Genomic DNA, 115,343 nt, shown 5'->3' with positions numbered 1-115,343 from the left:
TGAGCTGACCCACGACGTGATCGGTGGCGCGGCCATCGACAAGCACGGTGTGCCGCTGGCCGACGAGACCCTGGAGCGTGCTCGTGCCGCTGATGCCGTATTGCTGGGCGCTGTGGGTGGCCCGAAGTGGGACACCCTTGAACGCGACATTCGCCCTGAGCGCGGCCTGCTGAAGATTCGTGCGCAACTGGGCCTGTTTGGCAATCTGCGTCCGGCGATCCTGTACCCGCAACTGGCTGCAGCGTCGAGCCTCAAACCGGAAATCGTGTCGGGCCTGGACATTCTGATCGTTCGTGAATTGACCGGCGGTATCTATTTCGGCTCGCCACGCGGCACCCGTGAGCTGGAAAACGGCGAGCGCCAGGCATTCGACACGCTGCCTTACAGTGAGAGCGAAATCCGTCGCATTGCCCGTGTCGGTTTCGACATGGCCCGTGTACGTGGCAAAAAACTGTGCTCGGTCGACAAAGCCAACGTATTGGCCTCCAGCCAGCTGTGGCGCGAAGTGGTTGAGCAAGTGGCCAAGGACTACCCTGACGTTGAACTGAGCCACATGTATGTTGACAACGCGGCCATGCAACTGGTGCGCGCACCCAAGCAGTTCGACGTGATCGTGACCGACAACATGTTCGGCGACATCCTGTCCGACCAGGCCTCGATGCTCACCGGTTCCATCGGCATGCTGCCGTCGGCGTCCCTGGACACCCACAACAAAGGCATGTACGAGCCGTGCCACGGTTCGGCGCCGGACATCGCAGGGCAGGGCATTGCCAACCCGCTGGCAACCATTTTGTCGGTCTCGATGATGCTGCGTTACAGCTTCAATCAGCAGGCTGGCGCTGACGCCATCGAGAAGGCCGTCAGCCTGGTTTTGGACCAGGGACTGCGCACCGGCGATATCTGGTCGACGGGTTGCACCAAGGTTGGCACACAGGAAATGGGTGACGCAGTAGTCGCGGCGCTACAGAATCTGTAATCTCTCGGGCCCGTTACTTCCTGTTGGTGGAAGTAACGACCCCACTTTTTGTTAAAGGTGTAGTTGCGATGAAACGTGTAGGTCTGGTCGGTTGGCGCGGTATGGTTGGTTCCGTGCTCATGCAGCGGATGCTGGAAGAGCAGGATTTCGATCTTATTGAGCCGGTGTTTTTCACTACCTCCAATGTCGGTGGGCAAGGTCCGTCCGTGGGCAAAGATATTGCCCCGCTCAAGGATGCTTACAACATTGAAGAGTTAAAGACCCTCGATGTGATCCTGACTTGCCAAGGCGGCGACTACACCACCGAGGTGTTCCCGAAGCTGCGTGAGGCGGGCTGGCAAGGTTACTGGATTGATGCAGCGTCGAGCCTGCGCATGCAGGATGACTCGGTCATTATTCTGGATCCGGTCAACCGCAAGGTGATCGACCAGCAGTTGGACGCGGGCACCAAGAATTATATCGGTGGTAACTGCACTGTCAGCCTGATGCTGATGGGCCTGGGTGGCTTGTTTGAGGCCGGCCTGGTGGAGTGGATGAGCGCCATGACGTATCAGGCGGCCTCGGGCGCCGGTGCGCAGAACATGCGTGAACTGATCAAGCAAATGGGCGCGACCCACGCCGCGGTTGCCGATCAACTGGCCGATCCGGCCAGTGCGATCCTCGACATCGACCGGCGTGTGGCCGACGCCATGCGCAGCGACGCTTACCCGACTGAAAACTTTGGCGTGCCATTGGCCGGCAGCTTGATCCCGTGGATCGACAAAGAGCTGCCAAACGGTCAAAGCCGCGAAGAATGGAAAGCACAAGCCGAAACCAACAAGATTCTGGGTCGCTTCAAGAACCCGGTTCCGGTGGACGGTATCTGCGTGCGTATCGGTGCGATGCGTTGCCACAGTCAGGCGCTGACCATCAAGCTGAACAAAGATGTGCCGATCGCTGACATCGAAGGCCTGATCAGCCAGCACAACCCTTGGGTCAAGCTGGTGCCAAACCATCGAGACATCAGCATGCAAGAGTTGAGTCCGACCAAAGTGACGGGCACCTTGAACGTGCCGGTTGGCCGTCTACGCAAGTTGAACATGGGTTCGCAGTTCCTCGGTGCCTTTACCGTGGGCGACCAGTTGTTGTGGGGCGCTGCTGAACCGTTGCGCCGCATGCTGCGGATTCTGCTGGAGCGTTGATTCGCTCAAGCAATACAAAAACCGTGTTTTCTGCAAAGAAACACGGTTTTTTTATGCGTGCCGCTGCATCGCTACACATGCGTTCTCATCCTTGCCATGACTGATATATCCATCTAACACCTTACCTTGCAGTGTCCGAGCGTAAATGCGTGATCGACCACACGATTACCATTTAACGAGGACTATTTATGTCAACTCCCACTTCCCCTCTGCAATTCGCTGTAACGGTAAATGCTGTCAGGGCACAGTTTGCCGGTCGCCCGACCTTGGAGAGTGTCACTCGGCAGATGCTTGCTGCGGCTTTATCCCAAAAATACCCCACCCTAAAGATTGACTTGGCGCGCACTCGACTGGCCGTGCCACGGGCTGGCGGTGGCTGGGAATTGCAGCCATTCGTGGCTCGGGTCATGGATTATCTGGCCAACGGCAATGCATTGAACGTTGAGATGATCAATGGTCAGTCCTACTATTTAAGCGATGACGCGCCCAATTGGCTGGAGCCTGATCTGCTGGATATGAAGGTCATTGATACCCTGGTAAGGAACTTGGCCTGGACGGTGCCCATCGGTTTTCAAAATGCGCTGGTTGAATATTGGTCCGGCCAGGCAGATACGGGTGTCAGCCGCTGGCGCTGGTTCAGTGACGTGCTCAAGGACACACTGAGCATGGGTTTGATCCGCCAAGAGGATCTGAGTGACTTGGCTCGTGAAACCGTGAGCCAAGTGATCCTATGCCCTGATCAAGAAACGCGAAAAATACAATACGGTGAAAACTGCGCACAGGTTTATTGCCTGGAATCCACACTCATTGGTGCGCAAGTCAGAAGTACACGACTGAGTTCATCCATCGTGCTGGTGCGCGCCAACCTGATTCTTTTGTGTCGGCCCAATGGCACTATCAAGTCTTTTCCTACCGTCGATGCGGTCATCGATTACGGCGTGCAGCGCATGGGCGCAGCCTATTTGACTGATGAAATCCGTATCAAGCGTTACGAAATCGAGGGCAATGTTTTCGATATTCAAGCCGCGCTCATACTGGGTAGGCAACTGGAGAGCCTAGGTGCACTGAAATTGCCTGCGCGCGTAGGCGTTGAGGCACTGCAAACTGTGTGCCTTACCCTCAGTGACCCCGCGCAGTACATGCTGACAGCGTCTGCGACAGAGGGGCCTGTCGTCAGTACTCTTAGAGCTCATTTGCCGGAGTGGCTGAGGCAGGCTTCTGTCGCTGAACAGTCGCAGTACCGACAATGCAGCTTGGCCCTGGCTCGCGCCAAGAAAAGCAGCCAAGGGCGTACCTTTCTGAGTGATATTGCAGATATTCGCTCATTCGCTGTCGATGTCTTGACGCAGCAAATGCAGCTTGACCAGAAGCGTCTGGAACCTGATTCGACCCGTCATGTCTCTGTCGAAGCGTTTAACCCTGACCATGTAGAGTTGACATTTTTTTCCGCAGCTGGCTACCCCAATACGATCCCCGTCACCGAAGAGGTGACCATGAGCCTGACCGATCTGGCACTGAAAAATCTGGTGGGGCGGCCCCAGGGAGTGTTGAGCCTCAAGCATTTACACGGGTTGGCATTGCCGGTTTGGCTGACGCCCGAGTACCTCATCAGCAGCAATGGTCTGATTGAACGGGTGGACATCGGCAAGGTATATCCAGAGAGACTCCAGAGCTTACTGCTGGGCGGTACGAGTGATGCGCACAAGCGTGAACAACTGTTCGCAGACCAAATCAGAGCGTATTTGCCCTTGCAGGCGCTGGAACTCAGTCTCAAGAAAGAGAACGGCCTTACCTCACGCGGTGCTCGCTACGTTGCGGCCTTGTTGCAGAGCAATGCTGACGACCGCCAGGTCGATGGTGCGCCGGTGGTCATTCGGCATCTGGCAATGGTCCGAAAGGCTGGCGCAGCCCCGGATGTGGTCAACAATATGTTCATCATTGAACACGCTGATGTGAGTGTCGGCCCCCACCTGCTATACCGACCGTTCTACCATGAATCGCTGCTTGAGTTTCCTACTCGTGCCGCACTCCTGGAGGCTATTGCCCGGCCGGGAGAACTGCAAACCAGTGTGCTGGTCTGGTTGCACAATGTCGCCCGCCCGATATACGACAATGGCGGTTTTCAGGAACCCCATTACGTGCGTTTTGGACTGGGCAGCGAGTTCGCGCCTATCGAAGTGCCGCTACCTGCCACGCTGTCCGTCGATAGCGCCAGCGACGAGTTGTTGCAATATTTGCATAACGGCAAGTTATTGCAGTTTCTCTATCTCAGCAATGCAAGTGCGCTGGTGAGTCAGGCCGAAAGAGACTCCGTATCCAACACCGAGAGTCGATGGGGTGTGTTACTGGAACGAACCAACCTGATATTCAACCTCGTACTGCTGCCTTTTTTGAGTGCTCCCACCCTGATCACTGTAGGGCTATCAATCATGTTGCTGGCGGCCCTCAAGGACATTCCGGCACTCAACAGTGAAGACCCGATCACTCGCGAGCTCGGATTGGTCGACCTATTGCTTAATCTGGCCATTGTGCTGTTCCCACCCCCTGCGTCGGTTCCAGCGCGTCTGCCGTTGGCCGATGGTATCAGGGAGCAGGTTGTGAAACCTCGTGCACCTGAGCGCACTGTTGGGCGGTGGCCAGAGCTACCCTCGCCGCAGGTGAGCGCGGGAGCTGTTGCCTTATCAGGTGAGTTGCCCGATATACAGAGCACGCCTCTGGACTTCAGTTTTGCCAGTTCCCAAAATCGGTTGTCGCCCAGTCAAAGAAAGTTGCTGTCCCATTTTGAGGTAAAGAAGCCCGGCTCAATGCCGCCGCCTATCTTGCACAATCCAGGTGCTGACAGGCCTCGCAAGGGGCTTTATATGATTAACAATAAATGGCATGCCTTGCTTGAGGACACGCTGTATCAGGTCAGTGTGGAGCCCGAAGGCGTCGTGATTGTTGACCCCTCTGACAGCAAGCATTTTGGTCCCTATTTGAAGTCCAGCGGGGACGGTCGATGGTCATTGGATCTGCGTCTGCGTTTATTGGGCGGCATGCCTAATGCTCGAGTAGAGGCTTTGCGCAAGAATAAAGAGGCGCGAAGAGACGAGATGCGAGACCAGTGGGTAAATCTCAATGCGCAAACACCTAAGATGAATGCAGCTTTTCAAGTGTCGATATCCGTGATGGAGCGCGCCGAAAAAGACCCGCGTTTTTCCGAAGAACAACGTAGCGTGTATCGCCGTAAAGCTGAGAGCGCCACTCAGGAGTTGATCGATTCATACCTCCTTCTGCTGAAGAATCTCGACGAATTTAAAAGTTTGTTCCCGGATGTGAAGAAATACGACATTGATGGCCGGATATTAGCCTTGGCCACTGAGTGCAACCATCTCTTGGCTATTTATGACCATGACTTAAAGGGTGTGCCTTTCAGAGCGTTTGAAGTGGGCGCTGACGATAGTCATCTACGGTTCGATCTGGTCATGAAGGCTTACATAGACATTTATGAAAAGATGATTGCTACGCTTGAACTCAGGACACGCTATCTGGATCTTCTGGACCAGACGGGTATGTTGAGGTATGAGGGTTCCCTCGAAAAAGTCAGCCTTGAGAAGGTTAACGTAAACTTTTTTGATGTCCCCATTAAAAACTCGTACTTAAGTTGGCTGATAAAGCCCAGCGTAAAGGACTGGCACAGTAATCCCAAACTGGTGGACATTGTGGCGTCTCGCGTCGAACCGGTGAGAAAACTGATTAGTACCCATGCAGAACTCAATACCTTTGATTTCAGTAGCGGTGAAAGCCTGGAGGTATTGACCAGTCTGGTGGATTCTTATGCCCAATCGCTGGATGCCTTGCGAGGCTTGGGTATTGTTAACGCAGATGAGTTGGACAGCGTCTCTTTCAACAAAATCATCAGCCTGTTGGATGGGCTTTACCAAGATGTCATTAAGAAAATGGCTGCCGAGATAAAGCCAGGTGCAAAGGGCTTTGAGTTACCGCCCACGCCCCGCCGTGCGCCAGCATCGCATGCACGAAAACGAGTTATTAAAACCCGCAATAGCGGCCGGTTGATTGGCAAGGTAATACCTGCAGGGGGGGAGTGGCCGATTGAAGTGGTTGAAGTGCGGTCTGAGGAGAACGATCAGCTACTCGGTACTTATTCAAATCACGATGAAGTATGGGACGAGATAAAAGTCGTTACCCCCAAAGCACCTGTTACTACACGGCCGTTCAGTACTATCAAGGGTGATGCTCGCAAACGCTACGCCGATCTTGGTAAGCATCTGCGCAAGGCAGAAGAATATAAAAAGATTTCCAGATACCCGCAGGAAGTTGAAGAGGTGCTTCAACACGAGGCGCAGCGCCTGACTCAGTTGGCAGTAGAGTTCAGCAAGGCCATGGACGCACAGCCTCTGGATGCGGTTGTGCAAGCGGATCTGATTCTGGCAGACAACCTGCGCAGTGGCGCAACGCGGCTAACCGAAAAAGGCAAAGAGTTGCGTATCCAGTTAAGTCTTGAGTTGCCGCCGACTCACGGCAATCTCCACTATCTGCTCGACCAAGACCTTGTGCAGATAGCCAGCCTTGGTGACCGTATAAAACTTACGGGCGTGCGTGGGGATTTCATTCAGGAGTACGTGATCAATAGCAAGGATGGTCGCCCGCTTTGGTACGCTCACTTTCACTACGCTGCGGTCAATACGGCAAAGGAAAACTATGGCATGGCTCACTTGAAGCTCCCATCCCAGCGCAGAGAAAGCTATTACTCGTTGCTCAACAAAGCGAAAAGTCCTGATGCTGCTGTCAACGTTCACCATGGCGTGATCGGAAAAGATCTGGCACAGCGCTGGTTCCTGCCCCTTGATCGGCATTAATACACCGCAACCTATGACAGCTAAGCCGTTGTAAGGCTGATAGCGTCACCCTACACAGTGCTTTAATTGCCTGGTTCACCCCGGGCAGTTAAAGTGCGCCTCCCCACGTTTCGCCTGAGGCAGACACATGAACCAGTCCTTTGATATCGCCGTCGTCGGCGCCACCGGCACTGTCGGCGAAACTATTGTGCAAATCCTTGAAGAGCGCGACTTCCCGGTTGCCAACCTGCATTTGCTGGCCAGCATTGAGTCGGCCGGCAGTTCAGTGCCATTTCGAGGTAAAAACGTCAGAGTGCGTGAGGTCGACGAGTTCGACTTCAGCAAGGTCAAATTAGTCTTTTTTGCGGCGGGACCTGCAGTGTCCTTGAGCTTTGCGGCCAAAGCCAATGCCGCTGGCTGCATGGTGATCGACTTATCGGGCGCCCTGCCTTCGGTGCAGGCGCCACAGGTGGTGCCTGAGTCCAACCCGCAGATTTTGCACGGTTTGCAAAAGCCGATACAAATCAGCAGTCCAAGCCCTTCTGCTACCGCCCTGGCCGTGGTGTTGGCGCCCTTGCGCGGCCTGGTCGATATGCAGCGGGTTACGGTAACGGCGTGTCTGGCGGTCTCGGCTCAGGGGCGCGAGGCAGTGTCCGAATTGGCCCGTCAAACCACCGCACTGTTGAATCTGCACCCGCTGGAGACCCGTTTCTTTGATCGCCAGATGGCCTTTAACGTGCTGGCACAGGTTGGCAAGCCGGATACGCAAGGTCATGTGCCGTTGGAAAAACGCTTGGTCACAGAGCTGCGCGAAGTATTGGGCATGCCTGGCTTGAAGGTATCGGTGACCTGCGTTCAAGCTCCGGTGTTTTTTGGCGATAGCTATAGTGTATCGGTGCAACTGGCTGCGCCCGTCGACCTGAATGCAGTGAATGCGGCGCTTGAAGCAGGCGACGGAATCGAACTGGTTGAGGCGGGCGACTATCCTACTGCGGTAGGGGATGCAGTCGGTCAGGACGTGGTGTATGTCGGCCGAGTGCGTCACGGTGTGGATGACACCCGAGAACTTAATCTGTGGCTGACGTCAGATAATGTGCGCAAAGGTGCCGCGCTGAATGCCGTGCAACTGGCTGAGTTGTTGATAAAAGACCCGCTGTAAAAGATACTTGGCGTCAATTTTTAGCAGGATTCCAGAGCCGGCGTCGCAGTCAAGCTGCTGTCAGGGCTTACAGATTTAATGAGGCAGCGTGTCGGGGGGGTAAAAAACCCCGGACCTGTCATCAGGCAGCAGCTCTACAGATCTCGTAGGACGAGGTCTGTACCCATAAGGAAGAGGCTATGGTTCAGGTTCGCAAATTAGTGTTAGCAATAGCCGCCGCTTCGGCGCTGTCATCCGGTATGGCGCAGGCGCTTGGGCTCGGAGAGCTGACCCTGAAGTCGACTCAGAACCAGCCACTGCTGGCTGAAATCGAATTGCTGGATGTCAAGGATCTGAGTGCCGCTGAAGTGGTGCCGAGCCTGGCCCCGGCGGACGAATTCAACAAGGCCGGGGTGCCGCGTCCGGCCTACCTCAATGATTTGCGATTTACCCCGGTGATCAATGCCAATGGCAAGAGCGTGCTGCGCGTGACCTCCAGCCAGCCGCTGACTGAGCCTTTCGTAAAGTTTCTGGTGCAAGTGATGTGGCCCAATGGCCGCTTGATGCGCGACTACAGCGTACTGCTGGACCCGGCCAAGTTTTCGCCACAAACCGCAGCGGCGGCTTCGGCGCCCACTGCAACCGCTGCTGCGACGACGGGTGCCAGTGCTGCGGCGCAACACACCACCACGTCCCGTGACACCTTGTGGGAAATCGCCGCGAAGGCGCGTAACGGCGGTTCGGTCCAACAGACCATGCTGGCGATTCAAGCCCTTAACCCTGATGCCTTTATCGATGGCAACATCAACCGTCTGAAAACCGGCAAAGTGCTGCGCTTGCCCGACGCTGCCCAGAGTGTCGAGTTGTCTCAGGCCAAGGCTGTGTCTGAGGTTGCAGCGCAGAATGCTGACTGGCGCAGTGGCCGTCGCACCACACCGCGGGCTCAACAGCTGGATGCCAGTAACCGTAAGCCGGCCACCGTGACCCAGGCAAAACCTGTGGCCGCGGATGGTCTGAGCCTGGTGGCAGGGACGGCGGGTATAGGGGCTGGTGGGGATGCGAAGAACCTCAATGACAAGTTGGCCATGACCCAGGAAAGCCTGGACACCAGCCGTCGTGAAAGTGCCGAGCTGCAAAGCCGTGTACAAGACCTGCAAAGCCAGGTCGACAAGTTGCAACGCCTGATTGAATTGAAAAACAACCAGTTGGCCAAGTTGCAGGGCGATGTTTCGGTGCCGGGTGAACCGGCCGCCGTGCTGCCAGCGCAATTGGCGAGTGAGGCCGCTGATTCGCCGGAAGCCGATATTGCCCCGGCAGTCGAAGGGGCGCCGGCCACAGCCGTTGCGCCGACACCTGAAGGCGGCGCAACGCCAAGTGACGAGCGCAAAATTCAGGACTTGCTGGGTACTCCGCTTATGGCCGCGTTGGTGGGCGGTGCTGCGGTCTTGTTACTGTTGCTTCTGTTGCTGCTGCTTCGTCGGCGCAAGGCGCAGCAAGCGGCTGAGCGACACGCGCGCATGGCGCGAGCGCTTGAAGAAGAGCCAGAGTTTTCGGTTGACCTGGACATGCCGGACAGCAGCTTTGAGGGCCTTGAAGTCCCGCCGCCGAGTGTCAAGCTCGACACCGCTCCAACTCCGGCGCCGTTGGTTGCCCCGCCAGCCCCTGTCTCGGTGGCCAGGTCTGGCGCAGAAGTGCTGGTTGAAGCCGAACAACTGATCGAGCAGCAGCAATGGCATGAAGCGGCCGGATTGCTTGAGGGGGCGGTCAGGCAATCGCCGCAGCGCAGTGACCTGCGTCTCAAGTTGATGCAGGTGTATGGCGAACTGGGTGAGCGCGATGCCTTTATCGCTCAAGAGCGCCAACTGGTCGCCAATGGCAAAAACCACGCCGAGGTGGCGCAACTCAAGCTTCGTTATCCGGGCATGGTGGCGGTTGCAGCCGGGATCGTGACCGCCGCGGTGGCTTCTCAATTGCAGGCTGATTTCGTCAAGGAAATGATGCGTGACGATCGTGTGGTCACGCCGCAGCCCGAAGCGAAGCCGGACCCGGTGGTTACGCCTGTGGTTGAAGAGTTGGATCACGATTTTGATCTGAGCCTTGATGATCTCGAAGCGGCGTCACCGTCCGTGGTGTCGCCTGAGCAGAGCGTCGACAAGCTGGCACGCGACAATGAACAAAGCTTTGAAGCGGTGCTTGAACAGCAAGCTCAAACGCAGGCTGCGCTTGAAGAGGCGTCTGATTTTGACCTGGGCTTGCCAGCCGACTTTGACTTGTCGCTGGCGCAAGAGGCCTCTGTCCCTGAGGCTTCCGACAGTTTTTCGGCAGAGCTGGACAAGGTCAATGCCGAGTTGCAGCGCTTGTCGCAAAGCCTTGAAGAGCCTGCCATGGCCGAACCTTTTGCGGGCGCAGACGAAGAGCCTGAGTTCGACTTCCTGTCAGGGGCTGACGAAGCCGCGACCAAGCTCGACCTGGCCCAGGCCTACATCGACATGGGCGACGACGAAGGTGCTCGCGATATCCTGACCGAGGTCATGGGGGAGGGCAGTCCGGAGCAGCAGGCTGAAGCCCTGGAAATGATAACGCGCCTGGCGTGACACAAACCTGCGACACCCAACGGCAGCCTTACAGGCTGCCGTTGTTGTTTCATGCCTTGTGTTTGCAGGAGCGGGCTCGCTCGCGATCATTTAAAGAGCAAATAATCGCGAGCAAGTTCGCGCCTGCAATTTGATTCGTGGCGTCTTGGCCGGTGCGCCTTATAATGGGCGCCTTTGCGTTTATCAGCAGGCTGTAACTCCTTGGCAAATATAGATAACCCCGCAGCCGAAATGGCCGCAGAAGGCTTTTTCCGAATCGCGCTGGGCGTGGAATACAAAGGTTCTCGCTACAGCGGCTGGCAACGTCAGGCCAATGGCGTGCTGACTGTTCAGGAAACGCTGGAGAACGCACTTTCAAAAGTGGCTGATTCGCCGGTTTCATTGATGTGCGCCGGGCGTACTGACGCCGGCGTGCACGCCTGCGGACAAGTGGTGCACTTTGATACGCAGGCCGAGCGCTCGCTCAAAGCCTGGGTCATGGGCGCTAATATTAATTTGCCCCACGACGTCAGTGTGACGTGGGCCAAGGTCATGCCTGCGGATTTTCATGCGCGCTTCAAAGCCATCGCCCGACGTTATCGCTATGTGATCTATAACGATCCGATTCGACCGGCTCACCTCAATCAGGAAATTACCTGGAACCATCGCCCGCTCGACGTCGAACGCATGGCTGAGGCCGCCCAGTATTTGCTGGGTATACATGACTTCAGCGCGTTCCGGGCCGGGCAATGCCAGGCCAAATCTCCGATCAAGGAAATGCACCACCTGCGCGTCACACGCCATGGTCAGATGATCGTGCTGGATATTCGCGCCAGTGCGTTTTTGCATCACATGGTGCGCAACATCGCCGGGGTGCTGATGACCATCGGCTCCGGCGAGCGTCCAGTTGAATGGATCAAGGAAGTGCTGGAAAGCCGTGAGCGCCGCTCTGGGGGCGTGACCGCGCATCCCTATGGCTTGTATCTGGTGCAGGTGGAGTACCGCGACGAGTTTGCGTTGCCGCAACGCTATATCGGGCCACATTTCTTGACAGGTTTTAGCGAACTCGACGGCTGACGCCCGGATAAGCATTTGTTACCATCCGGGACTTTCACGCTTAAGCCTTGGGGTGTAGTTGACATGTCTGCCGTTCGCAGCAAGATCTGCGGTATTACCTGCATAAATGATGCACTGGCAGCTGTAGCCGCCGGAGCGGATGCGATTGGCTTTGTGTTTTATGCAAAGAGCCCGCGCGCAGTGACAGCCCAGCAGGCACGCGCAATCATTGCGGCCTTACCGCCGTTTGTGACCACTGTTGGCCTGTTTGTGAATGCCAGTGCCTGCGAACTCAATGAAACGCTGGACGCGGTACCGCTCGACTTGTTGCAGTTTCACGGCGATGAAACCCCGGAGCAATGCGAGGGTTATCACCGGCCCTACATCAAGGCGCTGCGGGTAAAGGCGGGGGATGACATTGCAGCAGCCTGTGACGCCTATGCCAGTGCGAGCGGAATCTTGCTCGATACCTACGTTGAAGGCGTACCCGGCGGAACTGGCCAGGCATTTGACTGGTCATTGATACCTCGGGGCCTTAGCAAGCCCATTATTTTGGCCGGCGGCTTGGGCGTGCAGAACGTGGCGCAAGCCATTGCTCAGGTGCGGCCTTATGCCGTGGATGTGAGTGGCGGCGTGGAAAAGAGCAAAGGCATCAAGGATCACGATAAGATCCAGGCCTTTTTGGAGGCAGTACGCGCAACAAGCTGATGCTGGATGTGACGGTTGGCAGCCTGCCGCCGTCCATCATTACCGCTGTGTGAAGCAGGCGGGCCCGGTGGTTTGACGGGCAGAAATTAAAGCGGCAATCGCTTTGCAGCGTGTTGTCAGGAAGGCTGAGGGTTTCGGGAATTACGCTGGTTTGCCCTGTGCTGACCGCTATTTCCCCCAATCATCGCCGCACACCTAATGAATTTAGCTCAAGGGCATACACGGGGCCTGAACGTCAGTGTTCAGGTCACCGGTACTGGAGAAAGAAAGCATGAGCAACTGGTTGGTAGACAAACTGATTCCTTCGATCATGCGTTCCGAGGTCAAAAAGAGTTCGGTACCTGAAGGCCTGTGGCACAAATGCCCGTCTTGCGACGCTGTGCTTTATCGTCCAGAGCTGGAAAAGACCCTGGACGTTTGCCCCAAGTGCAATCACCACATGCGCATTGGCGCACGTGCCCGCATCAATATCTTTCTGGATGTTGACGGCCGCAACGAGTTGGGCGCTGATCTGGAGCCTGTTGACCGTCTTAAATTCCGCGACAGCAAAAAGTACAAGGACCGACTGGTCGGCGCGCAAAAGCAAACCGGCGAGAAAGACGCGCTGGTTTCCATGAGCGGCACCCTGTTGGGTATGCCGGTTGTGGTCTCGGCGTTCGAGTTCTCCTTCATGGGTGGATCGATGGGGGCCATCGTGGGAGAGCGTTTTGTACGTGCCGCCAACTACGCCCTCGAAAACCGCTGCCCGATGGTCTGCTTTGCCGCTTCTGGCGGTGCCCGCATGCAAGAAGCGCTGATCTCGCTGATGCAAATGGCCAAGACCTCTGCCGTGTTGGCGCGTCTGCGTGAAGAAGGCATTCCATTTATCTCGGTGTTGACCGATCCGGTATACGGCGGCGTTTCGGCCAGTCTGGCAATGCTGGGCGATGTGATCGTGGCTGAGCCAAAGGCGCTGATCGGCTTCGCCGGTCCGCGTGTTATCGAGCAGACCGTTCGTGAAAAACTGCCGGAAGGCTTCCAGCGCAGCGAGTTCCTGCTGGAACATGGCGCCATCGACCTGATCATCTCCCGTCAGGAGCTGCGTCCCCGTTTGGGTAACCTGCTTGCACAAATGATGGGCTTGCCGACACCTGTATTTGTCGCAGCGCCTGTTGAAGCTATTGTTGTTCCACCGGCCCCTGTGAACCTATGACCCAGCGCACCCTTGGCGAGTGGCTCGCCTATCTTGAGCAGTTGCATCCATCCGCCATCGACATGGGGCTGGACCGCGCACGAGAGGTAACGAACCGCATGGGCTTGCAAAAGCCCGCGCCTCGGGTGGTGACGGTCACTGGCACCAACGGCAAGGGCTCGACCTGCGCGTTTGTAGCATCAATGCTGCGGGCGCAGGGTCTCAAGGTCGGGGTTTACAGCTCGCCGCACTTGCTGCGCTACAACGAGCGTGTGCAGATCGACGGTGCCCAGGTGTCGGACGAGCTGCTCTGCGAGGCTTTCACGGCCCTGGATGCCGGACGTGGCGATACCTCCCTGACTTACTTTGAAATGGGCACGCTGGCGGCCTTTTGGCTGTTTGAGCGTGCCCAGCTCGATGCTGTAGTGCTGGAAGTCGGCTTGGGTGGGCGACTGGACGCGGTCAATCTGGTCGACGCCGATCTGGCGCTGATCACCAGCATTGGCGTGGATCATGTGGAATACCTGGGCAATACCCGTGAGTCCGTGGCCTATGAAAAGGCCGGAATTTTTCGCGCAGGCAAACCTGCGCTGTGTGGTGATCTTGATCCGCCCCAGCCTTTGCTCGACAAGGCTCAAGAGCTGGGTTGCCCGCTTTTTGTACGCGGACGCGATTTCGATCTGAGCGTGGTTGGTTCGGTTTGGCATTGGCAGGGTCGGGACGCGAAAGGGCAGGCGCTTGAATTGCGTGATCTGCCGTTACTGGGTTTGCCGATGGAAAACGCAGCGCTGGCCCTGCAGGCTTATGCGCTGACCGAGTTGCCATGGCAACCTGAGCGGATTGTCGAGGCGCTGCTGGCGACCAATATTACCGGTCGCCTGGATCGTCGCCAGGTCAACTGGCACGGCAAAACTGTGAACTTGCTGCTTGATGTGGGTCATAACCCTCATGCAGCCGAATATTTGCTTAAGCGTCTGCAGCAGCGTCCAGTGGCGGGCAAGCGCCTGGCAGTGTTTGGTCTGCTGGCAGATAAGGATCTGGACGGTGTGGTGTCGCCGTTGGCCGGCGTTGTTGATCACTGGGCTGTGGCGCCGCTGAACACCGGGCGCACGCGGCCGGTGGCTGAGTTGCAGGCCGCGTTGCAGGGGCTGGATGCTTCTGTTGCCCCTTACGACAGCATTGACGCAGCGCTTGAGGCTCAGTGCGAGCGCGCTACGGCGCAAGATGAAATACTGTTGTTTGGATCGTTTTTTTGTGTCGCCCAAGCGCTAGAGTGGCTGGAGCGGCGTGCCACGGAGGAGTCTGCAAATGGCATTGCTGGATAAGGTATTCAAGCAGCGGATGGTCGGTGCCCTGGTGTTGATCGCCTTGGCGGTGATCTTTCTGCCCATGCTGTTTTCGCGCCAGGATGAAGAGCGTCAGATTCAGGTCGACGCGCCAACAGCTCCACAGATGCCGGTGATGCCCGAAGTCAAGGTCGAGCCTGTTCCTGTGCCTGAGCCGCAGCCGATTGCTGAAGAACCGGCGCCACCGGTTGAGCCCGAAGTGGTTGCACCACACAAGCCGGCCGCAGCGCCTGTTGCCCCTGTGGTGAGCAAGCCTGCAGTCGCGGCTGCCAAGCCATCGGCTGTGACTCCGGCACAAGCTGTGGCTCAGGCACCGGCCAAACTCGATACCACGCAGAAGCGGGTAGACCCCAACGGTTTGCCCATCAGCTGGTCGATTCAGTTGGTGAGTCTGTCCAATCGCGCCAGCGCTGATAGCTTGCAAAAAACCCTTCGTAATCAAGGCTATAACGCTTACGTCAGGTCTTCGGGTGGCATGAATCGAGTTTTTGTCGGCCCCTTGCTTGAGCGTGCCGAGGCCGATCGTCTGCGTGATGTGCTCGATAAACAGCAGAATCTGAAAGGTTTTGTGGTGCGCTTTCAGCCTGAGCGCGGTTAACCGCATAAAAAGGTGAGATCTGATCGCCAAAGCGCTGATAAATCGCCTGACTTGAGAGGTGGCGCTCTGCTAAAATGCGCCGCCTTATCCGTCTGTAGGCTGAACTGTGCCATTTACCTGGGTTGACTGGGCGATCGTTGCAATTATCGCCATTTCCGCTTTGATCAGCTTAAAGCGCGGCTTCGTAAAAGAAGCGCTGTCGCTGTGCACCTGGATCATTGCCGGAGTCGTCGCCTGGATGTTCGGCGGTTCACTGTCTCAATACCTCGCCGGATACATCGAAACGCCTTCCGCCCGTGTTATCGCCGGGTGCACCATCATGTTTGTCGCCACCTTGCTGGTCGGCGCAATGATCAACTTCCTTATCGGCGAACTGATTCGTGTCACCGGCCTGTCCGGGACCGATCGATTTCTTGGCATGGTCTTCGGCGCTGCGCGTGGCGCGCTGCTGGTGGTCGTGGCTGTCGGGCTCTTGAGCCTCGGGCCGGTACAGCAAGACTCGTGGTGGCAGGAGTCGAGGCTCATGCCACAATTTCTATTGGTTGCCGATTGGTCGAAAAACCTCATTTTGGGGTGGAGTAGTCAATGGTTGGCCAGCGGTATCAGCGTACCCGCTGATATTCCGTTCAAGGAGCATCTCTTGCCGGCTACCCAGCCCAAGTGAGCGGTGTTCAGTTCAGATCCATTAAGTAGGGGTTGCGTCGCATGTGTGGCATCGTCGGTATCGTCGGTAAGTCGAACGTCAATCAGGCGCTGTATGACGCGCTAACCGTCCTCCAGCACCGCGGCCAGGATGCTGCCGGTATTGTAACCAGCCATAACGGCCGGTTATTTCTGCGCAAGGACAACGGGTTGGTGCGTGATGTGTTTCATCAGCGTCACATGCAGCGTCTGGTCGGACACGTGGGCATTGGCCACGTGCGCTACCCGACTGCTGGTAGCTCGACTTCAGCTGAGGCTCAGCCGTTTTACGTCAACTCGCCGTATGGCATTACCCTGGCGCACAACGGCAACCTGACCAACGTTGAACAATTGGCCAAGGAGATTTACGAATCTGACTTGCGTCACGTCAACACCAACTCTGACTCGGAAGTGCTGCTGAACGTCTTCGCCCATGAATTGGCGCAGCGTGGCAAATTGCAGCCGACCGAGGAAGATGTATTTGCCGCGGTCACTGACGTGCACAACCGCTGCCGTGGTGGTTATGCCGTGGTAGCGATGATCACCGGTTACGGCATCGTCGGTTTCCGCGATCCGAACGGCATCCGTCCTATCGTGTTCGGTCAGCGTCACACCGACGAGGGCGTTGAGTACATGATCGCTTCCGAAAGCGTTTCGCTCGACGTACTGGGCTTTACCCTGATTCGCGACCTGGCCCCGGGCGAAGCGGTTTACATCACCGAAGACGGCAAGCTGCACACCCGTCAGTGCGCGGTAAACCCGCAACTGACCCCGTGTATCTTCGAACACGTGTACCTGGCGCGCCCGGACTCGATCATCGACGGCGTTTCGGTCTACAAGGCACGTCTGCGCATGGGCGAGAAACTCGCCGACAAGATCCTGCGCGAGCGTCCGGATCACGACATCGACGTGGTCATCCCGATTCCGGACACCAGTCGTACCGCGGCGCTGGAGCTGGCGAACCACTTGGGCGTCAAGTTCCGCGAAGGCTTTGTTAAAAACCGTTACATCGGCCGTACCTTCATCATGCCGGGCCAGGCTGCACGTAAAAAGTCTGTGCGTCAGAAGCTCAACGCCATCGAGCTGGAGTTCCGGGGCAAGAACGTGATGCTGGTCGATGACTCGATCGTACGTGGCACCACCTGCAAGCAGATTATTCAAATGGCCCGCGAAGCCGGCGCCAAGAATGTTTACTTCTGCTCGGCAGCCCCGGCTGTGCGTTACCCGAACGTGTACGGCATCGACATGCCAAGCGCTCACGAACTGATCGCCCACAACCGTTCGACCCAGGACGTGGCTGACCTGATCGGTGCTGACTGGCTGATCTACCAGGACCTGCCAGACCTGATCGATGCGGTCGGTGGCGGCAAGATCAAGATCGAGAAGTTCGATTGCGCAGTGTTCGACGGCAAGTACGTGACGGGCGACATCGATGAGAACTACCTGGATCGCATTGAGCGTGCGCGCAATGATGCCTCCAAGGTAATTGCTCAAGGTGTCGGGGCAACGATAGGTCTGTACAACAACTAAGCGTTCAACAAACCGGCCCTGATGGGCCGGTTTGCATTGTTCTTATCGAAAGCAAGCTGATACAACGTCATCAATACAAGGCAAGGAGTGGGCAGCATGAGTCAGGATTGGGATGCCGGTCGGCTGGATAGCGACCTTGAGGGCGTAGCGTTCGACACCTTGGCTGTGCGTGCTGGCCAGCACCGTACGCCAGAGGGCGAACACGGTGATGCAATGTTCCTGACCTCAAGCTACGTGTTCCGCACGGCTGGCGATGCAGCAGCGCGGTTCTCGGGCGAGGTGGCAGGCAACGTTTATTCGCGTTACACCAACCCTACCGTGCGCGCGTTCGAAGAGCGCATCGCGGCACTGGAAGGGGCAGAGCAGGCCGTTGCCACGGCAACAGGCATGGCCGCCATTTTGGCGGTGGTGATGAGCCTGTGCAGCGCCGGTGACCACATTCTGGTCTCGCGCAGCGTCTTTGGTTCGACCATCAGTCTGTTTGAAAAGTACTTCAAGCGTTTCGGTGTCGAGGTCGACTACGTCCCCCTGGCCGAACTGGCGGGCTGGGATGCGGCGATCAAGCCCAACACCAAGTTGCTGTTTGTCGAGTCTCCGTCCAACCCGTTGGCTGAGCTGGTAGACATCAGTGCGCTGGCAGAAATTGCCCACGCCAAAGGTGCGCTACTGGTCGTCGACAACTGCTTCTGCACCCCCGCTTTGCAGCAGCCGGTCAAGTTGGGTGCCGACATCGTTGTGCACTCGGCCACCAAGTTCATCGACGGCCAGGGTCGCTGCATGGGCGGCGTGGTTGCCGGTCGCAGTGAACAGATGAAAGAAGTCGTCGGCTTCCTGCGTACGGCCGGGCCGACCCTGAGCCCGTTCAATGCGTGGATCTTTCTCAAGGGGTTGGAAACCTTGAACCTGCGCATGCGTGCTCACTGCGCCAGCGCGCAAGCGCTGGCTGAGTGGCTGGAGCAGCAGGAAGGCGTCGAAAAAGTCCATTACGCAGGCCTCAAGAGCCATCCTCAGCATGCCTTGGCCCAACGCCAGCAGAGAGGGTTCGGTGCAGTGGTCAGTTTTGAAGTCAAAGGCGGCAAAGAGGGCGCCTGGCGCTTTATCGATGCCACGCGCCTGATCTCGATCACGGCCAACCTGGGTGACAGCAAAACCACCATCACCCACCCGGCGACCACTTCCCATGGTCGTCTGGCGCCGCAAGAGCGTGAAGCAGCGGGTATTCGTGACAGCCTGATCCGCATTGCGGTCGGTCTGGAAGATGTAGCTGACCTGCAGGCAGACCTGGCACGAGGCTTGGCCGCACTGTGACCGAATGGGCTCCTCAAGCACCGATTGAAGGCAATGGCCGTGTGGCGCTGGTAACCGGCGCCGCGCGGGGCATTGGTCTGGGAATTGCGGCATGGCTGATCAGCGAAGGCTGGCAAGTGGTGCTGACCGACATTGATCGCGCGCGAGGTTCTAAAGTGGCCAAGGCGCTGGGTGAAAGCGCCTGGTTTGTGGCCATGGATGTGTCGGTCGAGACAGACGTGATCCAGTGCGTGGCACAAGTGCTGGGGCAATTCGGTCGACTGGACGCCCTGGTGTGCAATGCCGCGATTGCCGACCCGCACAACAAGACCCTCGAAAGCCTCGATCTGGCTCACTGGAACCGCGTGCTGGCGGTCAACCTGACCGGGCCGATGCTATTGGCCAAGCACTGTGCGCCTTACTTGCGTGCCCATTGCGGTTCGATCGTCAATCTGGCCTCTACTCGTGCCCACCAATCAGAGCCCGATACCGAGGCTTATGTGGCGAGCAAGGGAGGTTTGCTGGCGCTGACCCACGCACTGGCAATCAGCCTTGGGCCGGAGATTCGGGTCAATGCCGTGAGTCCGGGCTGGATTGATGCCCGTGACCCTTCTGTCAGGCGTGCAGAGCCGTTAACCGATGCTGATCATGCACAGCATCCGGCAGGCCGGGTCGGCACCGTGGAAGACGTTGCCTCCATGGTTGCTTGGCTACTGTCACGAAATGCCGGATTTGTGACGGGGCAGGAGTTTGTGGTCGACGGTGGCATGAGCAAGAAAATGATTTATGGAGAATAGAGCCACTGCAAGGTTTTAGCTGTCAGCGGCAAGTAAGATCAGGCCATTGTTTGCTTTCGTTCTTGCTTGTTGCTTGAAGCGGGTCGCTGTTTTTCTTTGTTTTTGAAAAAACTCAATAATCCCCTTGACTTAGCTTCGATAGGTGCGTAAATTTCGCGGCCTCAACGAAGCAAAGGGTGATTAGCTCAGCTGGGAGAGCATCTGCCTTACAAGCAGAGGGTCGGCGGTTCGATCCCGTCATCACCCACCACTTCTTGAGTTTCTCGAAAGAGAAGGTCGCTTTTAACAAAGCAACCAACCGACGCGCAGCGGTAGTTCAGTCGGTTAGAATACCGGCCTGTCACGCCGGGGGTCGCGGGTTCGAGTCCCGTCCGCTGCGCCATATTTGTACAAGTCAGGCTCGCCTGACTTGCGATTGAAAGGCACCGAAGCTCTTCAGTCACAGGTTTAAAAGATTCAAACGGGCGCAAGTCCGAGCGATACGCAGCGGTAGTTCAGTCGGTTAGAATACCGGCCTGTCACGCCGGGGGTCGCGGGTTCGAGTCCCGTCCGCTGCGCCATATTTGCCTCAGAGCCCTTGAACTCTCTGAAGCTACAAAGAAAGCGGCCCTAGGGTCGCTTTTTTTGTGCCTCGAATTTGTAAGCCCTACACCCCCCTAAAGATGAAAACATTCCCGCCGTCTCGAATGTTGCCAGCGATGGCATCCCTGAAATATGCAGCGTATCGATCGTGCAGAGAATTTTGAGCCGGATGCGCGAATAAATCACGAACTGATGCACAATACGCCCCGTTCAGTTCTCTTCAGGATTTTCAATGCCCATGTCATTCCCCTTGCGTACCGTGATAGTGGCCCTTTTACTGGCCGGACTCGCAGGTTGTTCATCGAAGAAGACAGCGATTTACGAACATGAGAACTTCGACGATTCAGGCACGTTCTCGCGTAACTACCCGGTTACCGATAAGGCTTCTTGCGAAGCCGCGCGCCGGGCATTGCTCAGTCAGGGCTATATCATCACCAGTAATGATCCCAAGCTGATTAGCGGCCACAAGAGCTTCCAGCAAACCGGCGAGAGCCATCTGGAGATCAGCTTTAACGTGGTGTGTGCCGATGACGGCGGATCCGCGCACCACGCGACCATGTTTGCCAACGCACTACAGGACCGTTACGCACTGAAGAAGGTCAATAACTCGGCAAGCCTGGGGGTCGGTGTGCTGGGGTCGGTATCGATGCCAATTGGCTCCTCTGACGATTCAATGGTCAAGGTGGCCAGCGAAACAGTGTCGTCCCCCGAGTTCTACGACCGCTTCTTTTCTCTGGTCGAAGTGTTCTTGCCCAAAGAAGTTAAAAAAGACGCCCATATCGAAGACAAGCCCAAGGCTGACCTGGGCGTGCCAGAGCCGGCCGCCGCCAAGCCTCACGCAGCGCCTGCGGTAATCCCGGTAACACCAGCGGCTGCCGCGCCTGTCGTTGAGCCGGCCGCCATTGAGCCTGAAGCTTCCAAGTCGGTCGTGCCGCCAGCACAAGCGCCAGCTCTGGTGCCGGTTGACGTTCAGTCGGCCCCGGCGCCCGTTGTGCCGCCCGTTGCGCCTGCGGTGCCAGCTGTCACCACGCCTGCCAGCACACCTTCTGTGGCACTGCCTGGCGCCTCGCCCGCCGCCGAGAAAAAACCGGAGGCCGCCACGCCTGAGACAGAGCCGGCCACACCACCGGCGACTGACTCGGCAACTACCCCTGTACCGGCCGTTGTAGAGCCTGTGTCGCCAAAATAAAGGGTTGCGCTAAATTTCTGCGGTCTGCTACGTTTAAAGTCAGTGCTGGACGTGTCCTTGACGGTGTCATTGAACCTTCATGCGGACACCTTAAGCTCATACCCAGCGCCAATCAGGCAAGACGTGAACGAACCAGACCTAAAGAGGATGCAGCCATGGATGACTATCAAGAAGAACTGCTCGAGTATCAGGCCTCGGAGTTAGACCCTCTAGAGCCTGCTGACGACGCGACTGAGCTTTGATTCAGGCCAATTGACGCTGGCGACGACGGAACTCTCCTGGAGTCTCATCGTTCCAGCGCTTAAAGGCTCTTTGAAACGCCTCGGCTGAGGCAAACCCCAACAAATAGGCAATCTCGCCAAAGGCCAGCTCCGTGTCACGGATATAGGTCATGGCCAGGTCTCGCCGCGTGTCATTGAGAATCGCGCGAAACTGCGTGCCTTCTTCTGCCAGCTTGCGACGCAAGGTCCAGGTCGGCAACTTCAAACGTGCCGCCACTTCTTCCAGATCGGGCTCTCGACCGCCATTGAGCAAAGGTCCCAGCAATTGCGTAATGCGTTCGCGCAGGCTGCGGGTGCGGGTCAGTTGTTCCAGTTCGCGTTCACACACTTGCAGCAGGCAAGCCCAGGTGCTGGGGCAATGCACAGGGTTGCGCAGATCCAGCGTCGCGTGGTTCAGACGCAACTGGTTGGTCTCTGCGCGGAAATTGATGGGGGTGTGGCTCAGCGGGTTGTAGCGCGGGCCATACTCAGGCTCGCTGAACTCGATGTCGATCTGTTCGCAACGCAAGGGTTGGGCGGCGACTGACGACAACTGTTGCAGCCAGCCAGCAAGGATGGAATCCACCACAAAGCGGTTGTAGGCGTTGTACGGGCTGATGGAGTAAAAGCGCAGCCAGGCACCCTGAGCGTCTTCGTGCAGGCTCGATTGGCCGCGATAGTTTGAACCATACAGCGGCTCAAAACGGATTAACGTGCGCGCCGCTTCGCGCACGGTCGGCGCCTGGGCGGCGGTGACACCTGCCAGCCCCGCCTGCGGCAAGCGACTGAGCTGGCCCATGCGCAAACCGAGTGCTGAATCACCCGTCAGCGCGATTGCCGCATGCCCCAGGCGCATATAACGCGGGATCGATAGTCGAGCCCAAGGCTGGGCGAGTCGGGCCGGGTCCAGACCGTATTGAGCAAGCAAGGGCAGGGGATCTTGCCCATAACTGCGCACGGCGTCCGCCAGGCATTCAACAAATCCGACAGAAAGGTCGCCCAGACGCATCGGCAGTGGCTTCACGGCGTTACAGCCACACGTTCAGCAGTTGTGCGCCGGTGCCGCTGGTGTCGGCACTGGTTTGGCCGTTGCGGCTGATAAACCCCCGCCCCGCACTGCGCTTGTCCCAGAACTTGCCGCGCAAGAATACGGTCATACCCGCTTGGGCAGTGCTGCTGGGCGCGCTGCTGATCAGTGTCAGGCGGTGCCAGGCTTCTCCTTCGGTGACTTCACCGGGTTTGAGACTGATTTCGCTGGGCGTTGAAACGCTTTTGTAGCCACCCCAAGGTTGCTCCCATGTGTTCTTGCCCATGATGAAGGCAGGCACAGCAATCAACTGCGCGCCTTTTTCATTCAGGATTTTATAGTTCTCGGGGTACCAACTGTCGCTGCCGATCAAAATCCCCAGCCGTCCGGCCGGGGTATCGACCACATTCAACTGGTGGTCCGGGCTGGGCTGGATATAGCTTTGTTCTTCGTAGGTGGGTAGCAACTGGCGCTGAGGGGCGCCAAGCAGTGCGCCGTCGTGGCCAAACACTAGGCTGCTGTTGTACAGCGGCCCGTTGCCCGGCAACAACTGGCCGTTTTCAATGCGCGGGTCGGGGAGGGCGATACTGCCTGCCACCAGCGTCACCCCGAACTCTTTGGCCAGCCCGCCAAACAGGCTTTGATAATCACTCGCCATGTGCCGGGCTTTCATGCGCAGGTGAGCATCGTTAGTCCGGTTATCACCGTCTGCCCGCAACCAGGCATTGGCGAAGGCCAGTGGGTTGCTCAGTGCCAGCATGCGCATGGCTTCATTCAAGTTGGCGGCTTGGTACAACTCGTTTTTTTCGCCGCGAAACATCAGCCAGGTGCCGATGTGCTCAGGCAGGATCACGATGGTTTTATCGTTGAGCAGCCCATCATTGCGGGCGCTGTTCAGGTAGGCCGACAGCTTTAGATGCACCAGCGCCAGGCTTTGGAAGTCGCGGGGAGACAGGTCGGGTTCGATGCCCAGCAAATTGCCACGGCCCTGATCAGCGCCATCGTTGACAGCCAGTTTGATACGCAGATCAGACAGGTAGTGACCGACCTCGCGCTGTTCAGCCCAGTACCCGTAGCCAGCGGCAGAAGCGACAAGAGCGATCAGTAAGGTGCAGCCAAATAATTTACGCATGAGAAATAAAGCGGTAACCGTGGGCAGAATTCGAGGACTAGGGTAGGTCGCTGGGCAAGGCTTGCCAAGAGGGGGTGCTCATTTAGGTTATTAATTTGTAAGTTTGAGTCATTGAGTGCGTCAGATTGTGTCTTTACTGTGCCAGACATAAACGCCGGGGAGCCAAAGAGTACCTCGCGTTCCGTGATTTAGCCTGTTCCGGAGCATCCTGATGACCGCCACTCACTACCCGCATTTAATGGCCCCGCTGGATTTGGGTTTTACCACCTTGCGCAACCGCTGCCTCATGGGTTCTATGCACACTGGGCTTGAAGAACAGCCTGGAGGCTTTGAGCGCATGGCGGCCTATTTTGCCGAACGGGCGAAAGGCGGTGTCGGGCTGATGGTGACAGGTGGCATTGCGCCCAACGATGAAGGCGGCGTGTACAGCGGGGCCGCCAAACTGAGCACGGCTGAAGAAGCGGAAAAACACCAAGTGGTGACCCGTGCCGTGCACGATGCAGGCGGCAAGATCTGCCTGCAGATCCTTCACGCCGGGCGCTATGCCTACAGCCCACGGCAAGTGGCACCTAGCGCGATTCAGGCGCCGATCAACCCCTTTACCCCCAAAGAGCTGGACGAAGCTGGCATCGAGAAGCAAATCAGCGACTTCGTGACATGCGCCAAACTGTCTCAAAGCGCCGGTTATGACGGCGTCGAGATCATGGGCTCCGAAGGTTATTTCATTAACCAGTTCCTGGCCGTGCAGACCAACCATCGCACCGACCGTTGGGGTGGCAGCTACGAAAACCGTATGCGCCTGCCGATTGAAATCGTGCGCCGGGTGCGTGAAGCGGTGGGCCCGAACTTCATTATTATTTATCGCCTGTCGATGCTCGATCTGGTGGCGGGTGGGAGCGTCTGGGAAGAGATCGTGCAGTTGGCCAAGGCCGTGGAGCAGGCCGGTGCGACCCTGATTAACACTGGCATTGGCTGGCACGAAGCGCGCATTCCGACCATCGCCACTAAAGTGCCACGCGGTGCATTCAGCAAAGTCACCGCCAAGCTGCGCGGTTCGGTCAACGTACCGTTGATCACCACCAACCGCATCAACACCCCGGAAATCGCCGAACAGATTCTGGCCGAGGGCGACGCCGACATGGTGTCCATGGCACGGCCGTTCCTGGCTGATCCGGAATTCGTCAACAAAGCGGCGGCCGGGCGCAGCGATGAAATCAATACTTGCATCGGCTGCAACCAAGCGTGCCTTGACCACACCTTTGGCGGCAAACTGACCAGTTGCCTGGTTAACCCGCGAGCCTGCCATGAAACCGTGCTCAATTACCTGCCGACCATCGCAGTGAAGAAAATCGCCGTGGTCGGTGCCGGGCCTGCCGGATTGTCAGCGGCGACGGTCGCGGCTGAACGTGGGCATCAGGTCACGCTGTTTGATTCAGCCAGTGAAATTGGTGGCCAGTTCAACGTGGCCAAGCGCGTGCCGGGCAAGGAAGAGTTCTTCGAAACCCTGCGCTACTTCAAGCGCAAGCTGCAAACCACTGGCGTGGAGCTGCGACTCAATACGCGTGTGGACGTGCAGCAACTGGTGGCGGGCGAGTTTGACGAAATCATCCTGGCCACCGGTATTGCCCCGCGAACCCCGGCGATTCCGGGCATCGACAACCCTAAAGTGCTGAGCTATCTGGACGTGATCCTTGAGCGCAAGCCGGTAGGGAACAGCGTCGCAGTCATCGGTGCGGGGGGCATCGGTTTTGACGTCTCCGAGTTCCTGGTGCAACAGGGCGTGGCCACCAGCCAGGACCGCGAAGCCTTCTGGCGCGAGTGGGGCATCGATACCCACCTCGAAGCCCGTGGCGGTGTGGCCGGAATCAAACCGCAGGTGCATGCGCCAGCACGGCAGGTATTTTTGTTGCAGCGTAAAAAGACCAAGGTCGGAGACGGTCTGGGCAAAACCACCGGCTGGATCCATCGCACCGGCTTGAAAAACAAGCACGTGCAAATGCTCAACAGCGTGGAGTACCTGAGCATCGACAATGATGGATTGCACGTGCGCATTGGCGAAGGCGAGCCGCAGTTGCTGCCCGTCGACAACATCGTTATTTGCGCCGGTCAAGACCCGCTGCGCGAACTGCAAGACGGATTGCTGGCTGCCGGGCAAAAGGTGCACTTGATTGGCGGCGCCGACGTCGCGGCCGAACTGGACGCCAAACGCGCCATCAACCAGGGCTCGCGACTGGCTGCCGAGCTGTAAACCTTGGCACCCCTCGCGATTGTTTGACCTTCTGGATCAAAAGATCGCGAGGCAAGCTCGCTCCTACACAGTGCGGGGCGGGCTGAGGGTCATGTGCTCGGCCACAAAATCCACAAACACCCGCAATTTAGGCAGCAGATGGCGGCTGCTGGGCCACAGCACCGAAAATCGGCCATGGGCTGTGATGTGCTCGCCCAATACCGCCACTAACTGATTGCTCTGTAATAACTGACGCACCGCAAAGTCCGGCACATAAGCGATACCAAAACCGCCCACAGCTGCGCTGATCAGCGCTTCCAGGTTGTTGAACACCAGCGGGCTCGAGCGTTTCCAAAGGCTGTCGTCAGCACCGCCTGTGAAGGCCCATTCCTGCAACTGGCCGTTGCTGGGGAATCGATAGCGCAAGCACACATGCTGCTTCAAGTCCTGAGGCTCGCAAGGTTTGCCCTGCCGAGCGAAGTAATCGGGTGCACCGACCAGCACAAAGTGGAAGGCGCCCAACGGTTTGCTCTTGAGCCGCGAGTCGGCAAAGTCACCGCTGCGGATTACCGCATCCATCCCTTCACCAATCACATCGACCATGCGGTCGCTGAAATCCATGTCCAGTTCGATCTCCGGGTAGAGACGGGTGAAGTCGCCCAGAATCGGTAGCAACATTCGATAACCAATCGCCGGCAGGCTTACGCGCAAACGGCCACGCGGCGCCTCGCGTGACGAAGTCAACTCGGCTTCTGCCTCCTCCAGGTCATCGATGATTCGGCTGCAACGCTCAAAAAACAGCGTCCCCTCTTCGGTCAGGCTCAGGCGACGGGTGCTGCGATTGAACAGCCGCACCCCCAGTCCGTCCTCCAGGCGGGCCACGCTCTTGCCCACCGCCGAGGCGCCAATACCCAAGCGTTCGGCTGCCGCCACATAACTGCCCAGTTTGGCGGCGATCACGAAGGCATTCAGTCCACTCAAGCTTTCCATGGGGGACTCCTCTATTCAGGAATTTTTGTCGTGTGAGTGCGGATTTATAACCTGTTTTTCTTCGAATAAATCGCTTTTATCCTCTATCAATCCTCTTTCACGGCACACCGCACAGTCACCGATTGCCCCTGGAGCCTTATTGATGAGTGTTCATTCCACACCGAGCAGTTACGCAGGCTGGACATTGCTGGCGGTCTGCACCGCTGCGTTGATCCTGCCCCTGAGTTTTTCAGCAGGCGCGCTGGCGACGCCCGCCATTGGCCTCGATCTGGGCAGCGGGCCACTGGGAATGACCTGGATCACCAACGCCTTTATGTTGAGCTTTGGCAGCTTGCTAATGGCCGCAGGCACACTGGCAGATCGTTATGGGCGTAAACGCATGTTCAGGCTTGGTGTCGGTGGCTTTGTGCTGGCTTCTCTGGCCTTAGGGCTGGCCCCGACGATTGTTTGGCTCGATGGGCTTCGGGCACTACAGGGCATGGCCGCAGCGGCTGCGTTAGCGGGCGGGAGTGCGACGCTGGCCAACACCTTTGAAGGGCGCAGCCGGACCCGGGCCTTTAGCCTGTTGGGCACCAGTTTTGGGGTCGGCCTGGCGCTGGGGCCGATTCTGGCCGGGGTATTGATTGAGCACCTTGGCTGGCGCGCGGTGTTTGTCTCGGGGGCGCTCATCGGTGGACTGGCGTTGCTGATGTCCATGGCGATGATGCAAGAATCCAAAGACCCGCAGGCCAGTGAGCTGGACTGGAAGGGCACGCTGAGCTTCACGGCCTCACTGGTGCTCTTCACTTGGGCCATTCTGCTGGTCCCCGGCAGTGGCTGGAGCAGTACGCCAGTGCTCGCCATGCTGCTCGCCGCGCTGGTGTGTGTGGCCGTATTTGTGCGGATTGAACGGCAGGCAGCGCGTCCGATGCTCGACCTGTCCCTGTTCCGTTACCCGCGTTTTGTTGGCGTGCAACTGCTGCCGATTGCGACCTGCTTTTGTTTTGTCGTGCTGCTGGTATTGCTGCCGGTGCGCTTGATTGGCATTGAGGGTCGCAGCGAAACCCATACCGGGCTGATCATGATTGCCTTATCGGCGCCAATGCTGGTCGTGCCCTATCTGGCAGGTGTATTGACGCACTGGCTCTCGGCCAGGGTGTTGTCGGCTATCGGTTTGCTGATCGCCGCAGCGGGCCTGCTGATGCTGAGCCGAGTGGGCATTGGCCAGCCGACGATTGACCTGATCGTGCCATTACTGGTGATTGGCATCGGCACGGGGCTGCCGTGGGGGCTGATGGACGGGCTGTCGATCAGCGTTGTGCCCAAGGAGCGAGCGGGCATGGCGACCGGTATTTTCGGCACTACCCGCGTCGCCGGTGAAGGCATCTCACTGGCCCTCGTCAGTGCGTTGCTGGCGTTACTGATTCAAGGCCATTTGCCATCAACCAGTGCGCGCGCCGCGCAATACCTGGGCGCCGGGGACATCACCCAGGCGTCACACTGGATGCAAGGCATTGACCTGGGCGTGTTGAGCGGTGCCTACCTGCAAGCGTTTCAAGTATTGCTCTGCGGGTTGGCCGCTTTGACCGTGATGGTTGCCGTGCTGGTGCTGTGGTTTCTGCGCGGGACAAGCGTTGAAGATCCACAGTTGGCAGTCACCAGCCAATAATCCGCGCAGGCTGCGATCTTTAATAGAAAAAGATCGCAGCCTGCGACAGCTCCCACGATTCACTCAATGCACGATCTGCGCTAGAAACGCTTTGGCGCGTGGGCTGTTCGGGGCGTTGAAGAAATCTTCGGGCGGCGAGTCTTCGATGATCATGCCGCCGTCCAGAAACAACACCCGCTCCGCCACCTGGCGAGCAAAGCCCATTTCGTGGGTGACGCAGAGCATGGTCATGCCGCTGCCGGCCAGTTTGACCATCACGTCCAGCACTTCGCTGACCATTTCCGGGTCCAGCGCCGAGGTCGGCTCATCGAACAACATGATTTTGGGTTCCATGCACAACGCTCGGGCGATGGCCACGCGCTGCTGCTGGCCGCCTGACAGTTGGCTCGGGTATTTGTCCGCCTGGCTGGCAATGCCGACCTTTTCCAAAAAGTGTTGCGCCAGTTCCACCGCCTTTTTGCGGGCCAGCCCACGCACCGACATGGGGGCGAGGATGCAATTGTCGAGCACGCTCATGTGCGGGAACAGGTTGAAATGCTGGAACACCATGCCGATTTCGCTGCGTACTTTGGCTGCTTCACGGGTGGCTTGCGACAGGTCGGTGTTGTTGACCAGAATCCTGCCTTTCTCGGCGATTTCCAGGCGGTTAATGCAGCGAATCAAGGTCGACTTACCCGAGCCAGACGGGCCGCACAGCACGATACGCTCGCCTTCACGTACTTTTAGGTCGATGCCTTTAAGCACATGAAACGCGCTGTAGTACTTGTTCAGACCAGCGATGTCCACCACCACCTTGCGCGTATCTGTCACGGGCGACACAGGGTTATGAACGTAAGCAGGTTGAGCGTGCATAGTGTGTCTCCACAGATCAGTAAAAGCGCTCGGCGCTGTAGGGCGTAGGGTCGGTGAACGGGAGTTCGCCCGTCATCATTTCTGCTAACAGGCGTCCGCTGACCGGGCCCAGGGTCAGGCCGTGATGCGCGTGGCCAAAGTTGAACCATAAACCTCTGTGGCGACTGGCCGGGCCAATCACCGGGCACATATCGGGCAGGCATGGGCGGCGGCCCAGCCAGGGTTCGGCATCGACGCGCGGACCCAGCGGGTACAGATGCTGGGCACGTTCTTCGCAGCGGCGCAGCTGGATTTCGTTGATCGGGTCATCACTGTCAGCGAATTCGATTCCGGTGGTCAGGCGAATACCGCCAACCATCGGCGCCAACACATAACCGCCGATCGAGTCGAGAATGGGATGCTGCATGGTGTGACCGTCTTTGGCGGCGTAGTGCATGTGGTAGCCGCGTTTGATCGCCAGCGGAATCCGATACCCCAGCGGTTCGAAAATTTCCCGTGCTTGCGGGCCGAGTGCTACCACCGCTTCATTGGCGATGATTAAACCTTTTTGGCTCTCAACCTGCCATTGCCCGGCGGTCGCCCGCAGGCCAGTGGCATCGCCCATCACAAAGGTACCGCCGCGCTTGATAAACAGCGCGGCGTAACCGCGGGTCAGGCCGCCTGGATCGCTGACGGTCTTTGGGTCGAGCCAATGAATGCCCCCCAGTACATCGCCATGCAGGCCCGGTTCCAGCGCGTGCACTTGCTGTTGGTCGAGCACCCGGTAGTTGAGCTTGAACTCGCTCAAAGCTGCCGCATCGCGCTGAGCTTTGTCGAAATCAGCCTGAGTGCGATACACCTCAATCCAGCCGCTGTCCTGAATCAATCCGGTCATGCCGGCCGGCTCTGCCAGCAGATCGTGTTCGCTGACGCATTTTTCAATCAGCGGCAGCATGGCCCGGGTGGCTTTGGTCAAGCCCTTGCTGCCGGATTGCTGCCAGTACTTCATCAGCCACGGCCCGGCTTTAGGCAGGTGCTTGAGGCTGTAGCGCACATCGGATTGCTGATTAAGCCCGTAGCGCAGCAATCGCGAGAGTTCACGCGGGAACGCGTATGGGATAACGCTGGCGCGCTCGATCAACCCGGCGTTGCCATGGCTGGTGCCGCTGCCGGGCTGGTCGCGGTCGAGTAACACAACGTTGCGTCCGCGGGCCTGAAGTTGCAACGCGGTGCTGACGCCGACAATGCCGGCTCCCAGAACGAGAGTGTCGCAATGCATAAATAAATCCTTAAACCGAGGGCCGTTTCGCAGCCCGAAAAAGTGGGCTTACTGCAAATGGCGGCTGAGGCGGCCTTCGATAAACTTCAGGCTGCGGCGCACAATCTCGACGATCAGCAGATAGAGCACGGCGGCCCACAGGTACACCTGGAAGTCGAAGCTGCGGGCGAACACCATCTTGGTCACGCCCATCAGATCGTAAATAGTCACCAGAGAGGCGATGGCGCTGGCCTTGATCATCAGGATCAGCTCGTTGCCCAGTGGGCCGATAGCCACCAGCAGCGATTGCGGCAGAATGACTTTGCGAAAGGCAGTCCAGCGCGACAGGTTCAGGGCCTTGCACGCTTCACGCTGGCCTTGAGCCACAGACATGATGCTGCCGCGCAGAATTTCAGCCTGATACGCCGCCGTGTTCAGGGTGAAGGCCAGCAGGGTGCAGAGCCAGGCATCGCGGAAAAACCACCACAAACCGATGTCTTGCCAAAAGCTTTTGAACGAGCCAAGGCCGTAATACAGCAAGAACAGTTGAGCCAGCAGCGGCGAGCCCCGGAAAAAATACACGTACGCGCCAGTCACATTGCGCAAGAAGCGGTTGCTGGACAAACGCCCCAGGGCAATCAGCAGGCCGAGCAGTGCGCCGAGGGTGAACGAAATCGCTACCAGCTTGGCCGTTACCAGCAGCCCGTCGATAAAGCGCGGGCCGTAGCGTTCCAGCAGTTCGGGGCTGAGAATCATGTTTTGCAGATCCGCCAGGCTCATGGCTGCACGCTCCGTATATGGCGGTTGAAGTAGCGTTCCAGAAAGGCGAACAAGCGCCCGGAAATCGCAGAGAAAAACAGGTAGATAAAGCAGGCCACGGTGTAGAACAGCATCGGGTCCTTGGTCACGCTGACGGCCAGGTTGGTTTGGCGCATCAGGTCGACCAGGGCGATGGTCGATACCAGAGACGTGTCTTTAAGCAGCGACAGCCAGTTGTTCGACAGGCCGGGCAACGCGATGCGCGCCAGTTGTGGCAGCACCACTTTGCGAAAGGTGGTGAAGGGGGACAGGCCCAACGCCGAGGCGGCCTCAAACTGCCCCTTGGGAATGGTCTTAAAGGCGCCCAGCCAGATCTCGCTGGAAAAGGCCGCAAACACCAGACTGAAAGCGATCATCGCGGCAACAAAGGTGTTGATCGTGAACTGCACGTCATACCCCATGAGAGCCAAGATCTTTTGCGCCGCGATCTGGCAGCCGTAATAAATGATCAGCAGCGTCAACAGTTCCGGCAGGCCACGAAAGACCGTTGAAAACGTCGTGGCCCATGCCCGCATCCAGCGGTTTTTGGAGCGTGCCGCAACGGCCACAGCTAACCCCAGTGGCAAGCCGATCGGCAGGCAGCTCAAGGCCAGGGCAATGGTCACCAGTGACCCGGCAAGCAGCGCCGAGCCCCAGCCGCCACTGGCGAAAGAAAGAAGTGAGAGTTGGTCGAGCATGCTCGAGTCCCCGGTCAAAAAAAGGCAAAATTCAGCCGCTGCGCACACAACGTGCGCAGGGCAGGGTCATTGGCAGGGAAGCCCTCAATAGAGGGCGAGCGCCTCAGGTTCTGTACGAAATGTATCTGCGCTCGGTGATGCTGCGTTGAAAACAGGCTCGGAATGCTCATTTACAACCCGTAAACTCAGCTTCCTCGCCTGTTTTCGCCTTGCCTGACCTTCGCTCGAAAACATTTCTAGTAAATATCGAAGTCGAAGTACTTGCTGGAGATCTTTTTATAGGTGCCGTCGGCCACGATTTCGTCCAGCGCCTTGTTGAAACGCTCGCGTAATGCGTTGTCGTTCTGGCGAACGGCAATGGCCGCGTCCGCCATGGTGCCGTCGACATCGCCAATGATTTTGCAGCAGTCCTTACCGGTTTTATTGACCCATTCCAGCAGCGGGAATTTGTCGGCGATCACTACGTCAACCCGTTCATTGGCCAATTCGCTGTTGGCTTCGTCCAGGGTCGGGTAGAGCTTGAGATCTGCATCCTTGTAATGTGCTTCGGCATACAGACTTTGGGTCGCTGCGCTTTGCGCGCCCACGGTTTTGCCTTTGAAGTCGGACTGCGCATCGGTAATCGCAGAGTCCTTGGCCACGGCAATCGACAGTGGAGTGCGGTAGTAATGATTAGTGAACGCGATTTTCTTTTTGCGCTCTTCGTTCACGATCATCGAGGCCACAATGGCGTCATATTTCTTGGCCATCAGGCCCGCGATGATCCCGTCCCAGTCCTGAGCCACGAGGGTGCATTCTGCCCCCATGCGCTTGCACAGCTCTTCGGTGATGTCGACGTCAAAGCCGTGCAACTTATTGTCCGAATCAACGTAGTTAAACGGAGGGTAGGCGCCTTCCGTGGCGATTGTCAGTTTGTCGGCCTGAGCGTAGGACGCGACAGCGAAAACCATTGCACATGCACTGGCAAAGCGAAGGACGTTGTTCATCTAGCACCTCGTTTTATTGTTTTGATCCGGGTGAGGATGTGTAACCCACGAACTCATTGTGTAAGGTCGCGGTTGCCTCAAGACGCTTCTCTACGTCAGGCCCCAGTTGTTTGCACACTTCGTTGATCAGCAGGTGCACCAGCGACAGCATGGCTGCGGTGGATTCCCAGAACAGATTGAATTCGGTCGGTACGCGAAACACTTCATCGGCATACGAATCGGCCCAGTCGCAGAAGGTATCGGTCACCAGCGTGACCGGGATGCCTGCTTCACGAGCCTTGCGGCACAGTTGTTGGGCGTGGCGCGAATAACGGCGGGCTTCGAACACCACCAGTGCGCAATCTTGCGCGGGGCATAGCAGCACGTCGGCGTAATGCCCGGCGGCGCCATCGACCAATTGCACGCCATCGCGCAGGTATTGCAGCAAATGCACCATGGAGGCGGCGATCCCGCGCTCGGTCTGGAAACCCGCCACACATACTTTGCGCCGAGTGGCCAGGCGCTGACTGACGGTTTGCCATTCGGGCGTCAGGCTGTATTCGTACACCTTGACCAGGGCGGCGACTTCCAGCTCAAAACTGCGCGGCAAGGCCTGCGGGCTTTGGCTCGATTGCTGACGAAATTCTTGCAGGCGATCACCGACCAGCCACGGGCCATCGCCGAGGTCGTCTTTGAGATCGTTTTTGAGTTCTTTGAAGTGGCTGTAACCGAGCGAGCGGCAGAAGCGCCCAACACTGGACTCGCTTACACCCAGCTTGCCGGCAATATCGGCGGCGGTCTGAAACGGCAGTTCGTAGAGGTTCGCCAGCATGTAAGTAGCAATCGCCCGACCCGAAGGCGCGGCGGTTGACAGACTGCTTTCAAGGCGTTGTTTAATCGACGGACTCACGGCTGCTTCCTGTTCTTGTTTCAGCACAGTGCAGAAAGTGAATGTTTTCTGTCATTAAGTCAAGATTTGACAGATAACTGTCATCGCAGGATAGTTGGCCTCGCCGTTGCACATCGACAATAACAACTAAATTGGAGCGCATAATGTCCCAGCCCGTTACCTCCACACCGGCCACAGAGTCGCTGTCCCTCAGTGAACTGAGCGCTTTGTTGCAACAGATTTTCGAGCGTCATGGCACCTCCCATGCTGTGGCACAGGTACTGGCCGACAACTGCGCCCGGGCTCAGCGTGATGGTTCCTACAGCCATGGGGTGTTCCGTATTCCGGGGTATCTGGCGTCGTTGGCGAGCAACTGGGTGGATGGTCAGGCCATCCCGCAGGTTGAAGACGTCGCGTCGGGTTTTATCCGCGTAGATGCTGCCAATGGTTTTGCCCAACCGGCACTGGCCGCAGCGCGTGAACTGTTGGTTCATAAAGCCCGCAGTGCCGGGATCGCGGTGCTGGCTATTCGTAACTCGCACCACTTTGCAGCGTTGTGGCCCGATGTTGAACCGTTTGCTGAAGAAGGCCTGGTGGCCTTGAGCGTCGTCAACAGCATGACGTGCGTGGTGCCGCATGGCGCGCAGAAACCGTTGTTCGGTACCAACCCGATTGCTTTTGCTGCGCCGCGTGCTGACGGCAATCCGATTGTGTTCGACCTGGCCACCAGCGCCATTGCCCACGGCGACGTGCAAATCGCCGCCCGCAAAGGCCATTCATTGCCCGCCGGAATGGGCGTCGACAAACATGGCGAGCCTACCGAAAACCCGAAAGAAATCCTCGACGGTGGCGCCTTGCTGCCGTTTGGTGGCCACAAAGGTTCGGCCTTGTCGATGATGGTCGAACTGCTGGCGGCGGCGCTGACAGGCGGCAATTTCTCGTTCGAATTCGACTGGAAGAAACACCCTGGTGCGCAAACGCCATGGACGGGCCAACTGTTGATCGTCATCGACCCGAGCAAATCTGGCGGCAACAGCTTCGCCCAGCGCAGTGGCGAACTGGTGCGCCAGATGCACGCGGTGGGCCTCGAACGCATGCCGGGTGATCGGCGCTTTATCGAACGCGCCAAATCCTTGGAAGCAGGTATCCCGTTGGGTGTTGAAGAATTGGCCAGACTGCGGGCGCTGGCTTAATTTCTGTGGGAGCTGGCCCTCAAGAATTGCCGGATCAGGTTCGGCGTGCATCCGGTCCAGCGTTTAAGCGCACGGCGGAAATTGGCCGGGTCGTTGAAGTTTAAATACTCTGCCACCGCGTCGTTGCTCAAGCCCTTGATCTGGTACAGATACAGCGCCACATGCTTGCGGGCCTGGTCCTGCTGGGCCTGGAAGTGGGTGCCGTGCTTACTCAGTTTGCGCTTGAGGGTGGCCTGGCTCATCGAAAAATGCTGCGCCACTTCTTCAAGGCCCGGCGCGCGTTGTGCGTGATCGCGCAGGTGCACATAGAGCCGGTCAAGCAGGCTGGCGCTAAATCCAAGGTCGTGCAGTTGGCTTTGCGCCTGCTGGTGTGCCACTTGCCGGGCAATCGCGGAGGTATTGGGCCAGGCCTGCGTCAGGTATTCGCGGGGTAAACGCATCAGGTCAAGTTGGCAACCGAACTGGGTGTTTTCGCCCAGGTGAACCCAGTACTGCTCCACATAGCGCGGTTCGGGGTAACTCAAGCAACATTCCCAGGGCAGGCGTTCACCGCTTAGCCGCTGACTCATGGCCTTGACGGCGGTCATGCTGGCCTCTTGCACAAAACGTAATTGCTCTTGCGCACCGCAACTGTCGAGCCAGTACACGTAGGCGTATTTGTCATCCAGCAGCAGGCGCGGGGTCAGCAAGGGGCTGAGCAAAGCCCGGTGGTGAATGACAGTTTCCAGCGCTTGATGCAGGTTCTGCGCCTGTTGCAGCGCATGGCTGGCAGGGCCGTAGTGGCCCGGCAGCAAGCGCTGGCCAAACAGAAAGCTGCTGTCATCGGCGTCGAGCAAGCGCTGGGCATTGGCGATCAGGCCGAAGAACTGCTGTGCACTCAGGCGTGTGCCGCCGGCCACGATGTCGTCGTAAAACAGCCCCGTGCCACGCAGCAGTCGATGGCTGTCGATGTCTCGTGACAACGCCAGATCAATCAACGTGGCGGGTTGGTAATGCCCCGGTATAAAACGCGTGTCCGCCTCGTACCCACTGCTGCAGCGTGTCATGCCCGTTTACTCCGGGGTGGCTTGGCGCGGGCCAAGGCCAGATTCAGGCGTTTGAGCAGTTCATCCGGCGCTTGATCGAATGCCATCACCACCGCCGTGCTGGCGGATAAACACACACGTTCACCCTGTTGCCGGGTTTTGTGGGCAAGGCTTTGCACCGCGTGTTGCAGCTCTACAGCCAGCAATCGGGCCTGGCTTTCGCCGGTGTTGGGCAGCAGTACCACAAAGCGGTCGCCGGCCAGTCGGCAGAGCAGGTCATGGCGACGCAGGTTGAGCAGCAGCAACTGGCTCAAAGCCTGCAACAGGGCGTCGCCTTCCGCGTAGCCGTAGTGTTGATTGATAAGCGAAAAGTCGTCGATATCCAGCGCCAGCAACGTCAGCGGTTGTTCCTGCTCGCGGCTTTGCGCCATGCAGTCACTGACTTGGCGCTTGAGATAGTCGGCACCGCCCAGTGGGGTCAATTTGTCGAACAGGCGATGCTCACGAAAAATCTTTTCGCGTTTTTCCATTTGCTGATTGATGGCCTGCTGCTCGCGATGCCAGTGGTACAGACCGATGGTCAGCACAATCATGCCGATTGGCATCGGACCCGACTCCAGCCAGTGATTCCAGCTCAGGTGCTTGGGCAGGCGGATAAATTCGTCGAGGGCGTCCATCCACCACGAAAAGAAGATGCAGCCCAGACCGATCGACAGGTAGTTGGTGACCCGGCCCGTGGGGCGGCTTTTAAGCACCAGAAATAGCCACAGCAACACAAAGAGTGCGGTGCCGCCTTCGCCGAGGATGTCCAGCCATTGCCACTCGTGAAAGGCTTTGGGCGTGCCGAATGCCAGGTTCAGCAGCAAGCCACTATTGGCTGCCAGTAACAGCAAGCCGAGTTTCCAGCGGTGGTGTTTGAGGATGTTTAGCCAAGTCATGACGGGTCCGCCCAAGCGTAATGCTGGTCAGCAGAACAGAGCGTTGTGACAGCAATGTTACGGGGTGTGAGGGTCGAATCAGCTCAGGTGTCTTAAACATAAATAGCTAAACACACGTTCTGTGGGAGCGGGCTTGTTCGCGAGAGCGCTGACGAGTTGCCTGCATCGCGAACAAGCCCGCTCCCACACAGGATGATGCAGGTCAAATCAGCTCATTCAGGTCTCGTTTACCCCGCAAAAGCCTCTATTTGCCAGGGGTTCGCCGCACGTTGTAACAGCACTGTCATTGAGCAACCCTAGCGTTCGCTTCCAAGTTGTCGGGCCATTTGCCTGACCTGTTGTGGGAACTTGGGGGGGAGATCAAGCATGTACACGTGTCGGAGCAAGTCGCAGTGGGTGGGCTTCACGTTCAGTGCATTGGCCATGGCGATTGCCAGCGAGCGCCTGAGCGCTGCTGAGCCGGTCGCAGAGCACGTTGAGGTGGTGGGGCAGGCCGTCAGCCTGGACAAGGCGCTCAAGCAACAACGCAAGTCGGACAACATTGAAAGCGTGGTGCACGCCGATGGCGTGGCTCAGTTACCGGACGCCAACGTTGCCGAGGCTGTACAGCGCTTACCCGGCATCAGCATTGAGCGCGATCAGGGCGAAGGCCGTTTCGTCAGCGTGCGGGGCCTGGGCCCTGACCTTAACAGCGTGACCATCAACGGCACGCTGGTGCCGTCCCCCGAAAGCAAACGCCGTGCCGTGGCGTTGGATGTGTTGCCGGCCGAGCTGGTGCAGTCACTGTCGGTGATCAAAACCCTGACCCCGGACATGGACGCCAACTCGCTGGGCGGCACGGTTGATGTGCAAAGCCTCTCGGCCTTCGACCATGAAGGCCTGTTCTACACCGGTAGCACCCAGGCCGGTTATAACAAGAACACCCATCAGACCAGCCCTAAGGTCTCGGGCGCGATCAGTGATCGTTTCAGTCTGGGTGACGGCATCGACAACTTCGGTGTCGCGGCTGCCCTGAGCTGGAACAAGCGTGATTTCGGTTCCGACAACGTCGAAACCGCCGGTGACTGGGACTTTACCGACGGCGCTAAACTCAACAGCTTTGAACAGCGTGTGTATGACATCAGCCGTGAACGCACGGGCGGCGGTCTGAACGTTGATTACAAGCCAGACGATGACACCAGGCTTTACCTGCGCTCGCTGTACAGCCGTTTCAAGGACAGCGAAATCCGCAACGCCGACGCCGTTGAGTTTTCCAACCCGCAAGCCGCAGGTGAATTGGGCAAGGCCAAGGGCAAGCGTAAACTCAAGCAGCGCGAAGAAACCCAGGACATCCAGTCGTACGTGTTCGGTGGCGAGCGCACCATGGGCCTTTGGACCTTGAGCGGGCAGGCCGGTTACAGCGAGTCCAGCGAAGACAGCCCGGCGGGGATTGCCGGAGCCACCTTCAAAAGTCGTTCGAGCTTCCCGAACAGCGGTTTTTATGACTCGGAAAAACCGCGCCCGATCATCGGCGAAGGCTTCTATGACCCGGCCAATTACACGCTCGACAAAGTGGACGTCAAGCAAGACCACACCCAAGACACAGAGAAGAACATTCGCCTCGACCTGGCGCGTGACTACGATGTGCAAGGGTATGCCTCGCAAGTCAAATTTGGCGGCAAGGTCAGCCGTCGCAACAAAGACAACGACACCGAGGCGTGGAGTTACAAGAACTTCTCGATGTTGGGGTTCAGCGATGCGCAGCTTAATCTGACCCAGTTCGACAAGGGCAATCTGGATTACTCCCTCGGCCGCTACGGTCCGGGAATCAGTGCCGGTGCCATCAAGGACCTGATTGGCGGCTTGAACCGCGATCAGTTCTATAACGAGCAAGATTCACGGGTCAATGACTTCACCATGAGTGAAGACATCAACTCGGCTTACATGATGAACACCGTTGACATCGACGATTGGCGCTTTATCGCCGGTTTGCGTTACGAGGGCACGGAGTTCGAAGCCAAAGGCACAGGCGTGCGCAACGGCGCGTACGAGTCGCAAGACACCAAACGCGATTATCACCACTGGCTGCCGGGGCTGCATGCGCGCTATCAATTGGCGAAAAACACCCAAGTGCGTGCCGCCTGGACCAACGCTGTGGTGCGCCCGACATTCGGCCAACTGGCCCCCGGTTTTGTGATCGAAGATGATGTGGCCGAGTTCGGCAACCCGAATCTCAAACCGCTGGAATCGAGCAACTTCGACCTGGGCATTGAGCACTTCATGGGGCAGGCCGGTACGGTGTCGGCGTTCCTCTTCTATAAAGACATCAAAAACTTCGTCTACAACAATGACCTGGCCGGTACGGGGGTCTGGAGCAACTTCACCGAGGCGCACTCCTACGCCAACGGCGACAGCGCCAAGCTGTACGGCCTGGAACTGGCCTATTCACAAAAATTCGATTGGCTGCCAGCGCCCTGGAATGGCGTGATTCTAGGCGCGAACACCACGTTCAGTCGCTCCAACGCCAGCATCAAAGGCTACGACGCTGCCAGCGGAACCACGATCAAGCGTGACATCGACTTGCCGAGCCAATCCGACATGGTCGGCAATCTGATGCTCGGCTGGGAAGACGACAAACTCAGCCTACGCCTGTCAGCCAACTACAAGTCGGACTACCTCTACGAGCTCTCAGGGATCAACGACAAGGCTCACGACACGCACGTCGGCTCTCAGACGTTTCTTGACTTCAGTGCCCGTTACTCGCTGACCAAAAACCTGCAAGTCACCTTTGATGCGCAGAACCTGACCGATCAGCCCTACTTCGTTTACAGCGGTAACAGCCGCTACAACAACCAGTACGAAGAGTACGGCCCTACCTACTCCGTAGGGCTGACCTTCACCCACTTTTGACCCCACGACAAATCCTGGTAGCCGTTGACGCAGGCTGCGATACGGGCCGCACGACCTTGGTTTTCTAGTCGACAAACAAAGGGCTGCCATGCCAGCCATCGCAGCCTTCGGCAGCGGCTACAGGTGCTGACTTTAAATGGACTGTTTACCCATGACCTTTATGTTTAAACGCAAACCCCGGCTGTTGCCTTTGCTCGTGTGTCTGGCTGCAGGCGGCGCGAAGGCAGGCGCTGACATCAATGCTCCAGCCCTGCAACCCTGGGGCGCGACCAAGGCGCAGGCGCTGAGCTACTTGCCAACTGGGGCAGGCGACGATCGTCTGGCCGTCAGCAAGCGTGACGGGCTGCTGTTGCTCGACCCGCAAGGCAAAACCCTGAGCCAGGTGGCGGGCTCGTTCTCTGGCCTTGACAGCCGCGCCCTGGGTGACAAGGTACTGGTCGCCAGCCACGACAAGAACAAGCAGCAAGTTGCACTGTTCAGCCTTGACCCGAAAACCCGTGAATGGCAGGCACCGATGTACCTGCCAACGCGTGACTATGCGGTGAACGGCGTGTGCCTGTACCGTGACCAAGCGAGCAATGTGTACCTGTTTACGGTGGGTGAAGAAGGCAAGGGCGAGCAATGGCTGGTCGCCGCTGACAGCAAACGTCTGGCGACACCGCAAAGAGTGCGTAGCCTGCCGTTGCCGCCCGAGGCGACGTTTTGCCAGGTGGATGATGCTGCGCAGCAACTGTTCGTCAACGAACAGAATGTTGGCTGGTGGGCGTACCCGGCACATGCCGAAGCGGATGCCTCGCGTTTGCCGGTGGCCATCGTTGAGCCGTTCGGTAACGTGAAGAAAGCCGCCGCAGCCATGGCCCTGGTTCCGGGCGGGATGCTTGGGCTTGATCCCAAGGCTGGGCAATTGAACCTCTATCAACAACAAGGCAAGCGATGGTCGCCGGTTGCCAGTTTGACGCTTAAAGGTGTCACAGAGCCTGAGCATCTGGCGCTGCGTGAAACCCCCAAAGGGCTTGAGCTGTTGGTGCAAGATGGCGCCAGCAGTCGCCTGTTCGAAGGCACGCTGGACTGGAAAGCCACGCCGGTAGAGTTGCCGCCCGCATTGCCGGTGGTTAAACCCATTGTGCAAACCGACATCGTCATGAGTCAGGGCGATGCGGCGGACGACCCGGCCATTTGGGTTCACCCCACAAAGCCGGCGTTGAGCCGCGTGCTGGGCACCAACAAGCAGCAAGGGCTTGAGGTGTACGACGTGCAGGGCAAGCGCGTGCAGCATTTGCCGGTCGGGCGCCTGAACAACGTCGACGTGCGTGCGGGTTTTACTCTGGGGGCGAACACCGTTGACCTGGCGGTGGCGAGCAATCGCGATCACAACAGCCTGAGTGTGTTCAGCATTGATCGTGCGACAGGCGTGTTGAAAACCGTGGGCGAGATTGCCACGCCGGTCAAAGACATCTACGGCCTGTGCCTGTTCAAGGCGCCGTCGGGCGAAATCTACAGCTTCGCCAACGACAAGGACGGCACGTTCTTGCAGCATCGCCTGTACCCCAGAGGTGACCGAGTAGAGGGCGAGCTGGTGCGCCAGTTCAAGGTTCAGACCCAGCCTGAAGGCTGCGTCGCCGATGACCAGCGCCAGCGCCTGTTTATCGGTGAAGAAGACGTGGCCGTGTGGGCGGTCGATGCGCGTCCCGACCAGCCAGCAACCCTGACCAGCGTGATCAAGGTCGGTGATCGGGTGCATGACGACATTGAAGGGCTGGCGCTGTATCAGAGCGAAAAAGACACCTACCTGGTGATCTCCAGCCAAGGCAACGACAGCTATGTGGTGGTCGATGCCGAGCCGCCATTTGCCCCGCGTGGAGCGTTTCGGGTGGGCGTAAATGCTGAGGCCCGGATTGATGGCACTTCTGAAACCGATGGCCTTGAAGTGACCTCGGCCAACCTCGGCGGCCCTTGGAGCAAGGGCATGCTGGTGGTGCAAGACGGTCGCAAGCGCATGCCCGAACAAGCCCAGAACTTCAAATACATCCCGTGGAGTGAAGTAGCCAAGGCGTTGCACTTGCCATAACCCCGTCACACGACCCGTCTATCACATCAATACACGTGGGCGCTGCGCAACGTTGCGATCTTTTGATCTTTTGAAAGCTTGCAGCCTGCACCAGCTCCCGCGAGCAATCCAACAGGAGTTACACCATGCAAGCCACCATGGAACACATGACCCTCTGGGGTCTGATCAGCGAAGCCAGCCTGCTGGTACAAAGCGTGATGCTGATTCTGCTCGCCGCTTCGTTGCTGAGCTGGTTTTTGATTGTTCGCCGCAGTGCCATCCTGCGCCGCAGTGAGCACGACATCGACGGCTTCATCCAGCGTTTTCGGACTCAGACTGACCTTAACGCGCTGTATCGCGAAACCCGCGATTCGACCCGCGAAGACGCGGGTGCCGAACAGGTATTTGTCGCTGCCTACAGCGAATATTTGCAACTCAAACAGCAGTCGGGGATTGATGCCGACGGCGTGATGCAAGGCATCGAGCGTTCACTGTATGTGGCCATCAGCGAACAGGAAGTGCGCCTGGAAAAAGGCCTGCAATTTCTCGCCACCGTGGGCTCGGTGAGCCCGTACATCGGCCTGTTCGGCACCGTGTGGGGGATCATGAACGCTTTCATCGGCTTGTCGCAGGTGCAACAGGCCACGCTGTCGACCGTAGCGCCCGGTATTGCAGAAGCTTTGATTGCCACGGCCATTGGCTTGTTTGCCGCGATTCCGGCAGTCATTGCCTATAACCGCTTCTCGACCCGTGGCCAAACCTTGCTGACGCGCTATTACAGCCTTGGCAATGAAGTCCAGATGCGCCTATACCGTGGCTTGCACGCGGGTTCGCGGAATATGGCTGCGGCTGCTTAAGGGAGTTTGACCATGCTCGTTCGACCACAGCGCAAACACGGGCCCAAAGCCGAAATGAACGTAGTGCCTTACATCGACGTGATGCTGGTCCTGCTGGTGATCTTTATGGTGACCGCGCCGATGCTGACGCAAGGCGTGAAGATTGATCTGCCCAAAGTCGCCAGTGAAGCGTTGACCAATGACACCCAGCAGAAAATCCTCACCCTGTCGGTCAAGGCCGAGGGAGGGTACTACTGGAACCTGGGCAGCGAACTGGACACCAAAAACCAGACTGACAGCGCCGTCAGCCTTGAAGAACTGCAAGCCAAGATTGGTCAGGTGGTCGCACAAGATGGCGACACGCAGGTCTACATTCGTGCCGACAACGAGGCCGGGTATGGCAGCGTGGTCAAGGCCATGGCTGTCTTGCAGCAAGGTGGCGTGACCCACTTGGGGCTGGTGACAGAGGCCCCGCAATGAGTGCCGCGGTGAGGTATGCCCCGCGTGTGGCTGCGCGGTCTGTGCCCTGGACCAAACTGTGGAACAACAGCCAGGCGGTAGCGGTCACGGTTGCCCTGCACAGCGCGGTGATTGCCTTTTTGGTGCTGGGTTGGAGCATGGGACATGAAATGGCCGTTCCCGCGCCGTCGACCCTGAAAACCCGGCTGGTCATGATGCCCGCCGAACCCGTTCCCGCACCGCCTGAGCCAGCACCGTTGCCGGTGGCGGCTGCGCCGCCGGTGGTTGAAGCCAAACCTGAAGTGCTCAAGCCGGACCCGCAGATACTGGCGCGCAAGTTGGAACAGGCAACATTGGCACGTAAGCGGGTAGAGGAGCAGAAGCAACTCAAGGACGCGCAACAAAAACTCGCCCGGCAACAGGCTGAGCAAGCCGAGATGCAACGTCAGCGAGCGCAGGTCGAAGCCGCTGCACAGCAAGCCCGCGTGGCGGCGGATAATGCCCGGCGAGCCCAACAGGCGGCTGCCGCGGCGGATGTGCGTCAATACGTGCCGATCAGCAAAGAAGCGCCCGACTACCCTCAGCGTGCATTGGACAAAGGCATAGAAGGCGACTGTACCGTTGAATATTCGGTCACTGCGCAAGGGAAGGTCGATAACCCCAAAGTGGTTGGCGAGTGCCACCCGGCGTTTATCCGGCCTTCATTGGTGGCTGTCGCGACATTCCGCTACCAACCGCGCATGGTCGATGGTCAGGCCGTGACTGTGCTGGGGGTGCGCAATACCTTTCACTACAAAATCCGCTAGACATTACAAACCCGCAGGCGCTGGCGAAGGCTGCGATCGTTTGATCATGAAAATGGAGAGCAAAAGATCGCAGCCATCGCCAACGCCTACAATTGCGTAGTCCTCTGACGCGCATCAACGCGAAAGCGCCGCACCTGACCTATGCTGCATCCGATTTCAAGCATAAGGAGAAGGCCGTGAACGCGCCTGCAACTACCCCGACGCCCGCGGCGCAGAAATTAAAGATACCCCTAGGCCTGGTCGTCGCTGTTCTGGTGATGGTGGGGGTGCTGATGATGCCACTGCCTGCAGACTTGCCGGTCGCCGGGCATCGCATGCTGGCGATTCTGGCGTTTGCGGTGGTGGTGTGGATCACCGAGGCGGTGTCATATGAAGCCAGTGCCATCATGATCACGTCATTGATGGCGTTTTTGATTGGTATGGCGCCCACCCTGCAAGACCCTTCGAAGCTCTACGGCACCAACGCCGGGATCACCATGGCCCTGACCGGGTTCTCCAATGCCGCGCTCGCGCTGGTGGCCGGGGCGCTGTTTATTGCGGCTGCCATGACCCACACGGGGCTGGACCGGCGCATCGCGCTGGTGACGCTGTCACGGATTGGCACCAGCACCCGACGCATCCTGCTGGGGGCGATTGCAGTCACGATCCTGCTCAGCTTGGTGGTGCCGAGCGCGACCGCCCGCAGCGCCTGTGTCGTGCCGATCATGATGGGGGTGATTCTGGCGTTCGGCGTCGACAAACGCTCCAATATCGCTGCCGGGATCATGATTGTGGTCGCGCAGGGCACCAGCATCTGGAACGTCGGGATTCAAACTGCTGCGGCGCAAAACCTGCTGACGGTTGGCTTTATGGACAAGATGCTGGGCGAGCGGGTGAACTGGCTCGACTGGCTGATTGCAGGCGCGCCGTGGGCCATCATCATGTCGCAGTGCTGCTGTTTGTGGTGCTCAAACTGCTCCCGCCAGAAAGCGACAGCATTGCGGGTGGCAAAGAAGCGGTGGAAAAATCGCTGGCAGAGTTGGGCCCCATGACCGGGCCGCAGAAACGCTTGATGGGGGTCTCCATTGCGCTGCTGCTGGCATGGGCCACTGAAGGCAAATTGCACAGCTTTGACACCACGTCGACCACCTACGCCGGGCTGGTGTTTTTACTGCTGCCGCGTTTCGGGGTCATGACCTGGAAAGACGTGCAGTCGCGCATCCCGTGGGGCACGGTAATCGTGTTCGGGGTCGGGATCAGTTTGGGGACTGCCTTGCTAACCACTCAAGCCGGGCAATGGCTGGGGGGGCAAGTGGTGCATAACACCGGGCTGGACCAAGTCGGGCCGCTGGGGATCTTCGCGATCCTGGGGGCGTTTCTGATTTTGATCCACTTGGGCTTTGCCAGCGCCACGGCATTGACTTCGGCTTTGCTGCCGATTTTGATCGCCGTGCTGCAAACTTTGCCGGGTGAATTCAACCGGCTGGGCATGACCATGTTGCTGGGCTTTGTGGTGAGCTACGGCTTTATTCTGCCGATCAATGCCCCGCAAAACATGGTGTGCCTGGGCACTCAAACCTTCACCGCCAAACAATTCGCCAAGGTTGGGTTAATCGTCACTGCGGTGGGTTACTTGCTGATGCTGCTGTTTGGCGCAACCTACTGGAGCTGGTTGGGCTGGATGTAATTGCGTGTAAACCTGTGGGAGCGGGCTTGTCCGCGATTGAGTTGACGCGGTGTATGTGACAAACCGCGTCGTTTGCATCGCTGGCAAGCCAGCCCCCACTGACCTTTCGTTGTATTAGCTCCCACCCTCACTGCGCCCACCGCTGCTGACTTCTGCCGGTACATCTTCCCCCGCCATTCGCTTGCGAAACAACGACGTACGGGCCAACAGCAAGGTCGTAACCGGTACGGTGATCGCCAGCAAAATCGGTATCAGCCAGGCATGTAATATGGGCGTCGATTTAAGGGCAGAGAAGTACAGGATCGAAGCCAGGGCTACGCACCAGGCGCCAATGGTTGAAGCCAGTGCAGGCGGGTGCATGCGCTGAAAAAAGTCCTTGAGGCGCAACAACCCCACGGCACCACACAGCGCAAACACGCTGCTGAGCACCAACAGCACGGCCACCGGTATTTCAATCCAGAGCGACAGTTCACTGACGGAGTTCATTCGATCACCTCGCCACGCAGCAGGAATTTAGCCAGCGCAAACGAACCGACAAAGCCAAACAGGGCGATCAGCAAGGCGGCCTCGAAGTAGGTATCGCTGGCATAACGAATGCCCAGTACTAACATCATCAGCATGGCCACGATATACAGGTAGTCCAGGGCCAGAACCCGGTCTTGGGCCGAAGGGCCCTTGAACAGTCTGATTACAGTCAGCACCATCGCCAGGCTGAAGAAAAACAGGCTGATCCAAATGGAACCGGAGAGCAGGGCACTCATTCAAAGATCTCCATCAAAGGGCGCTCGTAAGCGGTTTTGAAGTGCTCGATAAACTGCGCTTCGTCATCCAGGTCGAACACGTGCAACAGCAGCACGCTGCGATCCAATGCCAGTTCAGACCAGATGGTGCCGGGCACCACGGTGGTGATCATGGATAAGGCAGCCAGGCCGTTGGCGTCGCGCAGGTCGAGCGGTATTTTGATGAATGTTGAGCGCGGCGGGCGTCTGCCAGCATTGATGACGCCCCAGGCGACCGCGATATTGGAGGCGATGACGTCACGCCCAACCAAAAAGAACAGCTTGATGATCACGCCAGGGCGGCTGATTTTAATCGGCAAGGGCCGCAGTGGCGCAAACATGATCGGAGCCAAAAAGCCCAGGGCCGCGCCGAGCAACAGGTTGCCTGCGCTGAGCGAGACGTTGAGCAGCAACCACAGTGCCCACAACGCCAGGGATAACCATGGGGCAGGAAACAGGCGCTTCATGGCTCAATCTCCTGCATGGCAGCCTTGGCTTCAGGGCTTGGCACCGGACGCGCACCCATCACCGCCATCACGTAGCGTTCAGGGTTGTTGAGGGTGTCCGCTGCGGCTTGGGTATAACGCAGCAGCGGCTCAGCCTTGATGGTCAGCGCGATGCACAGCCCCAGCAGTAACACGATGGGTACACATTCAATACGTCGCAGGATGGGCGATGAGCGCTCCAGGGGTGTCCAGAAGCGCTGGATGCCCATGCGCGAAAACGCAATCAGCGACGCCAGCCCAGAGAGAATCAGCAGTGCCAGCAGGCACCAGGCGGCCGTTGAGATGGGTGCGTTGATTTCGTTGCCCAGACCCGCCGGGTTGAGCAGCGCATTGAGCAAGCTGAGTTTGCCAATAAAACCCGACAACGGCGGCATGCCGATAATCAGCAGGGCGCAGGCAATGAAACTCAACCCCAGAAAAGCCATCGCCCAGGGGATGATCTGTCCAACCACAACTTTTTGATCGTCGTCCAGGTTGGTGCCGCGTGGGGGCGGCTCGATCAAGGTTGGCAACGCTTCGGCATCCTCCTCGATCAGAACATCGCTGGATGAGCGCGAACGCTCAATCAACTCGGCCAGCAGGAACAAGGCACTCAGCGCCAGGGTGGAGCTGACCAGATAGAACAGCGCCGCAGCCGTCAGGTTAGGTTGAGCAAAACCAACGGCCGATAACAGAATGCCGGCAGACACCAGAATGCTCAGGCTGGCCATGCGTTCCAGTCGCTGCGCGGCAAGGATGGCAATGGCGGCGCAGACAATAGTGGCCATGCCGCCATAGATCAGCCAGTCACCTGCAAAGTAGGCCGACGCCCCGGCCTGGCCCGAGAACAGCAGCGTCCATAACCGAAGCACGGTGTAGATGCCGACTTTGGTCATGATCGCGAACAGCGCGGCCACCGGGGCACTGGCTGAGGAGTAGGCGGGCACCAGCCAGAAGTTCAGCGGCCACATACCGGCTTTGGCCAGGAAAGCGATGGCCAGAATCGCGGCGCCGGCATGCAGCAGGCCGCGATCGGCTTCCGGCACCAGCGGGATTTTAAACGCCAGATCGGCCATGTTCAGGGTGCCGGTGACACCGTAGATCAATGCTGCGCCAATCAGGAACAGTGACGAGGCCAGCAGGTTGATCGAGATGTAATGCAAGCCCGCCGAGACGCGGGACTTGCCCGAGCCATGCAGCATCAGCCCGTAGGACGCGGCCAGCAATACTTCGAAGAACACGAACAGGTTAAACAGGTCGGCGGTCAGGAAGGCGCCGTACAAGCCCATCAACTGGATCTGGAACAGCGCATGAAAGCTGGCCCCGGCGCGGTCCCAGCGGGCCATGGCGAACAGCAGCGCGCAGAAGGCGATAACCCCCGTCAACACCAGCATCAGCGCCGAGAGGCGATCAACGACCAGCACAATACCGAACGGCACCTGCCAGTTGCTCGGCAGGTACACGCCAATCGAGGCCGGGCTGCTTTGATTCTGCGTCCAGAGCAGCAACATCACGGAGATGCTCAGGCCGATCAGGGTCGACACCAGGTTGATTCGGGCTTTGAGTGGACGATGTTTTTCACCCAGCAACAGCATGCAGGCCGCAGTCAATAGCGGTAGCAGGATGGGCGCAACAATCAGATGCGGCATCAGATTCATTCTTTAGGCTCCCGGCCATCCACATGGTCGGTACCGGTCAGGCCCCGAGAGGCCAGTAAGACCACCAGGAACAGCGCGGTCATGGCAAAACTGATGACGATTGCGGTCAACACCAATGCCTGCGGCAAAGGGTCGGTGTAGTTGAGCAGGTCTTGCGGCACCCCCGCTTTGATCACCGGCTCTTTACCGATAAACAGGCTGCCCATGCTGAAAATGAACAGGTTGACCCCGTACGACAGCAAGCACAGGCCCATCACTACCTGAAAGGTTCGAGGGCGCAGGATCAGCCAGGTACCAGAGGCGGCGAGCACCCCGATAGCGATAGCGATAACTTCTTCCATCAGGCAGCTCCCGTCTTGGATTGGAGGGCGGGTCGATGGGCCCGAACCGATTGGTGAGCCAGCGCCGTGAGAATCAGTAGCGTGGCGCCCACCACAACGGCGAAAACGCCAATGTCGAAGAACAGCGCACTGGCCACGTGAATATCGCCCAGCACCGGCAAGCTGAAGTGCGCGGTATGGGTCGTCAGGAAAGGGTAGCCCCACAGTAGCGAGCCCAGACCGGTCAAGGTTGCACATAACAACCCGGTGCCCATCCAGCGCAGCGGACGCAGGCTCATTTGCGCCTCAACCCACTGCGTGCCTGCGACCATGTATTGCAGAATGAACGCCACCGACATCACCAGGCCTGCAACGAACCCGCCGCCCGGCTGGTTGTGGCCGCGCATAAACAGGTACATCGAGACCATAAAGGCAATTGGCAGGAGCAGGCGCACCAGCACCGCAGGTACCATCATAAAGCCCAGTGCGGTATCGCTGGCGCTGCGCGGGTTGACCAGGTCGGTGACCACGTCTTTGGCCAGCAAGCGCTGCTGAGCAGGCAGCTGCATGCTTTCTTTCGGTGGGCGGAAGCGGCGCAGCAAGGCAAACACAGTCAGAGCCACAGCGGCCAGTACGGTGATTTCGCCCAAGGTGTCAAAGCCCCGGAAGTCCACCAGCATCACGTTCACCACATTGGTGCCGCCGCCTTCTGGCAGAGCCCGGCTGAGGAAGAACGAGGAAATGTGGTTGGGGGTTTGTCGGGTCAGCATGGCGTACGACAACACCGCCATGCCGCCGCCCACTGCTGTTGATAGGAGTAAGTCGCGCAAACGTCGAATGCGCGCCTTGGTCAGGGTGCCAGGCAGTGGCGAGACTTCTTCGATCCGCCGTGGCAGCCAACGCAGGCCCAGCAGAATCAGGACAGTGGTCACGACTTCAACCACCAATTGGGTCAGGGCCAGATCGGGTGCCGAGAACCAGACGAAGGTGACGCAGGTCATCAACCCGCAGACGCTGACCATCGTCAGTGCTGCCAGACGGTGATACTTGGCTTGCCAGGCCGCGCCCAGTGCACAGGCAATCGCCAGGAGCCACAGGGTCACGAATACAATCGAGCCCGGAATGTTCTGTCGGTCGCCCCAGCTCAAGCCGCTGTAGAGCATCGGGATCAACCCGGCAATCACGGCGGCCAGCACCAGTAAAAACAGCTGGGTTTGCAGGCGTTGCGTGCTGATGCGTCGCTCAATGCGCCGCGCCCAGCGCATGATCACCACCAGGCTGCGCTCAAAGAAGCGCTTGCCGTTGAAGTACTGGATCAGTGGTGGCAATGGGAAACGATTGAGTTTGAGCTGCTTGCGCAGCAGCACATACAGCACGATACCGCCGGTCATGGCGATCAGGCTCATGATCATGGGGGCATTCAGGCCGTGCCAGATGGCCAGGCTGTATTCAGGCAATTCGCCACCCACCACCGGTTGTGCGGCAGCGGCGAGCAGAGGGCCAACCGTGTGGGCCGGGAAGATCCCGACCATCAGGCACGTGAACACCAGCAGTTCAACCGGAGCACGCATCCAGCGCGGTGGCTCATGCGGGATATGCGGCAGGTCGGTGGCGGGTGGGCCAAAGAACACATCGACCGTGAAGCGCAGCGCGTAGGCCACGCTGAATGTACCGGCAATGGTAGCGATCACGGGCAGGGCGATTTCAACCCAGGCCGTGGAATTGATGAACACGGTTTCGGCAAAGAACATCTCTTTGGACAAGAAGCCGTTGAGTAGCGGTACACCGGCCATCGACGCACTGGCCACCATTGCCAGGGTGGCGGTGTAGGGCATCAGTTTGAACAGGCCACTGAGCTTGCGAATATCCCGCGTGCCGGTTTCGTGGTCGATGATCCCGGCGGCCATGAACAGCGAGGCCTTGAAGGTGGCATGGTTCAGGATGTGGAACACCGCAGCCACGGCAGCCAACGGGCTGTTAAGGCCCAGCAGCAAGGTAATGAGCCCCAGATGGCTGATGGTCGAATAGGCCAGCAGGCCTTTGAGATCGTTCTGGAACATGGCGCAGTACGCACCCAGCACCAACGTGCAGGCCCCGGCGCCGCTGACAATCCAGAACCACTCTTCGCTGCCGGACAGCGACGGCCAGAGCCGCGCCAGCAGAAAAACCCCGGCCTTGACCATGGTCGCTGAGTGTAGGTAAGCCGAGACGGGTGTAGGCGCCGCCATGGCGTGGGGCAGCCAGAAATGAAACGGGAATTGTGCACTTTTACTGAGCGCGCCGATCAGAATCAGCGGTAACAAAATGGGGTAAAGACTGTGAGCCCTGATTTGATCGCCTGCGGCCAGCACGACGTCCAAATCGTAGCTGCCGACAACATGGCCGAGCAGCATGACTCCCGCCAGCAGGCACAAGCCGCCCGCTCCTGTGACCATCAGCGCCATGTAGGCGCCGCGTCGGGCATCAGAGCGGTGGTGCCAATAGCCGATCAGCAAGAACGAGAAGAGGCTGGTCAGCTCCCAGAAAAATACAATCTGGATCAAGTTGCCAGAGATCACCAGCCCGAGCATCGCGCCCATAAAGGCCAGGAAAAAAGAGAAAAACCGCGGCACCGGGTCTTCGGGTGACATGTAATAGCGGGCGTATAGAGACACCAAGGCGCCAATGCCCAGTACAAGAATCGAGAACAACCAGGCAAACCCGTCCATACGCAGGACGAAATTGAGGCCGAGACTTGGCAGCCACATAAACTCTTCACGAATAACGCCACCGTGGGCGATTTGCGGATAGAGCATGGCGACTTGAATGGTGCCGATCAGCGCAATCAGACCGGCCAGCAGTGATTCACTGTTACGTGCGTTGTGCGGCAAAACAGCCGCCAGACAGCTGCCGACAAAGGGCAGAAGCAGTAGAACTATCAGAGACATAGGCTTCTAATCTGCAGGAGTTTGTGAGCGATCATACGTGGCGACTTGTGGATCACCAACAGCGGATCTGTAGATGAATCCTACAAAATGTGTGCAAATCTTTAACAGAACAGCCCAATGCCTTCTTTTATATGAACACTCCCGTGTGGGTTATGCCGGCCTGTACAGCCAGTGTCGCACCCTGTGCAAGCTGGCGCAGGCTGCGATCTTTTGCCCTCAACTTGCCAGAGCATCAGTCGCAGGCTTGGTTCCCTTGCTTCTGATCAGCTTCGCTGGGCGCTTTACCCTTTGTTTTTAACTCACTCACGATCACCGCGGCAACAATCAATACTGCGCCCAGCAAGGCAATACCGGGTAAGCGCTCACCGGCCAATCGCCCGGCGATCCCGGCCCATACCGGCTCGCCCGCATAAATGAGCGTCGCACGAGTGGGAGAAACACTTTTTTGCGCCCAGTTCATCGCCACTTGAATCATGGCACTGGCGGCCCCCAACCCGACCGCGCTGGCCAACAGCAGCCATGAAAAATCGGGAATCGCTTCACCGGTTGGCAGTACCATCAAAAAGGACAGAATCGACGCCGTACTCAGTTGAACCACTGTCACGCGTCGCACATCGACCTTGCCAGCATAGGCGCCAATCAGGATTATTTCTGCCGCTATGGCAATTGCGCTGATCAGTGTCGCGATCTCGCCATGGCTGAAATCCAGTGATGCGCCATTCGGCCCGGACAGCAGCATCAAACCGGTAAACGCCATGACGATACCAATGCTCGGCATCAGCCCAGGCCTGCGTCCCATGATCAACCACTGCAATAGCGGTACAAAGGGTACATACAGAGCGGTGATAAAGGCCGACTGGCTGCTGGGAATGGTTTGCAGGCCAATGGTTTGCAAGCCATAACCGAGCATAATCGCCACGCCAATGAAAAAACCGGCTTTGAGCTCGAACCAGGTCATGCCGCGCAGGCTTCGAAGCGAAAACAACGCCACGATAGTCGCGGCAGCGGCAAAGCGCAGCCCCACAAAAAACATCGGTCCGCTGGCCGTCAGTGCATGCTGGACTAATAGAAAGGTAACGCCCCAGACCATGGTGATCAGGACCAGCACACATTCCGCTTTGCTGAAACGGGCGCTCAAAGACCCAAATATGGAAGATTTCAATGTCGTCATGACCTTGCACGCTACAAGAAGAGAGACGCACAATGCGCCAAAGCTGAGCAGTATACTGCGCAGTCCCATGGAGTGAGCAATATAGTGCCCAATGAAAACTCTCAATCTGACGTGACACAGCACGGCGCATCGCAGCGTGCTTCGGTCTTGCAGCACGTCAGTCAGAACGTGCGTCGTCTGCGACTGCTCGCGCACCTCAGCCAAAGTGCCTTGTCCGACCTGTCGGGTGTCAGCAGGCGAATGCTGGTTGCAATCGAAGCAGGCGAGAAAAATGTCAGCTTGAGCACCCTTGACCGCGTCGCAGAGGCTTTGGATGTCGCGTTCAGTGATTTGATCCAGGCACCGGGCTCGGTTGATCCGAGTCGCATAAACGAATTGGCGTGGGCTGGGACTACAGCGGGCAGCAAGGCTGTATTGCTAGCCAAGGCTGTCGCGTGCAAAGAAGTTGAGTTGTGGGAATGGACGATCGAGCCGGGCGACGAGTATCACTCGCAAGCCGATGCCGAAGGCTGGAGTGAACAGTTGTACGTGTTTGAGGGTTGCTTGACCCTGGTCATCGACGACAAGTCGTTACAGCTCAGTGCGGGGGAGTTCTACATGTACGCCAGCAACAAGCCGCATTCGTATCACAACAAGGGTGATGAAGTTGTCCGCTTTATCCGTAACGTGGTGATTTGAGTGCAGGTGGCGGGACGGGTGTCCCGCTTAACCAGACTGCTAATCAGCTGTGTGCTTGCTGTTCAGGCCGTTCATTAGGCAAAACTGCCTGAATAGGGTATGTGCTGACTGGGGGGATCTGCCCAAGCGACACAGCCAAATAGCAAATCTGGTACATCACGCGGCTTAGCGGATGGTTTTGATCATGCCTTTGTTGCCAGTAACAGTTACGTTCACCTTCTTGAAGATGAAATAGTCTTCAACCGATACTGCATAACGTGGTGCAACGATCAAGTCTGAACCCGAGTTCTTGACTGCTTTATAAGCAGCAGCAGCCTTGGTAGCAGACACTGGATCCGGCAGGCTGAAAGCCGGCGTAGGGCCGCCGTAAGACACGCCGTCTGCGAATTCGCTGTCACCACTGATTTTCAACACGCCGAACAGAATGTCCGAGGACGATTGGCCAGTAATTGCGCCACCAACTTCGATGTTCGCTTTCAAATCGGCAGTGACAGAACCGGCGATAGGAGCGTTTGGTTGGCTAACGTTGTGGCTCATGCAGCCGCTGGTGGCCAATACTACTGCGGCAACAGCGGCAGTCATCCATATTTTTTTCATCGTAAAGCTCCAATAGATATGTCAGTCCGTTCGTTAACGGCGGCGAGACTGTACGTGAGCACCTTGGAGATTGAAGTCGGCTAAGTCCCTCTATCGTGTAGTCAAAAAGTCTATTCCCGATAGGAAATTGGCCCCCCCGTTTTTGTTGATAGGGGCCGTAGGATATTTCGATGCGCGCCGCCAATCGACTCCGTAACTGTTACCGAGTCAACGGACGCAGCGAGCAATGGCTCTTTTGGAGGTCCACGTGAATCCGCACATGAACTAAAAATTATTAGATTTCAGGGGGTTGCCAGCTTCATTCTTCTAGTACATAATGCGCGCCATCAGCTAAGGGGCAACTGCCTGAATGGCTGAAGAATCAAAAGGTTGTAGCGACAAGATCGCAATTTTCTTTGCATTTGATGTTTCGAAAGAAATATCAGGCGCAATGGCCGAATAGCAAAATGGTTATGCAGCGGATTGCAAATCCGCCCACGCCGGTTCGATTCCGGCTTCGGCCTCCACATTCAAAGCCCCGTAGATTAACGTCTACGGGGCTTTTTTGTTTTTCCCGAAAAGCTAGGAGTTCCGAAACTTTAGGGGGTGGAGTTCCGAAACTATTTCATTTCGAGGGTTTTGCGATGGCTCCAACGCGCCTGTAAACCCGGTTCGTGATCTCCTGTTTTGAGTGCCCAAGCAGCAGGCTGGCATCACTAATGTCAGTGATTTCGGATGTCTTGATTGAAGAACACCACAATGGCCGGTCGCTCGACCTGCACAACGTCGCAGCTTCAGCAGTGGCTACTTGAAGCGCCGTTGAAATTAAAGGATCTCAATCACGGGTGTGATGAGCTTGGCACCGATGGCGATCTCTTCCGCAACAAGGCTTTTTAGGGTCTCCTTACTGCCTTCTTTCATGGTTTCTGCAATCCGTTCACGGATGGAGTGACCATGGGTGAGGCAGTGCGGCATGGCTTTTAGCGCCTCAAACCCTTTGATCGTCAGCACAGCCCCAGTGACTTGGGCTGTGGGTATGACTTCGCCGCTCAGAAACCCGGAGCCGATCAGCCAGCGGACAGTGGCCAGAAAGAATTGCGCGTCGTGGTCAGCGAGTTCCAGCACGTGATCATCACTGCCTGCTGCGGTCTGGACAGGCGCCATGAGCTTGGCTGCGATCAAGTCACAGGGCATTGGAAACTGGGTATACAGCTCATCAAAAACTTTGCCAGTCAGGTGGTTGAATTTATCGATATTGGAAACTGACATGTCACAGGACTCCGATCCATAAGTGCTGAGCGCGAGAAAGTCAAAACAGTGACTGAATCGTAGCCGGTTACGCGTGGCCGTACCTACTTTGTCGTATATATCAGCCTGTGTCACCTCAACCCAAGAGCACCTCTTGTGTCCTTTACCCACAAGCACCTCGACGCTGTTGAGGCGGCCATCGCGCGTGGCTAGAAAACTGTGCGCTACCACGACCGCACCGTGGCATACCGCATGATCGACGAGTTGTTGAGAGCCCGCGACCGGATTGGTGATTCGCGGGTTGCTGCATCCGGGCCGCGCTCAAAAGTGCTGCGGCTCTCCCGCGCAGGCAAAGGACTTTATCGACGCCGTGTTGCACATGGCCGGTACCGGTTCGGGGAATGAAGCGATTCCCGCCGCCGAACAAGCGGCCAAAGTCCGGCTGACAGCCTTCAACCGATCGAGCGCTGTCGTGCGCAGGAGGTGCCGTTGCGCCTGCTGGGTGATTATCGCGGCTATTTGATGACCGATGATTACGCAGGCTATAACGCTTTGGCGTTGCAACCGGGTGTTGAACATTTGCCGTGTATGGCTCCTGTACCCTGCAAATTGGTCAATTCGATCCAGATTCCTGTTTCTTCGCTAGCCGAGCCCAAAGAGCGTTGATAGTTTGGTTCAGTAGGCCTGGCAGGGGCGGTGTCGGTCGTCGGGAAGGGCGGCCATTGTTATTGGGTTTGTCGTTGCGTATTAGCGTGACAACGTTCAAGTGTCTATTAGCCTTTTTGCGGGAAGCGACAACCTTGGAATTAAGACAACTGCGTTATTTCGTAAAAATCATTGAGCATGGCAGTTTAGGGCGTGCAGCACTCGAGTTGGACGTAGGCGTGTCGGCTCTCAGTCAGCAGATTTCCAAGCTCGAAAGCGAGTTGTGCACCCGCCTGTTGAACCGCACCACAACGGGCGTGACGCCTACCAGCGCTGGATTTGCATTTTTACACCATGCCCAACTGACCCTGCGCCAAGCGGAAAACGCCATCATGGCAGCACATCGCGGGCGTATGAGTGGTTATGTCAGTGTTGGTCTGCCACCTACTACCGCGACGGTACTCGCTCTGCCATTGATCAACGCCATGCGTACCCGGTATCCGGACATTCAACTCCATTTAGTGGAAATGCTCTCCGGACACTTGGCAGGCCAGTTAAACGCCAGGCAGATTGACCTGGCAATTCTGTTCCAGCTCGAAGGAGGTAAACGTTGGAGCGTGACTCCCCTCCTGGATGAGAAGCTGTTTGTTATCGCCTCGCCAACACTACCGCAAGCTCCTCGCGGCGACAGCGTACAGTTAGCCGAATTAGGCGGCTTGCCGTTAGTGATGCCCAGTGTTCAGCATGGGTTACGTTCGGCATTGATGAGCGCATTCGAGCGGGTCGGATTAACCCCCAATGTCATCATGGAGGTGGATGGCCTCGCGGTACTGATGAACGCCGTGCGCGCCGGTCATGCTGCAACGATACAACCCGGTGCAGCAGCTGCATTAAAGAACGAATCAGGACTTTCACTGGTTAAAATCACCGACCCCCATGTGGGCCGCCGTAATCTGCTCGCGACATTGGCTGATGACGAATTGTCTCCGGCGGCCTTGGCAACCCGGCTGGTCATCGTCGATGTCGCACGACAATTGGTTGCCGACAAACAGTGGCCAGGCGCAACCTGGATTGAAGAGATAGACGTGTAACAGCGTGCGCTCAATTACGGCTGCATGAGCGTTGCAAGGACTCAAGGTGTTTAGGAAAACTAAACACCCCGTGTCAAATGCAGCCTTTCGACTATCGGGCTCCCTCTCTATCGTTCCCCCTCACGCAAGGAGCAGTTCGTTCCAGCCTCCTTGCTGATCGAGGAGCGATGATGATTGATGTCTTAATTATAGGGGGCGGCAACGCAGCCTTATGCGCCGCTCTGATGGCGAGAGAAGCTGGCGCCAGCGTGATGCTGCTGGAAGCCTCTCCGAAAATCTGGCGCGGTGGAAACTCCCAGCACACGCGTAATCTGCGGTGCATGCACGACCAGCCGCAGGATGTATTGATCGACGCCTATCCGGAAGAAGAATACTGGCAAGACTTGTTGAAGGTCACCGGCGGTCTTACTGATGAGAAGCTTGCACGCATTGCCATTCGGGCATCCTCTTCTTGCCGAGATTGGATGCGCTCACATGGGGTGCATTTTCAGCCACCTCTGTCAGGCGCGCTGCATGTGGCGCGCACCAATGCTTTTTTTATGGGTGGCGGCAAGGCGCTGGTGAATGCGTACTTTCGCAGCGCTGAACGGTTGGGTGTGAAAATCCGGTACAACGCTCAAGTCACCGACATTGAACTGGACGACGGAAAATTCGTCGCGGCCCACATTGGCGAGCACCAAGTCGACGGTCAGCGCGTCGCCGCAGAACGTATCGAGGCCCGGGCCTGCGTGTTGGCTGCTGGTGGTTTCGAATCCAATCGTGAGTGGTTACGCGAAGCCTGGGGCCAGAACGAGCGCGGTGAATGGCCTGCCGACAACTTTCTGATCCGCGGCACCCGATTCAACACCGGTATTTTGCTGCGGCGCATGCTTGATCTTGGCGCTGACGTAATCGGCGATCCGACCCAAGCACACATGGTCGCTATCGATGCCCGCGCGCCACTCTACGACGGCGGTATCTGTACCCGAATCGATTGTGTATCACTGGGGGTCGTGGTCAATCGTGACGGCGAACGTTTCTACGACGAAGGTGAGGATTTCTGGCCCAAACGTTATGCAATCTGGGGGCGCTTGGTCGCAGGACAACCAGGGCAGCAGGCCTACTCGATTATCGATCAACAAGCCATCGGGCGCTTCATGCCTCCCGTCTTCCCTGGGACGACTGCCAATACCCTGCAAGAACTTGCTCGTAAATTGAAGTTGCCAGAAGAACAATTCGTCAAGACCGTAGAGGATTACAACAACGCCTGCCGCGTCGGCACGTTCGATCACACGGTACTGGACGACTGTCACACCCACGGATTGACTCCGGCCAAAACGCATTGGGCGCGGCCATTGGTGAAACCGCCTTTCTACGCCTACCCACTCAAACCCGGTGTCACATTCACCTACCTAGGTCTTGCCACCGACGAAACCGCCGCCGTGCACTTCAACGGAGAAGCGAGTCCCAACCTGTTCGTAGCCGGAGAAATGATGGCCGGCAATGTATTGGGTAAGGGCTACACCGCAGGTATCGGCATGGCCATCGGTACAGCATTCGGTCGTATAGCCGGTGTACAAGCGGCCGCCGCTGTGGGCTTTGGCGCTTCATCTGTAAATACGGAGTCTTCCCATGCAACTGTTTGATCCCAAAGCATCGGGCGACTTGATCCCGCTGCTGAATCTTGACGAAAGTGAAGTCCAGAGGCAGATGACCATCTGCAATGCCTGTCGTTATTGCGAAGGCTTCTGCGCGGTGTTTCCGGCAATGACCCGGCGCCTGGAGTTCAACCAGGCGGACATCCATTACCTGGCAAACCTTTGCCACAACTGTGGTGCGTGCTTGCACGCCTGTCAGTACTCCGCCCCGCATGAATTCAATGTCAATGTGCCCAAGGCAATGGCCAAGGTCCGCCTTGATACTTACGCCGAGTACGCATGGCCGCGGGTGATGGGCCAGTTGTATCAGCGAAACGGTATGACCCTGGCGCTGGCTTCGGGAGCAGGCCTGGCATTGTTTCTATGTCTCACGCTGATGGTCATGGGAAACCTATTCGGCACGGTTGCGGCGGGTAACTTCTACAGCATCTTCCCGCACAACACCCTGGCGTTGATGTTCGGCGCAGTGTTTGGCTTTTCGGTGCTCGCGTTAACCATTGGCGTGCGACGTTTCTGGCGCAACGTCTCACCTGTGGCGGCTTCTCTGCCAGTAAGAGCGTCCGCGGCAGTGGAAGCAACGGCTAGCGTCGCAAAGCTCAAATATCTGGACGGTGGTCATGGTAAAGGCTGCAACAACGCCGACGATCAATTCACCCTCTGGCGGCGTCGCTTCCACCACCTCACCTTCTACGGTTTCATGCTGTGCTTCGCCGCTACGGGTGTGGCCACGCTTTTTCACTATGTGCTGAATTGGTCGGCACCTTATCCGATCTTCAGTTTGCCGGTGATGTTGGGCTTTGTCGGTGGTATCGGTTTGCTGATCGGCCCGGCAGGTCTGCTCTGGCTGAACCTGCACCGCAACCCCGCGCACGGTGACGAGAAGCAGAAACCTATGGATCGCGGTTTCATTGCGTTGCTGTTTTTGGTTAGCGCAAGCGGCCTGGCTCTTTTGGCGCTTCGAGAAACCAGCGCCTTGGGCTTGATGCTGGCTATTCATCTCGGTCTGGTCATGGCCTTTTTCCTGACCATGCCCTACAGCAAGTTCGCCCATGGAATCTTCCGCAGCGCAGCGCTGCTCAAACACGCCATTGAGAAACGCCAACCCAATCCGGTCGTTGCTGGCAACGACTAACGGCTTAAGCACTCATTCCAAAAACAATAGTGAGCATAACGGCAGCCATGATGAAAACGACTACGGCCACAACTCGCACTAAGGGGTCCAAGCTAGGGGCCATTTTTCGGGTCACCAGCGGTAACTTTTTAGAACAGTTCGATTTCTTTCTTTTCGGGTTCTACGCAACTTACATCTCTCAGACCTTCTTTCCAGCAACCAGCGAATTTGCGTCGCTAATGATGACCTTTGCGGTGTTCGGCTCTGGATTCCTGATGCGTCCGTTGGGAGCAATCGTACTGGGTGCATACATCGACAAGGTTGGCCGTCGTAAGGGGCTGATCGTGACACTGTCGATTATGGCCGCTGGTACGGTGTTGATCGCCCTGGTGCCGGGCTACGCCAGCATTGGCATCGCAGCACCGATTCTGGTGTTGCTGGGCAGGCTGCTGCAAGGCTTCTCTGCCGGTGCAGAGATGGGCGGTGTTTCTGTGTATCTTGCGGAAATTGCGACGCCCGGCCACACCGGCTTCTACACCAGTTGGCAATCGGCCAGTCAGCAGGTTGCAATCGTCGTCGCGGCCGCGCTTGGATACACCATCAACGCTACGATGCAGGTCGCTGAAATAGCCGACTGGGGCTGGCGCATTCCTTTTTTTATTGGCTGCGTCATTATCCCGTTCATCTTCATTATCCGCCGCTCACTTGAAGAAACGACGGCATTCGCTGCACGCCTGCACCGTCCAACCACGCGAGAAGTATTTCGCTCGATGCGTGACAACTGGCGCACCGTGCTTGCGGGCGGATTGCTAGCCTCCATGACCACCACCACGTTCTACTTGATTACGGTCTATACCCCAACGTTTGGTAGAACTGTGCTGAACCTGAGCACCACCGATAGCCTGGTGGTCACGTTGCTGGTTGGCGTCAGTAACTTTTTCTGGTTACCAATAGGCGGCGCGCTTTCCGATCGCATAGGCCGTCGCCCCCTGCTTCTAGCGATCTCCCTGCTGTGCCTCTTGACCTCCTATCCCGCAATGCACTGGTTAGCAGAGGCGGCTAGTTTCGAACGATTGCTTGCCGTCCTTCTGTACTTCTCATTCTTTTTCGGTATTTACAATGGCGCTATGGTTGCAGCATTAACTGAGGTGATGCCTCAGAACGTACGAGTGGTTGGCTTCTCGCTGGCGTTCAGTCTGGCAACTGCTTTGTTTGGCGGTTTCACCCCGGCAATCTCGACCCTGCTTGTCCAGGCCACAGGGGATAAAGCATCTCCAGCCTACTGGCTTATGTTCGCGGCAATGTGCGGCTTTACCGCGACAACGATTCTGTATCGCAAGCAAAAAATATTAGCGGTCAAACTCGTCTAATTCCCGCTTGATAGCTGTCGCTGCTACTCGGTAGCGACAGTGCGTGAGCCGCTGCTTGGGATTGTCATCAGTCGTATCAACGAGGTTGCCGTGCGAAATGCTGGGATACCCCCATACGCCCGGTGACTACCGAAGTGCCCCGGGCTGATCAACTGACTGTGTCAGACTTGAACCCATTGCTGGGTGGAAGTCGACGTGTAGGGTCAATGCGCAATTCCTGCAATGTACCCAGCCGGATTCGGTCAGGGATCACTCAGGTGCATATTCCCATTCTGTTCAAGAGGATGCATGCAACCAGGTCAGTGCTCCCACCAGCATTGCTTCCAATCCGGTCTGAAGAGTAGGGTGAATCTGTGGGTTAAACTTCGATGAATGATTAGAGGGAATCAGATTAATGTTGCCGCTTGACAAGGCCTGCTGCCATATCGACTTTTCGGTACTTCCCACGAACCAGAAAACGTAGGGAACCTTCCACTCTCGCCCGAAAATACTAAAGTCTTCGCTGGCCGATGCCGGTTCGGTTTCATATGAGCGATCAGCGAAGTGATCATCAAAAGCCTGCGCCAGTTTGGCGGTGGCGACAGCGTCGTTTTCAGTGACTGGATAACTGTCAATGGTCGTGAATTCCGGCGGGTGGTCAGCGTTGGAGGCTTGGCATTCCGCGCTGCAGATCCTATGCACAGAGTCGAGCATCCTGCGCCGCACATTTTCATCATAAGTGCGCATGTTCAGTTTGATGACCGCGTCATCCGGAATAATATTTTCCTTGGTCCCAGCCTGCAGAGCGCCAATGGTTAGAACCCCGCTTTCCAGAGGCGATAATTCACGGGAGACAATAGTTTGCAAGCGCATGACAGTTGCTGCCGCCATGACCACGGGATCAATTGAATTCTGTGGCATGGAGCCGTGGGCACCGCGGCCATACAGTTTGATATGCAGGCTGTCTCCAGCCGCCAGAATAGCCCCGGCACGATGCCCAACCGTACCCGCTTCACCCACCATGACGTGTTGTCCCAAAATGATGTCCGGCTTTGGGAAGCGATCAATCATCCCGTCGTCGATCATCGCCTTGGCTCCCTTCCCGGTCTCTTCGCCCGGCTGAAAGACCAGCATCAAGGTACCGCACCATAAGTCACGATGATCCGCCATCAGTTGTGCGGTGCCCATCAGCCACGTCACGTGCAGGTCGTGACCACACATATGGGATACGTCCACCGTTTCCCCGTCAGCATTTTTTCCTTTCTTTTGACTGGCAAAAGGCAGCCCCGTCTTTTCGGCCATTGGCAAGGCGTCCATGTCGGCGCGTAGCATGACCGTGGGGCCTTCACCATTTTTCAATAGGCCGACCACGCCGGTTACACCAACCTGTTCGTGGACTTCATACCCTAACTTCTTGATAAACGAGGCCGCTATGCCCGCCGTGCGGATTTCCTGCATTGAAAGCTCAGGATGGGCGTGGAGGTCTTTGTATATCGCCTCCAGGTTCGGCAGCACCTTGCCAATATCGGCGGACATTTTTGACATGCGTTCTTTACGAGCCAAATGTTCCATCTACCCCTCCAGTCAAGCTAATAGTTACAAGACGGTATGTCTCTTTGCCTACAAGTCATTCTGTGACGTTACAGCCGATATGTGTTGACTATGGGTCGGCTCAGGAATTTTTTTTTATCGCGGGCAGGTTCCATTGGTATTTCAGCGACAGCATTCGTATCAGGGTGCATGCCGCAATGGCAGCCCAGGGCGCCACGTGATGATTAATCACCTGTAACTCGCCCAGTAGCTGGATCAGCGCTCCCAGCAGCGCCGCCGATGCGTAGATTTCCTTGGTCAATACCACGGGGACACGACCGAGCAGTACGTCCCTGATAATGCCGCCGCCCACGGCAGTAATCACACCCAACAGCAGGGCCAGTTCTATATTCGGTACGTGGGCATAGACTTTGTGGACGCCGAATGCAGCAAAAAAACCCAGCCCTACGGCGTCGAAGAACAACGTGGGTTGAGCCAGCTTAAGTAACAGATGCTGGAAAAAGGCGGCCAAGGCGACCGCCAGTGCAACGACGCTCAGATACTCAAGGTTGATGAGGCCGGCGGGGGGGAGGGCGCCAATGCACAGATCACGAATCACCCCGCCGCCGCAGGCTGTCACAAAGGCTGTGACCATAACCCCAAAAATATCCAGTTTTCGATCAATGGCCGCCACCGCACCACTCAGGGCAAAGACGAACGTCCCCATGAGATCAATGACAAAGAACATCTCATTTTCCATCGTTGTTACCTAGCAGAGGAGCCTTGGGAGGTAGGGGCGTTGTAAGGGTTATAGTCCGAAATAATCCTGCCGTCATGGCATTTTTGGGTGCGGATTCTACCGCCCAAAGCTACATACCACAGGACAATTCTTTCGAGCTGAGAATGAACCTTAAGGTGGCGGTTCCCCAGGGCATGGGGCTGGATGTGTTAACCGATAAACCAGTTACCTATAAAGTCGGGGGGTGAGTCACCTGTCACCGGTGCGAGTATTTATCATGAGGGCAAGCTGCTGCACCCTGATGATGAGATTTTAATCGTGCCTCAATTTTTTCCGCAAATAGCTCTGCCTGGTTGTGTTGTCCACACCGAGCTATTTTCTTTGCGAGCATTCGCAACAGTGGGTCATGTTGCTGCCAAGGGGCGCAGTCGGGACGTTTGCAGTCTGTGACGCAGCGCAGCTCCCGACCGACAGTTGATGTTGAATTTGCTCATCATTGTTGTCCGCGCAATGCATTGGCAACGAGTGAAAAGGCAGGTGAGGGTTGTCGACGACTGGGGTAATACAAGTAGTACCCAGAAAACGGTGGACACCAATCCTCCAATACCCGCATCAGCCTGCCTTCGCTAAGGTGCGGCTCGAACTCTTCCTCAGGCAGGTAAGCGATGCCCAGCCCGGCCAATGCCGCCTCCACGATATGGCTCGAGGTGTTGAAAATCAGTTGGCCGTTGACGCGCACATTCACCTGTTTGTCTCGCTGCTCAAAATCCCACACATAGAGCCCGCCTGATGTCTGCATGCGTTGGTTGATACACCTATGGTTTATCAAGTCGCGCGGATTTTCGGGAACGCCACGCGTGGCAAAGTACGCTGGCAAGGCCACCACAGCCATCCGCAAGGGTGGGCCTATAGGGACTGCGATCATGTCTTTGTCGATGGTGTCGCCTAGGCGTACGCCGGCATCAAACCGATCTGCCACGATGTCCCTGAATCCGTAATTGACGTCGAACTCAACGTTGATGTCCGGGTATTCGTGAAGCAGAGCAGAGAGTTTGGGCAGCAACGTGGTGCGCAAAACATGATCACCGCAGGTGATACGCACGGTGCCCGCAGGCTTGTCGCGCATGTGCGTCAGATTATCCAGCTCTGCCTCGATCTCATCGAAGCGATTACCGATCGCTTGTATTAACCGCTCGCCTGCGACGGTTGGCGAGACGCTGCGGGTGGTACGCGTGAGCAGCCTTATTTGCAGGCGTGCCTCCAGACCGCTAATGGCCTGACTCAACGCAGACTGACTAACACCCAGCACCCCAGCGGCTCGGGTGAAGCTGCCTTCGCGCGCTACCGTCACGAAAGACAGCAGATCGTTGAGGTTTCTTTTAGCCATGGTGCAGGGTCCCGTTTGCGGCAATTGATTAGCTGTACTTATAGCCTTGTTAAGCATTTATTAGCTAGTCGCGTGAGTATTCGCTCGTCACCATGAGCGACATGACGACACGTGACGGCGAGGCACCGATGGGCACTGTTTCCACCTGCAACGAGGCACCCGCCTACTGGAGCGGCGTCTTTGCAATGACGCTGTGTGTGTTTGCCCTGATTGCTTCGGAGTTCATGCCAGTCAGTCTGCTGACGCCGATGGCTGTTGACCTGCAAGTCTGCGAAGGGATGGCAGGGCAAGGTATTGCCATTTCAGGAGTGTTTGCTGTGCTGACCAGCCTGTCGATCTCCTGGGCAACCCGACGTCTCGACCGAAAGTTACTGCTATTGGCGTTGGCCGGGTTGATGGCTGTCTCGGGCGCGATAATCGGGCTGGCCCCCAATTACCCGACTTATATGATCGGTCGTGCGCTCATCGGCGTGGTCATCGGTGGTTTTTGGTCGATGTCCGCAGCGACCGCCATGCGCTTGGTGCCCACCCCACAAGTGCCGAAGGCACTGGCCATCTTCAATGGCGGCAACGCATTGGCCACTGTGATTGCCGCACCGCTGGGCAGCTATCTGGGCTCGATAATTGGCTGGCGCGGCGCTTTTTTATGCATGGTGCCCCTCGCGGCGGTTGCGCTCATCTGGATGTACAGCAGCCTGCCGGCCATGAAGGTGGAGTCACGCCTGCCAGGCTCCGGGAACGTCTTCAAACTGTTCAAGCGTCGAGCCGTGGCGCTGGGCATGGCCGCGTGCGGGGCCTTTTTCATGGGGCAGTTTGCGCTGTTCACCTATCTGCGGCCTTTCCTGGAAACGGTAACACGTGTTGATGTATCCACGTTGTCGTTGATCTTGCTGGTGATCGGTGCCGCTGGCTTCATCGGCACCCTGATCATTGGCCGATTTCTCAGGGGCGGTCTGTTCCGAGTATTGATAGCAATTGCGGCCTTGATGGCGTTGATCGCCCTGGCACTGATCCCTTTTGGAAGCTCGACCCTTGTGGTAACTGTGTTGTTGGGTTTATGGGGACTGTTGGCGACTGCCGCCCCGGTGGCTTGGTGGAGTTGGATTGCACAAGCCTTGCCAAACAATGCCGAGGCGGGCGGTGGTCTGATGGTGGCAGTGATTCAACTGGCCATTGCGCTGGGCTCTACTATGGGTGGGTTGCTGTTTGATAGTCGCGGCTATCAGAGCACTTTTGTCGCCAGTGCCGTCGTGCTGCTGTTAGCGGCGGCGGTGACCTTGCTGGCGTCACGCTCGGTATCGTCTTAAGCCGCTTAAAACCATCAAACGTCCTGGATGATGTCGCGTCGGTGTGGGAGTGCAGCGCCCGGCATCAGCCAAGCCCTTTGAATGTGGGGATCATGGAGCGCTTGCGTACGCTTGCTACTGCGTAACGAGCCTGCGAACAGCCCGTTCGAAGAGCTCACGGCCGGATTTAATTGTCGCTCCATTCTCTACTGCCACTGCCCATCTTGGGAGTAACGCAATGACTGCCCGCTCATTCAGCTAAAAATGTTGGGTGTATTGCTATAAGCCACTTTTCAAAGTGACTTACTTACCGTTGTTCAAATGAGTAAAAATGTTTACTTAAATCAAGCCCGGTGCAAAACCCAAGCGAGATGATAGTAGTAGGACCGTTGCCGGCATGTGAATGCGCGCGACGATAAAAGCCCCGACTCTCCACGGGTACACACACAAATCTGAAGACTGGCTGCAGGCTCACAGCTCTCTATCATCGCGTGTGTTGGAGGGCTTATTACTACGACCCATTAAGTACGAGTGGGGAATTGAGGTTCGCAATTCGAAGCCTGAGCCTTGATCCGTCTGACGTACCAGCACACACATTTATCGCGTTCGCGAACTATATTTTTCAGTAACTAGCTGATTTATAAAATAATATCTGCGGATCGCAAATCGCCCGTGCCGGTTCGATTCCGGCTTCGGCCTCCACCTTCGAAAATCCTGCAGATTCTGATCTGCGGACTTTTTTATGGGCACGGTAAATCAGGTGGGGCGAGGTTTCGGGGGCCTGTCGAGTGCCTCCGTTGCTTTCGTCATCGCGCTGCGTGTCACTGGGCGGGAAGTCATCGCGCAGAGCTCAAGACGTTTTCCCTCATGACACAGATCGAGTATTATTCAAAACTTATGTAGGAATTTTCCTAAGAAAATTACGTCAATAGATCTTATTCGTTCAGTGTGCGCAGCAAGTAGTCGCAGATATATCGACAACATCCAGGCGACGCTACACAACTTGCCAGCAATTAACATGCTCGGCATGCCGCCATCGACAGGATGGGATGGTTGTCATGAGTATTTTTAAGGAATGGTTTTGACAAAGCGTAGGCAGGTAGCAATCGTTGGTAATTCTTTCCGTTTTCCCGGTTCCACGGCCAGTAGCTTCTGGCAGAACCTGATGGAAGGGCGAGATCTGGTGACTCAGGTCGATGCCTCACGCTGGGAACATGCCGAATTTTTACATCCTGACAAAGCGAGTCCGGCCTCCACCTATACCTTCGCCTCGGGCTCTCTGGGCGATGTCACCGCTTTTGATGCGGCCTTTTTCAGCATTTCGCCACGCGAAGCCGTGATGATGGATCCGCAACAGCGAATGTTGCTCGAAATGTGCTGGGAAACCTTCGAGAACGCCGGGGTTAAGCCGTCTAGCCTGCGGGGCAGCCATTGTGGCGTTTACCTGGGTATTGCCAGCGTCGAGCAGGCTTACCGCGTCGTCGATGACATGGCGTCCATCGACGCGGCCACGGCCACTGGTAATACCATGAGTATTGCCGCCAATCGTCTGTCCTTCTTTTACGACCTGCGTGGCCCGAGCATGGTCATCGACACTGCGTGTTCGTCTTCACTGGTTGCCTTCCATCAGGCGTGTCAGGCGATTCTCAGTGGTGATATCGACCAGGCTGTGACCGGCGGGATCAGCCTGCACATGCACCCGTTCGGCTTCATGATATTTGCCAAGGCCTCAATGCTGTCGCGTACGGGGCGTTGCCAGTCGTTCGATCAGAACGGTGATGGTTATGCGCGTTCGGAGGGCGGTGGGCTGTTCTTGCTCAAGGACTACGATCAGGCGCTGGCTGATGGCAACCCGATTTTGGCCGTGGTAGCGGCCAGCGCGGTCAATACCGATGGCCGCAAGTCGAGTCTGACGCTGCCCAGCGCTGAAGCTCAGGCGGCGTTGCTTAAAGGTGTCTACGCCAAGGCCGGTATCGCCCCTTCGCAGCTGGACTATCTCGAAGCCCACGGTACGGGAACCGCAGTGGGTGACCCGATTGAGAGTCGGGCCATCGGCGAGTCACTGGGCCAGGCCCGTGGCACGGGTAATCCGCTGCCGATAGGGTCTGTGAAAAGTAACCTTGGGCACCTCGAGGCGGCGTCGGGGGTAGCCGGTTTGATGAAGGCCCTCAATTGCCTGAATGAGCGGATGGTGCCCGCGACCATCGGCGGCGATGCACTCAATCCGACGATTCCGTTTGCCGACCTGAACCTGCAGGTGGTCACCGCCAATCAGCCACTCAAGGCGCAAGGGCAACTGACGGTCGGTATCAACTCTTTCGGATTTGGTGGCGCCAACGCTCACGTTATTTTGCAAAGTGCCGAGCCTGTCGCTGCCTCCCGCGAGTCAACGCCAGTGCGTCGCCTGCCGTTGATGCTCAGTGCCAAAGACGCAGCAGGCTTGCGTGCGACGGCTCAGGCTTACGCTGATTATCTGGCATCCAGGCCTGAGGCCGATTTTTACGACGTCGCCTATCAAGCCCTGTTTCGCCGTGATGCCCACTCCCATCGCCTGCTGTTGATTGGCTCCGATTGTGCCGAAGCTGCGCAGGCTCTGGCCGACTACGCCCAGGATCCGAGCCTGAGCGAATTGAGCTCAGTTGTCGAGGCAGGTCAGGCGCTGGACAGCGCCGAGGGCCCGGTCTTTATCTATTCGGGCAACGGTTCGCAATGGCAAGGTATGGGCCGTGCGATGCTCGGCGACCCTGTTTTTGAGCTGGCCGTGGCCGAAGTCGATGCACTGTTCCAGCCATTGGCCGGTTATTCGTTGCGGGCCGAGCTGTTGGGTGAAAACGGCGACGACAGATACGTGCGTACCGAGATCGCTCAGCCTGCGCTGTTTGCCTTGCAAGTGGCAGTCACCCGCGTGCTGGCGGCGCAAGGTTTTCATCCGTGCGCAGTAATCGGTCACAGCGTCGGCGAAGTAGCGGCGGCATGGGCCAGTGGTGCCCTGAGTCTGGAAGATGCGACTCAAGTCATTTTCCATCGCAGTCGTCTGCAAGGGCTGACCCGTGGTACTGGCCGCATGGCCGCTGTCGGCCTCTGCGCCGAAGCGACCGCGGCAGTGCTGATGGAGCTGGGGCTGGACCAACAACTGGTGATCGCGGGAGAAAACAGCACCCGTGGCGCCACAGTGGCCGGTCCGCTTGAAGCCTTGACTCAACTGGAGCAAGTGCTGAGCGAGCGCCAAGTGTTTATCCGCCTGCTGGATCTGGATTACGCTTTCCACTCCCCGAGCATGAACCCTATAGAGCAGCAAGTGATTGCTGATCTGGCGCACATTCGTCCACGTAGTACCACACTGCCGTTTTATTCCACCGTGATCGGCGCAGAGCTGGACGGTGAGAGTCTGGATAGCCACTACTGGTGGCAGAACATTCGTATGCCTGTGTTGTTCCAGGGCGCGATGGATGCACTGGTTGCGCAGGGCTTTAACCTGTTTGTCGAGGTGGGTCCGCACCCGATTTTGCGCGCCTATGTCGCGGATGCACTGACGAGCGCTGAGCGCCCAGGCCAAGTGATTGCCACATTGTTGCGCAAGGACAACAGCGTTTTCCTGCTGGAACGCAGCGTTGCCAAACTGCTGATTGCCGGTGCGCAACCGCAGTGGCAAACGCATTTTCCGGTCACCGGGCGCCACGTGAATCTGCCGAACTACAGCTGGCAGCGCGAACATTTCTACCTGCCGGTCAGCGCCGAGTCGCTCGGGGTACTGCAACGCAAGCGTGTACACCCTTTGTTGGGTCACTTGCTGCCTGATAGTGCGCTGACTTGGGAAAATCGCCTCGATACCCAATTGTTCCCTAGTTTGGGCGATCACAAGGTCGGTGAAGCTGTTCTGTTTCCGGGCGCCGGCTTTAGCGAATTGGCGCTGGCGGCGGCCTTGCAGCACCAGCCGGGCGAGTTCGTCGACATCGAAGAACTGGAAATACATAACCCGCTGCTGCTCAGTCATGACGGCAGCAAAAAAATCCGGATCAATATCGAGCCGGCTGATGGCTCTTTGCACATTGCCTCCCGCGGCTATGCCCAGCACGAAGAATGGGTACAGCACGTGGTGGCGCGTCTTCCCGGTGAAGCCCGAGGCGTGATGCTGAGCGGGCGTGCACCTGCCTTGCCGTCACGCCCGGCGGACTTTACCGGTGCACAGCATTTGGCGCTGACCTGTGCCGTGGGCCTGAACTACGGCCCGGCCTATCAAACCGTCGCGGCAGTGTGGGTCGAGCCGGCGCGCATCCTCGCGCAATTGAGCGTGCCTGAGGTTATTCGCCCTGAAATGGACGACCTGTATGTGCACCCTGCATTGCTGGATGGCGCGTTCCAGCTGATTACCGAATTGCTGGTGGGCCAGCCTGGCACTAACAAGGGGTTGGCGTTTATTCCGGTTAAGCTGGGGCGTATCGCCTACGCTAAGGCGGGTGGCATACCGTGCCTGGCCGAGGTGCGCCAACTCAAACGCACAGAGCATTCGTTGCTGGTGGATTTCACCCTGTTCGACGCCACTGGCGCTGCCGTGTTGGCGATAAAGGACGCGCGTTTCCGCGGCGTGCGTCTGCAGCGTGACCGCAACGGTGATATCAAGCACATGGCCCACGTGGGCATTGCTTCTCCTGGTCAGGTCACTCCGGTGCAGCGAGCGGCCATCGACAGCTCGCCGCTACTGACGCATTTTCAGACGCTGGGTGATGAGCCTGCGCAGCTGCGTTACCTGAACGAAGTCGAGCCATTGCTGGATGTGTTGTGCGCAAGTTTTGTGCAGGACCTGATCGAGCAGGCGGGGGGGCAGCTGAGCGCTGAGCAAATAACCCTGTGGTCGCAACAGGATGGCGTTTCCAGTCACTATCTGAGCACCTTGCTGCGCCATGGCCTGGAAGACGGCAGCCTGAGCCGCGATGCCAGCGGCAGCGTAAGCATCGTAGACACCGGCGAGCGTCCTGCCAGTCAAGCTATTTGGCAAGAACTGTTCCAGAGCTATCCGGAGCATTTTCAACTGATTCATTCGGTGGGCCGCATCGGTCGCCATTTGCGAGCATTGCTGGACGGGCAACAGACCCTTGAGCAGTTGCTGCCCCGCGAAACCAGTGGCGCCAATCTGATGCGACTGGTGCTGGGTTCGGTTGGCCAACAGCGTTTGTTGGCCGGTATCCGCGATACCCTCGCGCAGCGCCTGGCGGCGTTGCCTGACGGGCAGCGTCTTCGGGTACTGGAGATGGGCCTGGGCGGGCAGTCATTTGCCGAGTCACTGTACGCCGGGATCGATTTTGATCGTGTCGATTACAGCTATTGCGTGGAAGACCCAGAGTTGGCGCAGATGCTGCGGGCAGATTGCCCGGCGCTACAGCTGATTGACTTTGCTCAACTGAGTGCTGCCAGCCATTTTGACTGGGTGCTGGTGCCCAGCGATCTGGCGGCTCTGGATGCCGTTGGCGAGGCGTTGCGTCAGGCTGCAAGCCATCTCAACCCGCATGGCGAGGTGGCGGTGCTGGCGCAGCACCCGACGCGCTGTGCTGACTTTGTGTTCGGTGCCCGGAGTGACTGGTGGCTGGAAGGTCCTGAACAGGCCTTGTCGCGTCAGCAGCGTCCGTCATTCTGGCAAGTTGAACTGCAACGTCACGGATTGACCCTGACCCACACCCTTGAGGCGTTGCCGGGCAATGCCTGTGGCAGCTATCTGTTGCTGGCCGGCAAAGGCGACACGACGGGCAACGTTGCCCCTGAAGTTGCTGTGCAGCATTGGGCGCTGCTGGCTGAACACCCGCACGCGGGCGTTGAAGAACTGGTCGATAGCTTGCGTGAGCAAGGCCAGGTGGTAAGCCTGCTGGCGCCGGGCGATGCCCATGCCGTGGCGCAGCAATTGCTTGCGCTGGCTCAGGCCCCTCAACAGGTGGTGCATGTGGCCGGGCTTGATGCGGCGCAGGGGTTGGACGCACAAGGTGCCCGCTGCATGCAGGCGGCTGCGCTGGTTCAGGCTTGCGAGTCGTTGGCTATGGCCCCGACTTGCTGGCTGCTTAGCCGTGGTGCGGCCGGTCACTGGTACGGTGCCGAACCCGCATCGGATGTGAACGCCATTGCTGATGCGGCCTTCTGGGGCTTTGGCCGGACCTTGGCCAATGAGTCTGCAAGCTGTCGCATCCGCCTGCTGGACCTGGCACTCAACGCGCCTTTGGTCAGCTTGATCCCTGCGTTGCTGCATGCCGATGCCGAAACCGAAATGGCAATCACCGCTGACGGTCAACGCTATGTGCCGCGCCTGCGGGTTCTGGCGGAGCATGCCCAGGCAGTAGAGGCCAAGGACACGCGAATCAGCCTGGGCTTTGATTTGCCAGGTCAATTGCGCAATCTGCGTTGGGAAGTACGCGATCGAGCTGTGCCGGCCGTGGACGAGCTGGATATCGCCGTGCGCGCCACGGGTCTGAACTTCCGTGACGTAATGTTTGCATTGGGGCTGTTGTCCGATGAAGCCATCGAAAACGGCTTCTCTGGCCCAACCCTGGGGTTTGAATTTTCCGGTGTGGTGCAAGGCAAGGGCGCTGAGGTCCTGGGTGATTTTGCGCCCGGCGACCGGGTCGTAGGCTTTGGTCCTTGCAGTTTTTCAAACCGTCTGGTGACCAACGCCAACGCGGTGGCGAAAATCCCGGCAGGCATGTCGTTTGAAGCGGCTGCGACTATTCCGAGTACGTTCTTCACCGTGTACTACGCGTTGCATTACTTGGCACGTCTGGAACCGGGCGAAAAAGTCCTGATCCACGGTGCTGCGGGTGGTGTCGGTATTGCCGCGATTCAAATTGCCAAATGGTGCGGTGCCGAGATTTACGCCACCGCCGGCAGTGACGAAAAGCGCGACTTCCTGCGCTTGCTGGGCGTCGAGCACATTTTCGATTCGCGCTCGCTGGCGTATGCCGATGAAGTGCTGGCGGTGACCGGCGGACGTGGTGTCGACGTGGTGCTCAACTCGTTGGCAGGTGAGGCGATCAACCGTAATCTGCGCGTCCTTAAACCGTTCGGCCGCTTCCTGGAATTGGGCAAGCGCGACTTCTACCAGAACACCCGTATCGGATTGCGACCGTTCCGCAACAACATCAGCTACTTCGGCATCGACGCTGATCAGCTGATGAGCGAGCGTCCTGACCTGACCCGACGCCTGTTCGGGAACATGATGGCGTTGTTCGAGCAAGGCATCCTGCACCCGCTGCCGTACCGCGAGTTCGACGCCAATCAAGTGGTTGAAGCGTTCCGCTACATGCAGCAGGCACGTCAGATCGGCAAGATCGTCGTGACCTATAGCAACCCTATCGAGCACTTGGTGGAAACCCGCGCCCAGCCTGCCAGGGGTTTGCAACTCAGTGGCGAAGCGACTTACCTGATCACGGGCGGGGTCGGTGGCTTCGGCCTGCGTACCGCGCAGTGGCTGGTGGACAAGGGCGCACGGCATCTGGTGCTGCTGGGCCGCCGTGGTGCGGCCAGCCTTGAAGTCCAGCCAAGCCTGGCCCTGTGGCACGCGCAAGGCATCGATGTACAGGCGGTGGCGTGCGACATCACCGATGAAGCTCAGTTGCGCAGTGTATTTGAGCGCATCGCAGCCAGTCCGTACCCGTTACGGGGCTTGGTGCACGCAGCCACCGTCATTGATGACAGCCTGATCCGCAATCTCGACGCCGAGCAGTTGCAGCGCGTGCTGGAACCCAAGGCCAAGGGGGCGCAATACCTGCACCAACTGACCCGTGAGCTGGCGCTGGACTTTTTTGTGCTGTTCTCCTCGGCCACCACTCTGTTCGGCAACCCCGGGCAGGCTAACTACGTGGCGGCCAACCATTGGCTTGAAGCACTGGCCCGATATCGCCGTGCTCAAGGGCTGGCGGCCACCGCCGTGCTGTGGGGCGCAATCGACGATGTAGGTTTTCTCGCCCGCAACGAGCAGATCAAGGATGCGCTGCAAAGCCGTATGGGCGGCGCTGCGCTGCGGGCCGAAGTCGCGTTGTCGCATCTGGAGCAGATGTTGCTCAACGGCGATGACGGCACCGGTGTGCTGGAGCTGGAGTGGAAAGCGTTGTCGCGTTTCCTGCCAAGCGCTGCGTCCCCGCGTTTCCTGGAGCTGGTGCGCGCCCACGGCGGTGATCAGGACGACGATAACGACGCCGAAGACATTCAGCGCATGCTCGTCGAGCTCGACGATGCCCAGCTGCTGGAGCGCTTTGCTGAACTGCTCAAGCACGAAGTCTGTGAAATCTTGCGCCTGCCGGCAGCGCGCCTGGATACACAGCGACCGTTGCAGGAGCTGGGCCTGGACTCCTTGATGAGTGTCGAACTGATCGTGGCACTGGAAGAGCGCTTTGGCGTTCGCCTGCCGGTCATGGAACTCAGCGAAAGCTCCAGCATAGACAAGCTCAGCGTGCGTATTTTGAGCCTGCTGCGCGGTGAGGCCCCGGCCAACGAGTCGTCGGAACCTGCAGCGCTGGCCGAAAGTGTATTGGCTATTCACGGCACGCACCTGACCCACGAACAAGTGGCCGAAGTGGTCGAAAGTGCTGCAACACCTAACCGTTTGATTCAGTGAGTGATACCTGCTTGAGTGAGATAAGTGCAAAAACACCCGGAGGCCTGAGCGGGGGTATCAAGCAGCGGTTGATCCAGCAAGCACTTGAGCGCCGTCGCAACGCCACAGCAGGCAGCGATGGCGTGACCCTTGAGCAAGCGCAGCAGGCGGCACTAAAAGTTCCCGAGGCGTTTTACCAGTTTGATCAGTATCCCGGCTATCAGCAGATGCAGTTCATGCAACAAAGTGCAGCCCGCATGGGGTTGGGAAATCCGTTTTTTCGTTTGCATGACGGGCTGGCAGGTGCCAAAACCTGCATTGGCGGCCGCGATTATGTGAACTTCGCGAGCTACAACTACTTGGGCTATAGCGGGCATCCGGCCGTGGCTCAGGCAGCCAAGGACGCGATCGATCGTTACGGCACCTCGGTGTCGGCCAGTCGCGCGGTGTCCGGTGATCGACCGTTGCACCGCGAGCTGGAGCGCGAGCTGGCCAGTCTTTACGAAGTGGATGACGCGGTTGTGTTTGTCAGCGGTCATGCCACTAATGTCACCACCATCGGCTATCTGTTTGGTCCGCGGGATTTAGTCCTGCATGATGAGTTGGTGCATAACAGCGTATTGCAGGGCATACAGCTCTCGGGTGCCCGCCGCCTGAGCTTTGCTCACAATGACTGGCAAGCACTGGACCGGATTCTGGATGAGCAACGCCAGCATTTTGAACGGGTGCTGGTGGTGGTCGAAGGTATTTACAGCATGGACGGTGACTATCCGGACTTGCCGCGGTTCGTCGAGCTCAAGCGCAAGCACAAAATCTTCCTCATGGTCGATGAGGCTCATTCGTTGGGCGTCATGGGCGCGACAGGCAAGGGCATACGTGAGCACTTCGGCCTTGCCGGGGATGACGTAGACATATGGATGGGGACCCTGAGCAAAACTCTCGCCAGCTGTGGTGGCTACATTGCGGGCAATACGGCGCTGGTCGAGCATTTGAAATTTCTGGCGCCGGGTTTTCTCTATAGCGTGGGCATCCCCCCGTCCGTCACGGCGTCGGCCTTGGCGGCGTTGCGTTGCCTGGCCAATGACCATGAGCGAGTACAGGCCGTTCAGGCTCGTGGCCAGCAATTTTTGCAACTGGCCAAGGCGGCCGGGCTGGATACGGCAACCAGTACCGGGCTGGCTGTGATACCGGTTATTACCGGCAGTTCGCTCAAGGCGGGGCAGTTGTCCAGCGCCCTGTTTGAGCGAGGAATCAACGCGCAGCCGATCCTCTATCCCGCGGTGCCGGAGAAAACTGCGCGGGTGCGCTTTTTTGTGTCTTGTGAGCACACCGAAGAGCAGATCAGCCGTACCGTGGCCATCGTGGCTGAAGAGCTGGCGCGTCTGGGCTGAGCTGCCCGATTCCAGCGCCTTCAGACGCTATCGAAAACATTTAGTACAGACCCTAGATAAACGGTTTCTCATAGGCATTGAGCTGTTCGATAAACCGCCAGTGACTGCGTTTATCAAACCCCATCATGCGTTTGAGACGAATGTCCCAGCGCATGTGGTGGTTGGCAATCCATGGCAGGGCGAACAGGTGGGCGCCGCGCCACGGGATAAACGGGTTGCGGCGCAGGCTTGCGTAGATTTCCACCCGGTGGCTGGGGCGCAAACTCGGGCAGCGGGCATGGAAGCCCGATGTGTCAGCCACTACCAGAGTATTGGCGGGTACCGAGAAGCGCCGCGGTGGCGGTAAACCCAGCCCGGCCAATTCATTCTCATAAATCCGGAACGAGCCCTCGCGGTGCATTTGCTCGGGTGAACAGGCTGCGCCCAGGCTTTGACGGTACTCCCACGCTAATCGCTCGGGCGTCAGGCGATGTGAGCCTGGCACATAGCTGAACGGTCCCTGATCGTCGGCCACGTCATCCAGAAACAACCACGCCTTTGCGGTCGGATGGAAAGTGTCACTGTGCAGGCGGGTTTGCGGATCTTCATTGGGGTTCACGGCATCTATCACGATCGACTGTAATTGATAGGTGATACCCCCCGTATTCGATGACGCATACGACACCAGATCACGCACGCTGCGGTCAGCAATAAAGGCTGCGGTGGCCGGGTTTTTCGCCAGTACGTCCTGATCCAGGCTTACTCGCCGGGTCACCGCCTTGCCCTGACGCATTTCCCAGCCGGTGCTGCGCAAATCACCCAGTTCGGCTCGCAAGGCCGAAAATTGCTCGGCGGGCAGGGCGTTCTCACGCACGAAGAATCCCTGCTCCTCGAAACTTGCCAGTTCGGCCGGGTTCATTCGCGACGCCAGTGCCCGGCGGCGCATGGCCGCCATGGCCATCGCAATCTGGCGACGTTGCACGTGCAGGCCCATGGCGTTGAGTCGGGAGCTGCCCAGCACTGGGTTGTTTTCGAACGATTTAGCGTGGGTCAGCAGTTGCAGGCAATGCCATGGCAGCGCTGCGTAACGGCCCAGATCCTTCAGTGAAGCAGGCATGGACTAATCCTTTAGCGGAGCCACAGCACGGTGAAATCCGAGCATGGTCCGGGTGTAATTGAGCAGTGTGCGAACACGCGGCGTGTGCATCAGGCGTGGCGTGCGAGGCTTAGACAGGCATGTTAGCGCATGCCACGCATCGCATGGCAAAGCGGTCTGTGTGTCGGCGTAGCGCGCATAGCGCAACAGGACCCCGGCGACCAGCTCATCCAGGCTGAGACGGCGGGTTCGGTGGTGCAAGGGCTGCTGGTCTTGTGTCAGCCCCCAGCCTGCATAAAACGGGGTGCCGTAGGTCACGACGGTCAAATGACGCAGCAAGGCTTCAAAGCCTGCAGTCGAACTGATGGTATGCACTTCATCGACTTGGGCATAGAGCTGAGTGATGTCGGTTCCGGGCAATACTTGGTCCGCCAGTTCGTGCAACAGCACTTCGCTCACAGTACCGCGACGCTTGCCCGCTTCGACATCCGGGTGCGGCTTGTACACGATCCATGCATCCGGCGCGTTGCTGCGAACATGCCTGAGCAGCGCCAGGTTGTCGTGCAGGTGGGTGACACTGCAGCGCAGTGAGGCATCGTCCTCCACTTGGCCAGTTACCAGAATCCGGCGCTGGCCCGGCCGTGCCCGTACACGGTGATCGGCGTCACTTTTGAGGTTGAACTTGCTGGCGCCCAGCGCCACGATCCGTTCGCGCAAGCGGGCGGCTTCGGCCAGTGTCGCGGGGTCAAATTCACCGTGTTCGAGCAGGGTTTCGAGGTCAGAAGGCGCGCCGGTGTCGTAGTGGATACCGCTGCGGTCGAGTACCAGTGAGAACGCCGCAGCGTTGAGCGAGCCCAACCCGTTGGAGCGCAGAAAGCCATCTTCGATGCGCCATACCGGTACGTTCGCAGCCTGTGCGCGGGCCTTGAGGCTGGCCGGCTCGCGGGCAGCCCAGACCAGCAACGTGCCGCGCCGGGCGGCTACGTTCGCCAGCAGCATCGGGCTGTCTGCGGCGAACGTCAACTGACCCCAGCGGCTGCTGAAAAAACGCCGCAGGTTGTGCTGTTTATGCCGCTTGATCCCGAGCACCGTAATGTTCCCGGCAAACTCGGCATCTTGTGCTTTCTGCCGCGCCAACTGGCGGGCGATGGTCAGGGCATCGGTCGGCAGGCTGGTGAGCGGATCAACATAGCGGCTGTAGCGAATGTAAGCGGCTGCCACCAGTTGCACCAGGTCTGGTCGTGCCCGGCGACGCGGGATTGGCATGCGATCGTCCGTCAGGCCCCAGCCCGCATAAAAAGGCAGGCCAAAGCAGGTGACGGGCACGCCTTGAATCAAGGCTTCAAGCCCGGCCTGACTGGTGCCGATGTACACTCGGCGCGCACGCCGTGCCAACGAAGCCCAAGACACTGGCCGACACTCTAGCGGTACGCCTCTTGCGGTTGCTGCGGCGAGCAGGCAACTGGGCTTTTGTCCGCCAACACAGTCCGGGTGAATGCGTACGCGGACTTCGGCGTCCGGGTTTTCGGTAATGGCCACGTCAAGCATGCGTACATAATCGGCTTCGCAAAGACCGCCGCCCGGGATCGAATAATCCCCGGCAGTTTGATCCACGACCAATATCAACGGCCGCTCGCGGCCCAGCGGATCGGCGGGGTCGAGGTCCGGAGCGTTGTTGTATTTGCCGATGCCGGTACGACGCATCAATTCGATCAACTGGCGGGCGCTTTGCAGTTCGTCAGGACCAAGACTGTCGGGTGACTGAAGAATGTTTTCCAGCAGAGAAGGGCGATCTGCCAGGTAGTGGATGCCCACCGGGTCGACCACCATCGACATCGGCGTGTCACCTTCGATACCCAATGACGAAGAGCGCAGAAAGCCGTCTTCCAGTGCGATGTAGGGCAAGCCCCAGCGCTGGCACAGCACTCGCGCGTGCGCCGATGATTGTTTGTAGCCGATGCCGGCGATAGCTTTCAGGTTTTTGGGTGCGTGTCGCCCACGCTGCCACAGCCAGAAGGGCTCGCCTTCCGGGCCAAGAAACTGCGGTAAATGCAGTACCTTCCACGCTACCCATTGCGACATGATGCCGATCCAGCCAGGCCCTTCAACCAGCGGTTGCAAAGGGATGAAGGGGGTATCAAGACCGTTCACGGCTGAGTCTCCACATAACGGCGCATGGTGCGCACGGGTGGCCATGGCACCCAGCGCTTGCGCAGCAGGCTAAAGCCGTTTTGCAGGTACAGGTGGCGAGCGCGGTCATTGGCCAGCGGTACTTCCAGATAAACAGCCGTAAACCCGCAGGTCGCTGCCTGTTTGCTGCACGCCTGCAGCAGCGCGCTGGCGATGCCGTGATTGCGTGCCGACTTGCGGACCCGCAAACCGTACAGCAGGAACGGGTAACGCCATTCGCGCCACTCGCTCAGGCAGAACGCGGCAAACCGCAGTGTGCCACTGAGCCAGCCAAATTCGCGAATAAAAGGTTTGGCGCGCAACGCAAACGGCCCGCGCATCTGATACTTGAGTGCGGCATAGCCCACGGCTTGTCCATCTTCGAAGGCCAGCAGTATGCGGTCCCAATGAATGCTGTCGCCAAGCAGGCGTTGACGGGTGGCCGAATTGCCGATGATGAAGGCCAGCGAGCCCCGGCCATCCGTCACCAGGCGTGACAGCTTGGGCTCGGTGATCAGGTCCGGCGTCAGGCTTGAACCCAGCACAATGGCGACCATGTTTCATGCGGCTCCGCGGGCGGGAGGTGTTTGAGCAGCGCAGGCCAGCAAATGACTGGCCAACACATCGACCTGCATCGGGCTTGGGGTGACGTTGAGCGTGCGGCGATTGGACCATATCAGGTAGTCGGTGTCGCCCACGGGTTCGCCAATGGCTTGATACACGTCGGGCAGGATCGGCACATGATCGCCAAAGAAACACAGCAGTGCTTCGTTGGGTTGTTCCAGGAGTGTGGTGCGCAGCTTGCCGAGCATCAGGTCGGCATTGGCGATATGGCGCAAGTAGGGGGCCATGTCGTCCATGCCTTGCAGCAGTGGCTGGTTGAACCAGGTCGGCAGTTGCGCGGCATCCACCTGTTCAAGGTGCAGCGGCCCATGGTTTTCCATGGTCACGGCGTGGATAAACAAGGGTTGAGTACGGGTCGGGTCTTGCAGCAGTTCGCGTATCTTGTCCGCCACGGCGCAATCACCAATAAACGGCCCGGCTTTCTGCGAATTATCAAAGCTTCGTATGTCGATGAATTCATCGAAACCCAGCGCGGGCAATACCTTGTTGCGGCCATAGAAACTGCCATGGAACGGGTGAATGCAGACCGTTCGGTAGCCTTGGGTCTTGAGGTGGCTGGCCAGACTCGGCAAGCCCTTGCGCGCCAGTACACGGTACGGATTAAAGCGGTGAACCCCTAAGCGTTCGCCGGGTATACCCGTCAGGTATGCGAATTCGGTGCGTACGGTATTGGCCCCCCACGCGGCAACTTGCAGCTTGCCACGCGCCAGCGCTTCTTCTGCGAGGCGATCGTACTCGTTCAATACCTGAGGTTTGACACCGGACCACAGTTCGCGCACATCAAAAAAAGACTCGCTCTGCACCGACACCAAGTCAGGTAGTGGCGCGGTAGACGCTGCGATATGGCCCTGATTGAAAGGTGAGGCCAGGGTGGCTGGATCAACCGGCACACGGGCGGCCCAAAAATAGCGCCACAGACAGGCCACCAGCCCCCAGCGCTGAACATCGGCGTGGGCATCAAAGCTCGGTTCGCAGGGACGATGGCCCAGTTTCAGCACAATCACTCCGGCCAGACCCAGCCACAGCGCATCCAGCCGGCCGCCGGCCACTTGTGGCTCAAAGGTCAGCCCTGCCCAGAGGTAGGCGATAAAACCGGTTGCCAGCAGCGCGGCTTTACCGATGCCGAAAAATGGCAGGTACAGGCGCGGGAAGCGTACGGCGTCGCTGAAGTATTCGAAATCGGCACACACGAACGGCTCGCGCAGAGAGTGGTACTTGGCGTTGCTGACCATCACGATCAATAACCACCCCAGTACCACATTGATTGCGCTGAACAACGGGCGCGCGGTCAAACCGTATAGCACTGCCAGGCTTATGCACCAGACACCGACGTGCAGCAACCAGCAACTCAAGGGGCGGCGCAGGGCGGGGCGCGGAATCAGCAGGCGTTCGAGAACAAGGGTAAACAGTAGGCCGATAATACTGATGGGCAGGATGGAAAACTCACTCACTGTAATTCAGACCGCGCAAGATAAACGAAGAAAGGCGTTGTGGAATCACCCCCAGCAGCCAAGTGCCAAGGTTAAGCGGAAAGGGGAAGCTGATTCGCGCCTGGTTTGCCGCCAGACCGCGCTTGATACGTTTGGCCGCTTTTTCAGCGGTCCATAGAAATGGCTTGGGTCCGGGCATTTCAAAACACATTTTCGACTCGACATAACCGGGCACGATCACATTGATCTTCACGCCCTCCGGAGCCAGCCAATCGCGAATGGCTTCGCCATACACGCGGATCGCCGCTTTGCTCGCGCTGTAGCTGGGCGTCACCGGCAAGCCGCGCCACCCGGCCAGAGAGCTGAACAGCGCAATTTGCCCATGGCCACGTGCGCGCATTGCAGGCAAGGCGGCTTCCACCGTGGCGAAAGCAGCCATCACGTTGATTTCCAGCAAGGCGCGGGTTTCGTCCCACTGCTCACCTTCACCCTGGGCTCCGATATCGATATTGATTCCGGCACCGACCACCACCAGGTCGGGTTGCTCGGCGTCACTGATGCGTCGAACCATGGCGCGCAACTCGTCGAGTTCGCGCACGTCAATAGGCTCAAGCAATACACGGGCGCCGAGAGCGCGGCATTCGACGGCCATTTCTTCGAGACGGTCCAGGCGACGGCCTTGCAGAATCAGGGTCACCCCTGGCGCAGCATAGGCCGGAGCCAGTGCGCCGCCGATGCCGCCAGTAGCACCCGTGATTAAAATACAGCGGGGGGTAAAACGTTGGGTCATAGGAAGTTTTCAATTCTCGATGTTTTTGCCATCAGCACGTCCAGGCATTGGTTGACTGCCATGTCGATACCGCTGCGGGAGTAAAAGCCGCCATTGATCTGCGTGGTGTGAATCACCGTATTGCGGAAACGATGAAACAGAGTCATGTCTGGCTTGACCGGGTGCGTCCAGAAATCTTCAAGACTTCCGGGGTGCGTCAGGCCGCGCAGGGCGTAAATCGGGTTGGCCAGCGCCAACGTCGGTCGCTTGTGCAACAGCGCCGAAGCGCCTGCAGTGCTGTTGATCGTAATCAGCCCGGCAATATGCGACAACAGCGTGGGCATATGCCCGCTGTTGAGAAAGTCCACCCGGTCGGCCACGTCATAGTGTTTGGCGAGGGTTTTGGTAAGGCGCTGATAGTTCACCAATCCCGGTGTCAGCGGATGGTCCTTGATAACTAACCGTGCGTTGCCTGGCGCATGCGCGGCAAACGAAGCCAGCACATGGTCGATCACTTCGGACATGTTGTTGAACGGGGAGTGATCCTTGATCTGGGCATCGCTGTCCAATTGCAGGGGGAGCAGGAACGTCGGGTTGCGCTCGCGGGCCACTTGCGCCACCACGGCATCATCGCGAGCCCCCGAGAGCAACAGGCGCGCGCCACGGCGTATATACCCTGCGTACTCAGTGGCAGCCGTAAAGGGGGCGTGGGTACGGTAGTTCGGAAAGAACACTTTATTCAGCGCGCCGCCGCAGTGATAGAGCACGTCGTGGGTGGCACGGGTTACAAACGACTGCTTGAATGCAGTGCCGTTGTCGTAGCGTGGAACGAACTTGCCGACTTCCCGGTACCAGTCCGGGTCGCTGGGCAGTTGGGAGTGGTTGTTGACTCCGTTGCGTTCCAGGGTGATCCAGTAGGGGCGAAAATAACCCTCCTCGAACACATGGACCCGAATCCCTGCGCGGCGAGCCAGGGCGATGGCGGGGAGATGCACGGGGCGACAGTCACCGAACAGCACCAGGTCGGTGACGCCAAGACTTTGAAATGTGTGCCTGTAAAACGACTCCAGCTCCCCGGCGTGCGCCAAACAAAATGTGCGGGCGCCAGGGCTGTACAGTACATCGCCCACATTAAAATTGACGCTTTGCACGTGTTGGCCACTATCGCGCAACGTTTTGTTTAAACGCGCAAAAAACGGAGAGCTGACGCCTTGTAGAAACAGAAAGCTGCGAGAAGCAGGAGTAACCAAAGGATTTGGCGCTCGCGTCTTCAGTTTCTCAGGCGCATTTTGCCCAATAAACTGCTCAAGCGCTGTATCAAATCCTGCCATTTGGTGGTTGCTCCAGGCTGCGGTGATGCACGCCAGTGTTGTAGTTCGTGAAGAGTCTGCTCGGCGGTGGTAAAGCAATCTGTAATGCGGCTGACGTAGGTGGGGTACAGCAACAATGTGCCTGCCACCAATTGATCCAGATTCAAGGTCCGTGTACGTCGTGCTTGCACGCCAGGATGCAGGTCTTCGTCTTGGGTCAAGCCCCAGCCGGCATAGAACGGCTGGCCATAGGTGGTCACAGGTACTCCGCGGAGCAAGGCTTCAAAGCCGGACTGAGAGGTCAGTACGTGCACCTCATCCACGATTTCAAACAAGTACTGCAACGGCGTGTTGCCGATGACTTCGTTACACCAATCCGCCGTTTGCGCTTCGTCCTTGCCACGGGCACGGGTACCGGCTAGCACTTCAGGGTGCGGCTTGTACAAAATCCAGGCATCGGGATTGCGTTCGCGCACCGCCTGCAGCAATTGCAGGTTGCTGCGGATGCGATTGGCGCCAAAGCGGATCGATGCATCGTCTTCCACTTGTCCTGTGACCAGAATCACCCGTTTTGCGTCGGCAGGTCGTAGCCACGGTTCGCCGGACAAGTTGTATTTGGTTACCCCTGTACGGCAAATAGCCTCTCGCAGGGTCTGTGCCCGTCTCTGCAATGCATCCTCAAAGGGATCTTCAAGCAAGATACGTTCCAGGCGTGACGGGCGAGTGGCGTCGTAATAGATACCCAGATCGTCCACGACCCATGAGAGTGGCCTGGTCTTGCCCGCGCCGAGTCCGACCGAGCGCAGGAATCCGTCTTCAACTCGGCTCACCGGGTGTGGGTGCGCCGCGAGGTCGGTGTCGTGTTTACAGCCCCAGGACACCGTGGGTAGAAGAGGGTCCAGCGGCAGTTCGGGTTTGACAAACTGAATGGATGAACCCTTGAAAAACAACATGACCAGAGGTTCTTTCCAGCGGCTGAAACCCAGCATCTGCACCGATGCTGGCAAAGCACTGCGATGGCGACGCTGCAGACCCAGCCAGTGCATCAGCACTTCTGGCGTGCACGGCTGCCCGGTTTCGGGGCTGACATAACGTGCATAACGCACCAGGCTGGCATGCACCAGTTGTTCAAGGTTGACCGGATGACGCCGTGAAGGAGGCGGCAAGCGATCCTGTGTCAGTCCCCAGCCGGCATAAAACGGCATGCCCCACGTATGCACGGGCACATTCCACATCAGGGCATCGAAGCCCAGTTGTGAAGTCATCACATACACGGCCCGCATGCGCGGCAGTAATTCGGCCGGATGAACATGGCTCGCCAGCACTTGCACCCGAGAGTGGCTTGCCAGTGCCGCCAGATCAAAATGCCCTTGCTTGCGACCCGCAACCACGTCGGGGTGAACCTTGAGCAGCACTGTGCTGGTGGGGTAGCGCTCCAGCGCCGCCTCAAGCATTGCATTGAACGCTTGCGGGTCGGCACCTTGCAGCGAGGCATCGCCAAAGGTTTGATCCGCCAGCAACACGCAATCATCAGGCAGTTCGGGGTGTTCGATTCGCGCGTCGTTGTATTTGGACACGCGCTGTTGTTGCCATAGCTGCTGCAATGCCCTGGCGCGTGAGGTTTCTGCCGGGGTCAGCGGGGTGCCAATCAACTGTTCCAGGCGCGAAGGCGCACTGGCGTCGTAATAAACACCCAGGTCATCAACAATCAGCGACAGCGGTGGCTCATCAGCGCCCAACCCCATGGAGCGCAAAAAGCCGTCTTCCAGGGTAACGACCGGCAAATTGGCACGCGAGGCTATCGCCAGGGCTTTGATTGCGCTCGGCTTACGCCCCCAGGCCATCACACAATCGGCTTTGCGAATGTCAGCCACAGTGCCGTTTCGCAGCACGTAATCGGGCAGCAGCGAGGGCAAGGTGGGTATGCACTGAGCACCTTTGGAGATGATGAGTAAGCGCGGCAGAGGAGTAGCTTCATCCATGAGAGTGAAACAGATATCCGTTGGAAGTGTCTTGCGGGATAAGCCGTCGAGCAGAGCTGAACGACAAAATATTAATCGCGAATGTTAATACAAATTGCGGGTCAATAATTTGATTTTTCTCAATTGTATGTAGGAAAAGTCCTAAAATTGAACGAGGCGTGTAATGGCAATTTAATCTTCTTTACCCAGCAAGCCGAGCAGGTAGTCGTACTTTTGTCGCAGCAATGGCATGCGTTTCTTCTCCTGATACTCGCTGATGGTTTCTGAGCGCAGGCAGTGAAACAAAGCATTGAGCAGGAACATGTAGTGAAGGTTGCCTAGTGCTTCATCAGGGTTGAAATGCGCGGGCAGCGCCTGGCGATAAGTGTCTATAAACTGCTGCTGGGCCTTCAGAAACAGCGGCATATCCTTTCGTCGGAACAGCGCACTCAAGTAGGCCCCGCCGTCAAATCCGACGCGCCCGACCTTGACCTCGCTCCAGTCGATCAACAACAGGTGGCCTTTGTTGACAAACAGGTTCTTGCGCAGGTAATCCATGTGGCTAATGCATTTGGGGCTACGACGCGCTGCCTGGCCCAGGCGTGCCAGCAGCGGAGTAAAGGCCTTGAATTTTTCTGCCAGCCCGCTGAAGCGTTCATCGTTCTGCCCGAGCCGCTCAAGTTCCGGCAGGCAGCGCGCAAAATTGAACCGCGGACGCAGCAGAAACCACGGGCGGTAAAAGTCCATGCTCCAGAACAAGGGGGCCTTGTGCGCAGGCTGTCGGGTTAGGTAGTCGTGGCTCAGTGTTTCCTGCTCGGCAATGGCAAGGGCCAGTTGCGGTGCAATGCTTGGCATGCGCGGCAGCTTGCCGCGCACAAACTCAGTAAAGATCAGGCTCTCCCACGGCGTTTCAATCACGCCCAGGCAAGCCGGGTATTGAAACTGCGTGCTGGCATTGAGCATGTCTCGCTGCCGATAAAAGCGCGCTTCCTGGCTGCCAACAAAAAATACCTTGCGGATGGACTTTTCGACCAGTTCCACGGTCAGACCCGTGCCGGTATCAGTTATCTGATGGTGGCGCACGTAGTTGACGAATGAGGCGTTGGAGTCCAGATCCTGGCTAACGATCGTCAGTGGGTGTGCTCGCCATTGTGGCAACAGCGCGCGCAAACGATCCTGCAACTGGCCTTGCTGCCAGCGGTAAAGTGTTCTGCAACCCTGCGGAGGGTGTAGATCCGTATTCATGGTTTCAACTTAGGCGAATGCCGTACGTCCGACTTACTGCGGTATTGGTAGCAATATGCTGAGTGATAGAGAACACAGGTACAACGAAAAGTTTACTCATCTGGTCGATTTCTCTGGCCTGAACAGATTTCCAATCAACAAAAGTTAATGGGGGTATGTAATGTGAGTTTGCTAATTATTACAAAGCCCTTAAAATTCTTCGCCCCTCCCACTCCATCACTTCAAGGACGAAAGTCAAAAAGATGAATCATCTCGCCATAGCAAAAGAAGCCCTCATCGCCCAGGCACAAGCTGTTACTCAAATGGCTGATCGTCTCAATGGTGAATTTCAGAGCGCTGTCGAACTGCTTCTCGGTTGTCAAGGGCGTACCGTGGTCTGCGGCATGGGCAAGTCTGGCCTGATCGGTCAAAAAATGGTTGCGACCTTTGCCTCCACGGGCACCCCGAGTTTTTTCCTGCATCCGGCTGAAGCCTTTCACGGCGACCTGGGGATGCTCAAGCCGATTGACGTGCTGATCTTGATCAGCTATAGCGGCGAGACTGAAGAGCTGATCAAGCTGATCCCGAGCCTGAAATCCTTTGGCAATAAAATCATTGCCATGACCGGGAATGGCAAATCGACCCTGGCCAAGCATGCAGACATCTGGCTCGACATTTCCGTCGAACGCGAAGTGTGTCCGAACAACCTGGCTCCAACCACTTCAACGCTGGCCACCATGGCCATGGGCGATGCATTGGCCGTCGCCATCATCGAAGCCATTCAATTCAAGCCGATGGACTTCGCCCGCTACCATCCGGGCGGCAGCCTGGGTCGTAAATTGCTGACTCGCGTCAGTGATGTGATGCATTCCCCGGCACCTATCGTATCCCCAGCCACCAGTTTTCACGACTGCCTGCTGGTCATGACTCAAAGTCGCATGGGCCTGACCGTGGTTATGGACCAAGGTGTATTGGTGGGTATCGTCACTGACGGCGACCTGCGTCGTGCACTGCTGCAAAACCAGGGTGTCATCGGCAGCACGGTTGATCAATTCATGACGCGCAACCCGCACACTATCCGGGAAGAGTCGCAGCTTTGCGAAGCGGAAACCTACATGATTGACAACAAAATCCGCGCCCTGGCTGTGACCAATCACGCCAATGACGTCGTGGGTGTGGTTGAAATTTTCGACTGATTGATATGTGGCTGTGTCAGGCGTGCGTAACTGCCTGGCGCTTATCAAATGAAAAACGCGCCTGCTATCAAGCAGGCGCGTTTTGCTTTTAGGGTGCGATCAACTGGCACTTGTCTCTGAATAAAAAAACGGGGCCTGTTAGGGCCCCGTTTTTATACAGACACAAGCTGTAGGTTTATTGCGCCATCTTGGCCATGACCTGCGCATAACCTGCCGCAGTGCCCAATACTGCTTCCTTGCCCTGAGCAAACAAAATGCTGTCTGCCACTTCGCGGAAAGCACCCGTGCCACCTGCTGCCGTGAGTACGTGAGTAGCTGCTGCCTTTACGTACACTGGAGCATCTGCGACCGCAAACGACAGGGCGCATGCTGCGAAAGCAGGGAGATCGATGCAGTCGTCACCAATGCACGCGGTATTCGCGGCGCTGACACCGGCTTGGGCCATCAACTGATTGCATGCAGCCAGTTTATCCTTCACCCCGAACTGACACAGGGTAATGCCCAGATCCGCAACGCGCTTGCGCAGCGTTGGCGAATCGCGACCGGACAGCACCGCCACGCGCACACCATTCTCTTCCAGCAGGCGCATACCCATGCCATCACGCACATGGAAGCGTTTCAGGCATTCGCCAGTGGCGTCGTAGTAAATGCCACCATCGGTCAGCACACCGTCCACATCGGTAATCACCAGACGAATGTCGTTCAGCGTAGTGCGAGGTGCTGGTGTTTGTCCGCTCATCAGTGCGCGTACTTGCTCCAGGCACTCGGGCGTATCAACGCCCGGTCCGGTTGGTTCAACCTTGTACGCCCTAATGCACACCCCGGCAGCCAACAGCCGCAGTTGCTCAAGTTTTTCGGCGTCTTCCAGCATCGCTTGCGGCAGGCCGGTGTAGCCCGCCAACACGTCGCGACGATAACCGTAAACGCCGACATGCTTGAGGTAACTGGCCTGCTCGCCATCCCGTGGATACGGGATCGGCGAGCGGCTGAAGTAGAGTGCATTGCCGTTGTGGGCCAGCACCACTTTCACGGTGTTGGGGTTGGCGGCTTCGTGAGCATCGATCACATGGCACAGCGTACCGACCTTGACCTGTGGGTCGGCCAGCATGCCTGTCGCGAGGGCGTCGATATCGGCTGGGCGAACCAGAGGCTCGTCGCCTTGCAGGTTGATGTAAATATCTGCATCAACTTTCGCCATGACTTCTGCCAGGCGGTCCGTGCCTGAAGGGTGATCCGGCGAGGTCATGATGTATTGACCGCCAAACGCCTCTACGGCTTGCGCCACACGCTCGTCGTCTGTTGCCACAACGACCACATCAGCGTGTGCCACCTGCAGCGCGCGTTCGTACACATGCTGCACCATTGGTTTGCCGCAGATGTCCGCGAGCGGTTTACCCGGCAAACGAGTCGAGCCGTAGCGGGCCGGAATAACAATCGCGACCCGTTGTTCTGTGCGTGCCATGTTCAGAATCCTTGCTTCAGAAAGCCGGTTTTAACCAATGTTCAGCGCTGGGAACGACTTGACCAGATCATCCAGTGCTTTGATCTGAGCCAGGAACGGCTCCAGTTGATCCAGCGGCAGGGCGCTTGGGCCGTCGCACTTGGCTTGATCCGGGTTCGGGTGAGCTTCCAGGAACAGGCCGGCCAGACCGACGCCCATGCCTGCACGTGCCAGTTCAACCACTTGCTCGCGACGCCCGCCAGAAGCTGCGCCGGATGGATCGCGCTGTTGCAGGGCGTGAGTCACGTCGAAAATGATCGGCAGGTTGTCGCATGTGCGCTTCATCACGCCAAAACCGAGCATGTCGACGACCAGGTTGTCGTAACCCAGGCAGGTGCCACGGTCGCACAGGATCAGTTGATCATTCCCGGCTTCCTTGAACTTGTGCACGATGTTCTGCATCTGCGACGGGCTCAGGAATTGAGGCTTTTTGATGTTGACCGGCTTACCAGTCTTGGCCAGCGCGACAACCAGATCGGTTTGGCGGGCCAAAAATGCAGGCAGTTGCAGCACATCAGCCACTTCGGCGACAGGCGCGCACTGGTAGATCTCGTGGACGTCGGTAATGACCGGTACACCGAATGCCGCTTTGACGTCCTGGAAAATACGCAGGCCTTCTTCCATGCCCGGGCCGCGGTACGAGTGAATGGAGGAGCGGTTAGCCTTGTCGAAGCTGGCCTTGAACACATACGGAATGCCCAGCTTGTCGGTTACACGCACGTATTCTTCGCAGGCGCGCATGGCCAGATCGCGGGATTCCAGAACGTTGATGCCGCCAAACAGGACGAAGGGGGCATTGTTGGAGCATTCGATTGCAGGGGTGATTTTGATCATGGTTACAAGTCCATTTTGAAAATGATGAATAAGGTCAAGCAATGTACGGATGTCAGATCACAGCATGTGTGTCTGACATCCGCCGCGGGTATGAAAAAACACAACCGGGGCTGGCATAAATCGTACTTAACTGTTTAACCAGCGAGCGAGGTTGTTGTGAATGCCAGCTTCGTCATTGGCAGCCATCGAATACGCATTAACATAGTGATGGAGAAGATTTTGGGTGCGCTGCGCGTCATAAACGAGTTCGCTGTTGAGGCGTGTCTTTAGTTCGTCAACGCTGCGCGGGTATGCCGCAACGGCGTAGGAGTAATCGCATTCACCTGTAACAACGACGGGGCGACGATGCAGCAGTGCCTCCAGGCCAACGCCAGAATTAACGGTAAATACGGCTTTCGCACCCGATATGAGGTCATGGACCGAGGCGTTCGACATCTCGATGGCTCCACTGCTTGAAAGGGCTTCGAGTGTTTTTTGAACCGTCATGCTGTTGCAATAGGGGTGGCGCTTGACCCGGACTTTTGTTGTCGAGCCCGCATAATATTCGGCCACAGTACGCACCAAATCGGCGCCTGTGACTGCTGCAAGGGCGGCAACAGTATCGGTGGGTATCTGCAGGGCTACGAAAACGTATTCATCAGAGTACGTGATGCGCTCTGCGCTCTGCGCATATTTGGAGACGTTGTGATGGATATAAGCTTCGCGTAACTCTTCCTCATTCGCCGCCAGTACCTCGGGTGCGAGACCGGCAGTCGATTGCTCAATCGGTGCATGGATCGTGGCGAGTGAGGAGTAGCCCGCAAACCCCTGGTGGTCCATGCTGCATCGACCGGCCAGCGGAACTTCCTGGATGTGCAGGTGGTCGGCGTTCAGGGGGGCATTGGTGTGGTAGCTGACAATACGTGCGCCTGGAATTCGAGGATCACAGTTCCTCCAGTTCCATTGATGGCGCGGTACCAGAATCAGGTCTTTACGAGCCAGAAGGTATCCGTACACGTTTGACAGGAATTCGCGAACAGTCGCGTAGCTTGGTTTTTCTTCGTTTGGGGCAGCGAAAAAGACCGTTGGAATAAAGACTTCGACGACTTTCGAAAGATCCATGGTGCTGGGTTCGATGTCAACGATTGAGCCATTGCTCCACCCGTACAAATGCTGAGACACCTCGTTGGTATTGGCGATATCAGCAAGCACTCGGGATTTACCCAGATTCTGGATCACGGCATCCAGCCAGGCCTGATTTTCGTCGGAAACAGGTTGGGTGCCGTTCTTGTTCCGGTCAATGATCTGCTGTGCTTCGTGGAGCCAGCGACACTTCACTGCAACCTTGACCTGCTCGTTCGGGTTGATGCCTTTCTTGCCTTTTTCTGATGAGAGCAGTGACTGGGCCAGATTCCGCGCAGCCTGGGTTCTTTCGTACAAATCAGGAAAGAAGGGCGTCGCGCGGTTAATCATGGGCATGAACTTCATCAGCGTTTCGCGAGGAAAGTTCAGAATGCCCAGTAATGTGTTGCGTGCCTCATCGTACAGCGCGTGATCAATCTCGAAAGACAGGCGCTTGACTGATCCGTAGGCTGGATAACAGGCTTGAGACGCACAAAGATAGGAGTAGGCTCGGGCGACCTGAGCATCGTCACGCAGCATATCGCTGATCCGCATCAGCAGTTTGCGTTCAGAGGGGTAATTGACTTGCGCAGCCAGCAGCACATCAAGCGCCGCTTCTTGATTGCGTGCCATTTGATAGGCATTAGAAAGCATCAGGCGGTAGTTAAGTGTTGATGACACGTGTTCGGGAAACGAGTTAATCGTTTCAATCAGTAATTCATGCTGATTCAGCTGCTTGTATACGCGCGTCAGAATACTGAAGTTGGTCAGGTTCAGCGGATCAGACTTGATAGCCTGACGAGCTTGTGTGGCAATGATGTTGAGCCACGATCCGTCGTTCCCGGCTAACAGAAATGACTTTTCCAGGTCGCTGGTTGAAACCAGTGGCTTGGGTTTGGAAAAGGTTTCTTTAGTTTGTTGTGCAAACAGGGGCGAGCGATAAAGCGCTAGTATTTCGGAAACCTGGCTGCACGAGGGGGCTTGCTTCAGTATTTCGACGGCCTCTTCTTCGTCGCCGCGACCAGCCAGAATCTTGGCTTTTTCAATGTATCCGAACGAGTTGGACGGGTATTTTTCAATCGCGCTGTTTGCGTAACGCAGTGCCGATGCCTGGTTGTTATGCAGATTGGCCGTGACTACCGCCTGGCGCAATTGGCTCAAAGAAACATTCAGCCGGAGCAATCTGTCTGTGCAAGCCAGACTGGCACGGTGTGCCCCCATTTTTGAAAGCAGGAAGATTGCCTTAACAATGATGTGTCGCTGGATGGATATCATTATTTTTTCACGCTCTTCTTTTTCTTGGCGATCGCCAGTTCTCGCTTCGTCTTGTAGAACTCTTTCAATTCCTTGCGCACGTAGGATTGAGGTTGGGTAGGTGTGAACTCGCCGTTCCACAGTTTTATCAGCGCATCGCGAGCCAGGCTCAATGAGTCTTTCGTATCGGTAAAGAGAGAGCTACGCAGCGGTTCATACAGCTGGACGTATTTTTCACTGTTTTCTGCCAGCTCTGTGATGCCGGCTGCCAGTGCTTCGGGTGTTTTGATTGTCAGGCCCAGCTCGGCCCGGCGCGAATACTCAAGGCTGTACCCGTCGATTTTTTTGCCACCCATTTGCTCGGACAGATCGGTATCGAGCAGTGCGATGGGTTTCTTGCAATACATCGCGTCAAAGATCGCGCCACTGTAATCGGATATGACCACATCGCAGATGGACAGCAGCTCCAGCAGGTCGTCATTCGCCCCGAAATGGCAGATGGCACCCATGTCCATTTTGTCTTTGCGAGCGCTTTCGAGAAGTTCGGTGTTGTGGTGCATTTTCATCAAAACATTGTAGTTATCAGCCAGATCGTAAATAGAGGTTACGAACTGGTCTACGCTGGACAAATCGCCCCAGGTTGGCAGATACAACACTGTTTTTTTGTTCGGATTCAGTTTCGCCGCATGTTTTGATTTGGCCGCCTGATGAAAACTCTCCAGATGCCAGTCATCGTAACGGGGGTTGCCAACGGAGGCCGTCGGGCTGAAATAGTCGATACGTTCTGATGCATAAGGGCCGTAAGTCAGGCACAGATCTGCAAATGCACGCCATGGCCCGTAGTTATGCGGCTCTTTGGCATAGCCATACTGGATCATCGCTATTTTTGATTTTTCAAACACTTCGATGCGTGAAAAAGGCGTCTGGCAAACGATGATGTCGAAGACGCCATCGAGTGTGGCCATTTGCGCGCGATCCCACACCATTATCGGGGTGTGGGGGTTTTTCAGGATGTCATCACTGAATTCAGAGATGAAATCCATTCGTTTTTCAATCACAAAGCATGCGCCAGGGAAGGTGCTGGCCAGCTTCTGAATGTGAAGGAATTGAAACGGGTTCCACCCAACGAAACCAATTCTGGGTGACTTACCCATACTTTTTGATCTCTGCGATCAGTTGGGTCGTGGAGATGCCTTCGGTGCGCGGTAGGTAGATAACTTCGCACAGGGATTTGAATTCATCGAAGCGTCCTTCCCAGTCATTGCCCATGACCAGAGCGTGAGCGCCAAACTCTTTGATGTACTCGCCTTTGAGCTCAAGAGATTCTTCAATGAAAACCTCGTCCACACATCCGAGTGAGGCAATGATGTCGCGACGCTCACCTTGAGGGTATACCGGGTTGCGTTGTTTTTTCGAGAAGTTCAACGCATCCGAAGATATACCCACAACTAACCGGTCCCCTTGGGCGCGAGCGCGCTGCAGGATTTTTACGTGACCGATGTGCAGCACGTCGAAGGTACCGAAAGTGATGATAGTTCTCATATATATCCTTATCGCGTAAGCGGTTGCGTCGCATGGGGGCGGGTAGAAAGTGTGGTTTCCAGGCCTTGGTCTTGAAAGGTCAGCTTTTTGGAAAGGTGATCTCGTCGTTTCTCAGAGAGGATGCAGGCATTTTGAATGTCATGTGTTAATTCTGTGGCGCCTGTGCTCGACTCGCTTTTTAAAAGGCTCGGCATGAAGCATCTGCAAAAGCCCGCCATTCTACCGGGGGCTCTTGTGGTTCGGATATGGGTTTTATTCTGCGCTGCCACGAGGATAAGTCGTGCCGAGTTTAAAGCTGAATTTTTTGCGTGCCAGCTTTCCTTTGAAAGGCTTGCCATCCAGGAGGAAAGTCAAGCGATACCAGCCACGCTTTGCGTCGAATGATGTGCTCTGGATCTGATAAATGCCTGGCGCAACCAATGGTGAGGTGCGGTCTGTTCCTTCTTCGTGCGAAACGACCTCAATCGAGGTAAAGCGGTCCAGGGCATTCATGTCTGCATAGGCAGTAGGCGTGGTGAACCAGACAATGCCAGAGCTTGTACCGCTTGCAGAGTTGGAGACCGTGCCAGCGAGGACGCTGCGGTTTTTCAGGCCCATGTGAAGCTTGATCGCGCTGATCTTGTCGAGTGCTTCTGAGACGTTAGTGAAATCGACGTCAACCATGTCTTTAGGTTCAAGATCCCACCACTGGCTGGCCAGAAGCCGTTCAATGGTAGCTTCGTCGAAGCGATAGCGGATGATTTGAGCGGGAATGCCACCCACGATGGCATAAGGTGGTACGTCTTTTGTGACAACAGCCCCGCCGGCAATGACTGCGCCAGTGCCAACTGTTACGCCCTGGCAGATCATTGCACCGGCACCAATCCAGACATCGTGACCAATCACCGCCGGGCTGGCAGTAGGGCCCTTTACTCGCTGATGAGTCGAGTAGTCTTTAATGTCGGTGAAGTGATTGGTGTTGTATTGGAAGGGGTGGCAGCTCAGGTAATCGGTTGGGTGATTGATGGGGCTGATTTCGGCATTGCGTGCGATGGAGCAGAAATTACCAATAGTTACGCCCCGGCCAATATAGCCGCCGTTGCCAATGTACGTGTACTTGCCTATCAGAGCTTTCGCGTTGACAGTGACAGCGCCATAAAGTTTCACCGGCTCCATCAAAATGGCTTCCGGTGAAATATTGGCAAGTTTCGATATCAATGTGTTTTCCAAAATCCACGCGCTCCGTAATATGGCAATGCCATCATTTAGGTATTTAAGTGCCGCTACATGGTTATCCAAGGATATTCATTGGGCGCTTCTTAGATGTTTTGGTGTTGGGTTGGCAAACGAAGGATCTTATCGGTGCGCCCTGCGTGTGTCAAGATGTGTATGAGGTGGATGGGGTAACGCCTAGCGCAACTGTAATTGCAGTCGTTGAGCGCTATGTTGGTGTACACAAAGCAGTCAATATCATAAAAAGTGTTATTCAGAGTTTCGCCGCCTCGACAATATAAGGTTGAGTGTGTGTCGGTCCATCAACTTAAACTTGAGTGCTATCGCACCGAGTGGGTAGAGTGGTCATCTGTGGTGCGGCCTAATAGAGCGCTGGGTATTTTTGGTGCGAAAAGTTCTAGCCATAGAGAAAAATTGATAATTTGGATGGTTTTGGGGAGGGGGAGTGCTGTGCAGCAAGTAATATCTGTGTTGTATGAGTTGGCGGAGCGGGGGGGCGGGGTGACGCGCGTTTCGTTGGGTAGAACAGCTGCGCTTGCCGAGGCTGGAATGAATGCGCGTATAGCTGTACTGGGCTTTGATGAGCGGCTGGATACAACCATCGGGAATCTTGTTGCGCAGGGGCGTATACCTGAGACAGTTAAAGTCTTGAATTTTTATAAGTGGTTTGCCTACCGGGCTTTGGAGGATATCAGTGCTGGTGGTAGCGAGCCGTCTGTTGAACATTTGCAAGTTGAGGTCGGCAAGCGCATTGATTATGTCGATGGCGCAAATAGCAGTTTGGTTCAATATATAACAGTTAAGGGTGATGTCTTTTTAGAAGAATTTCATAATCACCTGACGGGTGAGGTGAAAGTTGTTATTTATGTGTTCGGCAAGAGGCCGCTTAAGTTTAACTCGCTCGACTCGGCCCATGCGTACTGGTTGAAGTGTCTGTCTAAAGAATGCTTGCCCAGTTTTATCGTCGCGGACTCTATTGGTGCTGCGGATGCGGTGTGCAGTGTAGAGGGGGATGATATTTACAGGGTGCTGATGATGCACAGTAATCATTTACTTAAGCCTTACCGTGCTGGTGGCGCAATTGCACCAAAATACCACGGTGTTATCAGGTGCATTCCTCGCTGTGACCGGTTGGTTCTTTTGACTCGAGGGCAACTTCATGACATGAAGTTGCAATTTCCATCGGGGCGGTATTCAGTGATCAGCAATCTGGTCACGCTTGAGGAGCAGGATGAACCGGTTTTGCGTGAGGCTAATCTCGCTGTAATCGTATCTCGGCTTCATGGCGTCAAGCGTATCAAGTCGATGGTGATTGCGTTCGCTAAAGTAGTTGCGATAAATCCTGATGCGCGGCTGGAGATCTGGGGCTCGGGGGATCAGGAGGAGGGCATAAAGGCATTGATTCTCAAGCTCAATATGCAGGACTCCATTCAGGTGATGGGGTTTGCAACGAGTGTGTCTCGTATATTCAGGCGGGCCAGTGTCAGTTTGGGAATGTCGGTAACGGAAGGCTTTGGCATTAGCTTTGCGGAGTCATTGGGGTATGGCACTCCGTTGGTGTCTACACGAACTAACTATGGGCCGCAGGAGATTGTTGCTGATGGAGAAGACGGGTTTATCGTAGATACCGAAGATGAGTTTGTTGAAAAAATCAATCGGTTGCTCAGTGATAGTGCTCTGGTTTCATCCATGGGTAGTAAGGGTAGATTCAGTGCACAAAGGTTCACGTATCAGGCGATCGTTAAGCTCTGGCTTGATTTGTTTGATGCCTTGGCAGGTGGGCCGACCGGGCGTCAAGGTTATGCTGAGCCCGAAGGAGAGGTTCACCTGAATAGGGTGTCAAGTAAAGTTGGCTGGATTTATATGCCGGAAGGGGTCAGCGATCAGTGTGCCGAATCCTATCGCTTGGCTAGGAAGGCCTGGGTGTTGGAAGTTTCTGATAAGCGTGAGTTTATGGGAGAAGTGGCCAAGGTGCTTCCGGGGGTATACGAAATCGACGAAATGGTTCTCGATGAGATTAAAGGGAGGTACCGCTTTCGCTTAATGAAAGACGGGGTTTCTTTTCGGGGTGTGATTGCAAGTCGCGCGATAAAATTTATGCTTTCTTGAGGGGGGGTATCGGGGTGACGATCCTGTCGCAGTAAATGCCTTACCCCTTTGAGCTGTGGTTGTCAGCTTAAGGGGTTGGCCTATAACATTTGGAAAATGCTTGTTATTGCAGTCCGTAGAGTGACTGTATTTCAGCCTGCGCAGAAGTTATCTTTTGGTTTGGAGTTCATTGGTATTTTTGAAGGTGAACGTCACGCTCCCTGCCGGGATGATTTCTGGCGTGCCATTGATTTTAAGAGCGAAATGATTTTTCTCTGCATTGTGCCAGGCCTTTTCAATCTTGAAATTTCCTGTTCCGAAGCCTGACTCGATGATGTTCACGTAGTCAAAGTCTTTCAGGATTTCCGGCTCTGCATATGACTTTTCGATGTCAAACCAAATGACGCCATTTTTGCTTGTGGTCGAATTTTTGAGGGGGGTGAGCAGTGACTGGCTTATTAATTTCTTATAAAAGGCTCGGCGGGATTCTATCTCGTTGAGCGCTGCATCAATGTCGTTAAAGTCGACTCCGTTCATGTCGATAGGGTCAAGCTGCCACCAGCGCGACTCTAGCAGGCGTGAGATGGTGTCCTCATCAAAGCGCATTCTTATTTCTTTTGCGGGGGCCCCGGCGACAATGGCGTAAGGCCGAACGTCTTTTGTAACGACTGAGCTTGAGCCAATCACTGCGCCATGACCAATCTTGACTCCTCCGCGTATAACGGATTTTGTTCCGATCCAGACGTCGCTACCAATTTCTGTCACATGGTCCCTCTTGCGAGGTTGCTTTACCTTAGTTATTTGATATTCGGGTTGATTGGCGAAATGGTTGTTGTTGTACTGGAATGAGTGCGATGACAGCATGGTCATCGGGTGAGCTTTAGCACCAATTTCAATGTCTCGAGCTATTGAGCAATAGTTTCCGATATGGGTATGTTGTACGTAAGTGCCCGTTCCGATGTAGGTGTACTTGCCAATTGTCGAGTTCTTATCTACCACAACTACGCCATAGAGCCGTACGGGTGTAACCAGGGTAGCCTCTTCCGATACCCTGCAGCCGGACCCTATTATGTTTTTGCTTTTATATCTGGAACTGTTCAATTCTTACTCCGGATAATTTATGGTTGGAAATGCTGTAGCTTGCAGCTATTTTTTAAATTATGGTTCGGTTCTTTAAAAAATCGTTGATTTTATTTTATTTTCGGAAAAAATTCCAGGGTTCTGGGGTGCGCAGGAGGGGGCATTGCGTATTGCCTGTTCCATCGCTGTGCGGCAGTGCTGTTGAGTCGTCGGGGGGGGGGGCGGAGCAGTTTGTTGTTCGTTCTGATGGGGCTTGGCGTGTTTTTATGTGCTCAGTGTTGCACTTGTTCTTGATCGGTAAAAGTATCTTGGGGGATAAGGATTCTGATGAGGAGACGATTTCAGCTCTATTAAAGCGTGTTGTGGTATTTCATCAGGCACATATATCGAGCTGAAAAGCTACGAAAAATTCAATCGGTACCCATGCAGACATTCCAGTTGACTGCAACCTCAACGGCGTACCAGATGCGTTCTATTTGCCTAGGGCGCGTAAATGTGTGATCTCACTTGATTAGTGGTGGCGGTCAGGTGCTTCATCGCAAAATGGAGGTGGCGCAGTTAAATTTCTATGCCTGAGGAGCACGTCTCTGCTTTCAGAGTGTATTCTAATATTTCCTTATGCGGCATTGAGCGGAGACAATGAAAATGGAGAAGAGTTCTGGATTGAGGCGAGGTCTGAGCTGTTTTTTTTCGTTATTGGTCACTTTCCCGGTTGTGGTCTTTGCGGGAGAGGGTGAGGCTTGTCGGCTTCCGGCGCAGAGTGCGTTGCGCGGCCAGGTCGAACTGGACGGTTCTTGTACCTATACTCAGTCTCTGCGCCTATCGGCGAGTAATACGCATCTAAACTGCAAGGGCGCTACGCTGGACGGTGGAAATAATATTCCTATTGGTATTGTTATTGGTGGGGGTAAAAAGAAAATCGAGAATGTAACGGTTGAAAACTGCCGTATTCAAAATTTCAAAAATCGTGGCATTAGTATTACTTCCGGTATTCGTATCAAGGATCTTTCTGCCGACAGGAATGCGAACTATGAGGTGGCCCCTAGCCATATTGTGATCGACAATGTAACTGTGTCTAACAGCGGTCGTGGCGGTGTGTATTTTGATAGCTATACGACGGACTCCACGCTAAAAAACTCCACCATTCAAGACTCCGGTAACGTCGGTGTCTATCTGGAGCAGGGAACGCAACGCCTGAATATTGTCAACAATACCATTCAGGGCAATGGTAAGGCGGGGAAGCGTGAGGGCTTGTCCGTTGATTCCTCTGCGCATAATACGATTGAGGGGAATCGGTTTATAGGGAATACGCGTGGTGGTGTGCTGATGTACAAAAATTGTGGGGAGAATTATCTGTCCGGAAAGTCGGCGCTTCGTTGGCAGTCAAGTGATTTTAATACTGTCCGCAATAATACCTTTACCAATGAGCGTGTCGGCGTCTGGATTGCTTCGCGTCAAGGCAAGGACTTGAGTAAGTGGGGATGTGGTGATCCTGCCGTGGACCCGAATGGGAAGTACTACAAGGATTACGCCAATAATAATATTGTTGAGGGTAATGTGTTTTGTTACACCAAGACTGCTGTTCGTGTTGAGGGTGACAACAATAAGATTATGAGAAATCGAATTGGCGGCGCTAGTCGAGAGTCGGTGCTCGAACCTTATAAATATACGAAAAAACCGGATGGTCAGAATACGCTAGGTAACACAGTCGAAGGTAACGATGCGGTTGAGTGCGCGCACTGAAGGTGCATGATGACGGTAGAGAAATCTGCCGTTTTGATGTAAAAAGATATACCTTCTTAGGGGGGGTAAGAAGGTATCCTTTGTAGGATGAGGTCAGGTGCTCAGGCGCCTGTGAGCTGTTTGTGTGTATGTGAGATGCATTCCTGGTCTCGACTTTTATTAAATAATAGGTTTGTTGGTATGGACACGTTTTCGGAGATGGAAGGTAAGCATTTCAAGATCGTTGAGCGTGCAGGCTCCAGGCGTCTCATGGTTTTTTTGGCGGGTACTGATAAAACCGACGGGAAATTTGATTTTTGGCACGTGGCGAATGCCCAGTCATCTAACTTGTTATTTTTGAATAACGGTCGAAACGAATGGTACCAGCAAGGTATCCCCGGTTTTGGTGACAGCCATGAAGGCACTGTAGAAAAGCTAAAGTCCCTTGTTCAATATTTACAAGTTGACGAGGTGTTTTTTGTAGGTGTCAGCATGGGTGGGTATGGTGCTGTTTTATACGGCGCGGCCCTGAATGCAAAAGTGCTGGCCTTTGGTTACGATACCAAGCTGAAGATTAAGGGCAGTCGCAGCCTGAAGCGAATGCCTAAAAATGTTCCCCTTGCATTTCCCGACCTGCGTCCTCTGATTGAGGCTTCGAAAGTTGAAATTTTGCAAGTTGCAGGAGAGTGTGACTCTCTTGATTTGCTTTCAGCTGCGCATATTCAGGACATGAAGCAAGTCAAGACCATTACCTTGACGGGTGTCGGTCATGGGGGCGCGCCTTTTATTAAAGAATATTATGATTTGTGTGAGTTTATTGCCCTGTGGGCCGACGATCAGCCGCTTCCGGAAATTATCGAGTCCGGTGCATCGGTGAATAATGGGCCTCTAGTTAGGGCGCTCTATAAGACGTTTCTTGCCTTTCAAGAAAAGGATTGGCTAAAAGTTGAGCTCGAAGCAGCCATTGCGCTCAAACTTGATCCACGGCATGAATACTCAAACTACTTGTTGGGTACAAGTCTGTTAGAGGTTAAGCGGATAGAAGAAGCTCAGGTGCCATTGCTTATATCTGTCGGCTCGGCACCGCATTACATGGGGGCGCGTTATCGTCTCGGTCGGGCATTGATGCTTAATAAACGCCATGGGTATGCGAAAGTTCACTTTATGGCCTATCTGAAGCGCAATCCAACGGCTCACACTGTGTTGATGATGCTGTCGGATATATATGCGAGAGAGGGGGATCTTCAGATGGCAAGGCAGTACTTGCTCGATGCTCTTGAGCATGGTGGGGATGCAGAGAAGATAGAGCCTCGTTTGGCCAAGCTGGCGGCCTGATTGTTACGGCATCGCCATATCTTTTGGGTGTGTGGGTGTTCAGAGTTGTAATGGGTTTCTCCAAACAAAAACGCCAAGACCTAGTGTCTTGGCGTTTTTTTTAACGGTAGTATTTCCCCGTTTACTGAATACCTGTCACTCGGCCCAGCATCATCGTCTGCACAACAGGGCTGATGATTTTTTGCCATTCATGAACAGCAGAGTTGGTGACATAGATGGTGTCATCCGGCTTGATCACGACCTGGCGAGCGTAAAATATTGCCGCCGGATCGCGCATGTCGAGGCGCAGAACGGTAGGTTTAGCCTGCTTGCCTTCGCCCATTCGGAATACGAATACACCTTCAGGGTTGGCACTGCCTTCTTTCAGTCCGCCGACACTGCTCAGGGCGTCCAGCAAGCTGGTGTTTTGCGCCGGCAGATCTTTGAGTCCTGGCTCAGCCACGGCACCCATGGCCACGAAGCGCTGACGGGCGCGTTCGAGTACGACTTCCGAGTTCGGGCGTAGCACCATGTTGTTGCCGGCCAGAATGTCTTCGTAGTTGAACTGTTGAACTTCGCTGCCGGTACGCACGGTAACGTTGACCAGATGCGGTTCCATCACTGGGCCGCCTGCCTGGTTGACGGCATCGAGCAGGGTCAAAGGTCCTTGCAGGGTGCTGAAGCGCCCCGGGGACTTGACTGCGCCCGCTACCAGTACCGAGCCTGACAGGTCGCCAACCAGTTCAACGTGGGTTTGCACGTCGGTGGTCATGCCTTTGAGCTGCTTGGCGATCAGTGCCTCAACTTCGGTGAGGGTCATGCCTGCCACAAAAGGCTGGCCTACATAGGGTAGCGAAATCGTACCTTGGTCGCTGATGCGGGTTTTGAGCTGAGTGCCGCCGGTGGACAGCGGGGCAAACAGTGCCGAGCCCTCCGGAGCGTTGTCGGTGATCAGTATGCTCAGGACATCACCTGGCATCAGTCGCGCCGAGGGTGCGAGAGGTTTGGCGATCTTGGCTTGCATCGGCTGCAGGGCGCCACGCATATAAGGTGCGATGGTGTTGGCGTTGATCTCGACCAGATTGTAGGTCGTATTCTCGGACTCGATGGCTCCCTTGTAAGGGCCAGCGCCGGATATGACGCCACTGCAGCCCGAGAGGCCGAGGATCGTCAGAGCCACTGTTGCCAGTTTCAGATGGAACGAGTGGGAGACAGCAAGGGATTTAATCACGGTGATCCTCGATCGAAGCCAGGATGAAGCGAGTAATGCCGTACAGCATGAGCAGGCCAAGCAAGATGGTTGCCAGGTTATACAAACGCTCTGGGTACAGTGCCTGTTGCGGGGTGTTCGGGCTTACGACCGTCACCAGGGTGCGGATCTTTTTGCTGGCTTCAATCCGTGCATTGTCGAGCGCAGCCACTGCGGTTTTGTAGCTGGCTTCGGCGATGCCTGCGTCCAGTGTCAGTTGCTGGAAGGCTGAGGCGACTACGTTCAGTTGGGAACCGTCAGTTGACGACACCAGCAGGCGTTTTTCCTTGGCCAGTTGCTGGGCGATGGCGTTAACCCTTTGCTTTTGCTGTTTCACTTGCGGCGAGTCAGCGCGCAGCTTGAACTGCATCTCGGTCAATACGGCCTGTTCTTTCGTGTGCTGGGCTTCGAGGTCGGAAATGATAGTGGCACGGCTTTGTGCCGTGTTTGCGCCATCGAGCACTTTGTTGGTGTTCTGGAAATCGATCAGTTCGGCTTTACGATCGGCGTATTGAAGCCGGGCGGTTGCCAGTTCGCTTTTGGCGAAGGTCATTTGTTCGCGGGCAATGCTGTGACTGACTTCGTTTACGAAGTTCTCGCTGGCGGAAAGTATCGTGCGCAGCATTTGTTCCGAAAACTCGGGGGTAAAGGCTTGCACTTCAACCCGCAACAGACCGGTGGTCTCATCGTAGTGGGCTGTTACCATGCGCTGGTAGTAGCTGAGCAGGTCTTCGCGCGAGGCGTCCTTGTTGAGCGCGAAGAATATGTCGCCACGTTGGGCGGCATACTGCTCGATCCAGTGCAGGCGCTCTTCGAGCAACAGCATCATGTCCATGGATCCGATGTATTCACGCAGGTAGAGGGTCTCCTCCCTGGATGCGGGGTTGGTGCCGGTCAGCAGGGTGGCGAGGCCAGGCATGGCGGCGGCCTGGTTGCCACCGTCCTGACGAACGACCACCTGCGCACTGCTGACATAGCGATCGGCGGCGAAGATGCCGTAGTAGATGGCCGCCAGTACCATTGGCAAAATCACCAGGCCGATAGCCAGGCGCCAGCGGCTGAGTTTACCCTTGCTGCTCATATGTGATGCATCCTTGAAGTCGAACGGTTCTGCTTTATAAAAGAGAGTATGAAGTCAGGTGTTGTAGGCTTTGATGCCTTCGGCGACGTCTTCGTAAACCTGGATCTCGCCATTGCGAACCAGCAGTACGATGTCGCAGATCTTTTGAACTTCATTCATGTTGTGGGTCACCAGCACGACTTTTGACTGCTGTAGTTTTTCCTGAAATACGTCGGCACATTTACGTTTGAACTGTGCATCGCCGACGGACATTACTTCGTCGATGAGGTAGTAATCAAAATCGAAGGCCATGCTCAGGCCGAAGGCCACTCGAGAGCGCATTCCGGAGGAGTAGGTCTTGATGGGCTCATCAATCCAGTCGCCGATTTCGGCAAATTCCTGAACGTAGCGGATCTTGTCGCGCATGTCGTCGCCCATCGCGCCGTAGACGCGGCAGACAAACTTGATGTTTTCGCGGCCGGTCATGCTGCCTTGAAAACCGCCCGTCAAGCCGACCGGCCAGGAAATACTCCTGTCTGTAGCAACGGAGCCAGAGTCAGGGATATCGGCACCGCCAAGCAGGCGCATCAGGGTCGATTTGCCTGCACCGTTGCGTCCGATAAGGCCGATATTCTTGCCTGGCGGAATCGACAACGAGAGGTTGCGGAACACATACCGACGTCCCTTCGGAGTCAAGTAGGATTTGGTAACGTTTCTAAGTTCGAACACGTAGGCCTGTACTCATCCGTTCTTTGTGGAAACCAGGTGCAAGCGGCGTGCGCGATAGCTACCCATGGCAATAAACAGCAGCACCACCGTGATGCTGATCACGTAACCCTCTGACACGCCATCCACAGGGGTGTAGTGCGGCAAGACCTGAGCGCGGATCAACTCGACAATGTGCAGGAAAGGGTTCAGCAGCAACACCGGCATCATCGCTTGTGGCAGGTAAGCAGCCGGTACCAATACGCCGGAAATGAAATACAGCGGGAAAAAGGCCATGCGAATCACTACCTTCAAGCTGGGCAGAGCATGGGTAATCAATGCCAGTACCATACCCAGGCTAAACGCAAACAACAGACCCAAGCACAGTGTCGCCACCCACATCAGCGGATTGGCCACCGACATGTCGAAGCCGTACCACGCGAAACCAAATACCAGAATCGCGTACACGGTGACACTGATGCAGGTTTCCACCAGTACCCGGGCGACGTAGGTGTCCAGAGGCTTGATTTGCTTGTAGCCGAACAGCGAGCGGTTTTCCCGCAGGCTGTCCATCAAGCGCAAGGCGGTGTTGCGGTAGAGCAGGAAGGGAGCCATCGCGACCAAGACAAATACCGGGTACTCAACGTCAGCAACGGTACGCCCACGAATGACAGCGAATAAAATACTGAAGATAAGCAAGTGGCATATGGGCTCAATGAGCGTCCATACTGCGCCCATGCGGCGCACGCCAAAACGTGCTCGGGCTTCGCGCAGCACGAGGGCGAAGATCACCGATTTTTGAATCTGGAGCGAGGAACGAGGCTTCAATATGTTTACCGCAAAGCAGAGCAGCGCAAATGAATGCGCCGGGGAATTCATTTTCAGGAAATGCATAATCCCGCGCGGTAAAGCCGGGATTCGATAGTATTCCATGTTCTGGGGGCAGGAAGACTAATCGTTTCGTAGCATAAGCGTCAATGAAGAAGTCCTGCCCGCTGTAGGGCAACTCCTGATTTTTTAAGGAAGATCGCATATTAAAACGGCGGGAATTTTTCGAGGCGCTAGGCATTATAAGGGCTTGAGTGTGATAGCCAAAAGCAACTGCCGGATTGGATTCGAGTCTTTTTTTGGAATTTAGTGTGTGTCGTTGCCCATTTTTAGAAAAACAAGTTTGAGCTGAGGGGCTGCTGTGTGAGGGGGCGGTGCGGTTTACCTCAATTCAAGGGGCGGGGCAATTCGGCTGCAGGCATGACTGCGGTCGCAGTTTTCACGAGCACCTGTCTGTCAGTGAAGTTCCACGTTGTTATTGAGGTGGATCCGCCAAGCATTTATCAGGGCACCAAGGAGGGTGACGGTTACGACAGTGCAAATAACGGTGATCCAGATCATTTTTGGACTCCTTTCGCTGTACTACCCGTATACCCCCCGAAAGTTACAAACTTGCGACGGCCCCGGAGCGTGGATACTTACTGAGGATAGACCGTCTGCGCGGGTTTTTTTGCGTTTGTAGACATGACAGCCCACTGCGTGGACATGACCCACCTGTCGAAATGTCAGCCTGAACAATTGACCAGACTCGTCCTACGCAGTTAACTGTATATTCATACAGTTAACTGAAAGGCGCGTGTCATGGGCTTCACTCTCTTGGGTCCTCTTACGGGTGGTGGCGTTCGCCTGCCGCGGTGTTCGTTCAAGATTCCGGCGGGTTTCCCCTCGCCTGCGACGGATCATATGGAGACGCCCATCTCGCTGGATAAGAATAAGTTGCATACTATGGACGTCTAAAGTTAAGTTTTGTCCCCATGGACATTGATGCTTGTTCTTACAGAGATTTCCCTTGCCTACCGTCGAACACATTCACTTCAGTCCGTATGACCTTTCTGTCAAAGACCGCCTGATTACCTACTCGCTGAATAGCTCCCGTGTAGTGATCGAAGGACTACCACAAATATTCTGGGAAGATGGCTTGCCCTGGAGAGAAGCCAATCTCTGGGCTATGGAGAGAGTCACCAATGGTGAGGCACTCCTTAAAACCGTTTCTAGCAACCTGAACGGGCTGTTGAACTACGCGAAGTTTTTGGAGAGTCGCAGGCTTGTGTGGTTTGAGTTTCCGTCTCGAAAGGCTGATCGATGTCTTGTTCAGTACCGTGGGGCGCTTATCAAGGCTCGTGATGCTGGTCATATCAGTCCTGCCACGGCTTCCGAGTACATGCGTAATTGCATTAGTTTCTACAGGTGGGTTAGGAGGCGTGGCCTTCTAAATCCGCTATTGCCGCTGTGGAAAGACAAGCGCTATTTCATCAAATACTTTGACCCGGTCGGCTTCGAGCGAACGCTAGCTGGCACCACCACCGATCTGGGTATTCCAAACCGACAACGCATTGGGATAACTTTGGAAGGTGGGCTACTTCCTGTGTCTGCGGTTGATCGAGACGCCATTCTTGATTTCGTTAAACAGAACGCCTCACCCGAGCTTTATCTGATGTTGGCCCTAGGTTTCTTTACGGGGATGCGACTAGGAACGATCTGTGACCTTCGTATCGATACGTTGGAGCGTGCCCTACATGATCCGTCTGCTAAAGGTCTGCTTCTAATATCCGTAGGGCCAGGTGCGTCGCCGCCCGTGCATACCAAATTTGGTGTAACTGGCCAGGTATGGATTCCCGAAGCGTTGTGTTCAGAAGTCTTGAAGTACGCCAAGGGTCTTCGCAGGTTGACTCGCGAGGCATCTGCGGCTAGTGAGCACCAAGACTTAGTGTTCTTGACACGTTTCGGAAACCCTTTCGGACGTCGCAACAGTGATCAGTCTTCGGCAATAAACGTTGAGATGTCATCGCTTAGAAAATTAGGCATCGCGTCGGGCATAAAAGCGTTCAGGAAGTTTCGCTTCCACCAATCCCGATGCACCTTTGGAACTGAGTTAGCTAGGCTCGCTTTAGCAAATTGTACGGATGTGGCGATAGTTATTGCGACTGTCAGCAATGCATTGCTTCACGGTCGAAATTCGGAGGTTACCACCTTCAAATACATCAAGTTTGTGCAAGCCGCACCCGCTAAGCAGGCCATTGCGAACAGCTTCATGACTGCGTTTACAGGGACTGCCTCGATGCAGGAAGCAAGCAATGAATAATCTGACGTTTTCAGACCTAGCGTTTCCAATGCTTGATTACGCGAAAAATGAGACACCCTGGGATCTCGCACCACTTTTATACAGCGGTGGTGCTAAGACAAGCGTGAAGACTGTACGCAGTGAAATCACATCAGGTGCTTTTGGTGATCCTCTGCTGGAGCGGGTAGAGCTTGTGCATGGGCTCCATGTCTGTTTGACCGACGACCTTGTCGGAGGGGGGAGCCGCTTTTCGGCACAAAACAAGATTGGTGCGTTGAGGCAGTTTTTTCAGTGGGGGGATCAGTGCGAGCGTCCGTTGAGCATTGATACGGTCGCGGAGGAATACCTGGGGTGGGCTGAACATCTTCTACAGCGTCATCGCGTGGAAGGATATCAAACTGCCGGATCATTATACGACGTGGCAAGTTTGACCGCGACGATGCTCGACCGAGTTCTAGGCCGAAGCTCGACACTTCTGTACAGCACCCGAATCCGCAAGCCTAGAGGCACCGGAAAGGCTAGTAATGGGGGCGCTTATACGCAAAGTTTAGACGAGAGCTTTTCATTCGGGCAGTTCATTGCCGATATCTGTAAGTCCCTTACCTATGAAGCTGTGACGGGGCCACTTCCTATCCATGTGGAGTTGCGGTCGGGTTCGACGCTACCTATCTGGTGCGGCCTGAAAGATCCAGAGAAAGGGGCGTTACGACGGACTCGACCTCAAACCAAATTCCAAATTGCGGCCATTCTTCAAAATCGCGAACGTCGAAACGCTGACGTTTCAATAGAGACTCGATACCCGGCGGTGAATCTACGAATCGAAGCCGAGTTGCTTATGTTCATCGCACAAACCGGCATGAATTTATCCCAGGCGCATCAGCTTCGAATGGACCAATACCATTACACGAGTCATCTTGATGGTTACCAAGTCAGGTCTCACAAAAAACGCCGTCAGGGTGAAGTGTTGTTTGACGTTTTCTCACGCTATAAGCAGTGGTTCCAACGCTACATTGAGTGGCGAAATAGGTGGTTTCCAGACGATCTAGAGGGACTTCTTTTCCCTCTCGTCCGTCTTTCGGGGCGCCTCGTTGAAGTAGCTCCTCAGTTCACGGCTATTGATCGCGTCTGCACCATTTCCAATGTTCGATTCGTTCGACCTCGTAAGCTCCGGGGCGCGCGTATTAATTGGCTGTTACGTGAGTCGCAACGCCCTGAACTGGTGGCGGAAATCGCCCAGCACACCGCTGAAACTTTGATTCGTGTGTACGCCGAGCCCAATCCGCAAATTGCGATGATTGAAATCACTCGATTTCACCGGCAAACAGATCCCGTCCTTTGCTCACCTGCTCAAGGTGCTTGTGTGGCGCCGATACCAGAATCCGTCGTGGATGCTCCTACTAATGCTCCTGATCCCGATTGTATTAACGCAGCGGGTTGCCTTTTTTGCGTCAATCACCGGGATATTGAAAGCGAGGATCACGTCTGGTCTCTGAGTAGTTTGCGAGTGCTCAAGACCTTGGAACTAGTTAGATATCGCCCAGCTTGCACGGATAGATCTGACGAGGTTGACCATCCAGCGATGCTTACAGTCGAGCGTCTGAGTGCGAAGTTAAGGTTCTTTCAAGAAAGTAGCGAGGTGCGTCGGCTTTGGGTTGAAGAGGCACTGGCTCGCATAGCCGAGGAGGACTATCACCCTGCTTGGGACGGATTTATTCGGCTTGCGGAAGTTACAGCGGGGTCTTCCCTATGAATATACTTACGAGACTAGGGCTTTCTATCGAGTCGCCTCTCGCCGTTCCTGGGGCATTGAATTATCGTCCAGAGAGCTGGCCTCCGCCACCTGATTGGCCGGTCGTAATTGATGAACAGGGCAAAGTAATAAGCCGTTGGGGCGATCCAGTATGGAGGCTTGATCCATGGGCCAAGAAGGCACTGACGCTGAATTTTGGTGATGGGCCAGTTAAAAAATCAGCGACGCCAATTAGTTCAAAGAACGCAAATTTACTTCGAATCATCACTGGCTGGTGGCTATACGGGCCGTACGGCGCTCGTGGCTACAGAGCCCTTAAAACGCGTTTCGATCAAATGCGGCGGCTGTTTGTTCTTTGCGAGGAGGAAGGAATACTTGCCAGCGAATTAAACCACTTTCCACGCGTATGCGAACGGATCCCTTTCTTTCTTCATACCTCAAGAAAAACCGAGTTTCTGACGTTAATGCATGAGCTTTACGCGTCAAGGGATTCTGTAGGGTTTACGTTGCTGGACTCAGGCTCCCTAACCCGTCTGGCTGCGCGTTTTCCAGCTCATCACACAGCTCAAACACCGTACATCCCTCCACGTATTTGGCGTTATCAAGTTACTAGGCTGCGAGAGTGCCTTGATGACTTCCTATCCCATCGGGAACAGGTTGAAGCTTGTTACCGATTCTGCTTCGCGGCTTACGAACATAACCAGAGGGTTTCAGAGAGAACGGCGTGTGAAAACGCCCCGCCTTTTTGTGGTTATAAAATGCATTTATCAGGCTCTAAAACGGGGCTTCGTTTTCTCGGCGCGTTTGCAGATACCGCGAAACGCTTCGGCATCTTTGAGCTACTTGAACGTTGGGTGGGTCGAGGTAGAGACTTGCAAGTAAAATCGCTGACTAGCTATCTAAAACTGGTCAATCGCGCGGGATTAGCTTACATCCTTAACTTCAGTCTCATGCGGGTCGAGGAAGCATGGAATCTTCGAGCCGGGTGCCTTGACGTTGAGCACGACAAGAGCTTTGGCGACATTTATTTGTTACGTGGGGAGACGACAAAAACGCTCTCTGATAGCGACGCCCTTTGGGTCACATCCCCATCTGTGGCGGTCGCCGTGAGGGCGATGGAGGTGATCTCTCTGTTTCGCTCATTGCACGCATCGCACTCAGAAGCTAGTGGTCTTGCTGGGCGTTATTTGAGCGATTCTTATTACGAGCCCTGGAGCTCATTGCGCAATAAAGGTGATCACTCTCTGAGACCGAGCATTCCGCCATATGCCCACCTTTTGGAGCAGTACGGGAAGCTCTTTGACTTAGAGCGTTTGCGTATCACGACTGAGGATTTGAAGTTGGCTCGGCTAGCTACCCCTACACTGCCGGAGGAGTATCAAGTGGGCGCTGTCTGGCCGTTGGCGTGGCATCAGTTGCGTAGAACTGGGGCAGTGAACATGCAAGCTTCCGGGCTCGTAAGTGATGCTTCGCTTCAGTACCAGCTCAAGCACGTCACTCGAGCGATGAGCCTTTACTACGGACAAAATCACTCGCGGCTGCGTCTAGAGGAGAAAGCTCACACTCTGTACGTTCGCACAATGTACGGGGCGCTTGGAAGTGAGTTACAGCAGCTTACGAGTGAGCGTTTTGTCAGTCCTCATGGAGACAAACGAAAGGCTGAAATCGTTCGGTTGATTTCGCCAGATGATGCGAAGAAGATGGTTGGTTTGGCAAAGAAAGGCGCGATCGCCTGTCGTCCGATAATTCTTGGCGTTTGTTCGAGTCGCGAACCTTGTCCGTACGGCGGAATTGACAACATTGCCCATTGCGGGGGCGGTAATTCAGAGGATGCAAAACCTTGCCCTGATGTGCTGTATGACTCAGAACGATTGGGCGCGGTAGATGATCTTGAACATGTACTCAAAGAGCGGCTTGCCGCTGCTCAGAATGAGAGTCCGCTAATGGAATCGTTGATGGCTCAACAGCGAAGCGTAGAGAGCTTCCGTCGTGTCGTAGAGAGCGCAAATGGACGTTGAATTTCCTGCTCGCCGCAGCGCGGCTGATCAATATCGTGATGCTTTTGAGCGCCTGAAACTCAATAGGCCACAGCTTCTACCAAAGGGGGCACCGGTCACTCAGAACAACGTGGCCAAAGAGGCCGGAAACGATCCGTCGGCGCTTAAGAGGTCTCGTTTCCCGAGTCTCATTGCAGAGATAAAAACCTACGTGGAACAACATGCGGAGGAGCGACCTCCTTCGTTGAACAAGGTAAATCTTCTCACCCGCCAGAAAAACCGCGCCCTGCGTGATCGGATGGAGCAAGTTGCTCGTCAGCGAGACCAGCTCGCAAGCTTATTGAGCGAAGCGGATGCGAAGATCATTGAGTTGTATGACCGTATCGCTGAGCTTGAGCGGCAGTTGCCTGCGTCAAATTTAATTTCGTTGAATCCGCGCGGGCCGAGAAAGCTTTGAGATAACAGCGCGCATGCAGCTAGTCGCTTGGGCATTGCCGATCTGGAGCGGCAATTGCCTGCCTCAATTGTCCTATCTATAGATCTGCGGGGTCGCAGAAAACTTTGATTCCACCCGACGGAATTGCCATTGGCCGGGATTGACCGGGCGACAAATCAAAGGTTAACTGTATGTATATACAGTTTTCTCTGGGCTTTACATTATGACCATCACCTTCTTAGGCACGCCGACGGGCGGCGCTACAAGGGTTCCTTCTTACTCCTTTCGCGTGTCGGCCGGCTTTCCATCCTCGGCATCCGAGAACTTAGAGAAATTTATCTCTCTTGATGAGCTGTTCGATCTGCGAGCCCCCCATGTCTATTTGGTCAAAGTTGAAGGCGACAGCATGCAGGGTGCCGGCATTTTCTCGGGTGACGTCGTCATCGTGGGTCGAGGCCGTAACGCTGAGCAGGGCGATATCATCATTACCGCAGTGAACAATGAGCCGGTATGCAAGCGGTTGCATCGCCGGGACGGGCTGGTAATCCTCAAGTCGGAAAGCCCAGATTATCCCGCCAGATACATTCTCGAAAGTGACGACTTTATAGTTCGGGGAGTGGTTCGCTTCAGTGTGCGCAATCATGCACAGTGAAAAAGTGTTTGCGCTGGTCGATTGCAACTCATTCTATGCGAGCTGTGAGCGCGTCTTTAGACCAGATCTGGCTAAGACCCCAATCGTAGTACTCAGCAACAACGATGGGTGTGTGATAGCTCGATCCTACGATGCAAAACCGTTCGTAAAAATGGGCGAACCATATTTCCAGATTCGAGACAAACTGAGGCAGCACGGAATCGTGCCGTTTTCCAGTAATTATGCCCTGTATGGCGACATGTCCGAACGCATCATGACCATTCTGGAATCTACCGTCGACTCCTGGGAGCGGTACTCAATCGATGAAATTTGGCTAAGCATGGGCGGTATGCCCGGTAACCTTGAGGCATTCGGCCGTGACCTTCGGTCCCGCGTATTACGGTGCACGAGCATCCCGGTCGGTGTTGGAATAGCATCCACTAAAACCCTTGCCAAGTTGGCCAACCACACCGCTAAGCGCTTGCAGACTCAAACTGGAGGTGTTGTAGATATCCGTGATCCTTTCAAGCGAGACTGGGTTTTGCGTAACACCGCGGTAAGGGAAGTCTGGGGAATTGGTAGGCGAATGACAACGCACCTAGAATCTGTGGGCATCCTGAGGGCTATGGACTTGGCAATGGCTGATCCCAAGATGCTGCGGCAAAAATTCAGCGTGGTGGTGGAGAAGACCGCCCGTGAACTGGCGGGCATATCATGCTTGGACGTTGAAGAGATTGAGCAGCCAAAGCAAGAGATCTGTTGCAGTCGGGCATTCGGCAAACGCCTCGCAGAGATTGAGCCGATCAAACAGGCAGTGGCCACTTACGTTGGGCGCGCAGCGGAAAAGCTCCGAGCTCAAGGTTCGATGTGCAAGCGCATGCGAGTGAGCATCCGCACTGGTATGTTCAATCCTGACGAGGCCCATTACGCCCAAGGAGTGATGGTAGAACTGCCTTATCCGACATGTGACACCTTGCTCATGACTCGAATGGCTACCGACGTAGTGACTGAAATCTTTCGTCCGGGCTTCCGTTACAGCAAAGCTGAGGTGCTTTTGATGGATCTGAGGCAGCCAGGTGAATTCACCGAAGATCTGTTTGCCCCCAAGCAATCTTTAGAAAGCGTTCGGCTGATGCAGGTCATGGACAATATCAACGGAAGATGGGGTCGGGGCACACTGCGGGCTGCCAGTGTTCCAGTATCACCTGACTGGGGAATGCGCCGTGAAATGATGAGCCGATCTTATACGACCAAGCTGGACGAACTTTGGATTGTGCGCTGCGATTAGACGTGTCAGCGGGCGAGGGATTCTCACTGCCGTAAAATTCACAGTGCCATGAAACCAGTTCTGAAGCTGGGATTTTCAGATGGAAACTTTAGCCATTTTCACCAGGTAAATACTCAGTCGTTCGAGTGGCCACCAACGAGCCATGCAGCTTCTGGCCACAGCAAAAATGTCGAGTCCTTTTTCCTACTATATCGATACCGAGTTTTGGTAGAACTAGCGATGGTAGCCAATTCGCCGCCTTGGCGGGTAATTACACTGACGTGACTACCATTTGCATTACCACTGACCAGTCAATTGCATTCGACTTGACCAGCACCCACCGAGTGACGATCGATAGCGAATGGCCAATAGCTGCCGCTAGCCTAAGCTATGTGGCGTTAGAGTGCCTGCGTTCATTTGACGGGCATAGCGGCAGTAGTGGTCGACCGCACCATGCACTGCAACACCAACCGCAATCGCGCCACAGAGATGGGTAAGGTGTGATGAGCGTCCGCTTACAGTACTTTTCCCGAATTGTTGGGTGAAATAGGTGCGAATATGCTCTAGCGATTTTTGAATCGCTGCCGTTGGCGCGCCGGCTCCACACTTCAAAAAATTAATCTGGCCGCAAGGAAAAGAAATCTTTCCGTTAATGACTTAAAACACTGTTAAAGGAAAGAAATATTTCCCTTGCGCAACCCGTGTACCGAGCGTTGAGGCTGTATGACGGTTAGCGGATGGGAAACTCACTTACCGAGTCGCCATCATGACTGGGATAAAGTAGGTGAGTTCCCGATGGTTACGATTCGCGCCCTTAAACGAGAACTAGTGTCTCGAGCGGTTAGTTCATTAGCTTATTCTTCATCACACTCAGCTTTGCCATATGTACCGAGCTGATGATGGCCGCTGCGGTCTTTGTC

Annotated in this window: 82 protein-coding genes, 4 tRNA genes and 5 pseudogenes (1 of these 91 running past the window's edge); 48 read left to right on the top strand and 43 right to left on the bottom strand. The window is 56.4% G+C overall.

Annotation, left to right across the window (positions count from 1 at the left end):
* From leuB to ACIQYF_RS11325, 18 genes are all read left to right on the top strand, one after another.
* Positions 1–976: the 3' portion of a 3-isopropylmalate dehydrogenase gene (gene leuB, locus ACIQYF_RS11410; RefSeq protein ID WP_402861343.1), read on the top strand. Its footprint begins 107 nt before the window's first position; 976 of the gene's 1,083 nt are visible here — the last part of the coding sequence; its start codon lies off the left edge, out of view; it ends in the stop codon at positions 974–976.
* A gap of 68 nt (positions 977–1,044) precedes the next feature.
* The gene (asd, locus tag ACIQYF_RS11405; RefSeq protein WP_402861027.1) at positions 1,045–2,157 is read left to right on the top strand and encodes an aspartate-semialdehyde dehydrogenase; all 1,113 of its coding nucleotides are present in this window, start codon (positions 1,045–1,047) and stop codon (positions 2,155–2,157) included.
* Between the two features lie 188 nt (positions 2,158–2,345).
* The gene (locus tag ACIQYF_RS11400; RefSeq protein ID WP_402861024.1) at positions 2,346–7,016 is read left to right on the top strand and encodes a dermonecrotic toxin domain-containing protein; all 4,671 of its coding nucleotides are present in this window, start codon (positions 2,346–2,348) and stop codon (positions 7,014–7,016) included.
* 127 nt (positions 7,017–7,143) lie between these two features.
* The gene (locus ACIQYF_RS11395) at positions 7,144–8,154 is read left to right on the top strand and encodes an aspartate-semialdehyde dehydrogenase (RefSeq protein WP_402861021.1); all 1,011 of its coding nucleotides are present in this window, start codon (positions 7,144–7,146) and stop codon (positions 8,152–8,154) included.
* A 179-nt stretch (positions 8,155–8,333) separates the two neighbouring features.
* A complete protein-coding gene (locus tag ACIQYF_RS11390) occupies positions 8,334–10,727 on the top strand; it encodes a FimV/HubP family polar landmark protein (RefSeq protein ID WP_402861018.1) in 2,394 nt (797 codons plus the stop codon).
* A 231-nt stretch (positions 10,728–10,958) separates the two neighbouring features.
* Positions 10,959–11,783, top strand: coding sequence for a tRNA pseudouridine(38-40) synthase TruA (truA, locus tag ACIQYF_RS11385; protein WP_402861340.1), 825 nt, complete (start codon positions 10,959–10,961; stop codon positions 11,781–11,783).
* A gap of 63 nt (positions 11,784–11,846) precedes the next feature.
* Entirely contained in the window at positions 11,847–12,470 is a 624-nt protein-coding gene (locus ACIQYF_RS11380) for a phosphoribosylanthranilate isomerase (protein ID WP_402861015.1), read from the top strand.
* A 271-nt stretch (positions 12,471–12,741) separates the two neighbouring features.
* Complete coding sequence (gene accD / locus ACIQYF_RS11375) at positions 12,742–13,662, top strand: acetyl-CoA carboxylase, carboxyltransferase subunit beta (RefSeq protein ID WP_402861012.1); 921 nt, start codon at positions 12,742–12,744, stop codon at positions 13,660–13,662.
* Positions 13,659–14,966 (top strand): bifunctional tetrahydrofolate synthase/dihydrofolate synthase, encoded by a 1,308-nt coding sequence (folC, locus tag ACIQYF_RS11370; protein ID WP_402861009.1) that lies wholly within the window; start codon positions 13,659–13,661, stop codon positions 14,964–14,966. Before accD ends, folC begins: the two co-directional genes overlap by 4 nt.
* Positions 14,950–15,585, top strand: a complete 636-nt coding sequence (locus ACIQYF_RS11365; RefSeq protein ID WP_402861006.1) for an SPOR domain-containing protein — start codon at positions 14,950–14,952, stop codon at positions 15,583–15,585. Before folC ends, ACIQYF_RS11365 begins: the two co-directional genes overlap by 17 nt.
* Positions 15,586–15,691: 106 nt before the next feature.
* Positions 15,692–16,249 carry a CvpA family protein gene (locus ACIQYF_RS11360; RefSeq protein WP_019408125.1) on the top strand — a complete coding sequence of 186 codons (558 nt, stop codon included), beginning with the start codon at positions 15,692–15,694 and terminating at the stop codon, positions 16,247–16,249.
* 41 nt (positions 16,250–16,290) lie between these two features.
* Positions 16,291–17,796, top strand: a complete 1,506-nt coding sequence (gene purF / locus ACIQYF_RS11355) for an amidophosphoribosyltransferase (RefSeq protein ID WP_402861001.1) — start codon at positions 16,291–16,293, stop codon at positions 17,794–17,796.
* 96 nt (positions 17,797–17,892) lie between these two features.
* Complete coding sequence (locus tag ACIQYF_RS11350) at positions 17,893–19,104, top strand: O-succinylhomoserine sulfhydrylase (RefSeq protein ID WP_402860998.1); 1,212 nt, start codon at positions 17,893–17,895, stop codon at positions 19,102–19,104.
* 23 nt (positions 19,105–19,127) lie between these two features.
* The gene (locus ACIQYF_RS11345; RefSeq protein ID WP_402861337.1) at positions 19,128–19,880 is read left to right on the top strand and encodes an SDR family oxidoreductase; all 753 of its coding nucleotides are present in this window, start codon (positions 19,128–19,130) and stop codon (positions 19,878–19,880) included.
* A gap of 174 nt (positions 19,881–20,054) precedes the next feature.
* A tRNA-Val gene (locus tag ACIQYF_RS11340) sits at positions 20,055–20,130 on the top strand.
* Positions 20,131–20,185: 55 nt separating this feature from the next.
* A tRNA-Asp gene (locus tag ACIQYF_RS11335) sits at positions 20,186–20,262 on the top strand.
* Positions 20,263–20,363: 101 nt separating this feature from the next.
* Positions 20,364–20,440, top strand: a tRNA-Asp gene (locus ACIQYF_RS11330).
* 254 nt (positions 20,441–20,694) lie between these two features.
* Positions 20,695–21,651, top strand: coding sequence for a DUF2242 domain-containing protein (locus ACIQYF_RS11325; RefSeq protein WP_402860995.1), 957 nt, complete (start codon positions 20,695–20,697; stop codon positions 21,649–21,651).
* A gap of 187 nt (positions 21,652–21,838) precedes the next feature.
* Here the strand turns inward: ACIQYF_RS11325 and ACIQYF_RS11320 are convergent.
* Positions 21,839–22,935, bottom strand: a pseudogene (locus ACIQYF_RS11320) (AraC family transcriptional regulator).
* 4 nt (positions 22,936–22,939) lie between these two features.
* Positions 22,940–24,070, bottom strand: coding sequence for a carbon-nitrogen hydrolase family protein (locus tag ACIQYF_RS11315; RefSeq protein WP_402860992.1), 1,131 nt, complete (start codon positions 24,068–24,070; stop codon positions 22,940–22,942).
* Positions 24,071–24,281: 211 nt separating this feature from the next.
* Between ACIQYF_RS11315 and ACIQYF_RS11310 the strand changes: the two genes are divergently transcribed.
* A complete protein-coding gene (locus ACIQYF_RS11310) occupies positions 24,282–26,318 on the top strand; it encodes an FAD-dependent oxidoreductase (protein WP_402860989.1) in 2,037 nt (678 codons plus the stop codon).
* Between the two features lie 63 nt (positions 26,319–26,381).
* On the opposite strand, the gene ACIQYF_RS11305 is transcribed toward ACIQYF_RS11310, so the two are convergent.
* Complete coding sequence (locus ACIQYF_RS11305) at positions 26,382–27,287, bottom strand: LysR family transcriptional regulator (protein ID WP_402860986.1); 906 nt, start codon at positions 27,285–27,287, stop codon at positions 26,382–26,384.
* A 142-nt stretch (positions 27,288–27,429) separates the two neighbouring features.
* Here ACIQYF_RS11305 and ACIQYF_RS11300 point away from each other — a divergent pair, with 142 nt between their 5' ends.
* Positions 27,430–28,935, top strand: a complete 1,506-nt coding sequence (locus ACIQYF_RS11300; RefSeq protein ID WP_402860983.1) for an MFS transporter — start codon at positions 27,430–27,432, stop codon at positions 28,933–28,935.
* A 63-nt stretch (positions 28,936–28,998) separates the two neighbouring features.
* Here the strand turns inward: ACIQYF_RS11300 and ACIQYF_RS11295 are convergent, their stop codons facing one another.
* The 6 genes from ACIQYF_RS11295 to ACIQYF_RS11270 form a co-directional block, all read right to left on the bottom strand.
* The gene (locus ACIQYF_RS11295; protein WP_402861334.1) at positions 28,999–29,724 is read right to left on the bottom strand and encodes an amino acid ABC transporter ATP-binding protein; all 726 of its coding nucleotides are present in this window, start codon (positions 29,722–29,724) and stop codon (positions 28,999–29,001) included.
* Positions 29,725–29,803: 79 nt separating this feature from the next.
* Positions 29,804–31,045, bottom strand: a complete 1,242-nt coding sequence (locus tag ACIQYF_RS11290) for an NAD(P)/FAD-dependent oxidoreductase (RefSeq protein WP_402860980.1) — start codon at positions 31,043–31,045, stop codon at positions 29,804–29,806.
* Between the two features lie 48 nt (positions 31,046–31,093).
* Positions 31,094–31,804, bottom strand: a complete 711-nt coding sequence (locus ACIQYF_RS11285) for an ABC transporter permease (protein WP_402860977.1) — start codon at positions 31,802–31,804, stop codon at positions 31,094–31,096.
* The gene (locus tag ACIQYF_RS11280; RefSeq protein WP_402860974.1) at positions 31,801–32,520 is read right to left on the bottom strand and encodes an ABC transporter permease; all 720 of its coding nucleotides are present in this window, start codon (positions 32,518–32,520) and stop codon (positions 31,801–31,803) included. The genes ACIQYF_RS11285 and ACIQYF_RS11280 overlap by 4 nt, the downstream gene beginning before the upstream one ends.
* A 236-nt stretch (positions 32,521–32,756) precedes the next feature.
* A complete protein-coding gene (locus ACIQYF_RS11275) occupies positions 32,757–33,506 on the bottom strand; it encodes a transporter substrate-binding domain-containing protein (protein WP_402860971.1) in 750 nt (249 codons plus the stop codon).
* A gap of 13 nt (positions 33,507–33,519) precedes the next feature.
* On the bottom strand, positions 33,520–34,395 hold the full coding sequence (locus ACIQYF_RS11270) for a MurR/RpiR family transcriptional regulator (RefSeq protein WP_402860968.1): 876 nt from the start codon (positions 34,393–34,395) through the stop codon (positions 33,520–33,522).
* A gap of 143 nt (positions 34,396–34,538) precedes the next feature.
* Between ACIQYF_RS11270 and ACIQYF_RS11265 the strand changes: the two genes are divergently transcribed.
* Positions 34,539–35,567: an Ldh family oxidoreductase gene (locus ACIQYF_RS11265; RefSeq protein WP_402860965.1), complete on the top strand. Its 1,029-nt coding sequence runs from the start codon at positions 34,539–34,541 to the stop codon at positions 35,565–35,567.
* Here ACIQYF_RS11265 and ACIQYF_RS11260 read toward each other — a convergent pair.
* Together ACIQYF_RS11260 and ACIQYF_RS11255 are read right to left on the bottom strand one after the other, a co-directional pair.
* A complete protein-coding gene (locus tag ACIQYF_RS11260) occupies positions 35,564–36,613 on the bottom strand; it encodes an AraC family transcriptional regulator ligand-binding domain-containing protein (RefSeq protein WP_402860962.1) in 1,050 nt (349 codons plus the stop codon). The two genes, ACIQYF_RS11265 and ACIQYF_RS11260, sit on opposite strands and share 4 nt — an antisense overlap.
* Positions 36,610–37,530 carry a GGDEF domain-containing protein gene (locus tag ACIQYF_RS11255; protein ID WP_402860959.1) on the bottom strand — a complete coding sequence of 307 codons (921 nt, stop codon included), beginning with the start codon at positions 37,528–37,530 and terminating at the stop codon, positions 36,610–36,612. The genes ACIQYF_RS11260 and ACIQYF_RS11255 overlap by 4 nt, the downstream gene beginning before the upstream one ends.
* A gap of 366 nt (positions 37,531–37,896) precedes the next feature.
* On the opposite strand from ACIQYF_RS11255, the gene ACIQYF_RS11250 reads away from it, so the two are divergent.
* The 6 genes and pseudogenes from ACIQYF_RS11250 to ACIQYF_RS11225 all read left to right on the top strand — a co-directional run bounded on the left by ACIQYF_RS11250 (position 37,897) and on the right by ACIQYF_RS11225 (position 46,233).
* Positions 37,897–40,419: a TonB-dependent receptor gene (locus tag ACIQYF_RS11250; protein WP_402860956.1), complete on the top strand. Its 2,523-nt coding sequence runs from the start codon at positions 37,897–37,899 to the stop codon at positions 40,417–40,419.
* Between the two features lie 151 nt (positions 40,420–40,570).
* On the top strand, positions 40,571–42,487 hold the full coding sequence (locus ACIQYF_RS11245; RefSeq protein WP_402860953.1) for a phytase: 1,917 nt from the start codon (positions 40,571–40,573) through the stop codon (positions 42,485–42,487).
* Positions 42,488–42,612: 125 nt separating this feature from the next.
* The gene (gene tolQ, locus ACIQYF_RS11240) at positions 42,613–43,323 is read left to right on the top strand and encodes a protein TolQ (RefSeq protein ID WP_402860950.1); all 711 of its coding nucleotides are present in this window, start codon (positions 42,613–42,615) and stop codon (positions 43,321–43,323) included.
* 12 nt (positions 43,324–43,335) lie between these two features.
* A complete protein-coding gene (tolR, locus tag ACIQYF_RS11235; protein WP_402860947.1) occupies positions 43,336–43,782 on the top strand; it encodes a protein TolR in 447 nt (148 codons plus the stop codon).
* Positions 43,779–44,567, top strand: coding sequence for an energy transducer TonB (locus tag ACIQYF_RS11230; RefSeq protein WP_402860944.1), 789 nt, complete (start codon positions 43,779–43,781; stop codon positions 44,565–44,567). Before tolR ends, ACIQYF_RS11230 begins: the two co-directional genes overlap by 4 nt.
* Positions 44,568–44,743: 176 nt before the next feature.
* Positions 44,744–46,233, top strand: a pseudogene (locus ACIQYF_RS11225) (DASS family sodium-coupled anion symporter).
* A 114-nt stretch (positions 46,234–46,347) separates the two neighbouring features.
* Here ACIQYF_RS11225 and ACIQYF_RS11220 read toward each other — a convergent pair.
* The 7 genes from ACIQYF_RS11220 to ACIQYF_RS11190 all read right to left on the bottom strand — a co-directional run bounded on the left by ACIQYF_RS11220 (position 46,348) and on the right by ACIQYF_RS11190 (position 53,642).
* Entirely contained in the window at positions 46,348–46,719 is a 372-nt protein-coding gene (locus tag ACIQYF_RS11220; protein ID WP_402860941.1) for a Na+/H+ antiporter subunit G, read from the bottom strand.
* Complete coding sequence (locus ACIQYF_RS11215) at positions 46,716–46,994, bottom strand: K+/H+ antiporter subunit F (protein ID WP_402860938.1); 279 nt, start codon at positions 46,992–46,994, stop codon at positions 46,716–46,718. The genes ACIQYF_RS11220 and ACIQYF_RS11215 overlap by 4 nt, the downstream gene beginning before the upstream one ends.
* Positions 46,991–47,479, bottom strand: coding sequence for a Na+/H+ antiporter subunit E (locus tag ACIQYF_RS11210; protein WP_402860935.1), 489 nt, complete (start codon positions 47,477–47,479; stop codon positions 46,991–46,993). Before ACIQYF_RS11210 ends, ACIQYF_RS11215 begins: the two co-directional genes overlap by 4 nt.
* Positions 47,476–49,155, bottom strand: coding sequence for a monovalent cation/H+ antiporter subunit D (locus tag ACIQYF_RS11205; protein WP_402860932.1), 1,680 nt, complete (start codon positions 49,153–49,155; stop codon positions 47,476–47,478). The genes ACIQYF_RS11210 and ACIQYF_RS11205 overlap by 4 nt, the downstream gene beginning before the upstream one ends.
* A complete protein-coding gene (locus ACIQYF_RS11200; protein WP_019412198.1) occupies positions 49,152–49,496 on the bottom strand; it encodes a Na+/H+ antiporter subunit C in 345 nt (114 codons plus the stop codon). Before ACIQYF_RS11200 ends, ACIQYF_RS11205 begins: the two co-directional genes overlap by 4 nt.
* Complete coding sequence (locus ACIQYF_RS11195) at positions 49,496–52,402, bottom strand: monovalent cation/H+ antiporter subunit A (RefSeq protein ID WP_402860928.1); 2,907 nt, start codon at positions 52,400–52,402, stop codon at positions 49,496–49,498. Before ACIQYF_RS11195 ends, ACIQYF_RS11200 begins: the two co-directional genes overlap by 1 nt.
* A 232-nt stretch (positions 52,403–52,634) precedes the next feature.
* Positions 52,635–53,642 carry a DMT family transporter gene (locus ACIQYF_RS11190; protein ID WP_402860925.1) on the bottom strand — a complete coding sequence of 336 codons (1,008 nt, stop codon included), beginning with the start codon at positions 53,640–53,642 and terminating at the stop codon, positions 52,635–52,637.
* A gap of 15 nt (positions 53,643–53,657) precedes the next feature.
* On the opposite strand from ACIQYF_RS11190, the gene ACIQYF_RS11185 reads away from it, so the two are divergent.
* On the top strand, positions 53,658–54,251 hold the full coding sequence (locus ACIQYF_RS11185) for a helix-turn-helix domain-containing protein (RefSeq protein ID WP_402860922.1): 594 nt from the start codon (positions 53,658–53,660) through the stop codon (positions 54,249–54,251).
* A gap of 165 nt (positions 54,252–54,416) precedes the next feature.
* Here the strand turns inward: ACIQYF_RS11185 and ACIQYF_RS11180 are convergent, their stop codons facing one another.
* The gene (locus ACIQYF_RS11180) at positions 54,417–54,848 is read right to left on the bottom strand and encodes a hypothetical protein (protein ID WP_402860919.1); all 432 of its coding nucleotides are present in this window, start codon (positions 54,846–54,848) and stop codon (positions 54,417–54,419) included.
* A 432-nt stretch (positions 54,849–55,280) separates the two neighbouring features.
* Here ACIQYF_RS11180 and ACIQYF_RS11175 point away from each other — a divergent pair.
* Positions 55,281–55,354 (top strand) — tRNA-Cys (locus ACIQYF_RS11175).
* Between the two features lie 98 nt (positions 55,355–55,452).
* Here the strand turns inward: ACIQYF_RS11175 and ACIQYF_RS11170 are convergent.
* A pseudogene (locus ACIQYF_RS11170) lies at positions 55,453–55,563 on the bottom strand (integrase); the annotation flags it as partial.
* 89 nt (positions 55,564–55,652) lie between these two features.
* Positions 55,653–56,306 carry a hypothetical protein gene (locus ACIQYF_RS11165; protein ID WP_402860916.1) on the bottom strand — a complete coding sequence of 218 codons (654 nt, stop codon included), beginning with the start codon at positions 56,304–56,306 and terminating at the stop codon, positions 55,653–55,655.
* Positions 56,307–56,546: 240 nt separating this feature from the next.
* On the opposite strand from ACIQYF_RS11165, the pseudogene ACIQYF_RS11160 reads away from it, so the two are divergent.
* From ACIQYF_RS11160 to ACIQYF_RS11140, 5 genes and pseudogenes are all read left to right on the top strand, one after another.
* Positions 56,547–56,705 (top strand): annotated as a pseudogene (locus ACIQYF_RS11160) (transposase); the annotation flags it as partial.
* Between the two features lie 170 nt (positions 56,706–56,875).
* Positions 56,876–57,811, top strand: a complete 936-nt coding sequence (locus tag ACIQYF_RS11155; protein ID WP_402861331.1) for a LysR substrate-binding domain-containing protein — start codon at positions 56,876–56,878, stop codon at positions 57,809–57,811.
* Between the two features lie 170 nt (positions 57,812–57,981).
* Complete coding sequence (gene tcuA / locus ACIQYF_RS11150; protein WP_402860913.1) at positions 57,982–59,436, top strand: FAD-dependent tricarballylate dehydrogenase TcuA; 1,455 nt, start codon at positions 57,982–57,984, stop codon at positions 59,434–59,436.
* Positions 59,423–60,580, top strand: coding sequence for a tricarballylate utilization 4Fe-4S protein TcuB (tcuB, locus tag ACIQYF_RS11145; RefSeq protein WP_402860910.1), 1,158 nt, complete (start codon positions 59,423–59,425; stop codon positions 60,578–60,580). The genes tcuA and tcuB overlap by 14 nt, the downstream gene beginning before the upstream one ends.
* Positions 60,581–60,627: 47 nt before the next feature.
* Complete coding sequence (locus ACIQYF_RS11140) at positions 60,628–61,929, top strand: MFS transporter (RefSeq protein ID WP_402860907.1); 1,302 nt, start codon at positions 60,628–60,630, stop codon at positions 61,927–61,929.
* A gap of 276 nt (positions 61,930–62,205) precedes the next feature.
* Here ACIQYF_RS11140 and ACIQYF_RS11135 read toward each other — a convergent pair whose 3' ends face one another.
* The 3 genes from ACIQYF_RS11135 to ACIQYF_RS11125 form a co-directional block, all read right to left on the bottom strand.
* Positions 62,206–63,480: a M20 family metallopeptidase gene (locus ACIQYF_RS11135; RefSeq protein WP_402860904.1), complete on the bottom strand. Its 1,275-nt coding sequence runs from the start codon at positions 63,478–63,480 to the stop codon at positions 62,206–62,208.
* A 100-nt stretch (positions 63,481–63,580) separates the two neighbouring features.
* Positions 63,581–64,198: a trimeric intracellular cation channel family protein gene (locus ACIQYF_RS11130; protein ID WP_402860901.1), complete on the bottom strand. Its 618-nt coding sequence runs from the start codon at positions 64,196–64,198 to the stop codon at positions 63,581–63,583.
* 472 nt (positions 64,199–64,670) lie between these two features.
* Entirely contained in the window at positions 64,671–65,564 is an 894-nt protein-coding gene (locus ACIQYF_RS11125) for a LysR family transcriptional regulator (protein ID WP_402860898.1), read from the bottom strand.
* Positions 65,565–65,665: 101 nt separating this feature from the next.
* Between ACIQYF_RS11125 and ACIQYF_RS11120 the strand changes: the two genes are divergently transcribed.
* From ACIQYF_RS11120 to ACIQYF_RS11110, 3 genes are all read left to right on the top strand, one after another.
* Positions 65,666–66,871 (top strand): MFS transporter, encoded by a 1,206-nt coding sequence (locus tag ACIQYF_RS11120; RefSeq protein WP_402860895.1) that lies wholly within the window; start codon positions 65,666–65,668, stop codon positions 66,869–66,871.
* Positions 66,872–67,931: 1,060 nt separating this feature from the next.
* Complete coding sequence (locus ACIQYF_RS11115; RefSeq protein ID WP_402860892.1) at positions 67,932–75,443, top strand: SDR family NAD(P)-dependent oxidoreductase; 7,512 nt, start codon at positions 67,932–67,934, stop codon at positions 75,441–75,443.
* A 20-nt stretch (positions 75,444–75,463) separates the two neighbouring features.
* Positions 75,464–76,813, top strand: a complete 1,350-nt coding sequence (locus ACIQYF_RS11110; protein ID WP_402861328.1) for an aminotransferase class I/II-fold pyridoxal phosphate-dependent enzyme — start codon at positions 75,464–75,466, stop codon at positions 76,811–76,813.
* A 52-nt stretch (positions 76,814–76,865) separates the two neighbouring features.
* Here the strand turns inward: ACIQYF_RS11110 and ACIQYF_RS11105 are convergent, their stop codons facing one another.
* The 8 genes from ACIQYF_RS11105 to ACIQYF_RS11070 all read right to left on the bottom strand — a co-directional run bounded on the left by ACIQYF_RS11105 (position 76,866) and on the right by ACIQYF_RS11070 (position 87,396).
* Positions 76,866–77,909, bottom strand: a complete 1,044-nt coding sequence (locus ACIQYF_RS11105) for a phytanoyl-CoA dioxygenase family protein (protein ID WP_402860889.1) — start codon at positions 77,907–77,909, stop codon at positions 76,866–76,868.
* A 3-nt stretch (positions 77,910–77,912) separates the two neighbouring features.
* A complete protein-coding gene (locus ACIQYF_RS11100; RefSeq protein ID WP_402860886.1) occupies positions 77,913–80,039 on the bottom strand; it encodes a capsular polysaccharide biosynthesis protein in 2,127 nt (708 codons plus the stop codon).
* Entirely contained in the window at positions 80,036–80,614 is a 579-nt protein-coding gene (locus tag ACIQYF_RS11095; protein ID WP_402860883.1) for a GNAT family N-acetyltransferase, read from the bottom strand. The genes ACIQYF_RS11100 and ACIQYF_RS11095 overlap by 4 nt, the downstream gene beginning before the upstream one ends.
* A 3-nt stretch (positions 80,615–80,617) precedes the next feature.
* Positions 80,618–82,117, bottom strand: a complete 1,500-nt coding sequence (locus tag ACIQYF_RS11090; RefSeq protein WP_402861325.1) for an LTA synthase family protein — start codon at positions 82,115–82,117, stop codon at positions 80,618–80,620.
* Between the two features lie 7 nt (positions 82,118–82,124).
* The gene (locus ACIQYF_RS11085; RefSeq protein WP_402860880.1) at positions 82,125–82,901 is read right to left on the bottom strand and encodes an SDR family NAD(P)-dependent oxidoreductase; all 777 of its coding nucleotides are present in this window, start codon (positions 82,899–82,901) and stop codon (positions 82,125–82,127) included.
* Entirely contained in the window at positions 82,898–84,211 is a 1,314-nt protein-coding gene (locus tag ACIQYF_RS11080) for a capsule biosynthesis protein (protein WP_402860877.1), read from the bottom strand. The genes ACIQYF_RS11085 and ACIQYF_RS11080 overlap by 4 nt, the downstream gene beginning before the upstream one ends.
* Positions 84,151–86,172, bottom strand: a complete 2,022-nt coding sequence (locus ACIQYF_RS11075; protein WP_402860874.1) for a capsular polysaccharide biosynthesis protein — start codon at positions 86,170–86,172, stop codon at positions 84,151–84,153. Before ACIQYF_RS11075 ends, ACIQYF_RS11080 begins: the two co-directional genes overlap by 61 nt.
* A gap of 171 nt (positions 86,173–86,343) precedes the next feature.
* Positions 86,344–87,396 carry a phosphotransferase gene (locus ACIQYF_RS11070; RefSeq protein WP_402860871.1) on the bottom strand — a complete coding sequence of 351 codons (1,053 nt, stop codon included), beginning with the start codon at positions 87,394–87,396 and terminating at the stop codon, positions 86,344–86,346.
* A 242-nt stretch (positions 87,397–87,638) separates the two neighbouring features.
* Between ACIQYF_RS11070 and ACIQYF_RS11065 the strand changes: the two genes are divergently transcribed.
* Positions 87,639–88,571, top strand: coding sequence for an SIS domain-containing protein (locus tag ACIQYF_RS11065; RefSeq protein ID WP_402860868.1), 933 nt, complete (start codon positions 87,639–87,641; stop codon positions 88,569–88,571).
* Between the two features lie 175 nt (positions 88,572–88,746).
* Here ACIQYF_RS11065 and kdsB read toward each other — a convergent pair whose 3' ends face one another.
* From kdsB to ACIQYF_RS11035, 6 genes are all read right to left on the bottom strand, one after another.
* Positions 88,747–90,033 (bottom strand): 3-deoxy-manno-octulosonate cytidylyltransferase, encoded by a 1,287-nt coding sequence (gene kdsB / locus ACIQYF_RS11060; protein WP_402860865.1) that lies wholly within the window; start codon positions 90,031–90,033, stop codon positions 88,747–88,749.
* A 30-nt stretch (positions 90,034–90,063) separates the two neighbouring features.
* Positions 90,064–90,906, bottom strand: a complete 843-nt coding sequence (gene kdsA, locus ACIQYF_RS11055; protein ID WP_003446021.1) for a 3-deoxy-8-phosphooctulonate synthase — start codon at positions 90,904–90,906, stop codon at positions 90,064–90,066.
* 126 nt (positions 90,907–91,032) lie between these two features.
* A complete protein-coding gene (locus ACIQYF_RS11050) occupies positions 91,033–93,282 on the bottom strand; it encodes a capsule biosynthesis protein (RefSeq protein ID WP_402860861.1) in 2,250 nt (749 codons plus the stop codon).
* Positions 93,282–94,415, bottom strand: coding sequence for a CDP-glycerol glycerophosphotransferase family protein (locus tag ACIQYF_RS11045; protein ID WP_402860858.1), 1,134 nt, complete (start codon positions 94,413–94,415; stop codon positions 93,282–93,284). Before ACIQYF_RS11045 ends, ACIQYF_RS11050 begins: the two co-directional genes overlap by 1 nt.
* Positions 94,408–94,803: a pantoate--beta-alanine ligase gene (locus tag ACIQYF_RS11040; protein ID WP_402860855.1), complete on the bottom strand. Its 396-nt coding sequence runs from the start codon at positions 94,801–94,803 to the stop codon at positions 94,408–94,410. The genes ACIQYF_RS11045 and ACIQYF_RS11040 overlap by 8 nt, the downstream gene beginning before the upstream one ends.
* 252 nt (positions 94,804–95,055) lie before the next feature.
* On the bottom strand, positions 95,056–96,081 hold the full coding sequence (locus tag ACIQYF_RS11035; RefSeq protein ID WP_402860852.1) for a CatB-related O-acetyltransferase: 1,026 nt from the start codon (positions 96,079–96,081) through the stop codon (positions 95,056–95,058).
* A 225-nt stretch (positions 96,082–96,306) separates the two neighbouring features.
* Between ACIQYF_RS11035 and ACIQYF_RS11030 the strand changes: the two genes are divergently transcribed.
* Positions 96,307–98,124 carry a glycosyltransferase gene (locus ACIQYF_RS11030; RefSeq protein ID WP_402860849.1) on the top strand — a complete coding sequence of 606 codons (1,818 nt, stop codon included), beginning with the start codon at positions 96,307–96,309 and terminating at the stop codon, positions 98,122–98,124.
* 147 nt (positions 98,125–98,271) lie between these two features.
* On the opposite strand, the gene ACIQYF_RS11025 is transcribed toward ACIQYF_RS11030, so the two are convergent.
* Complete coding sequence (locus tag ACIQYF_RS11025) at positions 98,272–99,102, bottom strand: CatB-related O-acetyltransferase (RefSeq protein ID WP_402860846.1); 831 nt, start codon at positions 99,100–99,102, stop codon at positions 98,272–98,274.
* A gap of 720 nt (positions 99,103–99,822) precedes the next feature.
* On the opposite strand from ACIQYF_RS11025, the gene ACIQYF_RS11020 reads away from it, so the two are divergent.
* Both ACIQYF_RS11020 and ACIQYF_RS11015 read left to right on the top strand, forming a co-directional pair.
* Positions 99,823–100,926 (top strand): NosD domain-containing protein, encoded by a 1,104-nt coding sequence (locus ACIQYF_RS11020; protein WP_402860843.1) that lies wholly within the window; start codon positions 99,823–99,825, stop codon positions 100,924–100,926.
* A 180-nt stretch (positions 100,927–101,106) separates the two neighbouring features.
* A complete protein-coding gene (locus ACIQYF_RS11015; protein WP_402860840.1) occupies positions 101,107–102,240 on the top strand; it encodes a hypothetical protein in 1,134 nt (377 codons plus the stop codon).
* A gap of 121 nt (positions 102,241–102,361) precedes the next feature.
* On the opposite strand, the gene ACIQYF_RS11010 is transcribed toward ACIQYF_RS11015, so the two are convergent.
* The 4 genes from ACIQYF_RS11010 to ACIQYF_RS10995 all read right to left on the bottom strand — a co-directional run bounded on the left by ACIQYF_RS11010 (position 102,362) and on the right by ACIQYF_RS10995 (position 106,061).
* Positions 102,362–103,450: a polysaccharide biosynthesis/export family protein gene (locus tag ACIQYF_RS11010; protein ID WP_402860837.1), complete on the bottom strand. Its 1,089-nt coding sequence runs from the start codon at positions 103,448–103,450 to the stop codon at positions 102,362–102,364.
* On the bottom strand, positions 103,443–104,549 hold the full coding sequence (locus ACIQYF_RS11005; protein ID WP_402860834.1) for an ABC transporter permease: 1,107 nt from the start codon (positions 104,547–104,549) through the stop codon (positions 103,443–103,445). The genes ACIQYF_RS11010 and ACIQYF_RS11005 overlap by 8 nt, the downstream gene beginning before the upstream one ends.
* Before the next feature lie 54 nt (positions 104,550–104,603).
* Positions 104,604–105,200 carry an ABC transporter ATP-binding protein gene (locus ACIQYF_RS11000; RefSeq protein WP_402860831.1) on the bottom strand — a complete coding sequence of 199 codons (597 nt, stop codon included), beginning with the start codon at positions 105,198–105,200 and terminating at the stop codon, positions 104,604–104,606.
* A gap of 69 nt (positions 105,201–105,269) precedes the next feature.
* The gene (locus tag ACIQYF_RS10995; RefSeq protein ID WP_402860828.1) at positions 105,270–106,061 is read right to left on the bottom strand and encodes an ABC transporter permease; all 792 of its coding nucleotides are present in this window, start codon (positions 106,059–106,061) and stop codon (positions 105,270–105,272) included.
* Positions 106,062–106,862: 801 nt separating this feature from the next.
* Between ACIQYF_RS10995 and ACIQYF_RS10990 the strand changes: the two are divergent.
* From ACIQYF_RS10990 to ACIQYF_RS10960, 7 genes and pseudogenes are all read left to right on the top strand, one after another.
* Positions 106,863–106,991: pseudogene (locus ACIQYF_RS10990) on the top strand (peptidase S24); the annotation flags it as partial.
* 58 nt (positions 106,992–107,049) lie between these two features.
* Positions 107,050–108,363 carry a site-specific integrase gene (locus ACIQYF_RS10985; protein WP_402860825.1) on the top strand — a complete coding sequence of 438 codons (1,314 nt, stop codon included), beginning with the start codon at positions 107,050–107,052 and terminating at the stop codon, positions 108,361–108,363.
* Positions 108,356–110,092, top strand: coding sequence for a site-specific integrase (locus tag ACIQYF_RS10980; protein WP_402860822.1), 1,737 nt, complete (start codon positions 108,356–108,358; stop codon positions 110,090–110,092). The genes ACIQYF_RS10985 and ACIQYF_RS10980 overlap by 8 nt, the downstream gene beginning before the upstream one ends.
* On the top strand, positions 110,089–112,110 hold the full coding sequence (locus tag ACIQYF_RS10975; protein WP_402860819.1) for a hypothetical protein: 2,022 nt from the start codon (positions 110,089–110,091) through the stop codon (positions 112,108–112,110). The genes ACIQYF_RS10980 and ACIQYF_RS10975 overlap by 4 nt, the downstream gene beginning before the upstream one ends.
* Positions 112,100–112,546 (top strand): hypothetical protein, encoded by a 447-nt coding sequence (locus ACIQYF_RS10970; protein ID WP_402860816.1) that lies wholly within the window; start codon positions 112,100–112,102, stop codon positions 112,544–112,546. The genes ACIQYF_RS10975 and ACIQYF_RS10970 overlap by 11 nt, the downstream gene beginning before the upstream one ends.
* 202 nt (positions 112,547–112,748) lie before the next feature.
* Positions 112,749–113,177 (top strand): LexA family protein, encoded by a 429-nt coding sequence (locus tag ACIQYF_RS10965; RefSeq protein WP_402860813.1) that lies wholly within the window; start codon positions 112,749–112,751, stop codon positions 113,175–113,177.
* Positions 113,167–114,444, top strand: a complete 1,278-nt coding sequence (locus ACIQYF_RS10960) for a Y-family DNA polymerase (RefSeq protein WP_402860810.1) — start codon at positions 113,167–113,169, stop codon at positions 114,442–114,444. The genes ACIQYF_RS10965 and ACIQYF_RS10960 overlap by 11 nt, the downstream gene beginning before the upstream one ends.
* Positions 114,445–115,343: the final 899 nt, after the last annotated feature.

It is taken from the genome of Pseudomonas sp. NPDC096917 (assembly GCF_044762555.1).
Lineage (GTDB): Bacteria > Pseudomonadota > Gammaproteobacteria > Pseudomonadales > Pseudomonadaceae > Aquipseudomonas.
The sequence above is the reverse complement of the archived record's forward strand: the minus strand, read 5'-3'. Positions and strand labels throughout refer to the sequence as shown.

Excerpts from the sequence above, each read along its gene's own strand:
- asd (WP_402861027.1), top strand. The coding sequence starts at position 1,045 with ATGAAACGTGTAGGTCTGGTCGGTTGGCGCGGTATGGTTGGTTCCGTG.
- ACIQYF_RS11400 (WP_402861024.1), top strand. The coding sequence starts at position 2,346 with ATGTCAACTCCCACTTCCCCTCTGCAATTCGCTGTAACGGTAAATGCT.
- ACIQYF_RS11395 (WP_402861021.1), top strand. The coding sequence starts at position 7,144 with ATGAACCAGTCCTTTGATATCGCCGTCGTCGGCGCCACCGGCACTGTC.
- ACIQYF_RS11390 (WP_402861018.1), top strand. The coding sequence starts at position 8,334 with ATGGTTCAGGTTCGCAAATTAGTGTTAGCAATAGCCGCCGCTTCGGCG.
- truA (WP_402861340.1), top strand. The coding sequence starts at position 10,959 with ATGGCCGCAGAAGGCTTTTTCCGAATCGCGCTGGGCGTGGAATACAAA.
- ACIQYF_RS11380 (WP_402861015.1), top strand. The coding sequence starts at position 11,847 with ATGTCTGCCGTTCGCAGCAAGATCTGCGGTATTACCTGCATAAATGAT.
- accD (WP_402861012.1), top strand. The coding sequence starts at position 12,742 with ATGAGCAACTGGTTGGTAGACAAACTGATTCCTTCGATCATGCGTTCC.
- folC (WP_402861009.1), top strand. The coding sequence starts at position 13,659 with ATGACCCAGCGCACCCTTGGCGAGTGGCTCGCCTATCTTGAGCAGTTG.
- ACIQYF_RS11365 (WP_402861006.1), top strand. The coding sequence starts at position 14,950 with ATGGCATTGCTGGATAAGGTATTCAAGCAGCGGATGGTCGGTGCCCTG.
- purF (WP_402861001.1), top strand. The coding sequence starts at position 16,291 with ATGTGTGGCATCGTCGGTATCGTCGGTAAGTCGAACGTCAATCAGGCG.
- ACIQYF_RS11350 (WP_402860998.1), top strand. The coding sequence starts at position 17,893 with ATGAGTCAGGATTGGGATGCCGGTCGGCTGGATAGCGACCTTGAGGGC.
- ACIQYF_RS11325 (WP_402860995.1), top strand. The coding sequence starts at position 20,695 with ATGCCCATGTCATTCCCCTTGCGTACCGTGATAGTGGCCCTTTTACTG.
- ACIQYF_RS11315 (WP_402860992.1), bottom strand. The coding sequence starts at position 24,070 with ATGCGTAAATTATTTGGCTGCACCTTACTGATCGCTCTTGTCGCTTCT.
- ACIQYF_RS11310 (WP_402860989.1), top strand. The coding sequence starts at position 24,282 with ATGACCGCCACTCACTACCCGCATTTAATGGCCCCGCTGGATTTGGGT.
- ACIQYF_RS11305 (WP_402860986.1), bottom strand. The coding sequence starts at position 27,287 with ATGGAAAGCTTGAGTGGACTGAATGCCTTCGTGATCGCCGCCAAACTG.
- ACIQYF_RS11300 (WP_402860983.1), top strand. The coding sequence starts at position 27,430 with ATGAGTGTTCATTCCACACCGAGCAGTTACGCAGGCTGGACATTGCTG.
- ACIQYF_RS11290 (WP_402860980.1), bottom strand. The coding sequence starts at position 31,045 with ATGCATTGCGACACTCTCGTTCTGGGAGCCGGCATTGTCGGCGTCAGC.
- ACIQYF_RS11285 (WP_402860977.1), bottom strand. The coding sequence starts at position 31,804 with ATGAGCCTGGCGGATCTGCAAAACATGATTCTCAGCCCCGAACTGCTG.
- ACIQYF_RS11280 (WP_402860974.1), bottom strand. The coding sequence starts at position 32,520 with ATGCTCGACCAACTCTCACTTCTTTCTTTCGCCAGTGGCGGCTGGGGC.
- ACIQYF_RS11275 (WP_402860971.1), bottom strand. The coding sequence starts at position 33,506 with ATGAACAACGTCCTTCGCTTTGCCAGTGCATGTGCAATGGTTTTCGCT.
- ACIQYF_RS11265 (WP_402860965.1), top strand. The coding sequence starts at position 34,539 with ATGTCCCAGCCCGTTACCTCCACACCGGCCACAGAGTCGCTGTCCCTC.
- ACIQYF_RS11260 (WP_402860962.1), bottom strand. The coding sequence starts at position 36,613 with ATGACACGCTGCAGCAGTGGGTACGAGGCGGACACGCGTTTTATACCG.
- ACIQYF_RS11255 (WP_402860959.1), bottom strand. The coding sequence starts at position 37,530 with ATGACTTGGCTAAACATCCTCAAACACCACCGCTGGAAACTCGGCTTG.
- ACIQYF_RS11250 (WP_402860956.1), top strand. The coding sequence starts at position 37,897 with ATGTACACGTGTCGGAGCAAGTCGCAGTGGGTGGGCTTCACGTTCAGT.
- ACIQYF_RS11245 (WP_402860953.1), top strand. The coding sequence starts at position 40,571 with ATGACCTTTATGTTTAAACGCAAACCCCGGCTGTTGCCTTTGCTCGTG.
- tolQ (WP_402860950.1), top strand. The coding sequence starts at position 42,613 with ATGCAAGCCACCATGGAACACATGACCCTCTGGGGTCTGATCAGCGAA.
- tolR (WP_402860947.1), top strand. The coding sequence starts at position 43,336 with ATGCTCGTTCGACCACAGCGCAAACACGGGCCCAAAGCCGAAATGAAC.
- ACIQYF_RS11230 (WP_402860944.1), top strand. The coding sequence starts at position 43,779 with ATGAGTGCCGCGGTGAGGTATGCCCCGCGTGTGGCTGCGCGGTCTGTG.
- ACIQYF_RS11220 (WP_402860941.1), bottom strand. The coding sequence starts at position 46,719 with ATGAACTCCGTCAGTGAACTGTCGCTCTGGATTGAAATACCGGTGGCC.
- ACIQYF_RS11215 (WP_402860938.1), bottom strand. The coding sequence starts at position 46,994 with ATGAGTGCCCTGCTCTCCGGTTCCATTTGGATCAGCCTGTTTTTCTTC.
- ACIQYF_RS11210 (WP_402860935.1), bottom strand. The coding sequence starts at position 47,479 with ATGAAGCGCCTGTTTCCTGCCCCATGGTTATCCCTGGCGTTGTGGGCA.
- ACIQYF_RS11205 (WP_402860932.1), bottom strand. The coding sequence starts at position 49,155 with ATGAATCTGATGCCGCATCTGATTGTTGCGCCCATCCTGCTACCGCTA.
- ACIQYF_RS11200 (WP_019412198.1), bottom strand. The coding sequence starts at position 49,496 with ATGGAAGAAGTTATCGCTATCGCTATCGGGGTGCTCGCCGCCTCTGGT.
- ACIQYF_RS11195 (WP_402860928.1), bottom strand. The coding sequence starts at position 52,402 with ATGTCTCTGATAGTTCTACTGCTTCTGCCCTTTGTCGGCAGCTGTCTG.
- ACIQYF_RS11190 (WP_402860925.1), bottom strand. The coding sequence starts at position 53,642 with ATGGGACTGCGCAGTATACTGCTCAGCTTTGGCGCATTGTGCGTCTCT.
- ACIQYF_RS11180 (WP_402860919.1), bottom strand. The coding sequence starts at position 54,848 with ATGAAAAAAATATGGATGACTGCCGCTGTTGCCGCAGTAGTATTGGCC.
- tcuA (WP_402860913.1), top strand. The coding sequence starts at position 57,982 with ATGATTGATGTCTTAATTATAGGGGGCGGCAACGCAGCCTTATGCGCC.
- tcuB (WP_402860910.1), top strand. The coding sequence starts at position 59,423 with ATGCAACTGTTTGATCCCAAAGCATCGGGCGACTTGATCCCGCTGCTG.
- ACIQYF_RS11140 (WP_402860907.1), top strand. The coding sequence starts at position 60,628 with ATGATGAAAACGACTACGGCCACAACTCGCACTAAGGGGTCCAAGCTA.
- ACIQYF_RS11135 (WP_402860904.1), bottom strand. The coding sequence starts at position 63,480 with ATGGAACATTTGGCTCGTAAAGAACGCATGTCAAAAATGTCCGCCGAT.
- ACIQYF_RS11130 (WP_402860901.1), bottom strand. The coding sequence starts at position 64,198 with ATGGAAAATGAGATGTTCTTTGTCATTGATCTCATGGGGACGTTCGTC.
- ACIQYF_RS11125 (WP_402860898.1), bottom strand. The coding sequence starts at position 65,564 with ATGGCTAAAAGAAACCTCAACGATCTGCTGTCTTTCGTGACGGTAGCG.
- ACIQYF_RS11120 (WP_402860895.1), top strand. The coding sequence starts at position 65,666 with ATGACGACACGTGACGGCGAGGCACCGATGGGCACTGTTTCCACCTGC.
- ACIQYF_RS11105 (WP_402860889.1), bottom strand. The coding sequence starts at position 77,909 with ATGCCTGCTTCACTGAAGGATCTGGGCCGTTACGCAGCGCTGCCATGG.
- ACIQYF_RS11095 (WP_402860883.1), bottom strand. The coding sequence starts at position 80,614 with ATGGTCGCCATTGTGCTGGGTTCAAGCCTGACGCCGGACCTGATCACC.
- ACIQYF_RS11085 (WP_402860880.1), bottom strand. The coding sequence starts at position 82,901 with ATGACCCAACGTTTTACCCCCCGCTGTATTTTAATCACGGGTGCTACT.
- ACIQYF_RS11080 (WP_402860877.1), bottom strand. The coding sequence starts at position 84,211 with ATGGCAGGATTTGATACAGCGCTTGAGCAGTTTATTGGGCAAAATGCG.
- ACIQYF_RS11075 (WP_402860874.1), bottom strand. The coding sequence starts at position 86,172 with ATGGATGAAGCTACTCCTCTGCCGCGCTTACTCATCATCTCCAAAGGT.
- ACIQYF_RS11070 (WP_402860871.1), bottom strand. The coding sequence starts at position 87,396 with ATGAATACGGATCTACACCCTCCGCAGGGTTGCAGAACACTTTACCGC.
- ACIQYF_RS11065 (WP_402860868.1), top strand. The coding sequence starts at position 87,639 with ATGAATCATCTCGCCATAGCAAAAGAAGCCCTCATCGCCCAGGCACAA.
- kdsB (WP_402860865.1), bottom strand. The coding sequence starts at position 90,033 with ATGGCACGCACAGAACAACGGGTCGCGATTGTTATTCCGGCCCGCTAC.
- kdsA (WP_003446021.1), bottom strand. The coding sequence starts at position 90,906 with ATGATCAAAATCACCCCTGCAATCGAATGCTCCAACAATGCCCCCTTC.
- ACIQYF_RS11050 (WP_402860861.1), bottom strand. The coding sequence starts at position 93,282 with ATGATATCCATCCAGCGACACATCATTGTTAAGGCAATCTTCCTGCTT.
- ACIQYF_RS11045 (WP_402860858.1), bottom strand. The coding sequence starts at position 94,415 with ATGGGTAAGTCACCCAGAATTGGTTTCGTTGGGTGGAACCCGTTTCAA.
- ACIQYF_RS11040 (WP_402860855.1), bottom strand. The coding sequence starts at position 94,803 with ATGAGAACTATCATCACTTTCGGTACCTTCGACGTGCTGCACATCGGT.
- ACIQYF_RS11020 (WP_402860843.1), top strand. The coding sequence starts at position 99,823 with ATGAAAATGGAGAAGAGTTCTGGATTGAGGCGAGGTCTGAGCTGTTTT.
- ACIQYF_RS11015 (WP_402860840.1), top strand. The coding sequence starts at position 101,107 with ATGGACACGTTTTCGGAGATGGAAGGTAAGCATTTCAAGATCGTTGAG.
- ACIQYF_RS11005 (WP_402860834.1), bottom strand. The coding sequence starts at position 104,549 with ATGAGCAGCAAGGGTAAACTCAGCCGCTGGCGCCTGGCTATCGGCCTG.
- ACIQYF_RS10980 (WP_402860822.1), top strand. The coding sequence starts at position 108,356 with ATGAATAATCTGACGTTTTCAGACCTAGCGTTTCCAATGCTTGATTAC.
- ACIQYF_RS10975 (WP_402860819.1), top strand. The coding sequence starts at position 110,089 with ATGAATATACTTACGAGACTAGGGCTTTCTATCGAGTCGCCTCTCGCC.
- ACIQYF_RS10970 (WP_402860816.1), top strand. The coding sequence starts at position 112,100 with ATGGACGTTGAATTTCCTGCTCGCCGCAGCGCGGCTGATCAATATCGT.
- ACIQYF_RS10965 (WP_402860813.1), top strand. The coding sequence starts at position 112,749 with ATGACCATCACCTTCTTAGGCACGCCGACGGGCGGCGCTACAAGGGTT.
- ACIQYF_RS10960 (WP_402860810.1), top strand. The coding sequence starts at position 113,167 with ATGCACAGTGAAAAAGTGTTTGCGCTGGTCGATTGCAACTCATTCTAT.